Raw genomic sequence first — 115,343 nt, forward strand, 5'->3', positions numbered from 1 at the left:
CAAAACAGGAAAAGCAGCTGATTCTTGAGGAATGGAATGCGCCCGAGCTTGAGCATGACCAGCTGTATTTGTCGAAATGGTTTGAGCATAATGTCCGCAAACAGCCGAATGCGGTCGCATTATCAGCAGGTGAGCACACGATGACATATGCGGAGCTGAATGAACAAGCCAACCGATTGGCAAGACATTTGCAAAAAAATGGGGTCACGCATCAAACGGTCATCGCCATTTTAGCGGGCCGCACGCCTGAACTGATTGTCAGTCTGCTTGCTGTCTTAAAAGCAGGTGCAATCTATGTGCCAATTGATCCCGATTATCCAGAAAGCCGCATTCAATACATGCTTAAAGACAGCGCAGCAACGCATTTACTGACTCACTCATCCTTTATCGGTCAAGTGAAGGCACTTGCGTTTGATGGAACGTATCTGTTTGCAGATGATCAAGAAATTTCACTGATGAGCTCAGAGAATCTGCCGCTTGAAGCAGGCTTACACGATACGGCTTACATCATGTATACGTCTGGTACAACAGGTCAGCCAAAAGGCATTATGACGACCCATTCGAATATTGCCCGGGTGGTCAAAAATACAAACTACTTAACCATTTCAGAAACAGATACACTGCTGTCACTATCCAACAGCGTATTTGATGGCTTTACATTTGATGTGTATGGCGCACTTTTAAACGGAGCGAAGCTTGTCTTGCCGAAAAAAGAGACCATTTTAAACATGGGCGAGCTGACGGGATTGATTAAAAGGGAAAATATTTCTGTCATGTTTGTTCCGACAGCATTATTTAATCTCCTCGTTGATGAAGAAACCGACTGGATGCGCAGTGTGCGCAAGGTTCTGTTTGGCGGAGAGCGGGCATCAGTCCAGCATGTGAGGAAAGCCTTTGCTGTTATGGGGAAAGGCAGACTCATCAATGTCTACGGCCCAACCGAATCAACAGTATTCGCCACTTATTATCCAGTCGATGAGGCTCTGCCGATGGAAGCGCGTTCGATTCCAATCGGAAAGCCGCTCAACCAGACGGGTGCTTATATATTGAGTCAGCACGGACAGCTTCAGCCGATTGGAATGGTCGGAGAGCTTTGTCTGAGCGGCAAAGGGCTTGCGAAGGGGTATTTGAATCGTCCTGATCTGACGAAACAAGCCTTTATCACGCATCCATTCGCTACGGGAGAAAGGCTGTATCGTACAGGAGACTTGGCTTATTTTCGAGCGGACGGTTTGATTGAGTATGCGGGCAGAGTGGATGATCAGGTGAAAATTCGCGGTCATCGAATTGAGCTGACAGAAATTGAAGCCCACCTTCTCATGCATCCAGGTGTAAAACAAGCGGCCCTTATAGCTGATCAGCATAACACGCAGCATACAAGGCTGCTCGCCTATATGACGTGTGAGGAGGAGTGGAAGGATAAACTCAATGTGATCAGGTCAGGGCTAAAGGAAAAACTTCCGGCTTACATGCAGCCTCATGAACTGATCAGACTTGAGAAAATGCCACTTACGCCAAATGGAAAGGTTGATAAACGTCAGCTGCCAAAGCCAGAGGTGCCTCAAGGAAACCGTCATGTGAAGCTTCCGGTAAATGAGGTAGAACAAAAGCTGCTTGTGATGTGGCGGGAAGTGCTTGAAAGAGAAGATATCAGCACAGATGACCATTTCTTTGAGCTTGGCGGGCATTCATTAAAAGCGATGTCGCTTTTATCTAAGGTGACAAAGGAATTTGATGTTCAAGTGCCTATTCACTTGCTGTTTGAGACACCTACCATTGAAGCAGTCAGCCGTTATATTCAACAGCAGGATCAGGAAGCTGCAGGCTATCTTGTATTCAATGAATCTCAAACGCCAACAGTCTTTGCTCTACCACCATTACCGGGCTATGGCTTTATCTATCAGGAAGCCGCAAAAACGCTCGATGGTATTCGTTTGATCGCCTTTGACTTTATTGAAGCTGATCACCGAATCACGCAATACGTTCAGCATATCCAGCACCTTCAGCCTGAAGGACCACTGACTTTGATGGGTTACTCTGGCGGGTGCTACCTAGCATTTGAGCTTGTTCAATCGCTCGAACAAGCAGGGCGGACCGTCGAAAAGGTCATCATGATCGATTCGTATAAGAAAATAGGAGAAAGTGATTTAGAAGGACGATCCATTGATGACGATATCGCCGCGATCGTCCATCAGTCGAAGCAAAGTGAACTTGCCCAAGCGGAGCTCATTCAAGACGAGCTTGCTCAAAAAACAAGGGCTTACTATGAAGCTTTTGTTAAGGGGGTGAACCAAGGAGAGATACACGCAGACATTGACTTTATCCAATCCGAAGAGCATATTGCGATACCAGAATGGATGGATAAATGGGAAACTGCGACGACCGGCGCTTATCGAGAATTTCAAGGCTTTGGTCAGCACGCCGACATGTTCAAAAACAAAGAATGTGCCGTCCGAAATGCACAGCTCATTAAAGAAATAGTCCATCATAAAAATAGAGAAACAGTCTTGTAAACTTTAGATGAGGCAGGGGTGCACACTGGCAGCCCTGCCTGACAAAAAAGGGAAGGAACTCATATGAAACCATCAACCATCAATCAATCGAATGTACATGAATCAATGGATACGATTTTACAAGATGTACAGAATACCATTTTACAAACCAACGAAATCGAACGCTTCGCTGTTTTTTCTCGTGAAAAAACCATTCGACCTCGGCCATATCACCTCTCTCATTTATTTCTAGACCATCACATGGAGCAGGAGGCCGCAGCTGAATGGATACAAACGCAAATGGCTTCACCTGCTTTAGCAGACATGCCCCCAGCCATTTCCTATGGAGGGGATATAGATGTTCGTGCAGGAGCTCAAACCTTGCAGGACGCTCTAACTGAGGCAGCCAAATCAACAAATGGGCTGACTTATATCATCAATAGTGAAAATGAGCTCACGCAATCCTACGCGCAGTTGAAGGAGGATGCCGAGCGGGTGCTGACGGGTTTAAGAGCACTAGGCCTTGAGCCGGGAGATCCTGTGTTCTTTCAATTTTCATCGAATCATGCGATGGTCACGGCTTTTTGGGCATGTGTATTAGGCGGATTTGTCCCAACACTTGTATCGTCAGCCCCGACCTATCGGGAAATGAATGCCTCAGTGAAGAAGCTTCATCACGCTTGGAACCTGCTGGAGCATCCGCTCATTCTCACGGATGACTCGCTGATTGATGAGGTGCAAGGCTTAGCTTTACTGTGGCATACAGATCAATTACGTGTTGCAGCCGTTGAACCAATGCTTACTTTAGAAAGAGATTTAGAAGCACATCCAGTCACGCCTGATGATTCCGTCTTTTTTATCTTAACGTCTGGAAGTACGGGGATGCCCAAATGCGTAGAGCATTCTCATAGAAGTGTGCTGGCGAATGTCAAAGGAACGGTGGCAGCCAATGGGTTTACACAAGAAGATGTCTCGTTAGACTGGATGCCATTAGATCATATTGGCGGCATTGTCATGTTCCATCTTGTCAATGTGTACACAGGCTGTGAGCAGATTCGGGCAAGAACAGATGACTTCATCGCTCAGCCGCTGCGCTGGCTTGACTGGATGGACCGTTATCGTGCAACGAAGACATGGGCACCTAACTTCGCATTTGCGATGATCAATGATTATGAGAAAGAAATCTCTTCAAGGTCTTGGGATCTGTCTTCCATGTCGTGCATGATCAATGGGGCAGAAGCGGTCGTACCGAAGACGATCCACCGGTTTTTACACCTGCTCGCTCCGCACGGCTTAAAAGGAGACGTCATCAGACCGGCTTTCGGTATGTCAGAAATCTCATCAGCCGTTGTCTTCTCTTTTGCGATTGAGCGGGGAGATGAAAACAGCGGGGTTCTGACCTTTGAGGAAACATCGCTGACAGAGCAGCTAAGACCAGCAGAGGCACGCGACACTGGAACCGTTAGCTTTACAGAGTTGGGGAAACCGATTCCAGGTATCACGATTCGTATCGTCAACCATGAGCATGAGCTTCTTCCTGAAGATCATATTGGCAGCGTGCAAATCAAAGGGCCGACGACAATGAAGGGCTATTACAAGAATGACGAAGCGAATGAAGAGGTTTTTCAAACAGAGGGCTGGTTTCACACGGGTGATTTAGGTTTTCTGCATGAAGGAAGGCTGACATTAACCGGTAGAGAAAAAGACATGATCATCATCAACGGGAAAAATTATCACAACTATGAAATTGAAGCCATGGCAGAGGAAGTACCCGGCGTAGAAACAAGCTTTGTGGCTGCTTGCTCCGTGCGAATGGAGGCATCTGCATCCGATGAACTGATTCTCTTTTTTACACCGAAGCTGTATGAGCCTGCTTATATCATGAGGGCTAGCCAGCACATCAAAACCCATATTGCAACAAAAATGGGTCTTTCTGCATCAAGAATTATTCCTGTCCAAAAGCATGCCTTTCCGAAAACAAGCTCTGGAAAAATAGAAAGGGCACAGCTCAAGACAAGGTGGCAGGAAGGAGAATTCGACGAAATCATTAAGGAACTGGACATCAGACTTGAAAATGAACATACCTTGCCTGATTGGAGTTATCAAAAGAAGTGGACACCCGCTCCGCTTCATAAAACTGAAAAGCAGACAGCAGGGGATACAGTGATCTTTGCAGATGCATTAGGGCTGGCAGATCAATTGAAATCCCTATCAAACAATGAACAAACCTATATTACGGTTGAACCGGGTCAAGCATTCACACAACTCACACAAACTCACTTCATCATCCACCCGAATCGGCCGTCAGACTACGAACAACTCTTTGAGACGCTCCGTTCGTATGGCGTTTCGGTGAAACAAATCATTCACCTTTGGAACTATACAAACAAGGAAGACACACTTCAAGCGGCAATGGCGAAGGAAGCGCAGAAAATTGGCAGCATGAGTGCATTATATACAACAAAAGCGATTGCCGCCTATGAGGAACCTGTAGAGATCACTTTTGTCTCCGCTCATGCGATGAATCTGCCAGAAGATCAAACACATCATGTGGAAAAAGCAACGACAGCAGGATTGATGACAGCTGTACAGCATGAGTGGCCGTTTCTCAAGGTGCGGTGTCTTGATTTTTCTCTGACAGAATCGGCTGACCGTTCCCATGCATCAGCGATCATGACAGAGCTTACACAGGACACAAGCTGTCATATTGCTGCTTACCGCGAAGGTGTTCGTTATATTCCTCTTTTAACGCCGATTCATCTAGAAAGAGAGCAAAAGAGGAAGACACCACCATTTGAATCAACCGGGCTTTACGTGTTGACAGGCGGGCTTGGCGGAATAGGACGGATGCTAAGTGAACATCTTCTGACGTCCTATCAAGCGCATCTTGTTCTGCTTGGAAGAAAGGCACGAGCAGCTTTATCTGCGGAGCAGCAAGACGTATTGACCTCACTTGAGAAACAAGCGGAAAAACGCGGAGGCACTGTGCATTATGAAGAAGTGGACTTGACGGATGCAAAAGCCCTTGAAGCCCTTATCTCAAGACAAGAGGTGGCCCATGGAAAAAGGCTGCATGGCGTGATTCATTTCGCTGGCATCATTCAAGAAGAGCTGCTTGCTGACATGACGTCTGTGTCCTTACATGCGATGTACGAAGCAAAGGTATATGGCACGATTGCGCTTCATGAAGCGGCTTCTAAACGGAAGAACGTCGTATTTCTTTCTAGTTCATCAGCACGAACATTGAAGGGCGGGATGACCGTAGGCGCTTACTCTGCTGCCAATGAGTTCGTTGAACAATTTGCTCATTATCAGAAGCTGACATCTACCGTGAAGCCATACTGCTTTAGCTTTAGCATGTGGGATGAGATTGGCATGAGCGAGGGTTCGATAATCAAAGGTATGTTAAAAGAAAGAGGCTATCTTCCGATTCCGAAGCGGGCGGGCTTCCAGACGATGCTGGCATGTTTAATGACAGATGCACCTCTCATTTATATGGGATTAGATCGGTCGAAGCAGGACATTCAAGAGATGCTTCATGCGGAGAGCCGAACAGAGAAAGCTGTGTATGTTTTTTACAAAACCGACAAAACAAAAGCCATTGAAGAACGGCTGTATCAGTCCATTTATACATGTTTGCAGACTCATCTATCTAGTGAATATTCCGTCCATCTATTTCCTGAGGAATACTGGAAAGAATCAGAGGATGGCATGCCGGATGAAGCGTATTTCAAAGCACTCATTGAGGAAAGCGGACAGGATGCAGAAGACAGAGCACCTCAAACGGAGACGGAGAAAGTTTTGGCAAGCATTTGGTCCGAACTGCTTGAAGTCTCAAATGTCAGCTGTGGTGATCACTTCTTTCTACTCGGAGGTCATTCGCTCAAGGCAACGCAAATGCTGTCAGCGGTGAGACAAAGAATGGGATTTGATGTGCCGCTCGCTGTTCTTTTCGAGCATACGAGACTTGGGGAATTAGCGACATGGATCGATTCGCATGCAAAAGTGGATGAAGCGGTACAGGTTCGGAAAATGGCAAAGGGCCAGGAGATTCCGATGTCCTATGCCCAGCAAAGACAGTGGTTTCTCTATCAATTACAGCCTGATCTGCCATTTTACAATAATACAATTTCCTTTCGGGTGAATGGATCTTTAGATGTGAAGGTACTTCAGCGCAGTCTTCAGCAAATGGTGCAAAGGCATGAGTCGCTTAGAACGACCTTTACTATGAACGGCGATGAACCGGTGCAGATCATCCATGAGCATATGACCCTTCCAGAGCTTGATGTGGTGGATCTATCAGATTTAACGTCGCAGGAAGAAAAAGAACAAAAAGCGGCTGAATGGGCAAAAAGAGAGGCAAGCACACCTTTCCGCTTAGAGCATGACCCGCTCTTTCGTGTAAAACTTATTCGGCTATCGGAAAGAGATCATTTGCTGCTGATGTCCATCCACCACATTGTGTCAGATGGCTGGTCGGTTGGGATTGCCGCACGAGAGCTGTCTGAATGGTATACAGCAATGATCGACAGGCGGGAGCCTAATCTAACGCCGCTGCCAATTCAATATGCGGATTATGCCCTATGGCAGAAGGAGTATTTGACTGGTGAGACGCTGCAAAAGCAGCTTTCCTATTGGAAGGAGCAATTTGCAGTCCCTGTAGAAGATTTGGTTTTGCCGTATGACTACCCGCGGCCAGCTGTTCAATCCTACAAAGGAAAAACGAAAAAATACCATCTGTCGAAGTCGCTGTCAGATCAGCTGGCTGAGCTTTCTAAAAAAACTGACAGTACCCTTTATATGACGCTGCTGACCGCTTTTTCAACACTGCTGCACCGTTTGTCTTCACAGGATGAGTTTGTGATTGGATCAGTCATTGCTGGGAGAAATCGGACGGAGATGGAACAACTCATCGGCTTTTTCGTCAATACGCTGGCACTTCGGATCGATCATAGCGGGAACCCTGCTTTCACTGATCTATTAGAACGGGTGAAAGAAACAACAATGGGCGCCTATGCGCATCAGGATGTGCCGTTTGAGATGGTCGTAGATGAGCTGAATATTGTACGTGAGGCTGGCAAACAGCCGCTGTTTCAGGTCATGTTCGTTTTGCAAAATCTGCCGCTTGAGGCTTCTCCAATGGGGGAGGCGACATCTGTTTTAGCTATTGAAGATAACGATACCGCCAAATTCGATCTATCTCTGTTTGTCTTTGAAGGAGCGGAGGGTCTTCAATTAAAACTGGAGTATGATGTGGACTTATTTTCTGACGAAACGATGGACCGGTTCCTTCGGTACTACGAGCAGCTGCTTGGGCGTATTTGTGAAAATCCAGCACAGCCGATCAAACAAATGAATTACCTGACAGAAAAAGAGAAGCATCAGCTGCTCTATGAATGGAGCGGCAAAATGGATCAGCCGGCAGGCCCGCTTCTCATCACGGAGCGGTTTGAAGCGCAAGTGAGAAAATCACCTGATGCCATAGCTCTCGAATTCGGGGAAGAGCAGTGGACGTATCATGTGTTACAAGAGAAAGTCGACCGGCTTGCGGCTTCTCTACAGCAGCGAGGTGTGACGCCGCATGAACCAGTAGGGCTGCTCATGGACAGGTCGCCTGAAATGATTCTTGGGGTGCTGGCGATCGTGAAAGCAGGAGGCGCCTATGTGCCGATTGATCCTGAATATCCAGATGCACGCATTGATTTTATGCTGAGAGATACAGGTATTCAGCTGTTACTGACAAAAAATGAATGGCTGAAAAAGGTGTCCATCAGTCAAACCGAACTCATTTGTCTTGATGAAGGATATGAAGAATTTTTATCAGAAGCAGAACTTATACCTGCTGCCCTAAAACCTGATGGACTCGCTTATATCAATTACACTTCAGGGTCAACTGGACAGCCAAAAGGGGTTTTGATTCCGCATCAAGCAGTCATCCGGCTTGTCTGTGAAACAAACTATGTCACTTTTGATGAACATACGCGCATTTTACAAATGGCCAGCTTCTCCTTTGATGCCTTTACGTATGAAATATGGGGAGCTCTTCTAAACGGGGGAAGACTGATTCTTACTGATCGAAATACAGTTTTATCAATGGATACACTGGCTGACACGCTGACGTCATACAAGATCACAACAGGATTTCTGACAGTGCCGCTGTTCAACCGATTGACGGAGGAACATCCAGAAGCTTTATCTGGATTCGATGCATTGTTGGTCGGTGGTGATGCGCTATCAGCAGCTCATATTCGCAAGGCACTGCCATATTTACCTGAAGGGCTTTTAAACGGCTATGGACCAACTGAAAATACCACGTTCTCTTGTGTGTATCACATTCGCTCATTAGACGAAGAGCAGACGACCGTCCCTATCGGTCAGCCAATTGCTTATTCACAAGCCTATGTATTAGACGACCAGCTGCAGCCGGTTCCGCAAGGTGTCATTGGAGAGATTTATGTTGGCGGAACAGGGCTGGCACTAGGTTATCTTGGAGATGAAGAAAAAACATCGCAATCATTTATCCCGCATCCTTTCCATAAAGGAGAGCGTTTATATAAAACAGGTGATATGGGCCGCTGGCTCCCAAATGGCATCATCGACTGCCTTGGAAGAATTGATCATCAAGTGAAAATACGCGGACATCGCGTCGAATGCGGCGAAATTGAAGCCGCTATGCTGAATGTTGAAGACATCATAGAATGTGCGGTCATTCCGCATCAGCATGAGAGTGGTCATAAGCGCCTCATCGGTTACTTTGTCCAAAAAGGTGCATGGACCCAGCAAGACCTTCGCCGCAAGTTAAAAGATCGACTGCCAGATTATATGGTACCGAGCCTATTCATAGAGCTCGATGAACTGCCGCTCACGCCAAACGGCAAGGTAGATCAAAAGCGTCTCCCGCCGCCAGTGTGGAGACAGGAAGAAGCAGACAAACCAGCAGATCAGGCACTCAGTGAGGAAGAACAAGTACTTGAAAAGGTGTGGACTCAGCTTCTTGGCACTCCTTCAATCGGTGTTCATGATAACTACTTTGAGCTTGGCGGAGATTCTATTATTGTCATACAAATGGTGGCACGTTTAGCACAGGAAGGCTACATCATACAGCCGAGAGATGTATTTGAAAAACAGACCATTTCACAGCTGGCACGCGCGATGAAAAAAGCAGATGTATCTGTGTCTTATGATCAATCACCTGTTACGGGAGATGTACGTCTGCTTCCAATCCAATCTTGGTTCCTTGAGCAATCGATGACAAACCAAGATTATTGGAATCTATCAGCTCATATTGAAATCAAGCAATCTATACAACCCGAATTGTTAACACAAGTTCTTTCAAAACTTGTCGATCATCACGATATGCTGAGAGCTATTTATACAAAAGAAGCAGACGGCACATGGATTCAAACCATTCGTGCGCCCGGCATCATCCCTTGTGTCACATTCTTTGATTTGACGGATGTTTCTCACGAGGAAGCGATAGAGCAAATCCGTATGGAGACAAGTGCTTGTCAAGGAACACTGTCGTTAGAGAGAGGAGAATTGATCAAATTTATTCTTTTTCAGACAAATGATCGCACGTCTGAACTCTTCATCGCAGCCCACCATCTTGTGATGGATGGAGTATCGTGGCGCATCATACAGGAAGATATCTTAAACGGGTTGAAGCAGGCTGCGGCAGGGCAGGAGATCACGCTTGCTAAGAAAAGCGCTTCCTATCAACAGTGGGCAGAGGCACTCTATGAATATGCACAAACTGATCAATTACAAGAGCAGGTTCCTTTTTGGCAAAAAATCATCGATCAAGAGGAAGAAGGTTCTCCTTTTCAAACACCTGCGCTTTTCAATATAGAAGAACATGCAGAGATCCTGACTGTTCAATTGACGAAGGATCAAACAGACATTTTACTAAGGCACGCATCACAAGCGTACCGAACAGAAGTGAACGATTTACTCTTATCTGGACTTGCGCAAGCTGTTGGAAAGTCATTACTGATCACGTTAGAAGGGCACGGACGCGAAGATTTATTTGAACAGATGGATTTGTCACGGACAGTCGGCTGGTTTACAAGCTCTTATCCTATTTTTATTCCTTTTATTCAAACCGATGTTGAGAGGCAAATCAAAGATGTCAAAGAAACCTTAAGAGCTGTGCCGCAAAAGGGGATCGGCTATGGCTTACTCCAATACATGACAGCAGCGCGTTTACTTAAAACGGCAGCGCCGCAGGTGAGCTTTAATTACCTTGGACAGTTAGATCAAATAGACGGTGAGGCAAATCTGTATATAGCAGATGAGCGAAATGGGCATGTACATGATCCAAAAGCAGAAAGACAGCATTTGATCGATGTGTACGGATACGTTGTCAATGGGCAGCTTCAGATGAATTTTATGATCAATCGTGAACTGCTTCAGGAGGAAGAGGTGCGTCAATTACCTGACCGATTTAAAGAAAAAATGGAGGATATTCTGACGCATTGTGTAGAGACAAAAGGCGGCTTTACGCCATCTGATTTTCCAATGGTCCAGATGACGCAAAAGCAAATAGATGAGCTCCCAGACAATGTGATAGATGTGTATCCACTGTCTCCAATGCAGCAAGGGATGCTGTTTCATGCACTGTTAGATCAAGCGTCACAGGCGTATTTTGGTCAGGTGCATATGACGCTCGAAGGTTTAACGGACGGTGAAGCCTATGAAAAAGTATGGAATCTGCTTGTAGAACGTCATTCGATTTTACGGACAAGATTTGCTTGGGAGGGGCTAAAGGAGCCTGTCCAATTGATTCAATCAGAAGGAAGCATTCACCTCACTCAGCACGATGTGCGCCGCCTGAGTGAAATGGATCAGAAGAAAACCATTGAGCAGTATTTACAAACCGATCGTTCAAAGGATTTCGAATTAGAAGATGCGGCTGAACCGCTCATTCGTATCGCTCTATTCCATCGTGATGAGAAAACTTGCACGTTTGTTTTTAGCTTTCATCATATTTTAATTGATGGCTGGAGCCTGTTCGGCTTGATTGAGGAATCCTTTTCAATATATCGCTCGCTTGTGGATGAACGAGAGATGAACCTTCCTGCTGTGCGTCCATATAAAGATTTTATTGAGTGGCTGCAAAAGCAGGATCAAAAGAAGGCGCAAGAATTCTGGAAACATTACATGTCAGGGGTAGAGGAAGCCACACCACTACCAGGAGACGGAGAGCAAGCTTCGGAAAAAGGAGCAGGTATTGATCAAATTAGTATCAAACTGACACCTGACATGCAGCAGAAGCTGGAGAAAATGACAGGGACACAGAAGGTCACGATGAGCACACTGCTTCAGGCGGCGTGGGGTCTGCTCTTGCACCTTCATTCAGGCTCAGAGGATGTTGTGTTCGGTGTCACAGTATCTGGCCGGCCGGCGGACTTACCAGAGGTTGAAAGCATGACAGGTCTCTTTATTAACACCTTGCCGCTCCGTTTGCCGATCACACGAGACAAGACCATTGACGAGGTGCTGACACAGACGCAGGAAACGGTTTTTCACATGAGAGAATTCGAGTATACCGTACTGCCAGATATTCAGCAGATGACCCAAATTCCGAATGGAGAATCATTGTTTAACAGCATTGTCGTGTTTGAAAACTATCCGATTGAATCTGTAGAACCATATGGTGTACGGATCTTAGACATAGCCAGTCATGAAGAAACAAACTATGACCTGACCCTTGTGGCTGTCCCGGGAGATACGCTGGAGCTTCGGGTCACATACCGCTTCAATCAATATACAGAAAAACAAATACAATCACTGATGCAGCAGCTGGTCCATACACTTGAAGCCATGACAGAACAAGTGGAGACACCACTCTCTTCCTTCACGATCGTGACAAATGAAGAAAAAGAGCGGATGATCACCGATTGGGCGAAAAATGCACAAGTCAGCGTGCTGTATCCAGATCAAGAAGAGGTCTACTCAGGTGTGCATGATCCTTCGTGTGAGACAGAAATCTATGTCCTGAGCGAAGAGCATCAGCTCATGCCAGTAGGATTTCCTGGAGATATTTTTATCGGTGCAGAGGGTATCAAGGCACTTTGCGGAGAGCTTGCCGATTGGATGGAGACGCATAAAATTCCGCATCCATTCAAACATCAAACAGGCGAATACCTCTATCCGACAGGGGATGTCGGCGTTTGGACTGAAAAAAACAAGATTCAGATTTTGGATTGGGTGTAGGAGGAGAAGAACGATGTTAATGAGTAGAAGAAAAGGCCATGCAGCAAATCATATCGTCAGAATCAACGGAAAACGAATCGATCTCAAAGCATTAGAACAGGTCATGATGCTTCATTTTCCGCTAAAGGAATGTGCATTCATCCCGAAGAAAAATGAAGAAGGCAGCCTCTCGCTTGTGCTATTTGCACAGGCGAAGGACCCTTCGCTGACAAGAGAGGATCTGATGACAGGCGTGCTTCACCCTGATGAAGTGCCAGCCGCTCTCGTCTTATTGCCTTCCTTGCCAAGGGCAGAAAGTGGAGCAGTCGATACAGAAGCACTGCTTTCGATCGACATCATGGATGAAGAGAGTTTGAGAAAGATAGAAGAACGTACGAAAGCCATAGATGGAGTGGAGGAAGCGGCCGCTCTTATTGAAAGCCAGACAGAAAAACAAACGCCTTATCACCTAGATGATCTATTTCCTAATCGGCAGCGTGCGCAAGGGAACGTATCGATCTCGAAGGGTGAAGAGGGCGAAATAGTGCAAGCATCTGCCCATGAAAAGCCGCCCGCACTAGTGTATGGCGGGGATGTCATCAAAAAACCAGGCACACCTGTCACACTGACAGAGGTGTTGATTCGATCAGCCTTTATGTCACCTGAACGCGGGGTGACCTATATCAAAGAAGGCGGGCGCACGTTGACCCAAACCTATCCTGAGTTACTCACAAACGCAGAACGGATTCTGTCTGGTTTAAGGAAAGCAGGGCTGACAAACGGCGATCAAGTGTTACTTCAATTGAAAGATCATCAAGATTTCATCACTGTGTTTTGGGGCTGTATTCTCGGTGGCATCATTCCGACCCCAGTCTCTGTACCGCCTGTTTATGATGAAACGAATCAAGCTGTGAACAAGCTGAAAGGTGTGTTTCAGCTTCAAAATGAACCGTTCATTATTACGAATGAAGCAAGTGCTGAGGACATTGCTGGGCTACGTGAGGCATTTGAGGCAAAAGACATGCCTATTTTAACAATCGAAACATTGCTCTCGTGTGAGCCGGATGAACAGCATTATGAGCCAGAGCCAGATGAGCCTGTGCTTCAGCTGCTCTCTTCAGGAAGTACGGGTGTGCCAAAGTGTATCCGTCACAACCATCAAAGCATTTTATCTAGAATCATCTCCTTTGAGCAGACAAATGGCTTTACGCATGAGGATGTGTCGCTTAACTGGATGCCGCTTGATCATGTAGGAGGCATTGTCATGTTTCATGTGCATGACGTCTACTTTGGCTGCCAGCAGATTAGTCCATCCATCGATCAATTTATCGAACGGCCGATGGTGTGGCTAGATTGGGTAGAAACATACGGCGTCACAAGGACATGGGCACCGAATTTTGCTTTTGCGATGATGAATGAATATGAGGACGACATTCGCAAGGGGAGCTGGGATCTCTCTACACTGACTTATATCATGAATGCAGCCGAAGCAGTTGTACCAAAAGTGACGCAGCGCTTCATGCATATGATGGGTCAGCACGGATTAAGCCGCCATGCGATGGTGCCGGCGTACGGCATGTCTGAAACATCCTCAGCCATTGTTCAATCAAAGAAATTCATGCGGCATGATGATCAGGATGGACAGCTGACGATTGATCAGACCTCGTTAACAGGTGAGATCCAATACGTGGCAGAAGATCATCCGCACAAAATGACATTTACAGAAGTCGGCGCACCGATTCCGTCTGTATGGATTCGGATTGTAGACGAGCATCATCATGTGCTGCCAGAAGATCAGGTCGGGCGCTTGCAGGTGAAGAGTCCGACGATTATGATGGGCTATCATCAAAATGAGGAAGCCAATCAAGAGGTATTTGCGGAAAACGGCTGGTTTCACACGGGAGATTTAGGGTTTATTCACGAAGGGCGTCTTGTTCTGACAGGTCGAGAAAAGGACATCATCGTCATCAACGGAGCCAACTATTTGAATTACGAAATTGAAGCAGTTGTGGAAGAGGTGGACGGGGTAGAAGTCACCTTTGCCGCTGCGTACGGCATTTACAATCCTGAATCAAGCAACGACACACTTGCCGTCTTCTTTGTCACACAAAAGGATTCGCTAGAGGAACAAATCACGATGATTCAGCAGATTAGAGCAGCTATCATTCGTAAAATTGGCATAGAGCCTGATCACATCATTCCAGTGGAAAAGAACCAATTTCCTAAAACAGAAAGTGGAAAGATCCAACGTGCTCAGTTAGGTGCGGCGCTAAAAGAAGGGGTATTCCGTGACATTGAAAGGGCACTGGACCTTGCTTCTGAAAATGAACAAACACTGCCAGATTGGTTTTTCAAACGCACTTGGGCAAAGGAGCAAATTGGTCCGTATCAGCCTGCTGCTGATCATGTACTCGTTTTCGAGGATGAAAAAGGGCTTTACCAATCACTTTACGCCCAATTGGAACAAAGAAATCAACCCTATGTTTCTGTGAAAAAAGGACATGAATTTTTGCGTCTGTCCAAAGGGATGTACCAGATGAACCCGAGAATCAAGGGGGATTATGTCAGGCTCGTTGCAGCACTTGAAGCAGATGAATTAAAGACAGGGTGTATACTCCACCTGTGGAATGTGACAGACAAAGAAGCCATCGTTGAGCCTGCGCAGTTCACAGAAGTGCATGCGAGGTCCAATCAATCTATTTTGTACTTGTATCAAGCATGGAGGCAAGAAAACAAAGAGCCAGTCCGGCTTGTTGTGGTGACAAAGGGTGGTCAATTTGTAAGCCCTGATGACGATCTTCATGTGGAGAAAACGTCGCTCGTTGGTTTGTTAAAAACCATCCCGCAAGAATGGGATGGAGCAGAGGTGTCCCATATAGATATTGAAGCGGAGCAAGTGGAACAGGATGCAAAGAACATTGCTGATGAGTTGTCGGCGATTCATATAAAAGCAGAGGTAGCATACCGAAAAGGGCACAGGCTTGTACCAAAGCTGGAAAAAGTCGATATGATGCAAGCACCTCAAACAGAAGGGTTTTTAGAATATGAAGGACTTTATTTGCTGACTGGAGGACTTGGCGGTATTGGATTTGAACTGTCTAAGCAGATGCTTCAATTTGGCCTAAAGCTTGTATTGATTGGAAGGACTTCTCTGGAAGCCAACATTGAAAAGAAAGAAGCGTTCTCACAGCTAAAAGACCTCGGTGATGTCATCTATGTACAAGCAGATGTGACGGATTTAACTGACGTCGAGCAGTCGATTTACAAAGCAGAAAAACATTTTGGGCAATCCATCAGGGGCGTGCTGCATTTAGCTGGAGCGGGCAATGTGTCTGAGCATTTTCAGCAAACGAATAAGTATACATTGGCGCATACATCAGAAGAGGATTTTACGAAGGAACTGTCAGGGAAAGCAGACGGAGCGTTTGTCCTGCAGGAAGCCTTCAAGCATGACCCGGCAGTACCACTCGTCTTTTTTGGATCAGTGAATGGCTTTTTTGGCGGCACAACATTCGGGGCTTACTCTGCGGCCAACAGCTTTTTAGATGGGCTTGCGCACACGCTCACCTTTCAAGAAGGAAGACGGGCGATCTCTTTGAACTTCAGTATGTGGGATAATCTTGGTTTGTCAAAGGGACATACCGGCGCAGCCCTTACCGTCCGAAAGGGATTTCAATTGATTGGAAAGAAGCAAGGTCTCCATTCATTCTGTCTAGGTGCTCGGCTGAATGAAGCGCATCTATTTATCGGCCTAGACGGAGCCAACCCAGAAATCGCAGCGTATCTTCAGCCAGCGCCAATACCGACTTTTGAGAAAAAGCTTTTTTACACAGTTCAGCCTGGCAAAGAGGTGCATGTTGAAGAAATCGCAGGTGGAACAAAAGGTGACTGGGATATTCAGCAAGTACAAGAAATACCAAAAAAACTAGATGGCACTATTGATCATGAAGCCCTTAAGCTGAATCATCACAAAAATGGACAACCTCTCGAAAAACAATTGCCAGAAACGACAACAGAGCAATTGCTTGCTGCCATATGGGAGGACATTTTAGACGTTGATCGTGTGTACAAAGAGGATCAATTCTTTGACCTTGGCGGACATTCATTAAAGGCGACTCAAACCATTTCACGGATCAATCATGAGTTTTCAATCAAGGCGCCTTTAAAAATATTATTTGAAAGCAAGCATTTGGCACATTTGGCGCAAATGGTGGATGACATCAAAGAGGCACCGGCTGTTCAGGAAGCCAATATTCCAAAGCTGGAAAAGCGAACAAGCTATGAGCTGTCACATGCTCAGAAGCGTATTTGGTTCTTATCCACATTAGAAAAGAGCCATCATTACAATATATTAGGTGCTTGGAAGCTGACAGGACAATTGCACATTCAAGCGTTAACAAAAGCGATCGGTCTCTTAACGAAACGTCATGAAGCACTGCGTGCAACTTTTCAATCGCTTGGCGGCAAGCCGGTTCAACTGATACGTGAAGACCTTCCGCCATCCGTCACAGTTGCGAACTTCTCATTATTTAATGAAAAAACAAGAACGAGAAGACTCAAGCAGCTTATTCAGCAAGAAGCGAATCGCATTTATGATTTAGAAAGAGGGCCTCTTGCGCAGTGGACGATTGTAGATATGGGCAATGAAGAATTTTATCTTCTTTGCGCGCAGCACCATATCATTTCAGATGCATGGTCGCTCAGCCTGCTTATTCAGGAATTAGAAGTGGCATATGATGGGCTTCTTGCAGATGAATCGCCGCAGCTCCCAGCGCTGGAAATCGAATGGACAGATTATGTCCATTGGGAAAATGAGCAAGTAACGCATCATCAAGCAGACCAAGCCTATTGGCTCGATCATTTACAAGGTGATCTTCCGGTGTTAGAGCTGCCGTTTGATCGTCCTCGTCCGCCAGTTCAAACATTTAACGGCGCTACAGAGCAAATCGTTTTGGAAGATACGCTTATCCGTCGTTTGCAGGCTTTGTCCAAGCAGCAGGGCACAACGCTGTTTATGACGATGCTGTCGGCGTACTACGTCCTGCTTCACAAGCTGTCTGGACAGACAGATATCATCATTGGCTCACCGATCGCAGGGCGGGATGCCAAGCAATCAGAGAAGCTTGTTGGAATGTTTGTGAATACACTCGCGCTGAGACAGGATATCTCCACATCAGCTACGTTTGCTGATGTCATGGAAAACGTGAAAGAGATGACATTAAAAGCATTTGAGCATCAGCGTTATCCATTTGATAAGCTTGTCGATGATCTTTCGTTAGATAGAGATTTAAGTCGATCACCTATTTTCCAAGTGGCCATGGGGTATGTAACAGATTCTCTCCATGTCAATCTCAAAGGGCTGACAAGTGAACATGTGATGGTTCATCATACAGTGTCTAAATTTGATCTCACCTTGCATGTATTTGAACACGGAGATCAGCTGTCCATCCATGTTGAATACAATACAGATTTATTTGATCAAGAGACCATTCATCGGTATATGAATTATTATCTTCATCTGCTAGATGGTATGACGGCTCAGCCTGAACGTACATTTTCTGATTATTGCTTAATGGATAAAGCGGAACAGGCTGCGATGATTATTGGGAAAAACCAAACGGCTACGCCATATCCAAAACGGACCATTCAAGAGCTGTTTGAAGAACAGGTGCAGCGTGATCCGCACCGCATTGCCTTGTCATATTTGGAAGAGCACATGACGTATCAAGAGCTGGATGAGAAGGCAACACAGCTTGCTGCTTACTTGCAGTCAAAAGGAGTTGGACCGGGTTCACTTGTACCGATGCTTTTTGATCGTTCCTTTGACATGATTGTCTCAGTGCTAGGTATCGTCAAATCTGGTGCTGCATATGTTCCGATGTCACCAGAATATCCAGATGCGCGAATCCGCCTCATTGTTCGCGATACGCAAAGTGATGTGATCATCACTCAGTCTCATTTAATAGAGCGTCTAGTAGACTTTACAGGTAACAAGATTGACATGGACAAGCCATTACCAGAAACAGATGCAGTGTATCAAAGAGAACAATCAATCATTGGAGAAGACCAGTTAGCCTATGTCAACTACACATCAGGTTCAACAGGTACACCAAAAGGCGTCATGCTCCCTCATGCAGGAGTTGTCCGTCTGGTGAGAGAAACAAATTATATGAAACTAGGTCCAGATGATAAGATGCTTCAGCTCTCAAACTATGCTTTTGATGCTTTTACATTTGAGTTATGGGGCATGCTGCTGAATGGCGGTCAGCTCATTCTAATTCCGAAATATGCCGCACTGAATATGGATGAATTATCACGGCTGATCAAAGCATATCAAGTGACAGCCAACTGTCTGCCAACCGCTTTATTCAATCGGCTGGTAGAGCACGATCCAAAAAGTGTAGCAGGCTACCGCACATTACTCGTTGGCGGAGAAGCGATGTCCAGCGAGCATGCACGAAAGGCACTGCCGCATATGGAGGGTGTACTCATCAATGCTTACGGTCCTACAGAAAACACGACCCTAGCCACAACACATCAAGTCACGCACATGCCAGAGGAAGCAAGGTCAGTTCCAATTGGTGTCCCAGTATCGAATTCAACTGTCGTCATACTAGATGATGCGCTCAATCCAGTGCCAGCAGGCGTCAAAGGAGAAATTTACATCGGCGGCATAGGGCTGGCAAAAGGCTACCTTCATGATCCAGAGCGGACGCAGGAACGGTTTATAGACAATCCATTCCCTGAACTAGGGGGAGACAGGCTGTATCGTTCAGGTGATCTTGGTACATGGCGTTCAGATGGCACCATTGAATATCTCGGCCGAAAAGACAACCTCGTGAAAATTAGAGGCTACCGGATTGAATGTGGAGAAATAGAGACAGCTCTCCTCAAGCATCCACAAGTAAAAGAATGTACAGTCATCGCCAAAACGTATGGCAGCTCAAAACGGCTGGCGGCCTATCTTGTCACAGACGGAGAGAATCCTGATCCAGGGTGGAAAGCATTTTTACAGGAAAGCCTGCCAGGCTACATGATTCCAAGTTACTTTATTGTCATGGACGAAATGCCAGTCACAACAAACGGAAAGGTTGATCAAAAAGCACTGCCAGAGCCGACAGAAACGATCTCTCATTCTCAGGGAGATGACAAACCAGTCACTGAAACGCAGGAACAAATTGTCACAGCTTTCAAGGACGTACTTGGTGTTAAACAAGTAGGCATACATGACTCATTCTTTGATTTAGGCGGCGATTCAATTATGAGTATCCAAGCCGTAGCCAAATTAAAAGAAAAGGGGATTCGGGTTGATCCAAAATGGATTTTCATGCATCCAGCACCGGCTCAGCTAGCCGCACATGTGGACGCAATGCCAGAGGACGGGGAGCACGCCGAAAGGTCTCCAAAGGACTATGTGATTGAGCTGAAAAAAGGCGATCCAGCCGAGCCGAGGATTTTCTTTGCACCGCCTGCCGGTGGAACGGTGATGGGCTATATTGATGTGGCTAAGCTGATGACACATCAAGGTGCTGTGTACGCCTTGCAGTCTCCTGGCTTATATGAGGATGAAGAACCGCAATTCCTTCATTACACAGAGCTTGTGTCTATATTTGTTGAAGCCATTGAGACCTTCTATCGACCTGGTGTTGACTATCTAGCAGGGCATTCAATGGGTGGGCACCTTGCCTACGGAATGAATCAGCGGCTCTGCCATGCAGGAAAAGCGCCGAAAGGACTCATCATTTTAGATACGGTCCCGGTGTTAAGAGATGAGGCTGATCAGGCGCTCCATGCGGATATGAACGAAGAAGAAGTAAAAATGCTTGCACTTGTCCTTGGAATGGGAAATCTCGTCGGTATCCAGCCAGAAGCATTACAAGGGTTGAGCTTCCAAGAAGTGAAGCAAAGAATACTCAAAGAGGCAGAAAAGGATGAAGTGGTTCATCAATTTATGAATGATCAGTATTTAGATAAATATTTGCAAATGCAAACGCATAATACGATCATGTCACAAGCCATTGAATTAGAAAAAGAACCATTCGATGTGCCGTTTTATATTGTACAAAGCAGTGATCACGCCATTGATTTCCAGAAGAAGTTCTCAGATTGGGAGGCTTATACGAAAGGATCGTGCTCGTATTATCACATCAAAGGAGACCATGTCACCATGATGAAAAGGCCGCAGGCGGATGAACTGGCACGAATTCTTCAAACGATGATAAAGGGGTAAGAACGTATGAATCATTTATTTAAAACCTTTGAAAAAAAATCAGACCTTATTCAGCTTATTTGTTTTCCTTTTGCAGGTGGTTATTCCGCCTCGTACCGCCCGCTTTTTGAACAGCTAAAAGGCACTGCCGAAGTAACAGCAGCAGAACCACCAGGTCATGGAACCAATCTCATGCCGCTCGAAACGAGCATTGACCGATTGGCTGAGCTGTACAAAGAAGGGCTTTCGGGCAACCTGAACCGCCCGTTTATCCTGTTCGGACATTCCATGGGAGGACTTGTCGTGTATAGACTGACGCAGCTGTTAGAAAAGGAAGGAATCGATCCTGCAGCAGTCGTGATCTCGGCCATTCAGCCGCCGCAAACAAAACGACAGATCTTGACCCATTTATCGAATGAAGCATTTGTTCAACATATTGCCGAAATGGGCGGGATACCAAAGGAATTATTAGAGAACAAACCAATGATGGATTACTTTACGCCATCCTTACGTGCAGACTATCAGGCGCTGGAAACCTTCCAGCACAAAGATCAATCCATCATCGAAACACCTGTTTATTTATTCAATGGAACACAAGATGAAAAATGCATGCAAGATGCAAACGGCTGGCTGCCATGGGCAAAAACCATCGAACGCACCAATTTCGAAGGAGGGCACATGTATATCAACACACACCTCGAGTCCTTTGCAGAACAGATGAGACATGTGATCGACCTTGCAGGCAAACCACAATTAATGAAACATTAAAAGAAAGCGGTCCTCTTTAAAGGGACCGCTTTTTCTTATGAATTCCGCTTCTTGACTACATTCCCGCCAATCACTCCGCCAATGACCAGCACACCTCCGATGAGATGATACCAATCGATTGTTTCATGTAAAATGAGGACCCCAGCGGCGACTGTAATAAACGCAGATAAATTGTTAAAGATGCTGACCTTTGCCGCTTCAAGCTGAGAAAGGGCATAGTTTGATAAATATGCCGTGAGCAGTGAAGAAAGAATGCCTAAAAAGAGCATTGACCATACAAAGGATGGTTGTGTAAATGGGCTGAAAAATTGCAGCGTTGTTCCGTTTACTGAATGCCGGATGAGCGCAGCGGCATTGAAGAAGACAAATCCAAAGAATGTCATCACGAAAGTGAGTTCAATCACATGGAAGCGCCGTGTAATCACCCGGGCAAATACACTGTATGCACTAGAGGATAAGGCTGAAAGTAATATCAGTATATAGCCGATCATGTGTGAATGCTTCACATCAATTCCCTTCATGACAAAGAGAAGCATCACTCCGCACACCGAAAGAATGGTAAACAGCACTTGGATCCATGTTGCGCGTTCCTTTAAAAACCACGCGGCCAGCACCATTGTTAGAATAGGAATCGTTGCCTGAATAATACCAGCCTCTGACGAAGAGGTATACATCAGCCCCCATACTTGAAAAGCAAAAAACAACACAGGATAAAGTAAGGAAAACGGCACGATGTAGAGAAGATCTCGCCATTGAATGGAGAGGCGGATCTTCTTTCGTAAAAATGGATACAGCAATAGTGCGGCTGCAAAAGAAATTGTAAAGCGGTGTGCCAATAAATCAATTGGATTTGCTGATTCTAATGCAATTTTGACAAACAAAAATGAAAAACCAATGATCGTGGCGTAGCCTATCGCGGCAGCATACGCTTTCTGTTTTGAAATGTCCACAATTTGACTCCTTATACGAGCATGCATGCTTCAGATGAATTGACCGGTTCTGTTCTTCTATCGTAATCGGATCATCTAAGGTGTACAATAAGAGAACATGATATCTGTACCGGTACAAGGAGGAAGCGTTGTGAGGAAATATGATCAGCTTGTTCTCAGCTTAAAAGAGAAGATGACATCTGGTGAATATCATGCGGGTATGAAGATCCCTTCCATTCGCCATTTGGCGGCACAATATGCAGTGAGTAAAAGCACAGTTATTAAAGCACTAGATACATTAGAACGAGAACATCTGCTGTATTCTGTAGAAAGAAGCGGATACTATGTCGTGAAAACAAAACAGTCAGCGGGGAAACAGGATAGCACGTGGATTGATTTTGCTTCATCTGCACCTGATCCCGTCGTGTTTCCATATGTCGATTTCCAGCACTGCATCAACCAAGCCATCGATTTGTATCAAAATGACTTGTTTATTTACGGCACAGCCAACGGATTACCATCGCTGCTGCCAGTCATTTCTAAGCGATTAATGGATTATCAAGTGTTTGCAAATCCAGAACAGATCGTTATGACTTCTGGTATTCAGCTGGCGTTATCCATTTTAAGCACCATCCCTTTTCCGAATGGCAAACAGACCATACTAGTCGAACAGCCAGGCTATCACCTATACCTTCAATATTTAGAAAAAAATCAACTGCCTGTGCGGGGGATTCAGCGGACGGAAAAGGGAATTGATCTTCAGGAATTGGAGCGCATCTTTCGAGAAGAGGAGATTCGTTTTTTCTATACGATGCCAAGATTTCAAAACCCGCTTGGAACGAGCTTGTCAAAACAGGAGAAAAGAGCGATTGCAGCTCTTGCAGAGACATATGACGTCTATATCGTTGAAGATGACTATATAGCCGATTTAGAATTCGATGCAAAAAGAGACCCAATCTATTCATACGATCAGGCGGGTAAGGTCATTTATTTAAAAAGCTTCTCCAAAATCATCTTTCCAGGACTTCGAACAGGTGCGGTCGTTTTACCTGAGGAGCTGATTAGACCTTTTAGTGAACACAAACGGCTCATTGACATCGACAGCTCCATGCTGTCACAGGCAGCCTTAGAAATATACTTAAAAAGCGGGATGTTTGAACGGCATCGAGACAGAATGCAGACAACCTATCGCAACCGATCCAAACAGCTAGTGACATGCCTGAAAAGCGATCAAATCGCTTATCAACTAGGAGAAGAGGAGCCAGCTACTCATACACATGTACGTCTCGATCGGTCAATTCCGATGAACCAGCTCATTCAGCAGCTGAAAAAGGCATCTGTTTCCATTCAGTCAATCGACCGCCATTATCTATCGACCTATCAAAGAGATCCCATTCTTCAGTTGAACATTTGGCATGTAAAAGAAGAACAAATGACACGTGGAGTCGATTTGTTAAAGACAGCATTTCAGCAAATTGGGCGATATTAAAGACGAGACAGCACATCACGGCAAGAGAGGATCTCAACTCGTTCAGCCGCAGAAGGCTTTCTTGTACACACCGCCATTTGGTAGGCAGGATCAAGTGAGTATGTTTGAACAAAGCAGGGCGCTTCATGATCAGGTAATGTCAACGTCGCCTGTCCATCTTCTGACAGGCGGGCTGTAAAGGAAGAAAGACCATAGGATAATCCCTTTCCAGTCAGCTTGATAAAGGCCTCCTTCATTGACCATAAATGAAAGAAGTAGGCTTCCTGCCGTTCTGCCGGTTGTGAAAGTAAATCCTCATACTCATCTGCTGAAAAAAATCGTTTAGCAATCGCTAGATCAATCGGTTTGATCTCCTCAATATCAATACCTACGGGTGCATCGTCTATTGCGCATACGACCCAATCACCAGAGTGAGAAAGATTAAAATGAAAAGAAGGAATGTGCCGCACGACAGGCTTGCCATTGCCCTCTGTTTCAAAAACGATCTCATCAAAAGGCAGATCGTACATATCATGGATCCTTTGACGAACCAGCACCTCACCTAACAAGGTCCTTCTTGCGTCGATTAAAAAACGAAAGCGCTCAGCCGCAGCTCGCTTTTCAGGTGAAACAAAGGGTTTCAGACGCTCTATTTGTTGTCGTTCATTGATTTCACCTAAGTGCTGTAATTGGATAGCAAATATCTTCATAACAAACCTCTAATTTTTTACATTGATTGTACCATTGGAGAGCACCGTACAAAAGGGAAATCCTCTTCACAAATAGACAGTAATCCCTTCTACGTCTGTTTCAGGATATGAACCCCATTCGGATCTTTCGCATCTAATCCATCGCAATCAGTCATGATCACGTTAAGTAAGGAGAGGCGTTTTCCTTTTTGCCAGTGAACGGGCTGATTCAAAGAAGAAAGCAGCTGATCCACTTTAGGTGTCTGTGACAAATCAGGAACAGCAATTGTCATGGCTTGAAGCGTAGCGTTCCCGGTCTCAATGACATCTGTACGCCGCTGTAATTCAAGTCTTAAACGAAGTGTTGAAAGAAACGTTCTTCGTTCTCCTTCTTGGACCGGCCAGTTGAGCTCTTTTGTCTGTGAAAGCAGCTTCTCATATTCTTCGTCTGAGACAAGAAAACCAATATGATCAAAAAGGACTTTTTTACTATAACCGAAAGTGATATTGATTTGTCCCTTTCTCATTTCGACGATTCGGAAGGTCGGCTGCTCTTCTCTAAAATCATCCCATGTGAGTGGCGGATGAAAGGAGCTATCCTTTGTGAAACGCGCCTTTACTTCAAAGCCTAGCAAGCGATACGTCTGCTCGGTCTCTTCAACAAATGGTGTCCAGTAATGATAGTGGAAAAGCTGCATGAGGTCTCATCTCCAATAATAGAATATTCTGTTTATTTATTTTAACACAAGAAAAGCCATTCTTTTGTAGAATGGCTTGTTCTTATCGGATAAGTGTCTGAACAGGTTTCTCTGCTGTTTTTGTAATAAGCAGCTGCAGAAGCCGTGTCGATTGCGGCAAGGAGAATCGAAGGACGAGACCTGTGAAAATAGCCGTCAGAATCGTGCCAACGCCAATTGGTCCGCCGAGCATCCATGCAAATAAAAGCACGGTTAACTCAATGCCATTTCGCACCCACTGCACGTTCAATCCTGTTTTCGCTGAGATGAGCAGCATTAATGAATCCCTTGGTCCGGCTCCAAGATTCGCTGAGACATAAATGCCAACACCATAACCTGAAACCACAACGCCCGTAATAAACACATATAAAGCGGGTAAATACCCGTGTGGTGCAGGCAATACCGCATTAAAGAAATCTATAAACATACCAATCAGCACCATGTTCAGTAATGCGCCGATCTTTGGAAATGATTTCGTAAAAACAGAAGTCAGTGTCACAATGAGTGCACCAATAATGATGGACCACTGTCCAATCGTGAGTCCAAAATGCTGAAACAGTCCGTAGTGGAAAGCGTCCCAAGGACCAATCCCAAGAATCTTTCCTTTCACTGTCAGAGATAGTCCAAAAGCTAGTACGATCAATCCAACAAAATAAAAAAACCAACGTAAAAGATGTTCCCGCTTCAAAAGCTTTCCCTTCTTTCTTAAACACTCGAATTCAATCGTAACATACTCCCACGCCCCTTTAAATGGCTTTGCTCAATTGTAATCGCTTACTTTTAAAAAGAATTTTTTCGCATCGTAAAGGTCAAAGCATCAAGATAAGCAGCAAGACTTTTGGCTTGTTTTTTTTAACAAAGCAAGCCAATCATTCCCTTTTTTTAAGAGAAAATGAAAAAAATTCAATATATACTGACAAAATAATAAGCATCACCCAATTGAAGAATATTTATCTTTAAATAAAAAGGATTGTATGTAATTCACATCATAAGGCCTGTTTGGAAAGATAGATAGATGAGGAAAATTTGGGATGAAAAGAGTTATTTTATTGGAAAAACTTAAGCAGGTCAATCATTAGGAGGTATGTAGTTCGAAATGTCTATTTTTGTCGAAAATAGACATTTAGTCCTGTTGAGGCTTTTGAAATCTTACTGATATTCTTTACCAAAGTGTGGGAGGTGAACTGGTACATACCATTATGATTTAGAGCAGGGAAAAGGGGATGTCAAAAAATGAACATATTAAAAAGAACAAGTCAATTATTTCTAATATTGGTGCTGATTGCTGGGAATTTATTAACAGTTTCACCACCTGTTACGAAAGCCGCTGGGACGGTGGTTGTCAATAACGCAGATTCCTACATGATTGGAAATGGGAAGTTAGTTCTTTATCAGCTTGATGGGCAAAATCCAACAAACGTAAAGGCTAGTGTACAGGTGAAGGGAATTAATTCGACTGTAGTGAACGGTGTTGCTGTGAATGATCAAGAAAACACTGTGTATGCAACTACGACAGCAAGTGGAGAGCCAGTTCTTTATAAAATAAATGCGACCACTGGACAAGCAGAGCGTGTAGGTGTTTTAGGCGGAAGAGCGCCTAATGCCGTTGTTTATAACGGTAAATATATTCATTCGTATGAGGTTGGTGGAGAACCCTACCTTGCAACGTACGACTTAGCAACTGGTCAAAAAACAGCCAAGAAAATTGTCGGTTATGACGTTGGCCCTGGCATTGGCGGAGACATTGGCGGAGACCTTGTAGTCGATAAGGATGGCTATCTTTGGTTCGCATCTAATACCAGTGGGTCCATTGCGCAAATGAATCCTGAAACAGCTGAAGTCATTCGAGTGATTCCAATCACAAATGCAGATGGTAAACCGATTGAGGGAGGAGTACGAGGAATTAGCTTTTTGCCAAATGGACAAATGCTATTACAATCAGGAAAAGATGACTCTATTGGTCATTCTACTCTTTTTACACTTGATGCGAAAACATTAAGTACAACATATATGGGCACTGCAGGTGATTCATTATCTTACGACTTAGCTTCAAGGGTGAAGCCTGAATTCGATCCATATCCTCCTAACCTTGAATCAGAAAAATCTGTTGCTTTACAGAAAAAAGCAGAAGGCAACACAGATGAAAAGCATCCAGAAGTAGGCGACACTTTGCTTTATACAATTAGAGCAAAAAATACGGTGCAATTCGGCATTCTTAAAAATCTGATCATATCAGATAATCTTCCGAGCAGCTTAACCTATGTTTCTGGATCTCTTAAGGTAGATGGCACAAGCGTAACAGATGCAAAGGATCAAGACAAAGGTGATTTTACAAACGGTACTGTTACAGGTCAAATAGGTGATGTGAAAGACACCGATTGGCACACCGTGACATTTGAAGCGAAAGTAGCAAAAGGGCAAGCGGGTAAAGATATTCAAAATACAGCGAATGTCAGAGGGGAAAACACACCGCCAGACAATCCAACAACAAACATAGAGATTTATCCTCGTGATCCGAAGCTTGAATCAGAAAAATCAGCGGTCTTACAGAAAAAAGCAGATGGTAATACAGATGAGAAGCATCCAGAAGTAGGGGACACATTACTGTATACCATTCAAGCCCGTAACGCTGTTGAAGATAGTGTGATTCAAGATCTTGTGATTTCTGACAAGTTACCTCAAGGATTATCTTATGTACCAAATTCACTTCAGGTAGATGGAAATCCAGTCACAGATGTAAAAGATGATGATAACGGTGATATGACAGACGGAACTGTCACTGGAACGTTCGGTGAAGTGAAAGATGCGAAATGGCATGCCGTGACGTTTGAAGTCACAGTTGAAAAAGGTCAGGCAGGCAAAGACATTCAAAATACAGCGAGTGTCACAACCGGCAACACACCACCAGACGAGCCGACAACGAATGTAGAAATCTATCCTCGTGACCCGAAACTGACTTCTGAAAAATCAGCCGTCTTGCAGAAAAAAGCAGATGGTAATACAGATGAGAAGCATCCAGAGGTCGGTGACACACTTCTTTATACGATTAAAACCAAGAATACGATAGAAGACAGTCTTGTTGAAAACTTAGTGATCTCAGATGAACTGCCAGAAGGATTAGCATATGTGCCCAATTCACTTGAGGTAGACGGACAAGCGGTGACAGATGAGCAAGATCAAGACAATGGTGATGTCACAAATAGAACCGTCTCAGGACAATTCGGTGACATTAAGGATACCGATTGGCATACCGTGACGTTTGAGGTCACGATCCAAAAAGGACAGTCTGGTAAAGACATTCAAAATACAGCGAGTGTCACAGGTGAAAACACACCACCAGACGAACCGACAACAAACATAGAAATTTATCCTCGTGATCCGAAGCTTGAATCAGAAAAATCAGCGGTCTTACAGAAAAAAGCAGAAGGCAATACAGATGAGAAGCATCCAGAAGTAGGGGACACCCTTCTTTATACGATTAAAACAAAAAACACGATAGAAGACAGCCTTATTGAAAATCTAGTCATCTCAGATCAATTGCCAAAAGGGCTGAAGTATGTCACTGGGTCTCTTGAAATTGATGGAGATTCTGTCACAGATGTGAAAGACGACGATAGCGGTGACTACACAGATGGAAAGGTCACAGGTTATTTTGGTGATGTGAAGGACACGGACTGGCATACCGTGACGTTTGAAGTCACTGTTGAAAAGGGACAGGCTGGTCAAGACATTCAAAACACAGCCGAAGTAACAGGTGAAAACACACCGCCAGATGAGCCAACAACAAAAACAGAAATTTACCCTCGTGAGCCAAAACTAACATCAGAAAAGGCAGCGAGCATTCAGAAAAAAGCAGAAGGTAACACAGATGAAAAGACACCACAGGTAGGCGATACCCTTCTCTACACGATCAAAACAAAGAATCTTGAAGAAGACAGCATCGTCAAAAACTTAGTCATCACAGATCAACTGCCAGAAGGTCTTGAATATGTCGAAGGATCATTAAAAGTAGATGACCAAGCCGTCACAGATGCAAAAGATGACGACAACGGAGACTACACAAAAGGTACGGTAACCGGTCAATTTGGTGATATCAAAGATACGGACTGGCATACGATTACTTTTGAAGCAAAGGTCGCTAAAGGCCAATCAGGTAAAAGTATTCAAAACACAGCCAAAGTAACAGGCGATAATACACCGCCAGATGAACCAACAACCGAAACAAACATTGATCCAAGAGATCCAAAGCTTGAATCAGAAAAAACATCTGAGATCTCTCAAAAAGCAGAAGGGAATAAAGATGAAAAACAAGTTCAAGTAGGCGATACCCTTCTTTACACCATCAAAACAAAAAATAGTGTAGAAGACAGTGTCATCAAAGATCTAGTCATCACGGATAAGTTGCCAGAAGGTCTTCAATATGTCGAAGGTTCACTAAAAGTAGATGGACAAGCCGTCACAGATGCAAAAGATGATGACAACGGAGACTACACAAAAGGTACGGTAACCGGTCAATTTGGTGATATCAAAGATACGGACTGGCATACCGTGACGTTTGAAGCGAAAGTCGCTAAAGGCCAATCAGGTAAAAGTATTCAAAACACAGCGAAAGTAACAGGCGAAAACACACCACCAGATGAGCCGACAACCGAAACAAACATTGATCCAAGAGATCCAAAACTTGAATCAGAAAAAACATCTGAGATTGCTCAAAAAGCAGGGGGCAATACAAATGAAAAACAAGTTCAGGTAGGCGACACTCTCCTTTACACCGTCAAAACAAAAAATAGTGTAGAAGACAGTGTCATCAAAGATCTAGTCATCACGGATCAACTGCCAGAAGGTCTTGAATACGTCGAAGGTTCACTAAAAGTAGATGGACAAGCCGTCACAGATGCAAAAGATGATGACAACGGAGACTACACAAAAGGTACGGTGACCGGTCAATTTGGTGATATCAAAGATACGGACTGGCATACGATTACTTTTGAAGCGAAGGTTGCTAAAGGATCTGAAGGTAAAACCATTCAAAATATCGCAGTTGTGAAGGGCGAGAATGTTGACGAACCAGACAAACCTGAAAATTCAACAACGGTAGAACCGCCGCATGTGCCAGAGGTGCCAGGGAATCCAGAACAGCCTTCTCATTCAGAAACGGATACACCTGGTCATCATCTTCCGAACACTGCAACAGAAATGTACAACCTTTTACTAGCAGGATTTGCCCTTGTATTAATAGGTGCATCCCTTATTGTATGGAAAAGAAGAAAAAGAAACGGATAATCGTCCATGGTTCAAAAAATCATCTCAGCGACATTGATCATAGCAGGCATTTGCCTTGTGATGATAGGATATATGAGGATCGTTGATGGGCAAAGGCAAGTAGATCAATCTTTCCAGTCTGCACAAGCAGCCATCCAGCAAAAGGGGGAAACAGATTCCCCTTTTGTGCCGAAGGCTGGTGAAACCATTGGGCTCTTACACATTCCAAAGTTAAACGCTGAGTTACCAATTGTAGAAGGAACAGAAGCAGAGGACTTGGCAAAGGGTGTTGGTCATTATCACGAGAGCAATTTACCAAATGAACAGGGACAAATTGTTTTATCTGGGCATCGTGATACTGTGTTTAGACGAACAGGAGAACTTGTGAAAGGGGATCAACTCGTCATTGAGCTTTCATACGGTCGGTTTACCTATGAAATTGTGAAAACAAAGATTGTAAAAAAAGATGATCAAAGTATTATTACACTACAACAGGAAAAGGAAGAACTTGTCCTCACAACATGCTATCCTTTTTCTTTTATTGGTCCTGCACCAAACAGATATATCATATATGGGAAGCGTGTTTAACCACTGGATCAGCCTGCAACTTATCCTTTCCCTAACCGATTGGAGCGCTTCATTCCTTGATAAAAAGGGAATTGCCTATATCTAGAGATGCAGGAGGGGGTCAATTTGTTAAATCAAGACTATGTAAGATATATAGATAACTTTGGAAGAATTGTTCTTCCGACAGATATAAGAAAACGGTTGAAAATTCATCCGCGCGATTTTATGGAAATTTATCGAGAAGAAGACCAAATTGTCATTAAGCCATATTGGCAGGACAAACCCTGTATTGTCACAGGGGAAGTGACAAACTCCAACAAAGTGCTATCGGGCGGAGTGGTGATCAGTCCAGAGGGAGCGAGATTGCTCTTACAAGATTTACTGGCGCTTCGCTTGCAAAAGGAAATATAAAAAAAGGCTGTCCTCACCACGTGAGAACAGCCTTTTTTCATCATACTGGATTCAAAATCCGGTTTAAGAATTGTTTTGTTCGTTCTTCCTTTGGTCGTTTGAAGATTTCCTCTGGAGGACCTTGTTCGACGATGACGCCGCCATCAATAAAAATCACTTCGTCTGCTACTTCTTGGGCAAACTTGATTTCATGTGTGACAACCGCCATGGTCCAGCCTTCCTTCGCTAGATCCTTCATAACCTTTAAGACTTCTCCGACAAGCTCAGGGTCAAGCGCAGAGGTGGGTTCATCAAAAAGCATAAGCTCTGGCTGAATGGCAAGTGCACGGGCAATCCCGACACGCTGCTTTTGACCGCCTGACAGTTGGAATGGATACAGGTCTTTTTTATCTTCAAGACCGACCTTTTGCAAGAGCTGAATGGCTTCTTTTCGAACCGTTTCCTTTGGACGGCGCTGCACCTGAACAGGACCTTCCATCACATTTTCAAGCACTGTGCGGTGTGGAAACAGGTGATAATCCTGAAACACCATTCCCGATTTCCGGCGAAGCTTGAGCAGATCAGCTGATTTATTTTTTTTCGAAAAATCAATTGAGAAATCATCGAAGGTGAAGGAGCCGCCATTTGGTGTTTCAAGTGCATTTAAACAGCGAAGCATTGTTGTTTTTCCTGAACCAGATGGACCGAGAATGGCCACAACCTGTCCTTTGTTGATCGAAAAATCAATCGACTTTAAAATCTCATTTTCCCCAAAGGATTTCTTAAGACCTTTGACTGTTAGCATGTCGTTCCCTCCTTACCTTGCGACATATCGATCAAGTCGTTTTTCAATTTGATGCTGAACGAGCGATAGAATGAAGCAGAATACCCAATAGATTAGGGCTGCTTCCATATAAATGAACAAGATCTGATCCAAGTTGGCTGCAGCAATTTCCTGAGATTTACGGAAAAGCTCTGCCACGAGGATTTGGGAGGCAAGAGATGTATCCTTCACCAAGCTAATGAATGAATTAGATAGCGGAGGAATCGATACACGCACAGCCTGCGGTAAAATCACGCGGACGAGTGTTTTACGATGCGTCATCCCGATGGAATAACCAGCTTCCCATTGTCCTTTAGGAACAGACAGGACGGATGCACGGATAATCTCCGACGCATACGCACCTACGTTTAATGAAAAAGCGATAATGGCACTTGGATATGGATCCAGTGTGATATTAAATGTCGGAAAGAAATAGAAAATAATAAACAATTGCACAAAAAGCGGCGTTCCGCGAACGGCCGACACATAGATGGAAAAAATCCATCTGAGGGCTTTGATTTTAGACATTCTAGCAAGAGCTGTCACAAGCGCGATAAAAATACCAATAATAAAGGCAATGATGGCGAGGGGGATTGTATAATAAATCCCCTGCATCACCATTGGCCAAAAAGATTGCTGAAGAAGGTCCCAAGGAATGACGACTCCTAGGGTATTACTTTGTAACATCTTCACCAAACCATTTCTTAGAAATCTTAGCAAGTGTACCGTCTTTTTTCATTTCTTTTAATGCGCCATTCACTTTGTCAACGACTTCGCCGCTGCCTTTTCTGAATGCAAAGTAAGTTTCTTGAGGATCTCCCGTTTCAAATGCAACTTTTAGGTTTTTGTTCCCGCTTGTTTTCAAGTAATTCAATACAGCCAGCTTGTCATTGAATGTCAGATCAGCACGTCCTTGCTGGATCAATTGAATCGATTGTGCAAGACCTTCAACGCCTTCAATTTTAGCACCAGCATCTGTTGCTAGTTTATTGTAGTTACTTGTTAATGATTGTGCTGCTTTTTTGCCTTTTACATCAGATAGTTTCTTGATGTCGTTGTTATCTGATTTTGTCACAACAATGGCTTGAGACGTTGTGTATTTATCAGAGAACTCGTATTGATTTTCACGTCCAGTTTTACCAACTTGGTTCGCTACCACGTCAAAACGTTTTGAATTCAGTCCAGCAAACATGCTGTCCCATTGTGTTTCTTTGAATTCAGGTTTTAAGTCAAGACGTTTTGCTACTTCTGTGATGACTTCTACATCGTAGCCAGTTAATTTATCTGTCTTTTTGTCATGGAATGTGAAAGGAGCATAAGTACCCTCTGTTCCGATCGTCAGAACACCTTTATCCTGAATGGATTTCCAAAGGTCGCCTGATTCCTTAGACCCAGTTTGTTTATTCGCGTTGTCGCTTGCACCAGATCCACATGCAGTGATCAATGCAACACAAACGCCTAACATAATGGCAAAGAACATTTTTTTCATTTTATTCCCCACTTTTCTTGTTGGTATTTACAACATATGATCTTACAGAGAAGCAACCTAAAAGTAAAGCATTTGAAACTAGCTTGAGCGAATCTCACCAACTTTATGCCCGCTGCCCATTTCTTTCAAACCTCTCACGTCTACAAAGCCTTTCATCTTTTATTTGTGCGAACATTACTAAAATAAAGACTTTGAGACAGTGACCATAGAAGGAAGCATATTTATTATAAAAGATGTATAATTAGTAGGTTGTTTTGAAAATGGAATGAATCACAGGAGACATGTTTTGATAAAAGAACATCTTAGAAGAAGGAGGGCATCATTGTGGATGTTGGACAAAATCAGCCTGAGCAATTGAAAAGGGCGATGACCTCTCGTCATTTATTTATGATTTCACTTGGCGGTGTCATTGGGACAGGCTTTTTCTTAGGAACGGGCTATACGATTGGACAAGCAGGGCCAGTTGGAGCCGTTCTTTCTTATATTGTGGGCGGATTGATTATGTATTTAACCATGCTGTGTCTTGGAGAGCTGTCGGTCGCACTACCTGTGTCCGGGTCGTTTCATACGTATGCGACGAAATTTGTCAGCCCTGCAGCGGGTTTTGCGGTTGGCTGGATTTATTGGCTTGGCTGGGCAGCAACGGTCGCCCTAGAATTTTTATCAGCAGGACAGCTGATGAGGCGCTGGCTTCCTCAAGTGGATGTGTGGATTTGGTGTCTCATATTTGGACTGTGTCTTTTCTTATTAAATGCCCGGTCGGCGAAAGCGTTCGGGGAGTCGGAGTTTTTCTTTTCAACCATTAAAATTATTGCGATTTTACTCTTTATAGGTGTAGGCGGCGCGGCGATGTTTGGTTTTATTGAAACAACGAGCGGTGAACCTGCCCCTTACTTCAGTCATTTTGTGAGTGATGGGCTGTTTCCAAATGGATTGCTCGCCGTGGTGGTCACGATGATCACTGTGAACTTTTCATTCCAAGGAACAGAGCTGATCGGGATTGCGGCAGGAGAAAGTGAAAATCCTGAAAAAACCGTTCCCCGTTCGATTCATCAGACTGTTTGGCGTACACTCGTCTTTTTCGTCCTATCTATCTTCGTCTTAGCAGGTATGGTGCCTTGGAAGGAAGCGAGTGTGCTGCAAAGTCCGTTTGTTACTGTATTTGAGAGAACGGGCATTCCTTTTGCGGCAGACATCATGAACTTTGTCATTATCATCGCTTTATTATCTGTTGCCAACTCTGGCTTGTATGCATCGACGAGAATGCTTTATTCCTTATCGAAAGAAGGAATGGCAGGAAAAGCATTCAGACGCGTGAATCAGCGTGGTATTCCGATGAATGCCTTACTGCTCACGTTCCTGTTTACAGGAATTTCGCTATTATCCGGGTTCTTTGCAGAGAAAACTGTATTTGCTTGGATCGTGTCCATTGCCGGTATGAGTGCCCAGACTGGCTGGATCACCATTACCTTATCACAGATGCTTTTCCGCAGAAGATATCTTCAAGCAGGCGGAAAGCTGGAAAACTTAAAATTTAAAACCCCTCTCTATCCGGTGCTGCCGATTGTTGCGATCACGCTGAATACCATTGTTTTGGTCAGCCTTGCCTTTGATCAAGAGCAGCGCATCGGATTATATGTCGGCGTCCCTCTCATGATCATTGGGTATGTTGTCTATCACCGCTATGTGAAAAAGCATCAGGCGAAAAGTGAACCGCTTAAGCTGCAAATTCATGGAGATGATGAGATACGGTTTTAAACTAGAAAAAAGAAGCCAACCCAATGGGGAGGCTTCTTTTTTTATTTAATGAATACCTTTCATCGCTTTCTTAATCACTGGTGTTAAGAGCAGCATTACACCGCATAAAACGATGGCGAGCAACCCAATGATACCGAAATAAACGGTTTCTGGCACTTTATCAAACAGTTTGACCACTTGCGCGTTGATCGCCTGTGCCATCGCATTTGAAAGGAACCAAAGGCTCATTGTTTGTGCTGAGAAAGCAGCAGGTGCAAGCTTTGTTGTTGCTGACAGCCCAACTGGTGATAAGCAGAGCTCTCCGATCACGACAAGGAAGAAGCTCAGAACGAGCCATAATGGACTCACAAGTGTATTCGGACCAGACATGTAGGCAGGAATGATCATGATGATAAAGGATAATCCTGCAAACAGAAGGCCAAGTGAAAACTTAATCGGGGTAGACGGCTGTTTCTTTCCAAGTCTGATCCACAACCAAGCAAATACAGGAGACAATAGCACAATAAAGATGGGGTTCAATGATTGGAACCACGAAGAGGCAAGTGTCATCCCAAGGAAATTCAAGTTTGTTCGTTGATCTGCATATGTGGCTAAAATGTTTGAGCCTTGTTCTTGAATTGCCCAGAACATCACGGCAGCAAGAAACAATGGAATATAAGCGAGGACCCTGGATTGCTCCACTGGGCTCGTCTTTTTACTGAAATACATGACGATGAAATAGACAATCGGAATGAGCACCCCAAGAACACTGACAAACCAAGTGAATAGATTAATCGTGAGTGCGCCTGTTTGAATGCCAATGACGACAAAAACAGCGAGTACAATGGCAATTAATGTTCCGAAAATTTTGAAGTTCTTGCGTTCAGCAGCTGATAACGGATTTGTCACATAAGTACCGGCAAGACCAAGGTTCGGTTTTTTCGTGATCACAAATGTAATTAGACCAATAAGCATCCCAACGGCAGCAAGTGAGAATCCGAGGTGGAAGTTCACTTTTTGACCGAGTGTTCCGACAATTAATGGGGCAATAAAACCGCCCATGTTGATCCCCATGTAGAAAATACTAAAGCCAGAATCCCTGCGTGGGTCTGTTTTGGAATACAGGTCGCCCACAATGTTTGAAACGTTCGGCTTCAGAAGACCTGTCCCAATAATAATCAGTCCCATACTAATAAAGAGCGCTGTTGCTCCGCTTGGCAAAGCCAAAATGACATGTCCAAGCATAATGAACACCCCGCCATAAAAGACCGTACTAGACGAACCGAATACCCGGTCGGCGAGCCATCCTCCAATAATGCCTGACATATAGACAAGCGCACCATAGACAGACATGATCGAATTGGCTGTCGTCTGATCAAAACCAAGACCGCCTTTTGTCACCTCTGTGTACATATAATAAATAAGCAGTGCACGCATGCCGTAATAGGAGAAACGCTCCCAAAATTCAGTGAAAAACAGTGTGTAAAGTCCTTTAGGATGTCCAAAAAACCCTTTTTGAGGAACGCTTTTGACAATTTTATCGTGGTCAATTGTAGACATGGCATAGATCCTTTCTTAAAAAAAGAGATATGAGAAAAATGATATTCTTGTATAGTTCTTGTGTCAATATAAAACTATTCTAAAACAGGAAAAAGTTAGTTCAATAGGCGTAAAGTCTCAAAAATATGAAAAATTCTCTCAAGTTAGAATGGTCAGAAAGTTATATCGAAAGAATTTATTTAAAATTTGAAGGATTGTACAAGCAAACCTTTTACACATGCATAGGATGACAAGAGGATATGTGTGAAAAGGAGGGGTTTAGGTTGGGGGAATTGAATGAATCTGATCTAAAAAAGCCTGTTGTCAATGTACAAGATTTTGGTGTAGTGGCGGATGGGAAAACGGACTGTACAGCGAAGCTTAATGAATGCTTAGAATGGACGAAAGCACAGGGGTATTCCCACGTCTGGCTGCCGAGCGGCACGTATGTCATCGATGCAGTGTACAGAGGAGATCAATTTTTTCCTTTCCGGGGTGCGGGTATACGTGTGCCAAGTCATATAACCATTGAGATGGCACAGGATGCCGTCATTAAGGTGAAACCAAATGATTCGTGGGGGTATGCGGCCTTTTATATAGGAAAGGTTCAGCATGTAACCATCCGGGGCGGGCGAATCGAAGGGGATCGTCATGAGCATGTGTATAAGTCGCTTCCCCCTGAACGAAAAACCCATGAGTGGGGTTTTGGGATATGTATTGAAGGGGCATCTGATGTAGATGTGAATCGTGTGCAAATCAAAAATTGTACGGGAGACGGCATCATTGTCAGTCCCCACGGTTTATTATCACAAGCTGAATCGTACTCGCCTGCTTCGTCGATCCATATTGCTGGTTGTCACATTACAGATTCAAGACGAAACAATATCTCGATCACAGGCTGTGATGGGGTCATTGTAGAGGACTGTCTGCTGGAGAGAGCAGGAGTAAACGGAGTCGAGCCAAAAATGGGCATTGATATTGAAGGCTACGGGGAAAATGCAGTGAATATGGAGGAACCGCTGAATATTCAAATTCGAAACAACATTGTGAGAGGTGGCGCCGCAAGCTCCATTTACAACTTCAATGGCTATGGTGTCATCATCGAAGGCAATCATACAGATAGCAGCATCTCCTATGGCTTTGCCACGGAAACAATCATTGCCAATAATTTGATCCGTGCAGTAGGAGGAGGCGTCACAAAAGCAGGAATTACGAGCTTAGGCATCTCTCTTGGTCAAACGGAAAACAATGTGATTATTATTGGCAATATGATTGAAGGATTTGAAAAAGGGATTGATGTGAGGGGCGACAGTGTTCACATTACAGGGAATAAGATCAGTCTGTTTGAAGATGCGGCTTTGTCCGTTTATATGGCGAATCGTATTCTAATAGAAGGAAATCATATTGAATCGGGGACGAATACAGGGCAAAGAAGCGTAGCACTGCGTATCTATCAATCGGATAGCGTCGTCTTTTCAAACAATACCATTTATTCGGTGATCGATGGGGCGATGGTGAGAGGAACGAATATCCTGATCCAGCACAATCAGTTCAAAGATTTCAGTAGAGGGATCTGGGTGCAGGAAGGGGAAGCTGGGATCAACGGCAATCACTTTATTCAAGAAGGACATCCAGAGCTTGGGTCTTCGTATACGATCAGTGTCACTGGAAATGCAAAGGCTTTCATTTGGCATAATCGCTTTAAGCACTACCAAAACTACGCCGTATACAGCAGCACGACGGGGCCATTAGAAATCAAAGACAATTCCTTTGAAGAATCATCTTTATATGTCGTGATGTATATTAAAAACGGTTCACCACAAATCGGAGATAACCGCTTTTATTTAAATCGTTCATTCGGACAACCGACAGCGATCTTTATTGACCAGGCTGCCTCAGCCCGTGTGCTGCGCAATAACATCATCAATGTATCACCTCAAAAAGCGATTGCCATCCGCACCGCAAACTCCACTCATTCCGTAATCGCCCATAACATGCTGGAACGCAGTCAAATGGTGACACATACTACAGACCGGCTCATCGGAAATATTGAAATCGATACACCGTGATAAATGAGTAAAATCCCTAATTTTGGAGGTTCAGAAGGCGGTTGACAATCCTGTAAAAAGGGCATATAGTAATAATTATTTTTCATTTTTCGCAACATTTGCCCTTTTTTTATTGATAAAACCGATTAATTCAATCAGAAAAATGTATCTTCTGAGGACTTCAGTTTGATACAGCAGGATATAGAAAGGATGAAGAACAAGTGTCACAGCCAAAAAGGAAGCTCAAGCTAGGCGTATTCATCGCAGGAACTGGACATCATGTTGCCTCTTGGAGACATCCGAACGCCGTATCAGATGCAGCCATGAACCTGGATTATTTTAAACAATTAGCGAAAAAAGCAGAGGAAGGAAAGCTGGATTTACTCTTTTTAGCTGACAGCTTATCCATTAACCAAACCTCTCATCCGAATGTACTCACGAGATTTGAACCGCTCACCCTGCTTTCGTCCATTGCTGAGTCTACTTCATCAATTGGTTTAGCAGCAACAGCATCCACTACATACAGTGAGCCTTTCCATATTGCAAGACAGTTTGCTTCCCTTGATCATTTATCAGGCGGAAGAGCGGCATGGAATGTGGTCACATCTTCTATTGAAGAAACAGCGAAAAACTTTAGCGGAGAAGAGCATTTAGCACACCATAAACGATACGAGCGAGCAGAAGAGTTCGTTGAAGTCGTCAAAGGTCTTTGGGATTCTTGGGAAGAAGACGCCCTTGTCAGAAACAAGGAAACGGGAGAATTCTTCGAATCTAGTAAGCTGCATGATCTCCAGCATAAAGGGGAGTTCTTCTCAGTACGAGGTCCTCTCAACGTATCACGCACGCCTCAAGGGCAGCCAGTGATCATTCAAGCAGGATCATCCGAAGATGGTCAAAAGCTTGCAGCGAAAACAGCTGAACTCATTTTCACAGCACAAAACGATCTCAAAAAAGCGAAGGAATTTTATCAAAGCTTAAAGGAGAAAGTAGAGGGTGCTGGTCGTGCTAGAGAGGACGTCAGCATCATGCCGGGGATCTTCCCGATTATTGCTGATACAGAGGAAGAAGCCAAAGCGAAATATGAAGAATTACAGGAGCTGATTGTTCCTGAGATTGGGCTGAGCATTTTGCAAAACTACTTAGGTGGGATTGATTTGTCTCAGTATCCTTTAGATGGTCCGCTTCCAGAGATTGATCCAAGCGCGTCCAATGCGGTAAAAAGCCGTTTTGATCTCGTGATGAATATGGCGAGAAAGGATAACCTGACCATTCGCCAGCTCTATCAATCGGTTGCCGGCTCTCGTGGTCATAATATTTTCATTGGCACACCGCAGCAGCTCGCAGATGTGATGGAAACTTGGATCAATGAAGAAGCAGCAGACGGCTTTAACGTCATGCCTCCGCTATTGCCAGAAGGGCTGGACATGTTCGTAGACCGCGTCGTCCCAATCCTTCAGGAGAGAGGCTTATTCAAAACAGAATACACAGGAAAAACCTTGCGAGAAAATCTTGGATTAACTGAGCCAAAAAATCGCTACACGACATAAAGGTGAGGTGACTAACGTTGGGATACACGTTTCGTCTGGCAACAGAGGCAGATATAGAGGCACTGCTTGAACTGACAACAAGAGCCTATGAGCCAATTCGTGAGCTCGGCATCCAGTTCCAAGCAGCACATGCTGATTTTGCTCTCGTTCAGAAAAATGTACAAAAGAATCTCTGCTATGTGATGGAAGAAAACGGAGAGCTTCTATCCACCTTGTCACTCCGTATGCCTTGGGGAGAACAGCCAGGCCCGCTCGGCGTCCCTCACATTTGGTGGTTTGCCTCAGAACCATCCGCCCAAAAAGGGACAGGCTCTATCTTGCTGGAGTGGGTGGAAACCGAATTGCTAAGGGATACCTTAAAGGTGCCATACGTATCTCTAGGTACAGCTGATAAGCATCCGTGGCTCATAGACATGTATGAGCGCAAAGGCTACGTCAGAGCAGGAGAAAAGGATTTAGGCAAGGGACACATCACGGTTTATTTGAAAAAACAACTAAGATCAGATATTACACAACCATAAGAGGAAAGAAGGGTATACGAACATGAAAAACAAAAAGTGGCTAGTCGTTCTATTTGCAGCAATGCTGGCAGTTTTAGCAGCTTGCGGCGGGGGCAATCAGAGTGAAGGCAAAGACGAAAAAGTGTTAAAAGTAGGTGCCACAGGGCAAAGCTATCCGTTTGCTTATAAAGACAATGGCAAGCTTGTTGGCTTCGATGTTGAAGTAACTGAAGCTATCGCAAAAAAGCTAGGCTACAAACTAGACTGGCAGCTGAGTGAATTCAGCGGACTAATGGGGCAGCTGACATCTGGTAAGCTGGATACAGTGTCAAACCAAGTCGCAGTCACAGATGAGCGTAAACAAACGTTTAACTTTACTGATACGTACGCATATGCAGGAACACAAATCATCGTGAAAAAGGACAACAATGACATCAAAGGTCTTGATGATTTAAAAGGAAAAACAGTGGCGGCAGTTCTTGGCTCTAACCATGCCAAAAACTTAGAGAGCAAAGATCCGGACAAAAAAATCAATATTAAAACATATGAAACGCAAGATGGTGTCTTAAATGAAGTGGCAAATGGCCGCGTAGATGCTTATGTCAACGGACGCAGTGTATTACTTGCTCAAATTGAAAAAACAGGTCTGCCGCTCAAAATCGTCGGCAACCCAATTGTGTATGAAGAAGTAGGCTACCCATTTGCCAAAGATACAAAGCATGACAAGCTAAGAGAAGAATTTAACAAAGCAATCAAAGAATTAAGAGAAGACGGGACACTGAAGAAATTGTCTGAGAAGTATTTCAAAGATGATGTCACGGTGCCAATTAAAAAATAACGACAGCGGCGGTGAAGAGCAGACATGAACAAAATTGATTGGCAGTATATGGTGACCGTTTTTCCGACATTGATCGAATACTTGCCGATAACGATCTTCATGGCGATTGTCTCCATGGTATTTGCCATTATCATTGGTGTGGTATTCGCTCTCATTACGAAAAACCGGATACCTGTTTTGTACCAATTTGCCAAGCTGTATATTTCTTTTTTCAGAGCGGTTCCAACCTTGGTTCAGCTCTTTCTCATTTATTTTGGTCTTCCGCAGCTATTCCCTGCGATGACCTCAATGGATGCTCTAACAGCGGTCATTATCGGATTAAGTATTAAAAACTCAGCATACTTAGCAGAAATTTTCAGAGCTGCCCTCAACTCTGTAGATGAAGGGCAGCTGGAAGCTTGTCTATCTGTCGGCATGACAAGATGGCAGTCTTACGTCAGAATTATTTTCCCGCAGGCAATTCGAAACGCGATTCCAGCGACGGGGAATACCTTTATCGGTCTTTTAAAAGAAACATCTCTTGCCTTTACGATTGGTGTGGCAGAAATGTTTGCACAAGGGAAGATGATTGCGTCGGCGAACTATAAATACTTTGAAACCTATTTAGCCGTAGGGATTGTGTATTGGGTGATGACCATCATTTATAGCTTCCTTCAAGACCTATTCGAACGAAAAATTAGCAAACCTTACCGGAATTAAGGAGGTGTGGACATGATTAAGCTCACCAATTTGAAGAAATCATTCGGCGACCTTGTCGTCTTAGACGGAATCAATCTCGATGTGCAAAAAGGGCAGGTTGTGGCCATTATCGGACCTTCTGGCTCCGGTAAATCCACCTTGCTGCGCTGCTTAAATTTATTAGAAATACCAGATGAAGGCACGATTGAAATTGGCGATGCGAAGCTCGATGCGTCTAAATATACACGAAAAGAAGCCCATCACCTGCGTCAACAAACGGCCATGGTGTTTCAAAACTACAATCTGTTTAAAAACAAGACAGCACTGCAAAATATCACAGAATCACTGCTTGTGACGAAAAAAATGACGAAGCAGCAGGCAAATGAGATTGGAATGAAGCTGCTGAAGCAAGTAGGATTAGAGCAAAAGGCTGACAGCTATCCAGTCACGTTATCTGGCGGACAGCAGCAGCGAATCGGGATTGCCCGCGCATTAGCGGTTGATCCACATGCGATTTTACTCGATGAACCAACGTCAGCACTTGATCCAGAGCTTGTCTCAGGTGTGCTTCAAGTCATTAAGTCCATTGCGATTCAAGAAACAACGATGATCATCGTCACACATGAAATGGCGTTTGCTAGAGAAGTGGCAGACCATGTGATTTTCATGGCGGATGGTCATATTATTGAACAGGGCACACCAACTGAGCTATTTGATGAAACGAAGAATGAACGGACAAAACGATTTATCCAAAAAGAAGCAGCGGCTGAAGAAGCATAAGCTGCTTTTTACTCTTTAGAGGGGTGAGTATCAGTGAAATCATTAGGAAATGAAGCATTAAACAAACGTTTAATTAACATTCGCCGAGCGCTTCATGAGCATCCAGAGCTGGCGTTTGAAGAATATGAAACGACAAAAAAACTGCGCCGCTGGTTAGAGGAGGAGGGGATCACCGTACTCGATTTTCCAGCTCTTCAAACAGGTGTTGTCTGTGAAATCAAAGGAGAACAAGAGGGACCAAAGATTGCCCTGAGAGCTGATATTGATGCACTTCCGATTGAAGAAGCATCTGGCGAACCATTTTCCTCAAAGGTACCGGGAAAAATGCATGCTTGCGGTCATGATTTCCATACAACTTCTATCTTTGGAGCAGCTCTTTTATTAAAAGAACGAAAACACGAGCTCAAAGGAACGGTCCGCATTTTGTTCCAGCCGGCTGAGGAAGTCGCGCAAGGAGCGAAACATGTCATAGAGGCAGGCGTTTTAGATGGAGTGGATGCCATTTTTGGTATGCACAACAAACCAGACCTGAAAGTTGGCACTATAGGCATTAGAGAAAAAGCATTGATGGCAAGTGTAGACCGGTTTGAAATCGATATTAAAGGAACGGGTGGTCATGCAGGTATTCCGAATCACACGGTAGACCCGATTGCCATCAGCGGGCAGATCACAAGTGCTCTTCAGCAAATCGTCAGCCGCCGCATCAGCTCTTTGCATCATGCAGTCGTCAGCATTACACGCATTCAAGGCGGTACATCATGGAATGTGATTCCTGATCGTGTTGAGATGGAAGGAACTGTTCGGACGTTTGAGCCTGAAGTGAGAGCGATGATTCCCGAGCTCATGAAACAAATCGTGAGCGGGATTGCCGAAGGGTTTGGGGCAAAAGGCGAAGTGAAATGGCATCCATATCTGCCTTCTGTGTTGAATGACGATCGTTTGACAAAGGTGGTCGAAGAAACGGCAGGTGCGCTGAATCTCACAGTCGTTCAAGCAGAGCAGTCACCGGGTGGAGAAGATTTTGCCCTTTATCAAGAACGCATTCCAGGCTTTTTCGTATGGATGGGGACAAGCGGTACCGAGGAATGGCATCACCCTGCCTTTACATTAAATGAAGACGCACTTCCGGTTGCCGCTGCCTTCTTTGCCGAGCTTGCTGTTCGGGCATTGGAGTCACGATCATGGAATTAACAAAACAATTGGCAGAGGCTGTACTGTCTGCTGATCCACTTCAAGATCAGCGGGCGGTAGAAATGGCTCGAAATGGTCTGTTAGACGCTACGGCAGCAGCGCTTGCTGCGAAAGAGGACGAAGGAATTCAAAAGCTCATGGGACTTGTGGAACAAGAAGGCGGAGCAGCTCAAATTCCTGTCATTGGACAAGGGAAGAAGGTCAGCCGTCAATCCGCAGCGATGCTGAACGGCTACTTGATCCACGCCCTTGATTATGATGATGTGCATTCAGACGTGAGAGGACACCCAAGTGCAGTCATTATCCCAGCCTTGCTTTCCCAGCTAAGAGACGGGGAGGTATATGGGGATCGATTTTTAAGTGCCTACATCACAGGTGTTGAAGTGATGGCAAGGCTTGGCGAATCTATCGGCAAAGCGCATTATGAGCGGGGCTGGCATAATACCGGAACCCTTGGAGCCATTGCGGCAGTATGTGCGATTGGATATTTAAAACAAGTCTCGCAGGAAGAGCTGATGAAGGCAATCGGCTTTGCTGGAGCGCAATCTGCCGGAATGCGAAAGCAGTTCGGCTCTGATATGAAACCATTACAAGCTGGCTTAGCGGCTAAAACAGCCGTCTCGTCTATGGACTTAGCTTGTTCAGGTTTTGGCGGCAATGACTCGGTTCTTGATGGCGCACTTGGTTTCTTTTCACTCTACGGAGATCTGGAACTTGCGGAAAGTCGTTTACTAGAGGGCTATGGTTCTACATGGCGTATCGTTTCACCAGGGCTGTGGTTCAAAGTATATCCATTCTGCTCAGCTGCCCACCATGCAGCAGATGCGATCCAATCCTTAATGAAAGAGCGTACTTTCTTACCGGAGCAGGTGAAACAAGTAGATGTCCTGTTCCCGCCTGGCGGAGATGCAGCGCTTATTGAGCGGGCACCTTCGACTGGAGAAGAAGGACGATTCAGTGTCGAATACGTGATCGCACTTGCCGCGTTTGGACAGTCGCTGACGCTCGATGCCTTTACGAAAAAACACATTCCATCACACATGTGCACTTGGATGAAACGAGTGAAGAGAGAATATGATCATCCAGACGCTGTCCCAAAAGGTCGCTTTACGATTGTGAAGCTCACCTTATCTGATGGCACCATCATTAGCAAACGAGTCGATATTCCGCGAGGCGCACCGGGCCATGCACTATCGACAGAAGACATCATGCAAAAATTAAACAGTGTCACAGACGCATCACATGCACAGAAGATTGTACAAGTTATTGAAGACGGAAACGATTCTTCTTATTTGCAGCTGTTGGCATGATTTAAAAAGAAGAAAAGGGCTAAAATTGATTTAGCCCTTTTTGTGTCTATCATTTCTTATTCCGTTTTGGTAAATGTTAAGCCAATATGAGCAAGTGCCTGCGGCAAGTCTTTCCGAATGGTGATGTCTTTAAATGATATATTCGATTGAATCGCACTTAAAGCAAGATCTTGCTTAATCCCTGTTAAAACAGCCGAAATCCCTAAAAGTCTCAGCGTTTGTGCATAGTTGACCAGATATTGAATGCTCTGTTCATTCAGGCGTTTTGTTCCTGATACATCAATGACCAAATGAGAGAGCGACAGCCTGTAGCTTTCCTGTAAAATGGTTTCTAATATATGCTGAGCACGTGTCTCTTCGATATCACCAAGTAGTGGAAGCACGGCGACACCGTCAACAACTGGGACGATCGGTACAGATAATTGCTGAATCTGCCGGTTGGCACGGTCTAGTTCAAGGACGTAGCTTAATAGAGAAGCCATCGTTTCAAACATATGCACATGCTCTTCTGTGAATTGCTGCGGCCTTAGATCAAGCCCGCAGATCGTTCCGTAGTTCGTACCATCTGTAAAATCAATCGGCACTCCGATGAATGATCCGCCTTGAAGACGTTTCGTGACTTCTAAGGATTTAGAACGATCATCCAATGATATATCAGGGATCACAAGCGTATCGTGATGATCGACCGCCAGCTTGCAAAATGTCTTCTCGTAAGGAATTTCTTCCCCTTCTTCAAGAAGCTGCTCGTCATGATTTAACACCTTTACAATCTGATTGGTGGTTTGATCGTTTTTAGCAATAAACAGTGTATTCACATCAGTGAATTGACTCATCATATTTAGAATACTCGTAGAAGCATCATGAAAGTTGCGAAACTGTTTTAATAGTTGTTGACGAGGCATTGTTTTAGGACTCCTTGTAGCTCCGCTCATAGGCCGGAACAATAGTTGGTTTGTCTCTATCATACAAAATCAAACGAGAAATAGATACACTTTAATGCGTAAATCCATGTGAATCGGGTGAGAACAAAAAAGACTGCCGATCCTGAGATCTGACAGCCTGCTGATTAAAGAGAGACAGGGACGGTAGACATAGAGAAAAATTCCTCATACAACGCTTGAACGGCTTCTTTTTCTTGAGCCGCTTTGACGCCAAACATCATGCTGACCTCTGAAGATCCTTGATTGATCATTTCAATATTGACCTTCGCTTTTGACAGCGCTTTTGCTGCTCTTGCTGTGGTGCCAACATTGTGGCGCATCGCTTCTCCTACAACCATAATGAGGGAGAGATGCGGTTCTAACACGACCTCATCTGCATCAAGCACATCCTTCAAGCGGTCGAGCAGCTCTTGTTCAATATGCTGCTCCTCCAGCTGATCCTGCCTTAAAATAATGTTCATATCATCAATGCCAGAAGGGACGTGCTCATACGTAAGCCCATATTCCTCTAACGTTTGTAGCACTTTGCGTCCAAAACCGACTTCTCGGTTCATCAAATATTTACTAATATAAATGCTGCAAAATCCGCTGTCTGAAGCGATTCCGACAACAGGTCCATTAGTATGATCCCGCTGGTTCACAATTTTGGTGCCTTTTGCCGAAGGATTATTGGTGTTTTTAATCTGTACTGGAATGCCTGCACGGAAGGCCGGAATGAGTGCTTCATCATGGAACACAGAAAAACCAGCATAGGAAAGTTCGCGCATTTCCCGGTACGTAAGCTCTGTAATCTCCTTTGGCTCATGAACGATCGTTGGATTGACAGCATAAACAGCATCCACATCTGTAAAGTTCTCGTACACATCTGCCTTCAAACCGTTTGCCAAAATGGAACCGGTAATATCGGAGCCGCTGCGAGAAAAGGTGACAATGTCCCCCGATAGACTAAAGCCAAAAAAGCCAGGGAATATGATGATGCCAGAGCGCTCTCTTAATTTATACAAATGATCATATGACTCCGGTAGGACTTGCGCTTGACCAGGCTCATCGCTCACAAATAAACCAGCTTCCTTTGGGTTCACATAGTGAGCTTCGACACCTTGATAGCGGAAATAGGCGGCAATGAGTTTTGCGTTATTGTCTTCACCGCTTGCTTTGATGGCATCAAGATATCGCTCAGGATGAGACGTATCAGCCTGTAAGAGGGCATCTAGATCTTGCCGGATGGTGTCAATCACGTCATGACTTAATCCGAGTTCATCCGCAATGGAGGCATACCGTTCAATGACGGCTTCCTGTAAATTGTGTGCTTCGCCTAAGCGTAAATATTGCTCACCACAGCTAATTAATAGATCGGTGACCTTCGTATCCGTTGAATGCCGTTTTCCTGGTGCGGAAACAACGACTGCTTTTCGAGCTGGATCTGCTGTTACAATGTCAAATACCTTTTGCAGCTGCTTGCCAGAAGCAAGTGAACTGCCACCAAATTTAACGACCTTCAATGCATACATCTCCTATAGTAAAAATTTTCTCACAAATTGAATAGTTCCTATTATCAACTCTTTTCTTCAAATTATCAAGGTTTTTCTTCACTAGAAATACAAATGTATTTTCGGGGAGGACGGTATAGCGTGAGTATATGAAAAAAGAGCCGGCCATATGCCGAGCTCTTTTTCTTATGAAGAAGATGAGGAGGAAGATAGCTCCTGCTTCATCACTTTATTATTGCGTTTTTCCTTTAAGAAAAAGGAGAGGACAAGCCCAATGACCGCAATCAGACCAGAAATGAAGAATGACGTATTCATTCCATGAACGGCTGATTTTAATGGGCTGGCCAATTCTGCATTTGCAGCAGAGCTGCTCATGATGGAGACAAGCACTGCTGTCCCAATGGAACCGCCCATTTGTCTCATCGTGTTATTCATCGCTGTCCCATGCGGGATCAAATGAGGTGGTAAAGAGTTAATACCTGCTGTTGTCAGCGGCATCATGATCATCCCAACCCCGATTAAGCGAAGCGTGTACGCGACCGTAATGAGGGCGATGGATGAATCAAGGGTGAGCAGCATAAATGGCAAGGTCGTCACGGTAAGTATCGTAAACCCGCCTAATGCCAGCCCTTTTCCGCCGACTTTATCAAAAATCCGTCCAATAATTGGTGAGAGGAGCCCCATAAAGAGAGCACCTGGCAATAAGATCAGTCCTGTATCAAGAGCAGACAACCCTCTCACATTCTGCGTATAGAGCGGCAGAATCGTCTCTGTCCCAATCAATAAAGCAAAGACAAGCATCCCAAGAAAGGTCGTCAAGCTAAAGATTGCAAACTTAAAGACACCAAATTCAAGCATCGGTCTTGTCAAATTCGACTGGCGCAGAATAAAGAAGAACAAGCTCACAGCGCCGACAATCAGCGAAATGAGGACAGTGGCACTTGTCCAGCCGTATGTGCCAACACTAGAAAATCCGTAAAGCAGTCCGCCGAAACCGAAGGACGACAAGATGACAGATAAAACATCAATACGTGTCTCTCTTTGCTGCGTTACATTTTTCATTAAGAAGAAAGCAAGAATAAGATCAATAATACCTATAGGAAGAACAATATAGAACAAGAACTTCCAGCTGAAGGAATCAACAATCCAGCCGCCAAGTGTCGGCCCAAGAGCTGGTGCGAAAGATATGACAAGTCCGACCATGCCCATTGCCTGCCCGCGTTTTTCTTTCGGGAAAATGGTTAAAAAGATCGTTTGCATCAGCGGCATTAAAATCCCTGCACCGGCTGCCTGCACAATACGCGCTGCAAGTAATACAGGGAAATTCGTTGCAAATGAAGCAAGAATGGTACCGACTGTAAAGATGCTAAGCGCCGTTAAAACTAAAGAACGGCTTGAAAATTTCTCGATTAAGAAAGCCGTGATCGGGATGAGAATCCCGTTTGTCAGCATAAAGGCTGTGGTGAGCCACTGCCCTTTGCTGACATCAATATTGAATTCCTCCATGATATGTGGGATCGCTGGAATGAGCAATGTTTGGTTTAAAATTGCGACAAATGCCCCAACGAGGAAAATCCCCACAATCACAGATCGATTATACGATGTTGTAGATTGGTTCATGTTATCCCTTCTTTATCTATAAGATGATGCTTTTCAGCTGTGACACGTTTTGTGATAAAACGCTGTTTTTCCCTAAATAATCGAGTAGTGAACTAATTAAAAAGGTTCTCGGTTGGTCCTTTGATAATTCTTCACTTAGCAGTTCAAACGCAGAGAGGAAATCGTCCTTTTCTTCACCGTTTGACAGTGTGTGAAGCTCTTGTTTGATCTTCGTTAAGTACGAGATGACAAGCTTTTCTTCATCGTATTCGTCCTGTGTGGAAAGCAAATAAGAGTCCATCAGCTGATCTGTTAGCACAGGCTCAATAGAGCAAGGCTTTTTCGACACACGGTCCATCACGCCGATAATCATTTCGGCGGCATTTTCTAATTGGATGTTCTTGCGCTCAATCGCCAGCATTAAAATGAATTCTCTCATTAATCCGTTGAGGACAATGACAAGATCCCAGACGTAAGGCGCAACAGAATCACCATATGTGCTTAAAATAATGTCTCTGTGCCGCTGCATGATAATGGAGCGTGTCTCACGTAAATGCTTAATGACAATGGGCGAATGCTGTGAAAAAGCTTCAAAGGACAGCATATTCAAAAATTTATGATTCTCTTTAAACTCTTCAAGCTCAAGCTTGATCTTCTTTGTGAATTTTTCCTTTTTGGACAGCGTCGTTTCTGAATGAATGATTTGAGAAATCTCTCTCATTTTGCATTGATTGTATTTAATCAGTTCTAATAGAAGAGCTTCCTTTGAATCAAACAGTTTATAAATAGACGCTTTTGATATTTTACAGGCATCGGCAATTGACTGCATGGAGACACTCATATAGCCTTTTTGAGAAAATAATTTCTTTGAAACCCGCAAAATCTCTTCTTGCTTTTCGTTCATCTTCATAAGTCCTTTCCGAATCGGCAAAACCATATGGTCACAATGGAAACCGAGTGGTCACTTTTGCTATGATAACAAAACCAATGACCTATGACAAGAAAAGAAACTTAAAAAAACACCTATCTGATGACAGGTATTTTATCCTTCCGCATGTGCGGCATATATGATGATCTGTCCGTTAAGTTCGGCGATTAAAAGGTCTTCTCGCTCCTTTACAGAGTAAATCGCTGTCCCTTTTTTCAACTTGGAAGCTGTGCCGTGATTAAAATGTTCGGCAGCTGTTTTCTGAATCACACCTACTTGCTGATCTTTAGTGACGGTTAGTTGATGGGCCCAATCTACATTTGCTTCATAGACCGTTTCTTCCCATTGAAATAAATCTGCCTGTTCATCGAGAGCTAATACCTCTTCTGCACTAGGTGGTTTAGATTCGGCATACCGGACGGATTGGCATCCACATAAGCAAATGGTGAGTAACATTAAACATAAGTAAGTCCAACATTTTCGTGTCAAATGAGATCCTCCCCTTCACAAGAAAGTTATTATATAGTCATAGTCGATTCCGAAGGATGTATCGTTACTTTGTGAGGCGGGTAAGGAGATTGTATGTTGGCACGAAATACGATACATTTATCGTATGAATAATCCAATCCATCCAACCCAAGAAGACATGAGACTGATTTCGGTGCTACACGCATTGGCCGATCCCATCCGGTTAGAAATTGTCCGCTGCTTAGCTGAAGCAGGCGAGAGGACATGCGGCACGTATGAGATGAATATTGCCAAATCCACGCTGTCACATCACTTCAAAGTGTTGAGGGAGGCAGGCATCGTGAAAGTGAGAATTGACGGAAAACACCGCTATTATTCTTTAAGAAAAGAAGACATTGAGACCGCTTTTCCTGGTCTCGTGTCATCCATTTTAGCCGTAGATAAAGAGCGGTGGTAAGCCAGCTGTCTAGAAAAGCAGCTGGCTGTTTTATTTTCCATAAATCGATTCATACAGTCTTTTTACCGCTGGCTCTATATCCTCTGGTCGCATATGAGAGAAGCCAAGAACGAGTGGAACAAAGCCTTCCTGATGCCCCGGTAATTGCTCATCAAGGGTAAAACGGTCCATCCCATACATTTTGAGCTTTCTTTCTTTGGCACGCTGTAAAATCTCATGCTGCGTGCGGTTTGAACGGAACTCTGCGATAAAATGAAGTCCAGCATTTTCCCCAATAATCCGCACATTGTCAGCAAAAACCGTATTGAGCTCTCCAATGAGCTGCTTCCGTTTTTCCTCATATAAACCATTCATTCTTTTAATATGCCGTTGATATGCTCCATCTTTTATAAAATGAAGAAGGGTGTATTGTGTAAAGAGGTTGGCTGTTTGAATGAAGAAGTGTTGTTCTTCCTTATAGCGTCTCAATAAATGCTGCGGGAGTACCATGTAGCTTAGCCTTAAGCCTGGCAGCAATGATTTTGAAAAGGTCCCCATATAAATGACTTTGTCATATCGATCCAAACTTTGCAGCGCTGGAATGCTGTCAGTTCCATACTTGAATTCACTGTCATAATCATCCTCAATAATATAACGGTCTTGCTCATCGGCTGCCCAGTTTAAGAGCTGAATCCGCCGGGAAATTGGCATAATTACCCCTGTTGGAAATTGATGTGAAGGGGTAATGATCAACACACTTGGCTCTTTCTTCTGAATATCACTCATCCGTACTCCTTTTTGATCAATGCCAATCGTTTCAATTCGGTGATGATTGTTTTTCAGCATTTGATAGAGCCGGCGGTAGCCAGGGTTTTCTAACCCGTATACTTGATCGGCTGGAAGAATGCTTGATAACGAATGAATAAGTGACTGCGTGCCTGCACTTAAAATGAGCTGTTCTGGATAGCATTTGACTCCCCGTGCAAGCCCGATTAACCGGGCAATTGTTTCCCGAAGCTCGTACACGCCTTGTGGATGCGGAAGCTCACCAAATGCTTCTTGGTGGAGACTGATCGCCTTTTGTTCACTTTTCAGCCAGCTTTTAAACGGAAAATTGGCTGTATCAACAGAGATATGTGAAAAGGAATACCAATCATCTCGTGCAATCGGCTCTTCCTTTAAATCTGCTGGGAGAGTAGAGGGTTTCAGCTGACCTGATTCATGAAACGTTTCGAGTGATTCCACGAAAAAACCTTTGCGTTCAACCGAATATAAATATCCCTCGGCAAGCAGCTGCTGATATGCGCCATTCACTGAATTGACGCTGACATTTAATGTATCGGCTAACTCTCGTTTGGACGGTAATTGATCGTGCGGCTGAAGGTTTCGATTTAAAATTTCACCTTTAATTTTCGAGTAAATTTGATGATAAATAAATCCGTTTGCCCCTGTTTGATCTAGTTGAATTGTCAGCATCTCGTCATTCCTCCCTCTCTGGTACCATGAAAAAAATGATATTGGTACTTTCTATCATACCAAAAAATATTCAGAATAATAAAAAAGACATAAAGGGGATGGATGACAATGAGTCAAACGACTACAAACCGTTTTTCAACAGAAGAATGGCAGGGGAAAAGAGATCAATACGTCGCAAGAGGCGTGAGTAATGGCAACCGTCATCTTGCAGCAAAGGGGAAGGGTGCCGAGCTGTTCGATATCGATGGGAAACGTTTTATCGATTTTGCTGGCGCAATCGGTACGTTAAATGTAGGCCATTCACATCCAAAGGTTGTGGAAGCCGTCAAAGCACAAGCAGACAGCCTGATTCACCCAGGATTCAATGTGATGATGTACGAATCGTATATCGAATTGGCAGAGAAGCTATGCCGCCTTACACCAGGTGACCATGACAAGAAAGCCATTTTCCTTAATTCAGGTGCAGAAGCTGTTGAAAATGCGGTGAAAATTGCACGTAAATATACGAAAAGACAGGCCGTGGTCTCGTTTACAAGAGGCTTCCACGGCAGAACGAATATGACGATGAGCATGACGAGTAAGGTCAAGCCATATAAATTTGGGTTCGGACCATTTGCGTCAGAGGTGTATCAAGCGCCATACCCGTATTACTATCAGAAGCCAGAAGGATTAAGTGATGCAGCCTACGATGAGTACATCATTGATCAATTCAATCAATTCTTCGTCGCTGCCGTTGCACCAGAAACCGTTGCGTGTGTGGTCATGGAACCAGTCCAAGGGGAGGGCGGATTCATTGTACCATCGAAGCGTTTTGTTCAGCATGTAGCTTCATTCTGTCAGGAGCACGGGATTGTGTTTGTTGCAGATGAAATCCAAACTGGCTTTGCAAGAACAGGTAAATATTTTGCCATTGAGCACTTTGATGTGGTGCCGGACTTAATCACTGTGTCAAAATCTCTTGCTGCTGGGTTGCCGCTAAGCGGTGTTGTCGGCAGAAAAGAACTGCTTGATGCGGCAGATCCAGGGGAGCTAGGGGGAACATATGCAGGAAGTCCATTAGGCTGTGTGGCAGCGCTAGCGGTTCTTGATATTATTGAAACAGAACAACTGAATCAACGATCTGAACACATTGGACAAGTCATTGAGGAGAAAGCAAATGATTGGAGAGTGGCGTATCCATTCATTGGGGAAGTCCGCCGGTTAGGGGCAATGGCGGCAATCGAAATTGTAGAAGATCAAACTACGCGTACACCAGATAAGAAAACAGCCGCAGCGATTGCATCATATGCAAACGAGCACGGACTTCTCTTATTAACGGCAGGGATTAATGGGAATATTATTCGCTTCTTAACACCACTTGTCATCACAGATGAGCTGCTTCATGAAGGACTAGGGATCATCGAGGACGCCTTCAAAGCACGCTAAACAACAAAGGGGGATGGTTGTATGCAAAAACAACAAATGGCTAAAACCATGTCGCAGTCTGACGTACTGTTTTTATCCATTGGTGCAATGCTTGGATGGGGCTGGGTTGTACTTTCGGGAGATTGGATTTTAACAGCTGGATTTTTAGGCAGTGTGATTGCCTTCGTTATAGGTGGTATTCTCGTCATCTTTATTGGACTGACGTATGCTGAACTTTCGTCTGCGATTCCAGAGACGGGAGGAGGGCTTGTCTTTGTCCAGCGGGCATTTGGGATGAAATCCGCTTTTGTCTCGGCATGGGGCGTGTTGTTTGGCTATGTTTCGGTCATTACGTTTGAAGCAGTCGCACTGCCAACTGTTATTGATTATGTTATTCCAACACAGCATGTTGGCTTTCTATGGAATATAGGGGGATGGGACGTTTATTTTACATGGGTGTTGATTGGATCTGGCGGTGCTTTATTTTTAACAGCGCTTAACTACATTGGTGCCAAGCCAGCCGCTATTTTTCAATCTGTTTTTACAGTGGCCATTATCCTGACAGGTTTTCTTCTTTTAGGCGGCGCCACATTTAACGGAAATCTAGCAAACCTTGAGCCGATGTTTCAAGGCGGGGTTGGCGGTCTCATGGCAGTTTTAGTGATGATTCCCTTTTTATTCGTTGGCTTTGATGTCATTCCTCAAGTGGCGGCGGAGATCAATGCGCCAAAGAAAATCATTGGGAGAATTTTAATTATCTCTATCGTGAGTGCGGTCGTATTTTATCTGCTTATTGTCTTTGGAGTAGCTGCGGGGCTGTCAAAAGGACAGCTTGAAGCCTCTTCCTTGGCGACAGCAGATGCCATGGTGCAGCTTCTCGGTCATCAAGCATTTGGGACAGTGCTTGTCATTGGCGGTGTAGCAGGGATTGTAACGAGCTGGAATGCTTTTATCATCGGTGCAAGTCGTATTTTATACGCGATGGCGGAAAGAGGCATGATTTCCAAATGGTTTGCGTATATTCATCCAAAGTATAAAACGCCGACAAATGCCATTTTATTTCTTGGTGCTTTGGCCTTTTTCGCTCCATTATTAGGGCGCCCTGCCCTCGTATGGATTGTCAATGCAGGCGGTGTCGGGATCATCGTCGGCTACTTAATTGTGTCCATTGCTTTTATGAAACTTCGTAAAGCAGAACCAGAACTTGAGCGTCCATACCGCATTAAATATTGGCGGACGACAGGCGTTTTAGCCATCGGGCTGAGTCTCCTTTTTCTTTCATTTTATTTTCCAGGGATGCCGGCCTCCTTATCATGGCCAGCTGAATGGATATTGCTTTTAGGTTGGGCACTCATTGGGTATATACTATATGTAATGAATCCAAGAACGAAGGAGACGGTAGAGCATGACAAACGAACTCAAAGTGTATAATCCTGCAACAGGAGAAGAAATTGCTTCAGTTGCTCAGCATACAAAAGAACAGATTGAAGATGCGATCACTCGCTCACATAAAGCATTCAAAACATGGGCAAAAACGTCAGCACATGAACGTGCCAATATCATTCGCAAGTGGTTTGATCTCATGATTGAACATAAAGAAAGGCTCGCAAAAATCATCACTGAAGAAAACGGGAAGCCGTATCAAGAAGCATTAGGAGAAATCGTTTATGCGGCTGGATATATTGAATGGTACGCAGAGGAAGCCAAACGAATCTACGGCAGAACCATTCCGTCACATACGGCGAACAAGCGCCTTTTTGTCACAAAGCAGCCAGTGGGTCCTGTTGCGGCCATTACACCGTGGAATTTCCCCGCAGCCATGATCACGAGAAAGGCAGCACCAGCACTTGCGGCGGGCTGTACCTTTATTGTGAAGCCTGCTGAAGACACGCCGCTGACGGCTATTGAACTTGTGAAATTAGGCCACGAAGCCGGAATTCCAGAGGATGCTCTGCAATGGGTGGTTGGAGATGGAAAAGAAGTCGGTGAAATATTCACAGATAGCCCATTGATTCGCAAAATCACGTTCACAGGCTCAACGCCAGTCGGAAAGCATTTGATCAAAAACAGTGCAAGTACAGTCAAGCACGTATCAATGGAGCTTGGCGGTCATGCCCCGCTCATCGTAGACAAAGATGCCAATCTTGAACTAGCTGTCAAACAAGCAGTGGCATCTAAGTTCCGTAATGCAGGACAAACCTGTGTCTGTGCCAACCGCTTAATTGTGCATGAAGACATTCATGAATCATTTGCGCAAGTCTTTAGCAAAGAGGTCGAAAAGCTGAAAGTGGGAAATGGCTTTGAAGAAGGCACATCCATCGGCCCAATTATCAACAAGCGCGGCTTTGATAAAATTGTCAGCCAAATTCAAGATGCAGTCGAAAAAGGGGCGAAAATCCTTGTCGGCGGAGATACGCATTTCGATGATGACAAGTCGTATTATTTTGTCCAGCCAACGGTTCTCACACATGTGGACCCTTCGATGAACATTATGCATGAAGAAACCTTTGGGCCAGTGGCACCGATTACGACATTCAAAACGCTAGATGAAGCGATTGAATTAGCGAACGATACACCGTTTGGTCTTGCAGCTTATTTCTTTACAGAGAATTATCGAAACGGCCTCTACATCTCAGAGAATCTTGATTACGGGATTATTGGCTGGAATGATGGCGGCCCATCGGCTGTTCAAGCACCATTCGGAGGAATGAAAGAAAGCGGAATTGGCCGTGAAGGCGGCATCGAAGGGATCGAGCCTTATTTAGAAACCAAATATGTATCCATTGGTTTAGACGAATAAACGTGAAAGAGACTGCCTGAGGAATCTGGCAGTCTCAGCGTGTAGACAAACCCTCGCATTCGGTGTCAGGTCTGCGCTTCGGTGCTCACGAATGTCAAATTCGCTCCGCTCCGGTGCTCGTCCTTCCTAGCCTGCAAAGGTTTTCTATCACGCTGAAAAGAAGACAAAGGGCTAAAATAAAGATCATTTTAGCCCTTTGTCAACAATCTGAGACTGCCTGATGTATCTTGGCAGTCTTTTTTATGTTAAACAGCCGGCGGAAAAAGCTGCTCAACCGTTTCTTTTGTTTCTTTCATAATTTCGTGGATGTAATCTGCTGGTGCCTGCTCCATGCTGCTGAACAAAAGTCGTTCAACAGGCTCAATACCAATAAAATTGAAGACATCTGTATCCGTTGTCATGCGATGGGAGGCGGGAACGATTCGGTTAGCGTCAAGAAAGGATCTTGGAGCATCGTGCGTGTTGATTATGACACCTTTTTTGTGTCGAAGCAGGTTATCAATAGCCCCGTGCTCATTGATTTGATAAGCGAAGCCCTCAGAAAAAACGCGTTCTACATAGCCCTTTAGCATAGCGGGTAAGCCTGTCCACCAAATGGGGAAAATAAATGTTAGGACATCTGCTTTCTGAATCAGCTTCTGCTCTGTTTGAATGGTAATGGGGACATCACCCCGTTTGATCGCAGCCTTTTCCAAGATGTTTAGTTCTGGTGAAAAACCAAGAGCATAAACATCACGAACAGTCACTTGATGACCATTGTTCAAAAGAGTGCTGACAACAAGATCTAATAGGGTTTGATTTAAGCTTTGCTGGGGATGAGCAAATATAATTAGATGGTTCATCTTATAGCCTCCTAGGTGGTCATGTGTCTCATTATGGCATGCGTCATCATCCTATTCAATCCTATGTTGGTAATAATAGGCTGAGGAAATGGGAGTTGATCGTCCTAGCTTGCATTTCGTGTTCAAGCAAGGTGGAAAAACAAAGCGATCGTTTCCGTGAAAACGATCGCTTACAAATGAATTATTTCTTTCTAAAAGCAAGCACAAGCGCAATCAGTGCTACGACTAGAGCAGCAATGGACAACCCTAGCACAAGTGGTGAAGGAGAATTAGAGGCTGTTTCAGATGCCTTTTCTTCTTTTGGTTTTTCTTGACCATGGGAATCCGTTACCGTATTAGATGCGACAATGTTTGTGATCGAATGCGGCTTATCAGCATCTTTATCGCCAGTCCATTCAACGACCGTTCCATCCTTATAATATTGATATGCATCCCATGCAGCTTCACCTGTTTTTTCAGGGTTTTTTGCTACAAAAACGAATTGCTGGAACTGTCCGGCAAGCACGCCTTTACCAGTTGCTTCCCAAGTCACTCTTGTTACCTTGCCATCTTTTTCTTCAGTTGACGTTTTCCATCCAGGGACAGGCTCATATTGTTGGAATTCTACGCCTTTAGGTATTGTCACGACAACCTTAGTCGTTGGACTGTCACTCTCAGAAGGGACTTTTAACGTATAGGTTTCCCAAGCATTTGTCGCAGACGTATCAGGTTTGACTGTGACGTGAGCACTCACAGGAATCGCCAATAAAAATGAAACGAGAAGCATTGGTAATAAAGCTTTAACATATTTTTTCATATGGTATGAACTCCTTTTAGTTTCTTCTAATAAATGTGGTATCGATATTTTCAAAAGAACCAGTTAACGCATGGATTTCAATTTTCCAAGTACCTTTTTCATTTAACAAGAGGTTTTCAGCAGAGTAATGACCATTTTTTAATCGTTTCAGCTGAAATTCACTCGGTTTCTCTTCACCGAATAAGGCGACTTTATGGATCTTGGCTGACACAGATTGAATATCTGTAATCGTTTGTCCATCCTTCTTTGTAAATGCGACCTCGAATGTGTTTTTACCCGGGGCATTCGGGGTAATGCTCATGGACACAATGTCACGATGCTCCACTTGGTTTGCGCCGAAGAATGGCTCAGGTGCAGGCGGAGGAGGGCTCGGAATATTGGTGAATACAGCTGTTAATAACAAAATAGCGATTCCGATGATCCACTCAGCTCGTAACGAAACGTTTTGTTTCTGTTTCTTTTCCCATCTCAGCATCAAGTAATGAACAAGCCCAAGAAGGCCCATCAAGATAAATAAACCAAGCTTGATTAAAAAGGTTCGACCGTATGCTGATTCGAAAAGAGCATCAAACGATTGCAAAATAAAGATCGCATTCACAAATCCCGAAAACACAATGAGTCCAACAGAGAGCAGTGCCCAAGGGTGAAACGCCTTTAACGTATTCCGTATGAGCGGCTGATCTTCATTTGGCAGCTTCTTCAACAATAAAAGCACAATGGCTGTTAAACCACCGACCCAGATCGATGCAGAAACGAGATGGATAAAATCAAGTGACGTTGTCAGTATTTTATTATCAGTTGCCGCTGGATGTCCGATTTGTGCCTTCAGCCAGAGAAGTACTGCGAATAGGAGCAGTGGAAACAACCATACCCGAAAAGAAGTGAAATCCCCTTTTTTCATCGCAACGATGCTCCAAATGGTCAGAAGAACAAATGACACCATGAGCATCATCCACAAACTACCGCCAGAAGTCGATGCAATGGTTTCTTGTAAAAGCGATGGCTGAAATGCTCCCAAAAAGGACACGTCTGCCGCTGATTTTGTTTGAATCGGCAGCTGGAACACGAGTGCTCCGCCCATCATGATCAGTGACAATGTCAACAGCCATTTCATTCGTTTCGCTAATACAGGTGAAATCGCTGCACGAAACCAAAACAGTCCAAACAAAATGGTCCCGAGAAATAAGCTAAACGACGTATAAAGAAAGGCTTTGTCTATGGTCGAGGCAACATCAATCGATTCATTTGGTTGACCTTGATCTAATTGGTCAAAACCGCCATCCGCTTTGCCAATACTAAACGGGATCATGCCAGAGACAGAGTGTCCGTCTGCTGATACCGCATTCCACTGAATAGTATAAATCCCCTTTGGTAAATCCTTTTTTAAAGCAGCTTCCATGATTTTTTGATCTTTAATGACCGTATCTCCTTGATCCACACGATCCCCTTTTGCATTTAGCACCTTAATGGCATGAAATCCACTTTCGATTCCTTCACTAAATGTGATAGAGACCGAAGGAGGCTGCTTCTCCAGCTCTTCATTTGCTGCTGGATTCGAGCTGACGACGTATGCATGGGCAAATGCTTCCTTTGGAATGAAAAAAGCGAACGTGACGATAAGAAGCAGAAGCCACTTACTATGTTTCAACAAGTGTATAACCGCCTTTCTACCTATGAAAATGTCTCATGTATCAGAAAGAAAGCGGCAGTAAACTGTGGGTCACAGAAAAAACCGCTCCTCCTATTGTGCCGCTCACTCTAAAAGGTAAACGAAACAAACAGCAAGATGGTTCACTTTTTCTGTGTCGTGTCTGCGCAGACATTCTTGATTGAATAGGTTTGATCATGTATAAGCCTATTCGATTTGAGAAGAGGAAACAAGAAGTGACGATTTGAAAATTGTGAAATTCCAATGAATTTTGCGTCAAAACCACGGCACGTTAACCTTTTTACCCCGATTGCCCTATGTTCTGACAGAGAATTCACATCATATTTCAATTTTGTCACACACTAAGTGACAAAGTGACATTTAGTTTCAATTGAAGGGAAAGTGAAAGCGTTTTACGATAGGGATAAGGGCTTCACTGACACTTGTTCTTATATCTTTTGACCTATAAAGCCCTAAATAAAGGGAAAGAAGAAAGGAGTTTTCATAGATGCAGGAAAAAAGCGGATTCCGCGTAAAAGTACAGCGCTTTGGAAGCTATTTAAGCGGCATGATTATGCCGAATATTGGCGCATTTATCGCTTGGGGACTCATTACGGCATTATTCATTCCGAGTGGCTATTTGCCAAATGAACAATTAGCTTCACTTGTTGGTCCAATGATCAACTACTTACTGCCACTCTTAATTGGTTACACAGGCGGTAAACTCGTATACGACCATCGAGGCGGTGTACTCGGTGCAACCGCGACGATTGGGGTCATTGTCGGTTCGGACATTCCAATGTTTTTAGGTGCCATGATCATGGGACCACTTGGCGGTTACTTGATTAAGAAAATTGATCAGCTCTTCAAAGATCGAATCAAATCGGGCTTTGAGATGCTTGTGAATAACTTTACGGCAGGGATTCTAGGTGCCATTCTTGTCGCGATTGCCTTCTATGCTATCGGACCAGTTGTACTTGGTCTAAATAAAGCCCTTGCGGCAGGTGTAGATATCATTGTGAATGCACATTTGCTTCCGCTGGCAAGTATTTTCATTGAACCAGCGAAAGTCTTGTTCTTAAACAATGCGATTAACCAAGGGATCTTAGGTCCGTTAGGGGTAGAGCAAGCGGCGAAGACAGGGCAGTCTGTTCTGTTCTTGCTTGAAACTAACCCAGGACCAGGTTTAGGTGTTCTACTTGCATACATGTTCTTCGGAAGAGGGAATGCAAAGCAGTCTGCACCGGGTGCGATTGTCATTCAATTTTTAGGAGGGATTCATGAGATTTACTTCCCGTACATCTTAATGAAACCAAAGCTTATTTTAGCGGTAATTGCAGGGGGAGCGAGCGGCGTTTTGACCTTTACCCTGTTAAATGCAGGCTTAAAGGCTGTGCCGTCACCAGGAAGTATTATCGCCCTTATGCTGATGTCACCAAAAGGTGGACATCTTGCTGTTCTAGCAGGTGTCGTCGTGGCAGCCGTCGTCTCATTCCTTGTCGCTTCTGTGATTTTAAAAGCCTCAAAAGCAGTTGACGAAGACTTAACAGCCGCAACAGAAAAAATGCAGGACATGAAAGGGAAGAAAAGCGCAGCAGCCGCTGCTCTTACAGCACAAAAAGAAGACGCTGAAGCAAATGAGCAAGCAGCATCTCCAAGTGATGTCAATCCAGATGACGTGAACAAAATCATCTTTGCCTGTGATGCAGGAATGGGCTCAAGCGCGATGGGCGCATCCATCTTAAAGAATAAAGTCAAAAAGGCAGAGCTTGATATTGATGTGACAAATACATCCATCAGTAACATTCCAAATGATGCCGATGTGGTCTTCACTCATAAAGATTTAACAGACAGAGCCAAGGCAAAACTGCCAGGCGCTGTGCATATCTCAGTCGATAATTTCTTAAACAGCCCGAAATACGATGAGCTGATTGAGAAATTGAAAAAATAACATGACGAAACGGGTTGAGTTCAATTTTTCTTCATTGAACTCCCCGTTTTGGTTGTTTTCCTGATTTTCCATTCTAAAAAAAGGTGTGATCATTCATGAAACAAGTACTATCAAAAGACAATATTTTTCTAAACGAACAAGCAGGCTCGAAAGAAGAAGCCATTAAAAAAGCAGGCGAAGTCCTAGTGGCAAATGGCTATGTCACAAGTGATTATGTTGACAAAATGTTTGAAAGAGAAAATATTTCGTCTACATTTATGGGCAACGGGATTGCGATTCCTCATGGAACAGAGGATGCGAAAGCAGCTGTCCTTCATTCTGGGATTTCCATCATTCAAATTCCAGATGGCGTTGAATACGGCGAAGGAAATATCGCCAAAGTCGTCTTTGGCATCGCAGGTAAAAACAACGAACACCTCGATATTCTTTCTCAAATTGCGATTGTTTGTTCAGAAGAGGAAAATGTAGAACGCATCATCCATGCGAAGGATCAGGATGAACTGATCGCCATCTTTAACGAGGTGAACTAGCATGAAGGCACTTCATTTTGGAGCAGGGAATATTGGCAGAGGGTTTATCGGATCTTTGTTAAAAGCATCAGGCTTTGAGCTTGTCTTTACCGATGTAAATGAAGCGGTCATCAACGAGTTGAATGCACGAGGAGAATACACGGTTGAACTAGCAGCACCAGGTCAGAAGCAAGAAGTAGTCGGCCCAGTGACAGCGATCAATTCTGCACAAGACCCAGCGGCATTAACAGAGGCTGTGGCATCAGCCGATTTGATTACAACTGCTGTTGGACCAGCTGTTTTGAAGATCATTGCTTCATCTATTGCTGAAGGATTAAAACAGAAAAAACCTGACCATATCATCAACATCGTGGCATGTGAAAATATGATTGGGGGCAGCTCTCATTTAAAAGAAGCCGTTTTCTCTCATCTAACAGAAGAGGAACAAAAAGCATTGTCACAAACAGTTGGTTTTCCAAACGCTGCTGTGGACCGCATTGTACCGATTCAGCACCATGAGGATATTTTAAAAGTATCAGTCGAGCCTTTTTTTGAGTGGGTCATTGATGAGACTGCCTTTATTGGGGACGTTCCTCAGATTGACGGAGCGACCTTTGTACAAGATTTGACACCTTATATTGAGCGCAAGCTCTTTACTGTCAATACAGGACATGCGCTAGCAGCTTATGTCGGATATCAGCAAGGCGTTCAAACGATTAAAGAAGCCGTCGATACACCAGAGATTCGCCAAGTGGTTGAAGGTGCACTTCACGAAACGGGCCGTTATTTAATCGACACATATGGTTTTGAAAAAGAAGAACATGATGCGTATATTCAAAAAATCATCAAGCGATTCGAAAATGCTTTTATCTCCGACGAAGTCACTCGTGTCGCACGCTCTCCTCTTAGAAAGCTGGGAGCAGATGACCGTTTAATCGGTCCAGCGAAAAAGATCAAGCAGCCAGTGTACTTAATCAAAGGCATTGCTGCAGCTCTCGCTTATGACTTTACCGAAGACGAAGAAGCGGTTCGTTTGCAGGCATTAAGAAAAGAAAAAGGCATTGAAGGTGTACTGAAAGAAGTATGTGGCCTCACGCCAACAGACGATCTCTACCAAGCCATTCTTAAAGAAACAGCTCGATAATTAGAAAATCCCTTTCCAACGAGTGAAAGGGGTTTTTTAATGACCTTTTTAATACTTTACCCCGTTTGTCGATATATGAAGTAAGGGGGAATTTGTATATGAAAAGGAAAATGTTTGCATCAAGAAGTGTCTTTTTTCAATTAATGTCTGCCATTATCGTCATCACGATTTTAACGGGCGGACTTGTTGGAACAACGGGGTATTTGTTAGCGAAACATGTCTTAATTGATGCGGGAAAAGCAGATCTAAAGCACATCGTCAGCGGAGCAATGGCTACACTTGAACAGTTGAATGATCGTGTAGAGAAAAAAGAACTGACGCTTGAACAGGCACAGGAACAAGCCCGTATTTACTTGAGCGGGCCCAAAAATGACAACGGGAAAGGGTACCAATTTCAAAAATCAGATTTTATTTATAAAAATAAAGGCTATCTTGTCGCATATGGAGCAGATTATTCCTCTCAAGTCCATCCTGTCAATGACATTGGCGTCATTCCAGATAACACGACCAATCGTGAAAAAATGGTCGCTGGAGCCAAATCAGAAGGCGAGGATGCACACTATGTGACCTATTTAGATAAGGACGATGCCACTGGGGAAGAAAAGCAAAAGCTTGCCTATATGAGCCAGTTCACGCCCTGGAATTGGAGTATCGGCATTGCCGTCTTTCAGGATGAATTTTATAAAGAATTAGAGCAGATGAAGCTCTATATCATGCTCATTACAGCAGGTGTCGCTCTTCTCAGTCTTGGCGTCTTTTATTTAGCTGCTCGAGGAAAGGTCAGACTGCTCAAACAAGTCACTGCTGCTTCAAAAGAAATTGCGGCGGGGAATCTTGAACGCACAAGTTTAAAAGAAACAACAGATGAGATTGGACAGCTGGCAAAAGGCTTTAATCATATGTCAGGAGAACTCCGGACACTTGTCAGCGGTCTACAGGAGACGAGCAGTCAACTCGTCGAATCAGCGACAGATTTATCAGCAATATCTGAAGAAACCTCAGCCAGCAGTGAAGAGATTGGACGAGCGATTGGTGACATATCGACTGGAACACTTCATCAGGCATCTGACCTTGATGTAGCCAATCAACAAATGACCCAGTTCAATCAATCGATTGAGAACGTCAAAGAACAAAGTGACCAAATTAAACAAATCTCTGACCAATCGAGTCAATCATCTCAGCAGGGTCAGCAAATTGTTCAGCAATTAAAGCAATCAAATGAACAATCCATTCAAGCATCTCAAGGCATTAGAGCAGGCATTGAGCAATTAAGTACAAAAGTACAGGATATCTCTAAAATTACAGATACGATTGAAAGCATTTCAAACGAGACGAATTTACTTGCGCTGAATGCCAGCATTGAAGCAGCACGCGCAGGAGAGCACGGCAAGGGCTTCTCGGTTGTGGCGAGTGAAGTAAGGAATTTAGCTGAGCAAACAAAACAATCAGCAGTGCAAATTCAGCAAATGGTACAAGGCATTAAAGAAGAAACGACGGCAACAGCCGGCATGATGTCAAACACAATGGATCGTTTCGCTGAGTTAGATGAAGCGGTACATGCGACAGAACATGAATTCAATGCCATTTCTACGTCGATTTCACAAACCATCGTTGAAACAGACGCCATGGCAAAAGAGCTGAATGCATTGCTGGAGCAAAACGACCTCATCACAAAAGCCATGCAAGGCGCAGCCCATATTTCTCAAGAAAATGCCGCTGCGATCGAAGAGATTACCGCATCCACAGACGAACAGGTGACAGCCATCTCCAATGTGGCAAAAGCAGCAGAAAGACTCAATGAACTAAGCATACGGTTGAATCACGATATTGCGCGTTATCGTCTATAAACCATTTTGACTGAACGTCTTTTGTCAGGTACTATATAAGGAATCAAAACCTTGCTCACGCAATCGAAAGGAGTGTTCCGGTCATGAAAAAGAAAATATTGATGTTCTTGCCTTGTGGCTATGGATACTCCACTGCTGTTTTCTTTTAGGATAGATAGAAATTGGTGAAGTCTGTCTACATGAAGAGAAGACTAGCAGAAAAATCAAAGTGAGTGAGGGAAATCACATGGAAAAAATCATAAGGAAAAACCCAGAAAGTATGCCGAAGCCCGTTGGCAGCTATAGTCATATCACACGAGTACCAAAGGGCGCGGGATTATTTGTTACATCGGGTCAAGTCGGAACAGATATCGATGGACAAGTGCCATCAAGTTTAAACGACCAGGTAACCAATACGTTTGAAAATATCAAAAAAATTCTTGAATCAGAAGGATTGAATGAAGAGCATGTCATCAAGGTCAATATATGGGCAACGGAAGAAATTGACTGGGATCATCTATATCCTCAGTGGGATACGATCTTCAAAACAGCTTACCCATCAATGACGGTTGCTTATGTATCAGCTTTAGGATGGCCTGAGCTGAAAATTGAAATTGAGCTATGGTGCGCCGATATTTGATCAAAAAAAGAACAGTGCAAACTGTTCTTTTTTACTTGAACCGAAACCGCTTTGTCATCCATGCAGCGATCAACGTAAAGACGGTGTAGATAATGACCCAAATGAGAAAGGATTCCTCCCCGCCAATGTATGTGTACATGAGAATGACGCTGGCTAACAGGACAATCAAAGTCGGCATCCAAACATTCTTCAAAAGCATTGTGCCAAAAATGCCAATCAGCACAGAAAGAATAGGGAAGCCAAATACAACGAATAAAATAAAAACAGCCATATGACGAACTCCTTTTAACAAGTGTTTACATTAAAAAATAAAAGATCGACACTGCCATGTGCGGAAGTGCAAAGATCATCATGAGAAAGGCCGTATCCAGACGCCACATGCGGTGCTCTTTCGTTTCAGAATGATAGGCGGCTCTTGTTTCATCTCCGCTTGTCCAAGCCCCCATTAGAAGCCCAGACATCATGATCCCGATAATAGAGATACCACCACTGATCCATCCTATCCACTCATGGTGCTGCAAAATAATAGCGGCACTGCTAACCACAATCATTGAGCAAACACCGGCGATAAAGGCATGTTTTTTTCTCATACTGGTTCACTCCTTTAAAGAAGATTAGGAGACCGCATCACATATTTCAATGAAATGACCATCAGGATCAGCGACATAAGCGACGGTTTGACCCCATGGTTTTTTTGCAGGTTCTTTAATAATCGAAACCCCTTTTTCCTTCATTGATGCAATGGTTTGTTCCACGTCATCCACAACAAACCCTATCTCGAACGTTTGAGAGGATTGATTGGCTTCTGGGACAGGCAATCCAAGTGCATCTTTGACATCCTGACGTGAGTTAATTGATAGGGTCACATCTCCAGTATCAAACTCAACATAGGATTCAACCCTAAGTTTCATAGGAAAGCCAAGTACATGTTGATAAAAATGAATACTTGCCTCAACATCGTTTACATATAGAATGGTATATTTCATTTTCATGTGAAAAACTCCTCTCTTCATATACGTGTCAAAACCGGAAAGGTTTCCCACTCAGTGTACCATATAGGATATAAAGCATGATTTATTCCAAAAAAATCAATATATTTAGCTCGATAGTCTTGAAAAACAAAAAGTGGTGACATATGATAAAAATGTAAAAATAGAAAAAATAGGGGGATTCTACATGTTGAAAAAAATCATGGTGGCTGTACTGTCTCTAGGTCTTTTACTAAGCGTTACACAAGTCAACACCCACACTGCAGATGCAAAAACAGTCAAGTCCTACAAAAACTGCAAAGCGCTGAACAAAGTCTATAAAGGCGGCGTCGCAAAAAGCAAAAACACGAAAAACAAAGGCGGCAAAACAAAGTACAAGCCGTATGTGTCAAAAGCACTTTACCAAAAAAATAAGCGACTTGACCGTGATAAAGACGGGATTGCATGTGAACGTTAAGCCAATGTGAAGAGACCTGTAACAAGGTCTTTTTTCTGTGGGATCAAACTCGTCCCTTTGTGCCTTCTCCCTCTTTATATTAAAATAAAGATAGTTACAAAAAATGATACAAAGTGGGGTACTCAATTTGTCCATACAAGCTGATAAGAAAGACATCCGATTGATTGCCATTGATATGGATGGCACGCTGTTAAACAGTGAACACGTCATTCCAGAGGAAAATAAACAAGCCATTAAAGATGCTGAAGCAAAAGGGGTCCATGTGGTGATTAGCACAGGGCGCACACTGATGACATGCCGAGAGCTGGTGGAGCCGCTTAAGCTGTCTTCTTACCTTGTGACAGCAAACGGAAGTGAAATTTGGGATTCAAACTTCCAGCTGATCGAACGAGATCTGCTGCATCCTGATCATGTCCAAATGATGTGGGATCTAAAAAATAGGTACGAAACCGATTACTGGGCTTCCACTGTGGATAAGGTGTGGAGAGGTGAATTCCCAGAACGAATTCATGACCATGAATGGTTGAAATTTGGCTTTGATATTCATGATGATAACGTTCGTGAGGAAGTACTCAATACATTGAAAACAAACGAGCATCTAGAAATCACAAATTCAAGTCCGACTAATATTGAAGTTAATGCAGCTGGCATTAACAAAGCGGCAGCTCTTGCAAAGGTAGCAGAACGCATTGGCTGTACGATGGACAATGTCATGTCACTTGGCGACAGCCTAAATGATATGGCTATGATCCAAGAAGCCGGATTAGGTATTGCGATGGGAAATGCGCAAGAAGTGGTGAAAGAAGCCGCTGATTGGATTACAGCTCCTAACACAGAACACGGTGTAGCAAAAGCGATCCATCATTGGGTGCTGTCTAAATAAATAAAAAAAGAGAGGTGATATCCTCTCGTTTTTTTATTTCTCCTAGTTCTATTGTTATGTTTTCTAACAATGTCATGTGCAATCTAGCCAAAATTGATATAATCAATATAAATTCGAATATTCGGACTTCAATTTCCGTTATTCGGAACAAAAAGGGGGGATCCTATGTATCAAGTAGATATCAACTGTGATTTGGGAGAAAGCTTTGGTCAATATACAATCGGTTCAGATGAACAAATTTTAGAATATGTCACCTCAGCCAACATTGCTTGCGGTTTTCATGCAGGAGATCCAACGGTGATGAGAAAAACCGTCAGAATGGCATTGGATAAAGGGGTGCAAATTGGTGCTCATCCGGGTCTGCAAGATTTAGTCGGCTTTGGCAGACGTCCAATGGCGATTTCAGCAGAGGAAGCCTATGATCTCGTCGTCTATCAAATTGGCGCTCTATCAGCCTTTCTTCAGGCAGAAGGCGGCACGATGCAGCATGTCAAGCCACACGGCGCCCTGTACAACATGGCGGCTAAAAATACTGAATTATCTGAATCAATTGCGAAGGCTGTGTATCATGTCGATCCAAGTCTTGTATTATACGGGCTTTCAGGCAGTGAACTTGCGTTAGCAGGTGAGAGAATGGGTCTTCAAGTGGCGCATGAAGTGTTTTCTGATCGGACCTATCAAAAAGACGGGACGCTGACATCGCGCCGTGAACCGCATGCACTCATTGAAGACGATGAACTGGCAGTCAAGCAGGTTGTTCGTATGGTGAGGGAAGGGAAGGTTCATACCGTTCAAGGGGAAGATATTTCGCTTAAAGCAGATACGGTCTGTATACACGGAGACGGCATCCATGCGCTCCAATTTGCCAAAACCATTACATCGAAGCTTAAAGAAGCAAGCATTCATCTCAAGGCCTTTCAATAAAAGTCGTCATCAAAGGGGGAAACAGCATGAAAAAACAGGAAGTGAAGCACAAGAAGGCATCAAAGGGGAACCGGTCTATGCTGATGGGCGCAGCCTTTTTAATGGCGACGTCCGCCATCGGACCGGGATTTTTAACACAAACGACTGTCTTCACGCAGCAGCTTGCGGCTAGCTTTGGGTTTGTCATTTTAATCTCTATTTTGTTAGATATTTTTGCGCAAACCAATGTATGGCGCATTATCGCCGTGTCAGAGAAACGAGGGCAGGAGATTGCAAATATGGTTCTGCCGGGTCTCGGATATGTACTGGCTGTTTTGATTGTCATGGGAGGACTTGCCTTTAACATCGGAAATATTGCTGGTGCTGGTCTCGGTTTTCAGGTGATCACAGGAATTGATCCGCGAATTGGAGCAGCCATCAGTGCTGCCATTGCCATTCTGATTTTTGTGATTAAAGAGGCTGGTAAAGCGATGGACCGTTTCACACAGATAGCGGGCTTTGTCATGATCGGCCTGATGCTTTATGTGGCGATTTCAACAGCACCGCCAGTTGGGGAAGCGGCACTCAGAACCTTTGTCCCAGAAGAAATTGATATTCTATCGATTGTGACACTTGTCGGGGGGACAGTTGGCGGCTATATCGTTTTTGCTGGTGGACATCGTCTATTAGATGCTGGAATTAAAGGGAAGGATGCACTTCCTCAAGTGACAAAAAGCTCTGTTTTCGGCATCCTGATTACATCTGTGATGCGTGTCGCTTTATTTTTAGCCGTGCTAGGAGTGGTTTCAAAGGGCTTACAGATTGACCCAGCGAATCCGCCTGCTTCTGTATTCCAGTTAGCGTCTGGAAATGTTGGCTATAAAATGTTCGGGATCATTATGTGGGCAGCGGCGATTACGTCCGTTATTGGAGCAGCATATACATCCGTTTCCTTCTTTAAAACCTTCTCACCAAAAATTGAGCAAAATCAACGTGGCATTATCATCGGCTTTATTGCCCTCTCGACCATTTGTTTTATTACGATCGGAAGACCTGTGAACATATTGATATTAGTTGGGGCGATCAATGCATTGATCTTACCGCTCGCGCTTGGCACCTTGCTGGTAGCGGCTTATAAGAAAGACATTGTCGGGGATTATCGACATCCATTCTTTTTGACAGTATCAGGCGCATTTGTCGTTGTCATCATGGCAATGATGGGCGGATATACCATCATCAATGAAATTCCAAAACTATGGAGCTGAATCGAATGAATATCTATCAAACATATGAGCCTTCACAGATTAGAGAGTTGATTCGTAAAAAAGAAATCACAGGACCGACGGCAGGCCTGGCAGAGGGATATGCTCAAGCCAATTTAATGATCGTCAAAAAGGAACTTGCTTTTGATTTTCTGTTGTTTTGTCAACGCAATTCGGCTGCATGCCCCTTGCTGGATGTACTGGAGCCAGGTGATCCAGTGCCGAGAAGGTCAGCACCCCAAGCGGATATTCGTACGGACTTTCCTAAATACCGTATTTACAGAAAAGGGATTCTTCAAGAAGAGGTGTCAGATATCTCTACTTATTGGGAAGATGATATGGTTGCCTTTCTCATCGGCTGCAGTTTTACGTTTGAGCATGCGCTCATGCTGAATGATATCCCTGTTCGCCATATTGAAAACGGTCATAACGTTCCGATGTATCAAACGAATATCGCTTGTGAAAGGGCGGGGGTATTTCATGGCCCAATGGTCGTCAGCATGAGACCCATTCCGGCGCATCAGATCACAAGAAGTGTACAAGTGACGTCTAGATTCCCATCAGTTCATGGCGGTCCCATCCATATAGGTGACCCAGCGATGATTGGAATTGCTCATGTGGATCAGCCGGACTTTGGAGAACCATCCGTCATCAAAGAAGGAGAGGTCCCGGTGTTTTGGGCATGTGGTGTGACGCCGCAAGCCATTGTCATGCATACAAAACCAGAGATTGCGATTACCCATGCACCTGGGCATATGTTCATCACAGATCAACGAGATCAACAGCTCGGTGTGCTTTAGAAAGAGAGGGGTCCTCAAGTGGCATTTTCAACGATAAAAGATTCTTTCACCTTCCACCCGCTAGGAGATGCAGCAATCGTGATTCAAGCAGGAACAGACATATGTGAAGAAATTCATGAACGTGTTGTGCAGTTGTTTTCATGTATTGAACAGCATCCATTTGACGGATATGTGGAAGCTGTTCAAGCCTTTACAAACGTGACTGTTTTTTACGAGCCGTATACCGTTTATCAATCGGCGCATCTTCAGCAACTAGACTTATCCCCCTATGAATGGGTGAAAAGCTATATTGAAACACTCCTTGAAGAGAAATGGCAGGAGGGGAATCAGATTCAGCGCCGCACCATCGACATACCGGTCTGCTATGGGGGAGAGCTTGGCCCTGATTTAGAAGAAGTCGCCCGGATCAATCGTTTAACACCAGAGGAAGTCGTGCGTATTCACACTGGCGGAACGTATCTTGTCTATATGATTGGATTTGCACCAGGATTTCCGTTTTTAGGCGGGCTGTCTGAAAGGATCGCAGCCCCGCGAAGGGAAACACCGAGAATGTCCATTCCAAAAGGATCTGTCGGCATTGCGGGAAAGCAGACCGGCGTATACCCGATTTCCACACCTGGCGGCTGGCAGCTCATCGGACAAACCCCGCTGCCACTCTTTCGTCCAGACGAAAAAGTCCCAAGTCTATTAAGAGCAGGAGACGAGGTTAGATTTGTCCAAATGTCTGAAAAGGAATTTTTCAGCATGAAGGAGGCAGAACGTTGAGTATCCATGTCATCAAGTCAGGAATGTTCACAACCATTCAAGATAAAGGACGGAAAGGCTATCAAAAGTATGGCGTCTTAACGAGCGGCGGCATGGACACGCTCTCACTTAGAATTGCCAACATTCTCACAGGCAACGAGGAAAACGAAGCCGTACTGGAAATCACATTAATGGGGCCGGGCCCTGTGCTGACGTGTCAAAAGGATGAGCTTATTGCAGTGACTGGCGCTGATGTGGAGATCGATATTGATGGAGAGCCAGCCCCTTTATGGAAACCACTCTTTGTTCGATCAGGAAGCACGATCACCTTTGGTCCTTGCAAGAGGGGGTGCCGCTCTTACATTGCTGTGGCAGGTGGATTCGATGTGGAGCCGGTCATGGAGAGCAAAAGCACCTATGTGAGAGCAGGAATCGGTGGACTGAACGGACGTCCGCTTGAAAAAGGAGACGTCCTGTCCGTTGGAAAGCCTTCAATCGTAGCGGATCGATTGTCTGATAGACTCAAAAGCAATCTAAAACAGGCGGCGTACAGCGCACCCGATTGGACTGTAAGTCATACGCATTTTTTACCGCTGCGGAAATCGCCCGTGATTCGGGTGCTGTCAGGGAGACACCTTTCTTTTTTTCAAGAATCATCTCAAAGCACCTTTTTTGAGCAGCCTTATCAAATCACGCTTCAATCAGATCGTATGGGCTGTCGTTTGAAGGGGGAGCCGGTTCATTTAAAAGAAAAGCTTGAATTGATTTCAGAGGCGGTTGCCTTTGGTTCTATTCAAATTCCTCCTGACGGTCAGCCGATTATTCTGCTGGCAGATCGGCAAACAACAGGCGGATACCCGCGGATTGGAGAAGTTGCGACGGTCGACCTGCCACTCATTGCTCAAGCGATGCCTGGGGCGAATTTGTATTTTAAGCGAATCGACCATCAGGATGCAGAGCAGGCGCTATTTAAGCAAGAAGCAGAACTGAAGGAGCTGGCTGCCAGAATCAAGCTGGAAGCCTTCGTTTAGAAAAGAGGATGCACATGCAAAACACAAATAAAACCGTCGTGAAATCAATGGAGATTTTGCGGCTGTTTATCACACGTGACCAATTAACATTGAATGAAATGATCGAGCTCTCCGGCATGCCGAAAACGTCTGTGCACCGCATGGCGAGCTCGTTAACCGATATGGGGTTATTAGAAAAGCAAGATTCAGGCGTTTATCGGTTAGGTCTGATGTTTCTAGAATACGGTCAGCTTGTGGCGGACCGCCTTGATATTCGGAGAATTGCAAGACCATTTATGGAAGGCTTGCGGGATGAAGTGGGAGAAGCTGTACAACTCATCGTTCGTGAAGGAGACGAAGCCATTTACGTTGATAAAATTGAAGGGACGCAGCCTGTTCGTCTCTACACCGCCGTCGGCAGGCGCTCTCCTTTATATGCGGGTGCTTGTGCAAGAAGTATTCTCTCCTTTTTGCCAGAGAACGAGAGACTTGCCTATATCGATTCGATTGAGCTAGGAAAAATCGGAATCGGGACCATTACAGATAAAGAGGTTCTTCGAAACATCCTGGAAGAATCAAATGAGCGGGGCTATACGTTAAGTTATTCGGAGCTTGAAAACTATACAGCTGCGGTTGGAGCTCCTATATTCAATCACCTTGGAGAAGTCACAGCAGGTATTAGCATTGCAGGGTTTGAAGCAGGTTATCAAAAGGAACGTCTTCCATACTTAATTGAACAAGTCAAAAAAGCCGCGAGCGGTATCTCCAGAGAATTAGGCTTTCATCTAGATAAATAAAAAGCCAATGACCGTTAAGATCATTGGCTTTTCGCGTTCAGTTAATTAGAAAGTTTTTCCTAAAGCTTTTGCACGTTCGATCGCATCTGCTTTAATTTGCTCTGCTTTCGCAGGTTCAGCATTGTGACCTTCAACGATAAGACCTTCGAAAGAAGGAATGCCGAAGAAGCTCGCAATTGTACCAAGGTAACGGTGGCCTGCTTCAAGTTCAGCAGCAGGACCTTCAGAGTAGTATCCGCCACGTGCTTGGATGTGTAGAGCTTTTTTGTCTGTTAATAATCCAACAGGACCTTGCTCAGTGTATTTGAATGTTTTACCAGCTACAGCAACAGAGTCGATGTATGCTTTAAGAACTGGTGGGAATGAGAAGTTCCAAAGTGGTGAAACAAATACATATTTGTCAGCAGAAACGAATTGATCGCTTAATTCGTTTAGGCGAGCAACTTTTGCTTGCTCTTCAGCTGAAAGTGTATCGAAGCCAGCACCTGATTGCAGCTTGCCCCAGCCAGCGAATACATCTGCATCAATGTGAGGGATGTTTTCTTTGTACAAGTCGATATGTACAACCTCGTCACTTGGGTTTGCTTCCTTATAAGATTCGATAAATGCTTTAGCAGTAGCCATACTGTAAGAAACTGTTTCATCATGCGGATGTGCAGTGATGTATAAAACTTTTGCCATGTTCATTCAATCCTTTCTGTTTCAGTGATTTTTTTAGCGTATCCCAAAGATACACTGAATATGTGGCATCTTTAATCATATTGGAATGCTATGAAAAAGATGTAACAAGCACAGTTACATAAAAACTGATATTTTTATTGTAATCACAATGTAGTTTGAAGTCAAGGTATAAAGTCTCGAAATCAAGATAAAAAGTTTGTAAATTTTTCTGGAACGCATGCAGGTGCAAACTTCATGATCTAAACCTATTCTTATTGAACAAAAAATCAGCCGATCTCGCAAGTGAAGAGTTTGTAAAGACGTCTCATGAAAAAAAGATGAATGTCTCTAAGTCATCTGCTACAAGCATCTGTTCTCCGATTTCGTATATATAAGAGAAGGCAGGAGAGAGTGAGGGATAAGAGTGGGACGATCCTATGTTGCGATTGGAGATTCCTTAACAGTTGGAGTGGGGGCACGTTTATTTGGCGGAGGCTTCGCAGAGCGGTATCAGTGGATGCTTGAAAAAAAGACACATACACCAGTCGAGCTGTCTGTATTTGCAAAGTCAGGGTTAACGACGGATCAGATTTTACAGCTGTTCAAACGATCTGATGTGAGACGTGCTATTGCAGCAGCTGACATCATCACTATCACAGGTTGTGGGAATGACCTTGTTCAAGCGATTCAGCAGTATGAAAAGGGTGAAGATGAAAAGAAACTGCTGCAAGCGACATTGCATTGCCAAGTAAATTTCAACAAAATGATTCAAGAAATCGCTCAGATCAAAAGGGGACAGAAGCAGGCCTATTGCATATATCTCATGAATTTATATAATCCTTTTCCGCAAATACCAATAGCCGGGCGGTGGCTTCAGCAATACAATCATCAGCTTCGCTCGCTTGCTGCAAATCCACATGTAGAGGTCGTGGATGTGTACCGGGCGTTTGAAGGACATGAACATGAGTACTTATCGATTGATCAATTTCATCCAAATCATAAAGGATATGAAGCAATGGCAAAAACATTGTTTCAACAATCCTGCAAACAGCTGTAATCCATTGGGATTGCAGTTTTTTTCATCCTTTTAAATGAAGGAGTGTTTCGATATGATAAAAGAAACGAAGGTGAAAGAGGTGTTCAGGCATGGAGGAAATCAGTGCATATTTTCAAGAAATGACAGGAACCGCTTATGAAGTGGGAAAGCAGCAGGCTGTCTGGATGAAGAAGAAGCAAGGGCTACAGACACAATACATTCGAACAGAACCGCTTGAAAAAGAGGCTGTGAAAGAAACGAAGCAGCTGATGCGCCCATATCTTCCCCAGTTAGAAGAAGAGATTGCTGGATTTTGTGATGAACTGCAATTGGATGAGCGTTATTTGACCTTTTACTATTCATCTCATCTAAAGCCAGGCTGTTCCCACTGTGTGAGGCAGGGAAATATGGGGGCAGGTCAACAAACGATCATGCTGCGAAACTATGATTTTTCCCCGATATTTGATGATATGCGTCTTGTGACGACACATGTGGAGGGCTTGGCATATCATACAGGCTCGTCGCTGCTCTTGTTTGGCAGATCTGATGGGATGAATGAGCATGGTCTTTCTGTCACATTCTCTGCATGTGGTCCGCCGGTTGGAAATGAACCAGGTTTAAAGCCTCCGGCAGTTGCCGGCTTGCAAGTGTATCATGTGATACGGTCTGTTCTGGAAACCTGTAGAACGGTTGAGGAAGCCATTTTCTCTATTCAGGAAATGCCTGTTGCCTCTAATGTTCACCTTATGCTTGCCGATCGAAAAGGAGAAGCGGCTGTGATTGAAATCATTGATGGCCTGAAAATGGTGAGAAGACCGGAGGCAGGTTATATTGCAGCCACAAACCATCCGCTTGCTGATCAAACGGCAAAAGGAATGACGAAACATCATTCTGTTGTCAGATACGACATGTTACTGGAGGCTTTAGAACAACGACGATCAAGTGATTCTCTTACTAAGCTGTTTCAGACAGAATATCCTGATGGTCTAGCTGTGCACAATTATGAGGAGCTGTTTGGAACAATGCGAACCGTCATCTTTCGCCCGGAAGAAGGAACGATGGATTATTGCTTTGGCTCTCCAGTATACAATCCGACGTATTCTTTAAAAGCTGGGGGTTCACTGCCTTTTCATGAACAGAAGGTTCAATTTCATCAAAAGGATTATGGACCGTCATTTTGGAGAAATGTATGATCAGACGTTGTATTTAATTTTGTCACAGCTGATGTGCCAAAGTCAGATCAACTTAAGATTGCATCGTTTGTTGAAAGCGTTTTATATTAAGGTGTGACAATAGACCTATTTTTGCAGAGGGAGGCATTTCATGTACATAACGGCACGAGAACAGAAGATCATCAAATACATCATTCAGCAAAATCGTTATGTCACCATTCGTGAGATAGCCGATTCTGTTCAGGTGAGTACAAGAACGATTCATAGAGAACTAAAATCGATTAAACCCATATTAAAGAATTATGACCTTTCACTAGATAAACAGCCGGGGAAAGGCTTGAAGGCAGTCGGTGAACAGGAGGATAAACAGCGGCTTCTTGCTCATATGTCAAATGAGGATCAAATTGAATATAGCTCTGACGAACGGAAGCTCTTAATCCTATGTGCGCTGCTTGAAGCAAAGGAACCGGTGAAATTATATACACTCGCTGCCGATTTGCAGGTCACAAATGCGACCATCAGCTATGACTTAGATGAACTGACGGAGTGGATCGCGCCTTACGGTTTGCAACTGATCCGAAAACGCGGGTATGGCATTGAATTAAAAGGACCGGAGGAAGCGAAACGAAAGATTGTCGGCAACCTCATTGTCGACCGGCTCGATATTCAATTATTTTTAGAAACAATTGAAATGAATATCAAGCATCGAACGAAAGCGACGGAAAAGGTGTTTGGCGTTGTCAGCAGAGGGCAGCTGCTTAAGGTAGAAAGACTGCTCTTTCATTTAAAAAATAGACTGTCACTCTCTTTATCTGATAGCGCCTATATTGCGCTTGTCGTTCACTTAACCTATGCCATTGAACGGATTCAGCTTGGCGAAACCATTCGCATGGAAGAGGAAGAGCTACTTGAACTAAAGCGGACGAAAGAATTTGAATCATCACTGCGAATCGCAAGAGCGCTTGAACGCATGTTTAATGTCGAGATCCCAGAAGCGGAAGTTGGATATATGACCATCCATCTGCGCAGTGCAAACCGCAGCTTTGGGGCAGAATACCGTATTGATGAAATCGAGCTGGATATCGCAATTAGAACGAAGAAGCTCATTGATTTTATTTCAAATAAAACCGGCTACCATTTAAATGAGAATGATTCATTGTATGAGGGACTCGTGTCTCATCTCGAACCTGCCATGAACCGTTTAAAGGAAAAGATGAGAATCTATAATCCACTTACACAACAAATTAAAAAGGACTACTTTTTGCTTTTCATGGCAATTGAAGAAGGAGTCGAGCGTTTCTTTCCAGAGATCGAATTTCCAGAGGATGAAATCGCCTTTATTGTGCTTCACTTTGGTTCAGTGCTTGAAATCAAAAAAGAAGAAACGAACATTCATGCATTGGTCGTGTGCTCAAGCGGCATCGGTTCGTCGAAAATGCTCGCATCTCGTTTAAAAAAAGAATTGCCGGAGATCGCCGAATTTGATCTGTCTTCCTTGATGGAACTAAAAGAAATCGATGCATCAAGCTATGACATGATTGTCTCGACCGTCCCTATCCCATATGAGCATATCGATTACATCATGGTCAGTCCGCTCTTAAACGAGGATGATGCTATGCGTGTGAAGGCTCATATTAAACGAAAGATTCCTTATATGATCGAGAAAAAAAGGATGAAAGAAGCTGCCAAAGAACCGGTACAAGAATCCGTTAATATGATGGCGGTTGCAGAGCAGGTGACGAATTACATGTCTGTTATTCGCAGCATCCTGTCCCATTTTACCATCGAAAATAGAAAGGCAATGCCGCAGCATGAGGCTACAATCAGGCAGCTGCTTCGTCAGCTTGAAGATGAAGGGTTTATCACACATGCGGATGAGGTAGCAAGCGGTTTACTAGAACGTGAACAGCAAGGCGGTTTAGGAATTCCAGGTACAGAATTTGCTCTTTTTCATTTAAAGCATGCATTCATCAAGGAACCAATCTTTCATATGTATGATCTTGATCAGGCATACGAGGTGAAAAGCATGGACGGCGGGCAGCAGCAGATGTCACGAATGCTCATGATGCTGGCGCCGCAAGAGCTAGGCAAGGAAGGGTCAGAAATGTTTAGTCTGATCAGTTCATCTATCATTGAAAGTGAGGAAAGCATGACGCTTTATGGTCATGGATCAAAGGAAGACATTGAACAGAAATTGCATCAGCTGTTCTATCAATTTGTAAAAGAAGCAAAATGGTAAGAAAAAAAGCCGAGAGCTTATTCGTTTCTCGGCTTTTTGGCTGTGACACAGACAGCAAGCGTTGGACGAATTTCCTCATACTCAACAGAAAAATGGTCAAACCCTGCAAACTGTAGATCATTCAATATATGTTCACCCATCTCTTTTGTCCGGCTCGCATCAGCACCTTTTTCTCTTGGCTGCATCACAATGACGAGCTTTCCGCCGGGTTTCAACGTGTGATAAAGGTTGAGCAGGCCAGTCTTTGGATCATCCCAAATCGTAAAGTTGTTCACAGACAGCACTTTGTCATACTGCTCTCCCGGCAAACGTGTTTTCTCAATTTTTCCTACATACAGTCGGACTTGTTTGTCCTTTGACCGTTTGCTGACGCGGGACTGTGCTTGCTCCTGCATGGTCGAGGAAGCATCTAGCCCATCTATATGAAGATCTTTATAATGCTTAAGCATATGCTTGATGCTGTAGCCGGGCCCATAGCCGATTTCCAAAATGTTTTCACCATCTGTCAGATCTAAGTGCTGGATCGCCCACTGATTCAACGCTTTATTTTCTTTTGCCATAATGAAGCCTGCGATGCTTCCGAGCCAGCCTTTTGGTTTGCTAAAGGTTTTCGAAATGGTTGACAGCATTTGAGACGCTCCTTTTTATTGATCATGTAACCGATTTTATCCATCTTGAAACATGCCGATTTTCAAAACGCATCTGTGCCGCATAGGGATGTTTGAGTGAAAAAATGAGGTGGTAATGAAAGGATACATCAACAAATCAAGGAGGAGCTTACTCATGGATTTACGTGAATATTTAACAAATGGCATTCCGCGCCAAACGCAGAATCAGCAGCCAGGCAGTGAAAGGGAAATGAACCCTGCGCCGATCTTTGAGGATGAATCATATCAAGGGTCTGGCAAGCTTAAAGGGAAAGTTGCATTGATTACAGGCGGAGATAGTGGAATTGGACGTGCTGTATCTGTTGCCTATGCAAAAGAAGGGGCACACGTCGCCATTGTGTACTTAAATGAACATGAGGATGCAAAGGATACGCAAAAGCGCGTAGAACAGGAAGGCGTCAAATGTTTAACGATTGCAGGAGATGTCGGTGACGAAGCATTTTGCGAGAAAGCGGTAGAAAAAACAGTTGAAGCCTTTGGGCAATTAGATATTTTAGTGAATAATGCGGCTGAACAGCACCCGAAAGAACGGATTCAGGATATTTCTAGTGAACAGCTTCACCAAACCTTTAGAACCAACTTCTATTCTTATTTTTATTTTACGAAGAAAGCACTGGATTACTTAAAACCAGGAAGTTCAATTATTAATACAACTTCCATTAACCCATATCGAGGCAACAAAGTGCTGATTGATTATACGGCGACAAAAGGGGCCATCAACGGCTTTACGCGTTCTATGGCACAGTCGCTTGTGAAAGATGGAATTCGGGTGAACGGTGTAGCGCCAGGTCCAATTTGGACGCCGCTTATTCCATCTACATTTGATGAGGATAGTGTGGAAAGCTTCGGGGCAGAAACCCCAATGGGAAGACCAGGACAGCCTGTAGAGCATGTTGGCTGCTATGTACTGCTTGCTTCTGACGAATCGTCTTATATGACAGGACAAACACTACACGTCAACGGCGGTTCCTTTATGAATACATGATCAATAGCGCACCGCCCACCTGATTGGGCGGTGTCTTTAGTATTTCTTGCGATTCTTCTGCACAGATGAGACAGACCATACGATAATGCCCACAACAACTGCCGCAATGACAAGTGAACTTAAATGGAACATCGTTTCATGATGCATGTTCAACTTCTCCCTTCATTGAGCCTGTTTTCTATAGCATCAGCCAGAAGCTCTCTTTTTATGAAAAACACATTTCTTTGTTTAATGAATGGATTGTCGTGGAAACCTAAGAGTACGGATGAAATTTGAAGGAGTGAAACGATATGTCACAAGAAGAATTAAAACAAAAGGTACTCAACCTATTAGATGAACAAAAGGTCGGAACACTGGCGACTGTTGAACAGGATAAACCGCATACCCGCTACATGACTTTTTTCCATGAGGGACTGACATTATATACACCAACAAGCAAAGAAACACATAAAGCAGATGAAATTGAAAAAAATCCGAACGTCCATATTCTCATTGGTTATTCAGGTGAAGGATTCGGTGATACGTATGCAGAAATCGAAGGCACCGCCACATTAACCGACGATCCAGAACTAATCGACCGCCTTTGGTCTGAGGAAATGGAGAAATGGTTTAAAGGAAAAGATGATCCGAACCTAGTGATTCTGAAGATTGATCCAACCTCCATTCGTTACATGAATGAAGGAAGCCGTACACCAGCAGAATTATCACTTTAACACTTGCGTAAGCTGGGGGAACGTGTTATAATATGGTATTAAGTGTTGAAATAAGCAAATAAATAAAGAAAGTAAACTTTCTTTTTTCTATGACATAATGAGAAGCAATAGAGCTTCTACTAGATAAGAACGAGACGCTGTCAAAGCGAGCAAACTTATTCTTTTCCTTCTGCACCCGCCCCCTATAAAAGCGGAAGAGTGGAAAAAAGACGTTTTGATTTACAATTCACACTGGCACGGCTTCGGAGCCGTAAGGACGAATGAGAGGTAGGGCTTTCGTTGTCTTGTTATCCAGAACTTCCATGGCGTTTACTTTCAAACGTAGGTTCATTCGGAACACATATGACACACTGATATGATCGAATCTTAATTCATACACTCCATAACGGAGATTAAACATTGATTATTTATTTGCATGAAAAGAGTAAAGAAAAGGCTGCCATCTATTTGGCAGCCTTTTTCATTGGGTTAAACAATAGGAACCCGAAACCAACAAGCCCAATAAAAGGGAAAATGAAGGTAGAAACCAAACGCATAGCGTCCGCTTCAAAAGGCTTCGACATCAAAAATAGGCCAATGATCGCACAGGTGATAACAGTGAACAAGGCGGGCTTCATGATCACTCACTTCGGCCTTTCTTCTGATACTGCCAAATCCTCCGAATAAAGAAGAACATCACCGCAAACAAAATAGAAAAGATGAACATGTCTAGGAGTGTCACGCCTTTATTTGGGTGCACGATGCCAAACCAAACCCATTGCAGAACAAAAGAGATAGCAAAATAACTGATGGATTCTTTCATGATTTTCCCCATTTCATTTATTTTTTTGACCTTTAAGCCACATCAGCCAAATGATGAAGGAAGCAATCACACATGAGAGCAAAGTGACAGGCGGCAAGGTGTGCCAGCTAGTCAGCCCCTTTACAAAACACATATAAAAAAAGAAAATGGAAATGGATACAAGCACCCATTGCTTGAACCAACGAGGAACACGCAGCCAAGCCGCTAGAATGATCGATGATAGCTTATCCATTGAGATAACATCCTTTTTTCGAATCTGATTGGATTTTATCGCAAACAACCAAGTTTGTAAAATATGGATTTGGAAAGTTGGAATGGTATTCTTCTAGCATGAAACATTCTCGCTGCACTAACGTACAAGATAAAGGAACCTCATGAAAGGAAGCGATCAAGTGAAAAGAATACCAGTGATTTTCCTCAGGTATATTGTCTTCTTTATTCCAGCAATCATTCTTAGTGTCTTGGTGTGGAATCATTACCAAGGTGATTTGTCAGCAGGGAAAGCAACGCAATATGACATCAAACAAATATTTACATTTGATGAAGGGAAACGAGTGGTGAGTGCTGTATCAAAAGACCAGCAGCTCCATTTTGGAATGTATGATCCTCAATCAGGAAAAAGAATCAGTGAATGGACCACGGAAAGCGATACGTTTAATGAAATGCTGCCATCCATTCAAGGGAACAACCTCTTACTTGCTTTAAAAAATAAAGAGGGGCAGCTGTTGATCGAGAAACTAACGCCGAGCGGGGAAAAGAAAGAGCTCGTTAAGCAAAATCTACAGATACCCTCGTTTTTAAAAACGAATACATATCAATGGAATGGGCGGCTTGTGTTTACAGGGGAAATGGAAGGTACCGTTGCGGTCCTTGGTGAGCTAAAGAATGGTCAGTTTCATGTGCACAATCTCAACGAGCTAAAACTGCCAGCAAGACCCGTTTCCATCGATGTCGTCATGAATTCCTTTAGAGGGCAGACGCCTATTCCTATATTTGAATTGACTTTGAAAAATGATCAGAAGGCGTATGTCAGCGGAGTCTCAAACGATAAGAACCAGCTTGGGGTGTATGTCTCCAAAAACGCTGAACCATTTAGCCTCATTGAAGATAAAGTGGAGAAGCAGCTGGAAAAAACGATCGGAACATCCCAAAACTTCGCAGTCGCTGTCGAATCTAACTATCCAAAAAGACCAAGGAAAGTGAATGCAGAGGGAAGGCTTGGGGAAGTCGTCCCAACGCCAAAACCGATTTATCAAACCTTTATCTACCAGCTTAATGAAGAAGAAGTTCTTCTTGCAGGCTCTACAGCAAAGGACGAAGCAAAAGGCAAGCTGACTGGTTATATTTATAACCATCGCACGAATAAGACAACGTCTGTCACCAAGCTTTTTCAGTCGTTTTCATATGAAACTTTACAAAGAGAAGGACTCTCTTTCAATAAAAATGTGAAAAGCGATTGGATCTATTATTCATTCGAAAATCAATTAACGGGTGCATTTGAGACGAAAAGCAAACAGCTAAAGGAATTTCCTTTGCAAAAAGTCATCTCAATCGAAAACGCAAGTCCTGCTCACCAAACGTCTGTTGACACCTTTATGCAATATGTCATGAAAGGCGGACCGCTCATTCTCAACTGGGCGATTTGGCTGTTTATTCCACTGCTGTTATTTGTGCTAGCCATCTTCCTGCCGCCGATTTTGAGACTGGTGAGAAAGAATAAGATCAAGGACAGTGTCACATTAGAAGCCAATATTGTATCTGTCAAAGAAACGGGTACCTACATCAACGAACAGCCGCTTGTCAAAATGCAGCTGCAATTTCAATATGATGGGGAAAACATCGAGAAGACGGCTAAAACGGTTGTATCCTATACGCAGATACCGCAGCCGGGTCAGCGTATTCCCGTTCTCTACAATCCGAAGAAGAAAAAGGCGATGCTCTTAAAAGAGGGGGACTTCTCAAAGACAAGTGAGCCAAAGTTTATCAAAGGAGCTGTTTTAAGAGATGTAGAATCATATGGAACCGTAGGACGAGGCACTGTCTTATCGCTTACATTTGAAGCAGATCAGAAAAGGTATACCCTTCCAATGATTCAAGCCGCTGGTTTTGAATTTAGAACAGGAGAGAAAGCCGATCTCGTCGACATCAGCGGTCAGTTGAAAATGGCAGCCTATGGCCATGAAGTGCGAAATCGATCGGGGAAAGACGTAACATTAACAGGAACCATCCAGCGGGTGAAGCAATATCCAGTCACGATTCATGGTCAGAAGCCGATCATGCTGGATGTGACGGTTTCTAGCGGGAATCAGTCCATCACAAAAACGGTCAGTCAATTCATCCCTGATCATATGGAGGTCGCGCCAGGAACTCAAATCACGATGCAGACAAAACAAGAAGAGCTGGATAAAGAAATCAGCCTCATGCAAGAGAAACAAGGAGGTGCAAAAGTGACCCATGTCGCATTTGCTGGTGTCATCGGCAACCAGCCGCTAGCGATCATTCAGATTGAGAGAGATGGCATCATGTATGAAGTGAAACAGCCAATCGATCCAATCACTAGCGTACTGCCGGGTGATGAATTATGGGTGGCATATCACGAAATGACGCGTCAAGCAGCCATTGTGAAATATGCATCGATTTAAAAAATACTTCAGTGTGTAGACAAACCCTCGCATTCAGTCCTGCGTGCTGGTGCTCACGAATGTCAAATTCGCTCCGCAAAAGTAGCCGTCCTACCTAGGGCTGCAAAGGTTTTCTATCACGCTGAAAAGAAGAAAAAGGGCTAAAACGAATGTCGTTTTAGCCCTTTTTGATTAAGCTTTTGTATCATACTGGCGGAGCACCTTATCATAGGCGAAGTTGCCGAAAGGAATGAAAGCCGCAAAAAAACCAGCGATCGACCATTTCAAATGCCAGCGAACTTTAAAGGTCACATATGCCAAAATAAGCATATAGATGACAAACAATGCGCCATGAAGAGAGCCTACAATGGTGACTGCCATCGGAATATCCGCAAAATATTTCAGAGGCATGGCAATTAAAAGAAGGGTCAAAAGAGACATACCCTCAATAAAACCCGCCTGTCGAAGACGGCTAATACTTGTATGCATATACAAATCCTCCTGTATAAAAGCTAGTTTCTCATCTTCTAATATAAACGAAAGATCGTCAGGACATGCTGAAATCTACGAAAAATTCAAAATATGTTCATGTAATGCTTAAAAAATGGGAAAAAGGAAAAATCACTTAATCCTTCTTTGTTTCAGAGAGTACTTGCTTTAAGTGCATCACATCATGTAACAAATGATTCGTCATCGCTTGAACGGCTTCTGTGGAGCGGCGTTCCTTCATTTCAGAATAAATGGCAGCATGCTCTATTTGAATCGTCTCAGCACGCGCCCCGCCGCTAAAATGAAAGATACGGCAAAAATGAATGAGTGCATTCACATGATTCAATTGTTTATATAAGCGGTGATTGTGGCTCGCTAGAATGATTTTTTGATGAAAGGCTTCATGTAGCTGGACGATGTCTTTAGATGGCAGCTGCTGTTTGATTGCTTCGTCTGCCTGCGTAAGAACCTGCTCAATTTCATCCAGCTCTCTTGGCGCGGCCTCCTTGCATGCAAGCTCTACAGCAAGTGTTTCTAGGGCGATCCGAATTTGATAAAGCTCCTCGACATCTTTTTCTGTTAACGTATAAACAGAGTAGCCCGACCGATGGTCAGCGATCAAGAGCTCATCTTTTTCTAAAAGCCTCATCGCCTCTCTCACCGGTGAACGGCTTACACCAAATTGTTTGGCAAGCTGTGTTTCATTGATGCGTTCGCCTGGCTGAAACTGTCCATCAAAAATCATTTGCTTCAGCTGTTCATAAAATTGCATATGGTATGGTGCTGGTCTTTCCATCTCGAATGAATTCATTCTGTCCTTCCCTCATTTACACATCATCTTTTGTCTCATGTTATCCAAGTTTTTCCCTCTAGGCAAGCCTGCATCGGAAAAGTCAATATCGTACAATGCAAGAGAAAAAGGGTGTGCTACACTAATGATCAGTTCAGTGAAAGAGGGGATCGACATGAAAACACAAGAAGAACGAACGGTACATTTTGATCAGGACTTGCAAATAGAGGCGTATCGCTTTCATGGCATCATGCAAAAGTTCCCGAATCATTTTCATACATACTATGTGATTGGATTTATTGAAGATGGTCAAAGACGTTTGATTTGCCAAAATGAAGAATACATCATTGAAAAGGGAGACATCCTTCTTTTTAATCCATATGACAATCACGCATGCGAGCAGATGGATCACAGGACATTAGATTATCGCTGTTTAAATATAGAAGCAGATGTAATAGAGAAGATATTTCAGTACAAACCACATTTTAAAGCCCCTGTGTTTTCACAAAGTGAACTGACAAAGTCATTATATGATCTTCATCAAATGATTACAGAAGAAGCCCCAGCTTTGAATAAACAGGAAACGTTTTATTTCTTTATGAAGCAGCTGATTGAAGCCTACGCTGATACATCAGAGGAAAAAGCATCAGCAGCGCATGCTGCCGAACAGAAAGTCCAAGACGTACAGCAATATATTGAAACACACCTTACGGAAAATATATCGTTAGACGACTTAGGAGAGCTAGTGTCCATGAACAAATACTCTCTTCTGCGAGCTTTTACAAAGTACAGAGGGATCACACCGTATCGTTATTTACAGACAGTGAGAGTGAATTATGCGAAGGAGCTTCTCTCACGAGGAGTGAAGCCTGTAGATGCGGCAGTCTCCGCCGGTTTTTCTGATCAAAGTCATTTGAGTCATTTTTTTTCAGAATTTATTGGGCTCACACCAGGGCAATATCAGTACATTTTTGCAAAGCAGGTAACAGTAGATGAAAAATAACCAGCTTCTTGGTCATCTAGCGGCCATATTCACCATTTTTCTATGGGGATCGACCTTTATCTCAACCAAAATATTGTTAACGGCTTTTTCACCAACAGAAATATTATTTTTCCGGTTTTTTATTGGATATCTCGCTCTGATGTTGATCTATCCGATCACCATGAAGGTGCAACGTAAAAAGCATGAAGCGATGTTTGCGCTCGCAGGGTTATGTGGTGTGGTCTTATACTATTTTTTAGAAAATGTCGCACTCACCTATACGTTCGCTTCGAATGCAGGTGTCATCAGCTCAGTTGTACCATTCTTCTCATTTTTATTGGCTTATTTTTTATTGAAAGATGAGCCTTTGCATCGCCGGTTTTTCATAGGCTTTTTCATCGCGATGACAGGAATTGTACTGATTAGCTTTAATGGAATGACGACGTTCCAATTGAATCCAATCGGTGATGCGCTAGCATTAACGGCGACCATTGTCTGGGCCTTCTATTCTATTTTATCGAAAATCATTAACCAATATGGATACCATATCATTCAAGTGACGAGACGTGTCTTTTTTTACGGCTTGCTCTGGATGCTTCCCCTAATTTGGCATTTTAAGATTCGTATAGACTGGGAGCGATTGACGACGCCGTCGTTTGCCTTTCACTTATTGTTTTTAGGCCTGTTTGCATCTGCCATTTGTTTTCTCACATGGAGCTTTTCAGTGAAAACGCTCGGTGTGGTGAAAGCGAGTGTGTATATTTATGGCGTTCCTATTATTACGATGGTCATTTCAATGATCGTTCTTCATGAGAGATTGACCCTCATGTCAGCACTCGGAACGGCACTGACCTTAGGCGGACTGCTGCTTTCAGATAAAAAAGGTACGGGGAGGAAGAAGGAGAAACCCTCGAAGCTTTTGCAGGATAAACAGGCGCTTTGATTAAAAAAGCGCCTTTATCCATTGAAAGAACATGTACTCTCTAGTAAACTCAAATTTAAACGGTCGACGGTCGACCGACAATAAAGGGGGAGAAATGAATGAAGCATGTTTCAATTGCGGCGATACCAGGTGACGGGGTTGGGAAGGAAGTTGTACCTGAAGCGATACGAGTTTTGGAAGCGGTATCAGAAGTACATGGCGGTCTGTCGTTTACTTTTCAGGATTTTCCGTGGAGCTGTGAATATTATTTAGAGCATGGCGAGATGCTGCCAAAGGATGGATTACATCAATTGAAAGCCTTTGACAGCATTTTCTTAGGGGCTGTCGGAGATGCCAATTTAGTGCCGGATCACGTATCACTTTGGGGACTGCTTATTAAGATTAGGCGGGAATTTGAGCAAGTGATAAACGTCAGACCTGCAAAACAGCTGAGCGGCATTCGCTCACCGCTTGCTCAGCCAAAGGATTTCGATCTTTTAGTTGTCAGAGAAAACGGTGAAGGTGAATATAGTGAAATTGGAGGCCGTATTTATCAAGGAGAAGATCAGCTTGCTGTTCAAAATGCAGTGTTCTCAAGAAAAGGGACAGAGCGTGCGATGCGTTTTGCCTTTCAATTAGCAGAAAAAAGGCGAAAGCATGTGACGAGTGCAACGAAATCGAATGGGATCGTTCATACCATGCCTTTTTGGGATGAAGTGTTTCAAGACGTAGCAAAGGATTATCCAGAGGTGACAGCAGACTCACAGCACATTGACGCGCTCTCAGCCTTCTTTGTAACAAGACCAGAAAAATTCGATGTGATTGTTGCCAGTAATTTGTTTGGTGATATTTTGACAGACCTTGGGGCAGCCATTATGGGAAGTATTGGCGTAGCGCCTGCCGCCAACATCAATGTAAATGGCAAATACCCATCCATGTTTGAACCTGTACACGGCTCAGCTCCAGACATTGCTGGAAAAGGAATTGCCAACCCGATTGGTCAAATCTGGACCGCTAAATTGATGCTGGATCATTTCGGAGAGGAAGAACTGGGCACCCATCTACTCGAAACCATCGAATCAGTCACAGCAGATGGCTTTTTAACAGCAGACATCGGCGGCGCCTATCAAACGCAAGAAGTCACGAATGAAATCATCAAACGATTGAAGAAATAATCCGTCATTAGAACCGCATCTTCACGTCTGCTATAATAAAAGGATGGATAGAAGAAAGAGATGTGAAATCTAGTGTCAAAAACAGTTGTATTAGCAGAGAAACCTTCGGTTGGACGTGATCTTGCACGTGTGCTGAAGTGTCATAAAAAAGGAAATGGCTTTTTAGAAGGAGATCAATACATTGTGACATGGGCGCTTGGCCATTTGGTCACACTGGCTGATCCTGAAGGCTACGGAAAAGAGTTTCAATCCTGGCGTTTAGAGGATTTACCCATCATTCCCGAACCGCTTAAGCTTGTGGTGATGAAAAAGACAGGCAAACAATTCCAAGCAGTGAAAGCGCAGCTTGCGAGAAAAGATGTCAAAGACATTGTCATCGCAACAGATGCTGGACGTGAAGGGGAGCTTGTCGCACGATGGATTCTTGAAAAAGCGCATGTGAAAAAGCCTTTGAAACGACTATGGATCTCATCTGTCACGGACAAAGCCATTCAAGAAGGCTTCAAACGTTTAAAAGACGGCAAAGAATACGATAACTTGTATCGCTCAGCCGTTGCACGTGCAGAGGCAGACTGGATTGTCGGCATCAACGCAACAAGAGCGCTGACAACGAAGTTCAATGCACAGCTTTCCTGCGGACGGGTGCAAACACCAACGATCGCCATGATCGCCAAACGAGAAGAAGACATTCAACAATTTCAGCCAAAGCCGTTCTATGGATTGACTGCACAAGTAGATGGACTGACTTTGACATGGCAGGATGCCAAAACAAAGCAAAACCGGACATTCCAAGAGAGTGTGATCAAAGAGCGCTTGGCAGCCTGCGAAGGAAAACCAGCAGTGGTTGATGCGTTGAAAAAAACAGCGAAAAAAGCTTTCGCGCCGGGACTGTACGATCTGACTGAATTGCAGCGTGATGCACATAAACGCTATGGCTTCTCAGCCAAAGAAACATTATCTACGCTTCAGCGATTGTATGAGCAGCATAAGCTTGTCACATATCCACGTACAGATTCACGATTTATTTCAGCGGATATCGTTCCTACATTAAAAGATCGTTTAAAAGGAATGAACGTCAGACCATACACGCAGCATGTGAACCGGATTTTACAATCAGGTGTGAAAGCGCACAAAGGCTTCGTCAATGATGCCAAAGTGTCAGATCACCATGCGATTATTCCAACCGAGGAAGAGCTGTACCCAGGAGTATTAAGCGATAAAGAGCGTAAATTATATGACCTCATTGCCAAACGATTCCTTGCTGTACTCATGAATCCTTTTGAGTATGAGGAAACAACGGTGATCACCAAAATAGGCAGTGAAACGTTCACAGCAAAAGGGAAAACCGTGCAAGCTGCTGGCTGGAAAGCCGTGTACGATGATTCATATGAAGAAGAGGAATCAGCCGAGGCAGATCAACATTTGCCGCTGCTTTCAGAAGGACAGTCACTAGACGTACGACAGCTGAAAGAAACAAGAGGAGAAACGAAGCCTCCTGCACGTTTTAATGAAGCGACCCTATTATCTGCTATGGAAAACCCAGCGGCATTTATGCAGAACGAGGAAAAGGACTTAGTGAAAACCCTTGGTGAAACAGGTGGTCTAGGGACAGTAGCAACAAGAGCGGATATTATTGAAAAGCTGTTCAATAGCTTCTTAATCGAGAAAAAGGGCAAAGACATTTTTATCACATCAAAAGGGAAGCAGCTGCTCTCGTTAGTGCCTGAAGACTTAAAGTCACCTGCATTAACAGCGGAATGGGAACAAAAGCTTTCTAAAATCGCCAAAGGGCAATTGAAAGCTTCTCAATTCATGAGTGAAATGAAATCGTATGCCAAACAAGCCGTATCTGAAATCAAACAGACGAACCAAACCTTTAAGCATGACAATGTCACTGGCACCCATTGTCCAGACTGCGGTAAACTCATGCTGAAAGTGAATGGAAAACATGGCACGATGCTCGTCTGTCAGGACCGAGAATGCGGCCATCGTAAAAATGTGGCAAAGAAAACAAATGCACGCTGCCCGAACTGTCATAAAAAGCTCGAACTGCGCGGAGAAGGTGATGGTAAAATCTTTGCTTGTGTATGCGGCCATAGAGAAAAGCTGTCTGTCTTCGAAAAACGCAAATCTCAATCCAATCAAAAGAAAGCCAGTAAGCACGATGTGTCTAAATATATGAAGAAACAAAAGAAAGTGGAAGAACCAATTAATAACGCACTAGCTGAACAATTAAAGAAATTAAAATTAGATCAATAGTTCTATAAAAACCCATGCGGAAACGCATGGGTTTTTCAGTATTATCAAGTATATTGACATGCTGTTTTTCTGAAAATGGGAATGAATATGCGAAAAGACTCGTAATTTGGTATAAAATATTTATTTAAATTTAAGCAAAAACGCTCTATAATAAATCGTTAGATGTTTAGAGAACGGTGAGTTGAAAGGGGACACGAATGCATACACGCATATATCGTACAGCAATTGTTTTAGTCATTGTCATTCTACTAGGCGGATGTACCTGGAGGCAGCAGAAAGAATCAGCTGATCCAGTATCACCACAGCCCGTTTTACCTGGTGAATATTTTATCACTCACCACTTAATGACAGATCAAGGGTTGATTCGTACCTCCTTTGCAGAGGAGCATATTTACTTATCTGAATCACTTGGGCTTTGGATGGATTATCTTGTTCGAAAAAAAGATCAAAATTTATTTGACCAACAGTTGGATGTTCTACAAGATCAATTTTTACTAGACCATCGTCTTCTCAGCTGGCAAATTGAATCTGAACAAAAAAGTAAGGCTAATGCTTTAGTTGATGATTTACGTGTAGTGACGGCACTTCAAAAGGCAAATCGTTTGTGGAAAAAGTCAGCGTATCAAACGACAGCAAAAGAAATCGCTCAAGCGTTAAAAGAAAAAAACATGTTCAAAGGCATATTGTCCGATTATTATGATGCATCAACAAATCGAACTTCGCACACAATCACTCTCTCTTATATAGACCCAAAAGCAATCAAAGAATTGGAATCCCTCCACATATTCACGAAACAAATGACCAGTAACCAATTAGCCATTCTAAAACAAGCACCGAGAAACAAAGGATTCTTTCCTAAGTCCTATGACATAAAGAAAAAAACCTATTCATTCGATCAAGAAATTAATATGATCGATCAACTTTATACAGCTTTACATGCATACCATGCAAAGGTGAATACGTCCGCGATCATGAAATGGCTGAAAACGTCGTTTAAACAAGAAGGAAAACTGTACGGGAGATATAAGCTGAGCACATTGCAGCCATCTGTCACATATGAATCGCCTTCGGTATATGCACTCGTCATTTTGTATGCCCTTAAACAAAACGAGCTGAAATTCGCAAAGACGGTCTATCACCGTATGAAAGAATTACAAACCCAAGATCCTCTAAAGCCTTATTACGGAGGGTACATGAACGAAAAAGAGACTCACTCGTTTGATAACTTATTGCCTCTAATTGCAGAAAGGGAGCTTTTAAATGAATCGGTTGTTCAGTAACACGTATCGCTTGTACTATTCTCTGCTCCTCACGTTTGCAGGCCTTATTTTGTTTATGGGCTACCTCAACGTACAAGATGCGGAGAGCTTTATGATCATCGCACTGACATTTGTCGTGTTAGGCTGCGGTATTTTATTTGGTATCCTACCAGCATTAATCTTCACCTTGCTGATTTTGTTCTTTATAGGAAGCGCCATGTTCTTTACAGAGCTTGGTCATGAAAATGCTCTTTTTTCAAATCAAACATTGCAAGATGTAGTGATTTGGGGCGTAGCACTTCTTTTTTTCGCTATTTCAGCGGGAAGCTTGCATGAACGGATCAATACGCTGCGTCACACCATTGAACAACAAAAGCAGGCCATCAAACAATTTGTGGCGATTGACTCGACAACAGGATTTGACAATGCTGAGCGGATGAAGCTCGAATTATCCGAGGAAATGAAACGGGCAGAACGGTACAAACAGCCATTTGTCTTTATCCTTCTTCATATGAATTACGCAGCGGAATTCAAATCGTTATATGGAGAAAAAGAAATGCAACACCTATTTCAGCAATTAAGTCTCAAGATCCGCGAAAGCGTAAGAGAAACCGATAAGAAATTCCGGCTATCTGAAGAACGAATGGGCTTGCTGCTAACTCATACACCAGAAGAAAATGTGTCAGTTGTTCTTGAAAAGCTAAAGGTTAAACTGCAAACGCATGTCCTATTAAATGGTCGTGAAGTGATCTTGACATTTCATGTCTGTCATTTAACAAGCAGCTCGGATTATCGTTCGCCAGAGCAGTTTTTAGAAGAACTAGAAAAAGAGATGATGATGAATGAACTTTAATTCTTTGATGAAATGTTGTTTGATGATCACGCTTTTTTCGATTCTTTCGTTTAAACACATTGCTTCAGCCGATGCGCTTGTCACGCAGCCAAATACACTGATCGTTTATTCTACACCATCGGGGGAAGTGACTCCGGCCGTTCATATGCTGGATCTACTCGCCGGTCATTTTTCAAAACAGACGACGATTGTATCTGATGAATATTTGGCTGAAAAGAGGGTTAATGAATTTCAGCAAATCATTTATCTTGGTGAAATAAAGAGAACCTTGTCAAAACAAACGATTCGTGCGATGAACGAATCACAGCAATTCATCGCCATTGGATACAATGCGGAACAGCTTCGCCCATTCTCTAAGCTTACTTTTCAGAAACAAGATCATATCAGTCAAGTGAAACATACACATGATCAGACATATCGTCAGTTAGAGAGAAGTATCAATGTGTTAACGGTTCGAGGGGCAGACTTGAAAAATGAATTTCTAGTGAAGAAACGTCAATCTGATCAACCATTTGTGACTCAAACAAAAGAAGGTGCGGCATATATCGGTATCTTAGATGTTGTGCAGCACAACGAGCTTCTTGCAGAAGTGCTAGAAAAATACATGCCATCTTCTGTGCAAATGACGACAAAATACTTAATGCTCGGGAACATCAGTCCAGCAAGTGACGAGAAAAAGCTGCTTGAACTTGGACAATACGTATCCGCACAGCATATTCCTTATCAGATTGCAGTGACCCCTGCTTGGATAAATCGGGCAACAGGTGATGAAGTCACACTGAGTGACCGCCCGAAACTTGTGAGTGTTTTAAAACAATTGCAAGAAAATGGAGCGAGTATTATTCTTCATGGCTTTAGCCGTACGTATCGAACGGAGGAATCTGGTCAGGGATTTGAGTTCTGGGATGCAAAATATGATCAGCCCATCACGACAAATGAACCCAAAAATGCTGAGAAGAAACAAAGTAAAAGCCAATTCCCAAATGAAAAAGACTTTTATACGTATACCAAATCGTATCAGCAGCAAGAAATCGCCTATACAGAAGAAAAACTGACAAAGGGCATTGAGCTTCTTGCTAGTCAAGGCTTATATCCTCTTGGGTTCGAGGTGCCGCATGATGCGATATCTCAACAAGGGTATGAAGTTATTTCAAAGCATGTGTCCAGTCTATTTGGACAGGTGCAGCTGTCAGACCGCACTTGGAAATCAGTCGGTGCATCCCCGCTCGTGACGTCTCCTGCCATGTTACACGGCATGACCTTATATCCTCAGCGGCAATTTGAGCAAGCGTCTGACCAAAAAAGTTCAAATGTTTTAACAGAACAGACGATTCAATCCGTGCAGCATCTGCAATCAGCCGCAATGGGGCTGTCCTATGACGTGGAGTTGGGGATAGCAGGGTTACAGGATGTAATCACACAGATGGAGGCAATCCCTTCTAGCGATTGGCTGGATATAAAGAAAACAAAACAGACGGTCCAAACTGCACATGTCAAAATTCAAACATCCGGGAATGGACATATTCAAGTAGAGCAATCCAACATCGCCGAAACAAAAACTGTCAAACGAAGTGGTATGGAAAATGTGCTGAGAATTCTCACGGTCGTGGTCATGCTGTTTATTGCGGCATTTGCTTTATACACATTGTATTTAAGACTGACAATGAAAAAACGAATTTTTAAGGAGAGAAAATTAGGTGGCTGATGTCTTATTTTATCTTTCATTAATGCTTATTTGGATCATGCTCCTATACCACATGTTTCTTATGCAGGGCGGCTTTCAGCATTACCTGACCTATGAAAAAGTGCTGCCTAAATGGACGAAACAAGGGAAGGATCTGCCGACAGTTAGTATTCTGATTCCTGCTCATAATGAAGAGGTCGTCATTCGGCAGACATTAAAAGCGATGGTTCAGCTATCTTATCCTAAACACCTCCTTGAAATCATTGTGATTAATGACAATTCCTCTGATCGCACAGGAGAGATTGTGCAATCATTTAGTGAGCAATATGATCATGTTCATATGATTGAAACGAAGCCGCCATTTGCAGGGAAAGGGAAATCCACTGCACTGAATGAAGGCTTGAAGGCTTCAACAGGAGAAGTGATTTGCGTATACGATGCAGATAACATGCCTGAACCAAAGGCTGTCTATCATTTGGTTCTTGGATTATTAAATGACGCAAAAGCAGGCGCTGTTGTCGGGAAATTCAGGGTGATCAATGCAGCCAAAAATTTGCTGACCAAATTTATTAATATTGAGACCATCTGTTTTCAATGGATGGCGCAGGGCGGGAGATGGAAATGGTTTGGGATTGCGACAATACCAGGTACCAACTTCGCCATCCGCCGGCACATTTTAGAAGAGCTCGGCGGGTGGGATGTCCAAGCTTTGGCCGAGGACACCGAATTAACGATCCGTGTGTATAACCTTGGCTATGTGATTCGATTTTTCCCAGCTGCGATCACATGGGAGCAAGAGCCTGAGACATGGAAGGTCTGGTGGCGACAAAGAACGCGCTGGGCTAGAGGGAATCAATATGTTGTTCTTAAATTTTTAAGACAGTTTATGAAGCTGAAACGAAAACGAATGATTTTTGATTTGTTTTATTTCTTCTTTACGTATTTCTTATTTTTCTTCGGTGTTCTGCTCTCAAATGGCATCTTTATTGTAAACCTATTTGTTGACCTTCACTTATCTGTAGGGGCTGTCGCACTGATCCTTTGGGGATTAGCCTTCTTCCTCTTTCTAACAGAAGTGATGATTACATTAAGTATTGAGAAAACAGAGCTCACTAAACAAAATATTCTCATAGTGGTTCTCATGTACTTCACTTATTCTCAAGTATGGATTGCGCTTGTCGTGTACTCCTTATGTGTAGAGGTGAAGAGCCGATTATTGAAACAAGAAGTGAAATGGTACAAAACAGAGCGTTACGATCAACAACAAAAGAAAAGCGGGTGACAAATTGAAATCGGTCAAATGGATGTTTTTCATATTAGTGCTATCCCTTGCCATTCAGGCTTTTTTCATGGCAAGTCAAGCAATGGCGCAATCCAATCGAGTACAAGTGAAAGACGATTGGGTTCACTCATCAAAAGGGAATCAAACAGACACGCAGCATCTTTCAGAAGATGTGGTAACATTGTATGGTCAAGAAGACCGCACTGAATTTTCCTATCAAATGGAGAAAGAAAAAGTAGAGTCTAGCACTCTTACATTAAATATAGAGGCTTCACCATTACTCATATCGCCATCGTCTTTCACAGTGATGATTGATGGAGAGATTGAAAAAACGATCCCTGTATCAGGAAAAAATGCAAAAAAATCGATACAAATCAAATTGAATAAAGCGCAATTGAAAAAAGGATCTCATCAAATTCAACTCGCATTTTATGGTGTGTTAAAAGAAGGTGTGTGTATCAATCAAGAGACGCCTGCCAATTGGCTGAAAGTATATCCTGAAAGTGAGCTGGCGTTCAAAGGAGTTCAAACGAAAGACGTGACGTTAGACAGCTTTCCTTCACCATTTATTCCATCAAGTGATCAGGAAGAACAAACAGATATTGTGATTCCAAATAGACCAGAAGCGGCTGAATTAGAAGCGGCCATGAAAGTATATCGTACGTTGAAAAACAAAGACCGCCTAGCAGACCTCAAACTCGTTCAAGAAAAGGACGTCGAGCAAATTGCACATCCAACCATTGCTGTGGGAGCAAAAGGAAGCTGGAATGGACGAATGAAATCGATCGAGCAAGCGGCTGGAATTAAAACAGAAGGCGATCAACTGACGTTAGCGGTGAGAACCCTGACAGCAAAGAAAAAAGAACAACCCATTTTATTTGTCACTGCTGAGCAGCCAAAGACAATTGCTGAAAAAATCAATGTTTTGACTCAGCCCGAACTGACAGGTCAGTTCACTGGAACCGACTTGCTGCTGCAAAAGGTGACAGCTAGTGCTTCTAAGCCATCTCATCATATTCGTTTAATAGATTTTGGCGCAGATGATGTCAGAGTTGGAACCACAAAGACAGCATCTGATCATTACTATTATCCGAAAGCATTAATGGCTCAACAAAAATCAGGTGCAAAACTAAATCTATCATTTAAAAAATCAGATCCAGCGAACAAAGCGGAACGTCTAACAGTGATGATCAATAACGAACCGCACGACGTACCGTTAACAAAACTAGGAAACAAAGATGAGAATGGATTCTATCATGTGTCGATTCCAGTCGATTCACAAGTACTTCAAAAGAATGAATATGTGGACTTACAGTTTGTCACATCAGGTTTCAAAAATATGGAATCTTGTAGACATACGGACGAAGAAGGCTGGATTTACATTGATAAGAACAGCTCTCTTCAAATACCAGAAGGAACAACTACTGATACACCCGACTTAGCTGCATGGCCGCTCCCTTACACTTCGGAAACGCAGCAAGGAAACACATTGATCATTATGCCAGATCAAATCACTCAATCATCAATCAATCAAATGGCATTGCTGACCGAATCATTTAGTCAACCGGAAGCTGCTCACTATCATTTGGTCGAAGCATCGAATGTGACAGATGAACAATTGAAAAAGAACTCTCTGATTTTCTTCGGGGGCATCCACACATTCTCTCTTTTAAAAGAAAAAGCAGACGATCTCATCGTTCCAGCGAAAAAGGGTCAATATGATGTATCCTCATTTGGCATGATCAACGAAACAACAGCTCGTATTGTATGGACGCAGCCATCTGTATGGAATAAAGAACAAACCATGACCGTTTTTTCAGGAATGACGGCAGCTGACGCTGATATATCAAATGAAGTGATTCGATTCCTTCAAACAAATACGGAGACCGCTACAGTTGCAATAGAAAGCAAGAACAAAGATATGTTCTCTAACAACCAAACAGTCAGCAATGCAAAAAATGATATGAAAAAAGGTGAAAAGCAAGGCGGCGGTGAGTCTTGGGTTTATTTTGCATGTATCGCTGTACTGATCATTTTTGTCGTTGTGATGATTGTTTATTTCGTACGAAAAAACCGCAAAAAGACTGATTAATAAACGGTCAAAAGACCTCGAAAAAATCTCTTTACTTTGGTGTCAAACGGGAGTATGATCTCTTTTATAAAAGACCAATCGCTGAATCATTTCGATGAGCGGGGGAACCAATTGTGGTGTGAAGCACCACGTGGGGTGAATCCTTTTTAGGTAGGGCAAAGTCTCATGCGCCCGAATCCGTCAGCTAACCTCGTAAGCGTTAAAGAGAGCAAAGACCAACCTGTGATCTAAAGAATAGGCACAGGGGCATTCTATTGCCTCTGTGTCTTTTTGGCGATCCATCTTTTGCAACTTAAATCGTTTGACACTAAAGGAGCGGGCATCACATGTACAGTTTGATGAAGCGTATTTTAATTGGTAAACCATTAAAATCACAGGCAGCAGGAGAACAAAAACTATCAAAAATCAAAGCGTTGGCATTATTGTCATCAGACGCATTGTCATCAGTTGCATATGGTACAGAACAAATCTTAATTGTTCTTTCTGTCGTTAGTGCAGCAGCATTTTGGTACTCACTCCCGATTGCAGGTTGTGTATTAATTCTTTTAATGGCGTTAATTCTATCTTACCGCCAGATCATTTATGCTTATCCAGAAGGCGGCGGGGCATATGTCGTCTCTAGCAGAAACCTAGGTGAAAAACCAGGATTGATCGCTGGTGGATCATTGCTTGTAGACTATATTTTGACTGTAGCGGTGAGCATATCAGCTGGTACTGATGCCATCACATCAGCTTTTCCAGCACTATATCCATATCATGTCTTGATCTCAATTGTGTTGGTCATTGTGATTATGGTGCTCAATCTTCGTGGGTTGACAGAATCGGCATCTATTCTGGCTTATCCTGTATACTTGTTTGTATTTTCACTCCTTATCTTAATTGGAGTAGGCGGCTTTAAATTATTAACAGGTGGCGTACCGCCAGCACCTGAGCATACAGCAGTAGGCACACACGTACAAGGCATTACATTATTTCTTTTATTAAAAGCTTTTTCATCTGGCTGTTCTGCTCTGACTGGAGTAGAAGCCATTTCAAATACCATTCCATCCTTTAAAAAACCGGCTGCTCAAAATGCAGCAAGAACATTATTGATGATGGGTGGATTACTAGCTGTTTTATTTGTGGGAGTCACATTGCTTGCGTTTGGTTTCGGCATTTCGCCAAAGCCAGAAGAAACGGTTGTATCACAAATTGCATCAGACACTTTTGGACGAACGTTTTTCTATTACGTCATTCAGGCAGTCACAGCGCTAATCCTAATATTAGCGGCAAATACCGGCTTTTCAGCCTTTCCGTTATTGGCTGTGAATTTAGCAAAGGATAAGTATATGCCGCGTATGTTTACTGTAAGAGGAGACCGGCTTGGTTACTCTAACGGCATTATCTTTCTAGGCGTAGCCTCTATGCTGCTCATCTGGTTGTTTGATGGAAAAACAGAACATCTTATCCCGCTATATGCTGTCGGTGTGTTTATACCATTTACCCTGTCGCAGACCGGCATGTGTGTAAAGTGGATTCGTGAAAAACCGCAGGGATGGAAAACGAAAATGCCAATCAATATCGTCGGAGCACTGATTTCCTTTACAGTTTTCATGATTCTCATTTTGACCAAGTTCCATCTCGTATGGCCAGTATTTGTTTTCCTGCCTATTGTTCTATTTATCTTCCATTCCATTAAAAAGCATTACCTGTCTGTTGGGGAACAATTGCGTTTAATGAATGAAACAGAGCCTGTTGAGATTAAAGGAAATGTGGTCATCGTACCTATAGCGGGTGTGACGCGTGTTGTCGAACAATCTGTTCAATATGCAAAGTCTTTGTCAGAGCAAGTCATAGCGGTTCATGTATCCTTTGATAAAGAAAAGGATAAGAAAATTGAAGAGGATTGGGAAAAACTAAATAGCGGTGTACGACTTGTGATGTTGCACTCGTCCTACCGAAGCCTCATTCACCCGCTTGATAAATTTCTTGAAACGATTGAGGCAAAAGCAAATGCGCATCAATATAAAGTGATGGTGCTTGTACCTCAATTTATCCCGAAAAAAAGATGGCACACCATTTTGCATAATCAATCTGCCTTTTTATTAAGATTTCGCCTATTATGGAAGCGGGATATTGTGGTGGCAACACTGCCTTATCATTTTAAAAAGTAGCAGAAACAAGTTGAAACGTTTGATCAAAAGGATGCGGTGGTATGGAGTAAGAAAAAAGGAGTTTTCTCACATGCCGCAAAGAACCGCAGGAAAAGAAGTAACAGCACTACTGGAAGAGTGGGGCGTGAAACATATTTATGGAATGCCCGGCGACAGCATAAACGAATTGATTGAAGAACTTAGGCATGAATCAAGCCAAATAAAATTTATCCAAACGAGACATGAAGAAGTGGCAGCACTTTCAGCGGCAGCTGATGCGAAACTAACAGGTAAACTCGGTGTCTGCTTATCTATCGCTGGACCGGGTGCTGTCCACTTATTAAATGGACTGTATGATGCAAAAGCAGATGGTGCACCAGTTTTAGCAATTGCAGGGCAGGTTGCTTCGGCCGAAGTAGGCAGAGATGCATTCCAAGAAATCAAATTGGAGCGGATGTTTGACGATGTCGCTGTTTTTAATCAGCAGGTACAGACAGCAGAGGCGCTGCCTGACTTATTGAATCAAGCCATCAAAGCAGCTTATACCCATAAAGGTGTGGCAGTTCTCACCGTATCGGATGACTTATTTTCTCAAAAAATAAAGCGTAAACCTGTTTATACATCCCCTCTTTATGTGGAGGGAGAAGTACGGCCGAAGAAAGATCAACTGCTAAAAGCAGCTCAGCTAATTAATAATGCGAAGAAGCCGGTCATCTTAGCAGGTAAAGGATTAAGACATGCAAAAGAAGAGCTTCTTTCATTTGCAGAAAAGGCAGCGGCTCCTATCGTCATCACACTCCCTGCAAAAGGGGTTGTGCCAGACAGGCATCCATACTTTCTAGGTAATCTAGGTCAAATTGGAACGAAGCCGGCATATGAAGCGATGGAAGAATGTGATCTCTTAATAATGCTTGGTACCTCCTTTCCATATAGAGACTACTTACCAGAGGACACGCAAGCCATTCAACTGGATATTAAACCAGATCAAATCGGTAAAAGATATCCAGTAGATGTGGGAATCGTGAGCGACAGCAAGAGTGGTTTGCATGAACTGACTTCCTACATTGAATATAAAGAGCAGCGTGGTTTTCTTGAAGCTTGTACAGAGCATATGATGAAGTGGCGAGAAGAAATGGATAAAGAAAAATCTGTTGCTACTTCACCGATTAAACCACAGCAAGTCATTGCTAGACTAGAAGAAGCAGTCGAGGACGACGCTATTCTTTCAGTTGATGTTGGTAATGTGACGGTATGGATGGCACGTCATTTTGAAATGAAACAGCAGGATTTCATTATCTCCAGCTGGCTTGCCACAATGGGGTGTGGTTTACCTGGTGCGATTTCAGCTAAATTGAATGAACCGAACCGACAAGCCATTGCCGTATGTGGTGATGGGGGCTTCACAATGGTCATGCAAGACTTTGTGACAGCTGTAAAATATAAGCTGCCGATCGTTGTCGTGATTTTAAACAACAACAATTTAGGAATGATTGAATATGAGCAACAGGTAAAAGGAAACATGAATTATGGTATAGAGCTGGAGGATATTGATTTTGCTAAGTTTGCAGAGGCATGTGGCGGCAAAGGAATCTCCGTGTCATCACATGAAGAATTAGCCCCAGCCTTTGATACAGCCCTTCAATCCGATAAGCCAGTCATTATTGATGTCGCTGTAGACAATGAACCTCCGTTACCTGGGAAAATTACTTACACCCAAGCAGCAGGCTTCAGTAAATATTTATTGAAAAAATTCTTTGAAAAAGGTGAGCTGGATATCCCTCCACTCAAGAAAAGCCTCAAACGTTTTTTCTAAACAAAAGGTAGTCGGTCTTCTGAAAAGAAGGCTGACTTTTTTTGTGATGATTAGGAAAATCATTTCAATTGTCACTTGCCTTCATCTCTATTAAAATATTCGAAAATTATTTTTGTAACTTAAAGCCTATTTTTCCAATTCGATGAGAAAGGTAAAATAGACTTTATGATCAATAATGGAGGGAGTGACTTCTTCTGGGCAAGATACTTGATGCAAAAGCACTAACAAGTGCCATGGACGCAAGAGCAAAACACTACCAAGAACTCCGCGAACAAATGGTAGATTTAAAAAAAGCATTACAAGGTGTTTCTAATCTCGGTGACGACTTCACTGGGAAAGGTGCCGATAACATTAAAAGCTTCTACAAAGAGCTCGCCGGAAATGTAGATATGTTCATCAGCTTCATCGATAAGCAAAAAGCCTTTCATGAAGGTGTTTCTGGGACACTAGATGATACAAACTTTGGCGGCGACACCTTTGTAGAAGAACATTTTTTAGATAACGCTGTACATATGGGCATCAAAAATGCCAAAAGCATTGTAAAGGATCAAAAAAAGGCACTTAAAACGATTTTTCAAGACATCGACGACCTCATTTCTCTAGAAGTATTTGATAGCCAAACCTTTGATGAAAAGATTGCAGATGCGGAAGACGAGCGAAAAAAGACAGTGAAAGACCTAAGAGAGCTTGATCAAAATTTAAAAGATGAATATGCTTTGTCAGAAACGGAGCAGCAAGCTACAATGGCATTGTACGCAGAAATGATGAATGCGACAAATGACGGAAAAGCCATTTCACCTATGAATTTTGACAAGAAAGCGTATCATAATAGCGAAATCTACAAGGCAAAAAGCGATATTGAGAAGCGAACTGCCGAATATCTCAATATTAAACAAGAACAACAGGAAGCCCGCGAAATCGCAAAGGAACAAGAAGCACTCGCCAACCGTCCTTGGTATGAAAAAGCACTTGATTATGGCGGGAATATTGTGAATGAACTAACTGGCGTGAACGATGCAAAACGCGCCGCAACGGGCGTTGACCCGATCACAGGCGAAGAACTTACCGCAGGACAGCGCGTCGCCGCAGGCGGCATGGCAGCAGCGGGATATATCCCTATCGTCGGCTGGGCAGGGCGCATTTTCAAAGGCGGAAAAGCCGTCTATAAAACGACTCAAGCAACGTCAGCCGCAGTCAGAGCAGTCGACATCTACAAGACTTCGCAAAAATCCTTTGACGCCTTAAAAACATCTCAAAAAGGACTATATGGTCTCACAGCCACCAACGGCTTCAGCGAAGCGATTACGGGCCGTGATATGTTTGGTAATAAGGTCTCAAAAGAACAGCAGGAAGCGAGTATGAACGCAGCGCTTGGAATGCTTTTGCCGTTTGGGGCGAAAGGGTTTCATGGGAAGATGGGGATTAAGAATACGAGGGAACTTAAGCATCCAGTTTTAGAAAATCCACGAGTAGGTAGTGCATTGAAAGATGATTTTTATCATAGCTTTAATGATATAATTGACAACTACGCAGTTCATTCTAAGAGATTTGATTTACCAAATAGAAAAGGCCATATGGATTCGTTGTATCAAATAGAGGGCTCAGTGGTTAAGTACGAAACGAAATATGTAAAAGTAAAGAACAATGCCCCTGAAATGTTACAGTCGAAAGAAATAAGGAATGGCGTGTTTGAATGGGTGGTAGATCCAACAACGAATACAGTGACCCATAGAACTTTTATACCTGGGGGCAAAGTGACAGGAAAAATAAATCAATGGGGGAAATAGAAATTGTATAAAATAGAAATAATCACGAAAAATGGTTTTGATTGTAACTGGTCTACGCTGCTTGTTGGTAGACAGTTTAATTTAATTTCTGCTTTAGAAATAACAAACTATGCTGTTAAATACTTAGAAAGTAACCCTAATGCTAATAATGAATTAATCCTTGAATTAGCTTGGGAACAAGAAGAAGTTAAAGTAGATAATATACTTGAAAGCATAACCTCTGACAGTTCTTCGGAAGACATGAAAAGAGAATATCATAAGTGGCTATATAGCACTATGAAAGAGACGTATATTAACTCAAGTGATGAAGAAATCTTTGAAGAAATTGAAAATATTTTTTCAATCTTTAATACACCGGAAAATATGTATGACTTCTTTAGAAAAGTTTCAGACGCATTTTATTACCCTCATGATTCAAAAAATACAATTAAAGAACTTGTAGAAGAGTTTTTAGAGACAGAAAAGAAATTAATTTTTAAATAACTAGAGAGAGAACGATGGACTAATTGTCCATCGTTCTCTTTCAAAGCATGTAAAGATTGATATGATAAAAGAATAAAGTGAATTTGTTTTTTTGAAAGCAATGGAGGAAAAAACATTGAGTGACCTTAAAATAAGTATCATGTCCGAGAAACTTGAAAATGAAAATACGGGTGAAATTTCTAATAAAAAGCAAACCAAATCACTCCACACATAATTGGAAATCATATATTAATCTAATCCAACCACCACAAAAAAGGAGAAAAAACCATGCTATGGATCTTCACACAAAACCAGCAAACTCTAATTCATGTACAAGAAGTCTCAGTAAGCGGCAAAAAAATTGAAGGGATGATCTTAGGAAGTACTTCTTGGGCAAAGATGCTCGGCAAGTATGACTCAAATGATCGCGCAGCCGAGATCCTTCAAGACATGATGAAGACGATTGAAGAACATCCAAATGCCACAATGACATACCGGATGCCGCTTCAATAAAAAAGAAACCACCTTTCCATTGCGAAAAGGTGGTTTTTGTTTAGGATGGTGTTTTTCCAAAGGCTAAGAATAAGGGGATGCCTGTGCCAACTAGTGTGGTGGCAAATAGGAACATACCGCAAATAAATAGAAAATGGCTGGCTGAAAAGACGAGTGCCAGAATGAGAAAAACGATGCTGAGTCCTATCATGCTATAGGATGGGACAAAGCGGCGTTTGTAGGTGGCTTTCTTTGTTAGGAATGAGAAGAAAATACCAAATACTAAAGGGACAATCCATAAGTAAAATAAAATAATAAGAGACATACATCATACCTCGATTTTTCCTTCTATTTTATCAGATGCCGATCACAACGGATACTACAAAGCTTCACTTTGTAAAATAATTCATGCAATCGACACAATTAAGTGGGTTGATTCATCGAATGCGTTTTTTGTTTCATATATTCAGGCTGTAAAAGGGCGTACACACAATGATCGGTAAAGCGATTGCCCAGCCATTCACATTGCCGTAAAATTCCCTCAAGCGAAAAGGATAATCGCTCTGGGATGCGTCTGCTTTTCTGGTTATCGACAGCAGCCCTAATCTCAATACGGTGCAGCCCGCACTCTTCAAATAAATAGCGAATGACTGCTTGGCATGCTTTTGTCATGATGCCTTTTCCTTGATAGCCTTCTCCGAGCCAATAGCCGATTGAAACGGTTCTATTGATCCAATGAATTTGATGGGTGCCAATGATGCCGACAAGTTCTCCATGTGACCAAATACCCGCTTGAAAACCGTTGTTCTGCATCGCTTGCTGCATCGCACCTTGGATAAACGCCATACTGTCTTCTTCTGTCTGTGTGGAATCCACCCAAAGCATCCATTCACGTAAATGCTCTCTCGACCGCTGGATGAGCAAATACAGACTTCTTGCGTCTCTTGGCTCAAGCAGCCGCATAGATATCTCTTGATCCTGATAAACAAACATGAACCCACATCCTCTCAGGGGAATTCTACCATAACCAAATGGAAAGAAAAAGACAGCTCAACACTGTCTTTTACATAAACGTATCTACAATTAAGAAGAGATTAAGTGCTACAACAAGAGCTGCTATCATCCAAGATATTCCTGTCACCCAGCGGGCATTCGTTAATTCTCCCATAATTCGTTTTTTACTTGTAAATAAAATGAGTGGAATTAGAGCAAAGGCAATCCCAAACGATAAAACGACCTGACTCATCACAAGCGCGGAGGTCGGATTCACTCCAGATGCAATAATCGCAATCGGAGGAATGATGGTAATCAGCCGGCGAACATACAGCGGAATCCGGTATTGAATAAAGCCCTGCATAATGATATCGCCTGACAATGTACCGACAGAAGAGCTGGAGAGTCCGGCTACAAGCAGACCTACACCAAATAAGATGGCTGATACAGGCCCTGCGAGTGTACCAAAATGCTGAAACGCAACATCCAAATCTTCAACAAAGAGACCATTTTTATAAAATAAAGCGGCAGCCACAATCAACATGCTGGCATTGATGGCCCCAGCGACGATCATTGCAATGAGGATATCTAAAAACTCAAAGCGGAAAATCTGCTTTTTCTCCTTTTCCGTTCTGCCGACAACTCTTCTTTGGGTTAAAGCTGAATGTAAGTAGATTGCGTGAGGCATCACAGTGGCACCTAATATGCCGGCTGCAAGCAGCACGCTGTCTGCGCCATCAAATTTTGGAATGAACAATCCGCCAGCGACACTTGCGATATCTGGTTTGGCGACAAAGGTTTGTACAGCGAAAGCGATCACGACAACGAACAACATGCCGGTGATGCCGGCTTCTAATGCGCGATATCCTCGTCTTTGCAATTCTAAAATCGCAAATGATCCGATGGCTGCAATAATGGATGCTTCAAGCAGCGGGATTCGAAAGAGTAAGTATAAACCAAGTGCCGCCCCAATAAACTCAGCTAAATCCGTGGCAATAATGACGAGTTCTCCTTGAATCCATAAACCGATCGAAACGGGCTTTGGAAATTCTTCACGTGCGATTTCAGGTAAGTTTTTACCTGTCGCGATTCCAAGCTTTGCGGATAAGGACTGAATGAGCAAAGCCATGAGATTTGATATGAGAATGACCCATAAAAGAAGATATCCATATTTGGAGCCAGCCGCAATGTTGGTGGCGAAATTTCCTGGATCAATATACGCAATGGCTGCGATAAAAGCAGGACCGAGAAAAGGAAGGAGTCTTCTAAACCCTTTGACTTTTCCTTCAAGTGCACGCTCAGCTGCCTCTGACATGTGTGCCTGTGCCTCGATGTATTTGTTTGTCATATGTCATCACCTAGATTCTACAAAGTTTTGCTTGGGCACAAAAAGTTTCCTTGATGCAATTTTTAATCATCATATGCCCATCTTTATGAAAAGTCAACTATCTGAACTAATAGGTTTGTTTATCATATGTAAGTGAAAAAAATAGATACCTTGTCAATCCAACACATAAAAAACACCGCCTTTTAGACGGTGTCCCTACTGTTTCCTCTGTTATTTGTTTTTTTAAGATACCCTTGATCCCACACTACGGAAGATCAGGCTTAAGATGATGACAAAGATCGCTGCACCTATGATTGCTGGAATGATCGCAAAGCCTGCCAAACTAGGACCCCACGTTCCAAGTAATCCATGACCAATCCAAGCACCTGCAAGTCCTGCAATCATTGAACCGATCCATCCTCCTGGTACACTACCTCCAGCGAGTGCACTGCCAATAAGGCCGATGACAATCGCCACAACTAATGAAATCAGAAATCCTAACATGTTGATCACTCCTCTTTTTGTTTGTGTATTAAGCAATAACCGTTTTGAAAAAGTTTCAAACCTTTCGAAACCGATTCAATGTTCTATACGTATGATGGAAAAGGATTGTGTATAATAACAAACAAATACTTCAGCAGCATCTAAGGAGGAAAAAGGCATGGAGGAAAGAGAGTGGCTAAAAGCACAATTAAAGCAGATTGAACAGTGGGAGAAAGATCAGCAAAAGGTATGGTTTTGGGAGAAACTCAGCCGCCTGCCATTTCAAATGCTGGACAAGCTGACGCCTGCCTTTATCCAGAAAAAAATTGGTGTGCTGCTAGATGAAATGGGGCATTACATTCAATCAGGAGGTGCCTATTTGACATCAGAAAAAGGCATCATCCATCAATTTCAAAAGAAATGTGCCGATGATTCCATTCAGCGTATAGAAGATATTGAAAAAGCACCAATTGAAATCATGGATGCCATTAGTGAACATATGGGGAAAAATAGGACAAATCTCGCCACGGTACAAGGGGCGACAACGGGTGTCGGTGGTATGTTTACACTGGCTGCAGATATTCCTGCGGTACTTGGTCTCTCCCTTAAAACATTACAGGATATTGCCGTCACCTATGGCTATGATCCTAAAAACAAGGAAGAACGGGTCTTCATCATAAAATGCTTACAGCTGACCTCTGCTGATGTGGTTGGGAAAAAATCGATATTAAAAGAGCTCAGAAGCTATCATGCTTCCGAAGGGAAACATGAAAACATGTTCTCGCAAATCCAAGGGTGGCGTGAGGTAGTCTATAATTACCGAGATTCATTTGGCTGGAAGAAGCTGTTTCAGCTTGTTCCAGTAGCAGGGATTTTATTTGGCGCAGTTTCCAACCGCTCACAACTAAAAAGTATTGCCGAAACAGGCATGATGCAATACCGAAAGCGAAGAATTGCTTCAAGATTAGAAGAGCTCACGCAGCAAGAACAGAGTGAATCTGGTGCATAACGCGGCGTGTAGACAAACCCTCGCATTCGTTATCAGTCCTGCACGCTGGTGCTTACGAATGTCAAATTCGCTCCGCAAAAGTAGCCGTCCTTCCTAGGGCTGCAAAGGTTTTCTATCACGCTGAAAAGAAGACAAAGGGCTAAAATCAAGATCATTTTAGCTCTTTGTCAACAATCTGAAATCCCCTTACTCAAAGGGATTTTTTATTTGGTCTTATCCTCTTCTTGAAAAGCATGGATCGGAGAATGTTCATAACGCGCACGCAGCTCACGAATCTGTTTGATTAGGGTAGAACCAATGGTTTTTTCGGCTTCCTCATACAAAGGATCGAGGGCTTTCACCCATTTTTGTCTTTCTGCTGGTGTCAATTCATGAATGGCAATCGGTGATTCCCGTTTAATGTCCTCCAGTTGATCCTTGTTCATCTGTTCTGCATGTTTTTCATTCCAAGCTGTTGTTTCTTCCATCGCTTCAAGTAAAATTCGTTTCGTTTCAGGTGTCTGGCGATCAAAGAAGGATTGATCTGTTAAGACCACATAGCCCAAATACCCGTGATTACTGATCGTCATATAGTCTTGTATATGATAGAATTTTTTTGAATAAATATTTGAAATGGTATTTTCTTCACCATCTACTTTTTTTGTTTCTAGTAGCTGGAACGTCGAATTAAACGATTCCTGATAGGGCTTTGCGCCAAGAAGTTTGAATTGTTTTTCAATCATGTCGCTTTGCATAATGCGGAGAGATTGGTTTTTTAAATCACTAGGCTGTTTGATTGGCCCTTTATTAGAGGTGATTTGCTTAAAGCCATTTGTCCAGTACGCCATTCCCTTTAGCCCGTCTTTTTGCAGGGTGCCAAACAATCTTTGTCCAATTGCACCGTGCAAGCCTTCTTGAACCGCATCATAATTAGAAAAAGCAAAGGGAAGGTCAAGTGCCAGCCACTCAGGGGATAGCATGCCGAGCTTCGAGGTAGATGGTGCGATAAATTGAACTTGATTCTCTTTGAGTGCATTAATTTCTTCTATATCAGAATAAAGGCTTCCGTTGGAGAAAATTTGAATGGTGATCTTGCCATCGGATTTTTCGTGCACAAGCTCAGCAAATTTCTTTGCGGCAAGCCCTTTTGGTGTATTATCTGCCACGACATGGCTAAATTTGAACACAAGCTGCTCCTTCAGCCCTGTCTGTTCATCGTCAAAGGTCGTCGCTGCTTTTGGCATCATATGATAAAAACCAAAGTATAAAGCGGTTACAAAACCGATCAAGAGCAATAGTGTATAGGCGAGTAAATTCTTCATGCGTCCGAGCCCCCTTATGTCAAGCATACTTGACCGAGGAAGAATTCGTAAAGATACAGGTGAAAAAAATGATGAGAAATCGATTGAAATTACAACAATTATCTATTAGATGGAAGCTCACCATCCTCACATATTTCGTTGTCATTTTCGCCCTTTTAATCGGAGGAATTGTCCTTGTTGGGGGAATCCAGCAAACAGAGGAACGAGAGCTTCGAAAAAGGCTCATGAACACAGCGAGAACAGTGGCTGAGATGAATGAGGTAAAGCAGGCATTAGCCGATCAAACAAAAGAACGTGATCGATTACAGCATGCCATCGAAGAGATTCGGATTATTCAAGACGCTGACTACATTGTCGTCATGGATATGGATCATGTGAGATTAACGCATCCAGTGAAAACAAGGATTGGCCAGCGCTCGGAGGGGACAGATGAAGAGCCTGCTTTTGCCGAGCACATTTATTTCTCAGAAGCAGAGGGAGAGCTTGGGACAGCCATCAGAGCCTTTTATCCAGTGAAGGATGACCAATTTAATCAAACAGGGGTCGTCCTTGTAGGGAGAACACTGCCAAGTATGGTAGATATATTAGGAGAAATGAAGCGGGATATCCTCATGATTCTTTTGCTGACGCTCAGCTTTGGGCTTGTAGGTTCATTTTTGCTTGCTCGTCATATTAAACAGCAAATGTTTAAGCTGGAGCCGCATGAGATTGTCAGAATGCTAGAGGAGCGCACCGCAACCTTTCACTCTATTAATGAAGGGGTTATCGCCATTGATAATCAGCACATGATCACCATTTTTAATGAAAAGGCGAAGCAAATATTTGGCGTGACAGGGGATGTCGTAGGCAGGAATATTTGGGGTGTGCTGTCTGACACAAGGCTTCCAGAGATTATTGATCGCGCTGAGCCCGTCTATAATGAAGAAATTCATATGAGCGGAAAGCGGATTATGAGCAGCAGGATTCCGATTGTCATGAAAAAGAAAATTATCGGAGCGGTCGCCATTTTTCAGGACCGGACAGAAGCGGCAAAATTGGCAGAGGAGCTAACCGGAGTTAAGAACTTTGTTGACGGTCTGCGGGTACAAAATCATGAGCATATGAACAAGCTTCATACGATTGCTGGGCTGATTCAGCTTGGTAAACCCGATCAGGCACTTGATCTAGCCTTTCAAACGACGGAAGAGCAAGAACATGTGCTGGACTTTCTTCACCGCGTCATTCAGCATGATGCCGTTGCGGGATTATTGATGAGTAAAATCAGAAGGGGCAAGGAGCTAGGCATAAAGGTCGAAGTAGACGAACATAGCTGTCTGTGTGATTTCCCTGAGCGGCTGGATCAGCATGATATGACAAAGCTGCTTGGCAACCTGATCGAGAATGCCTTTGCCTCTTATGATACTGTAGAAAGAGACACAAAACGCATGTCTATTAGTATTGATCAAACCGAGGATGTCCTCGCGATTTTAATTGAAGACAATGGCTCCGGGATTGAAGAGGAAATGATTCCTTATATTTTCGATAAAGGCTTCACACACGGCAAAGAAGGCGGAACAGGCTACGGCCTGTATATTGTAAAAACGATTATCGACAAAGGGATGGGAAATGTAGAAGTCACATCAAGCATCGGCATTGGTACCACCTTCTCAATCGAATTCCCAATGATCATAGAGGAGAGAGACAGATGACTCAGATTAAGGTGCTATTAATTGAAGATGATCCGATGGTGCAAGAAGTGAATAAGGAGTTCATTAAGAGTGTTCCTGGCTTTCAAGTGGCGGCAATCGCAGGTAATGGGGAGCAGGGCATCCAGCTCATCAAAAAAATTCGTCCAGACCTTGTTGTCCTCGATGTATATATGCCAAAAAAAGATGGCGTAAAGACGCTTCAAGACATTAGAAAGCAAAAGATACAGGTGGACGTGATCGTTATTTCTGCTGCAAAAGACAAAGAGACGATTGGCACCATGCTTCAAAATGGTGCGCGAGATTATATCATCAAGCCATTTAAGTTCGAGCGTATGAAAGAATCACTTGAAAGCTATAAAGCGTTTAAATCTAAAATTCGCACAGCAGCAGAATTTTCTCAGGAGATGCTGGATGATATCATACGAAAGCCGGCTGTTAAACAGGAAGATACTTGGCTCCCTAAGGGGCTGAATGTGCATACGATGAATGAAATTAAAGCCTATATGAGCTTACAGGAAGGACCGCAGTCTGCGGAGGAAGTTGCCAATGCACTTGGCATTGCACGTGTCACGGCACGCCGGTATTTAGACTTCTTAGTGAAAGAAGGCGAGCTGAAATTAGATATGCAATACGGCGGAGTTGGGCGGCCTGTTAATAAATATATCGTACATTCTGACTAAGAGACCAAAAAGACCAAAATGTACGATATGTTCATAAGCTTCACAGCCTTTGTTGAAATCGCTATCATTTAGCTACAGATAACAGTTAAGCGTTTACATCAAAGGGTGAGGGAGTTGATTTTTTATGAAGAGGCTTTTGAAGAACCTGACATTTCAGGTGGTTGCAGCTGTCATTATCGGGATCATTGTCGGGATGGTTTGGCCAAACGTCGGAAAAGAAATGAAGCCGCTTGGTGACACCTTTATCAATGCCGTTAAAATGGTCATTGCACCAATAATTTTCTTAACCATTGTTCTTGGTATTGCCAAAATGGGGGATATGAAAAAGGTTGGAAAAGTTGGGGGAAAAGCATTTATTTATTTTGAAGTCGTCACGACGCTTGCCTTGGTCATCGGACTTTTTGTTGTCAATATCATGAAGCCAGGTGCAGGTCTGGACTATAGTAAGCTTGAAAAAGGGGACGTTTCGCAGTATACCCAAAATGGGGGACAGGGTATCGACTGGATGGAATTTGTCACACACATCGTACCATCTAATATGGTAGATGCCTTTGCTAAGGGTGATATTTTACAGGTCTTATTCTTCTCTATTTTATTCGGTGTTGCGCTTGCTGCACTTGGCGAGAAGGGGAAAGGAATCATTGAGTGGCTTGATAAGCTGTCACTTGTTTTCTTTAAAATCATTGGATATATCATGCGTGCAGCGCCGCTCGGGGCATTTGGGGCAATGGCGTATACGATCGGACACTTTGGGTTGGCATCAATTAAACCGCTCGCAAGTCTGATGCTCTCCGTTTATTTGACGATGTTCCTGTTCATCTTCGTTGTGCTGAACATCATTTGTAAAATGTATGGCTTCAGTCTGCTTGGTTACCTGCGATTTATCAAGGATGAAATTTTAATTGTTCTTGGCACAAGCTCATCAGAATCCGTGCTGCCAAGAATGATGGATAAAATGGAACGCTACGGGTGTTCTAAGTCTGTTGTGGGACTCGTCATTCCAACAGGGTATTCCTTTAACTTAGACGGAACCTCGATCTATTTATCGATGGCTGTGGTCTTCTTAGCGCAAGTGTTTGGTGTAGACCTATCTATCGGTCAGCAGATCACCATTATCCTTGTTCTGATGCTCACATCAAAAGGAGCGGCTGGGGTGACAGGAAGCGGATTTATCGTGCTGGCTTCTACACTCGCTGCACTACAGGTCATCCCGCTAGAGGGGCTTGCATTGCTGCTTGGAGTCGATCGATTCATGAGCGAAGGAAGAGCCATCACAAACCTCATTGGAAATGGAATCGCGACAATTGTTGTGGCGAAAAGTGAAGGTGAATTTGACGAAGCGAAGAGCAAAACAGCCCTTCAAGAAATGCGCAATATAAAGCAAGCTGTATAGTATAAAAACAACCAAAAACCGAAACCTTATGTTCTACATGGGGTTCGGTTTTTTCTTGTGTTGAAAAGAAAAAACATTAAAGCTTGATAAATTTAGGTCGAATCGTAAGACCTCATTGACCTTTTGTTATATAATTTACAGAAAGATCCGATATAATGTATATCAGATCCAA

Annotated in this window: 89 protein-coding genes and 1 riboswitch (1 of these 90 only partly in view); of the genes, 58 read left to right on the forward strand and 31 right to left on the reverse strand. The window is 43.4% G+C overall.

The window, feature by feature from the left end; translation table 11 throughout:
* The 4 genes from MHH68_RS02040 to MHH68_RS02055 all read left to right on the forward strand — a co-directional run.
* Positions 1 to 2,513: the 3' portion of an amino acid adenylation domain-containing protein gene (locus MHH68_RS02040; RefSeq protein WP_339164893.1), read on the forward strand. The gene continues 1,321 nt to the left of window position 1, outside the view; the window shows 2,513 of its 3,834 coding nt (coding positions 1,322–3,834); the start codon falls outside the window, past its left edge; the stop codon is at positions 2,511 to 2,513.
* Positions 2,514 to 2,576: 63 nt separating this feature from the next.
* Positions 2,577 to 12,707: an amino acid adenylation domain-containing protein gene (locus tag MHH68_RS02045; protein WP_339164894.1), complete on the forward strand. Its 10,131-nt coding sequence runs from the start codon at positions 2,577 to 2,579 to the stop codon at positions 12,705 to 12,707.
* A 13-nt stretch (positions 12,708 to 12,720) separates the two neighbouring features.
* The gene (locus tag MHH68_RS02050; RefSeq protein ID WP_339164896.1) at positions 12,721 to 20,916 is read left to right on the forward strand and encodes an amino acid adenylation domain-containing protein; all 8,196 of its coding nucleotides are present in this window, start codon (positions 12,721 to 12,723) and stop codon (positions 20,914 to 20,916) included.
* A 6-nt stretch (positions 20,917 to 20,922) separates the two neighbouring features.
* Positions 20,923 to 21,663, forward strand: coding sequence for an alpha/beta fold hydrolase (locus MHH68_RS02055; RefSeq protein ID WP_058015308.1), 741 nt, complete (start codon positions 20,923 to 20,925; stop codon positions 21,661 to 21,663).
* A 35-nt stretch (positions 21,664 to 21,698) separates the two neighbouring features.
* Here the strand turns inward: MHH68_RS02055 and MHH68_RS02060 are convergent, their stop codons facing one another.
* Positions 21,699 to 22,613: a DMT family transporter gene (locus MHH68_RS02060; protein ID WP_058015309.1), complete on the reverse strand. Its 915-nt coding sequence runs from the start codon at positions 22,611 to 22,613 to the stop codon at positions 21,699 to 21,701.
* A 130-nt stretch (positions 22,614 to 22,743) separates the two neighbouring features.
* Between MHH68_RS02060 and MHH68_RS02065 the strand changes: the two genes are divergently transcribed.
* Positions 22,744 to 24,081: a PLP-dependent aminotransferase family protein gene (locus tag MHH68_RS02065; RefSeq protein WP_058015310.1), complete on the forward strand. Its 1,338-nt coding sequence runs from the start codon at positions 22,744 to 22,746 to the stop codon at positions 24,079 to 24,081.
* Here MHH68_RS02065 and MHH68_RS02070 read toward each other — a convergent pair.
* From MHH68_RS02070 to MHH68_RS02080, 3 genes are all read right to left on the reverse strand, one after another.
* Positions 24,078 to 24,770, reverse strand: coding sequence for a 4'-phosphopantetheinyl transferase superfamily protein (locus MHH68_RS02070; protein WP_339164900.1), 693 nt, complete (start codon positions 24,768 to 24,770; stop codon positions 24,078 to 24,080). The two genes, MHH68_RS02065 and MHH68_RS02070, sit on opposite strands and share 4 nt — an antisense overlap.
* An 89-nt stretch (positions 24,771 to 24,859) precedes the next feature.
* Positions 24,860 to 25,447 carry a hypothetical protein gene (locus MHH68_RS02075; protein WP_339164901.1) on the reverse strand — a complete coding sequence of 196 codons (588 nt, stop codon included), beginning with the start codon at positions 25,445 to 25,447 and terminating at the stop codon, positions 24,860 to 24,862.
* Positions 25,448 to 25,529: 82 nt separating this feature from the next.
* The gene (locus MHH68_RS02080) at positions 25,530 to 26,174 is read right to left on the reverse strand and encodes a YitT family protein (RefSeq protein WP_044140485.1); all 645 of its coding nucleotides are present in this window, start codon (positions 26,172 to 26,174) and stop codon (positions 25,530 to 25,532) included.
* Between the two features lie 545 nt (positions 26,175 to 26,719).
* Here MHH68_RS02080 and MHH68_RS02085 point away from each other — a divergent pair.
* The 3 genes from MHH68_RS02085 (at position 26,720) to MHH68_RS02095 (ending at position 31,726) form a co-directional block, all read left to right on the forward strand.
* Complete coding sequence (locus tag MHH68_RS02085) at positions 26,720 to 30,769, forward strand: isopeptide-forming domain-containing fimbrial protein (protein ID WP_339164903.1); 4,050 nt, start codon at positions 26,720 to 26,722, stop codon at positions 30,767 to 30,769.
* Between the two features lie 6 nt (positions 30,770 to 30,775).
* Entirely contained in the window at positions 30,776 to 31,336 is a 561-nt protein-coding gene (locus tag MHH68_RS02090) for a class D sortase (protein WP_339164905.1), read from the forward strand.
* A 105-nt stretch (positions 31,337 to 31,441) separates the two neighbouring features.
* Positions 31,442 to 31,726 (forward strand): AbrB/MazE/SpoVT family DNA-binding domain-containing protein, encoded by a 285-nt coding sequence (locus MHH68_RS02095; RefSeq protein WP_058015314.1) that lies wholly within the window; start codon positions 31,442 to 31,444, stop codon positions 31,724 to 31,726.
* Between the two features lie 40 nt (positions 31,727 to 31,766).
* Here MHH68_RS02095 and MHH68_RS02100 read toward each other — a convergent pair whose 3' ends face one another.
* Genes MHH68_RS02100 through tcyA form a run of 3 tightly spaced genes read right to left on the reverse strand, consistent with a single transcriptional unit; the run spans position 31,767 to position 34,017 of the window.
* Positions 31,767 to 32,510 (reverse strand): amino acid ABC transporter ATP-binding protein, encoded by a 744-nt coding sequence (locus tag MHH68_RS02100; RefSeq protein ID WP_061406737.1) that lies wholly within the window; start codon positions 32,508 to 32,510, stop codon positions 31,767 to 31,769.
* A 12-nt stretch (positions 32,511 to 32,522) separates the two neighbouring features.
* The gene (locus MHH68_RS02105; RefSeq protein WP_034325166.1) at positions 32,523 to 33,215 is read right to left on the reverse strand and encodes an amino acid ABC transporter permease; all 693 of its coding nucleotides are present in this window, start codon (positions 33,213 to 33,215) and stop codon (positions 32,523 to 32,525) included.
* Positions 33,202 to 34,017 carry a cystine ABC transporter substrate-binding lipoprotein TcyA gene (tcyA, locus tag MHH68_RS02110; protein ID WP_061406740.1) on the reverse strand — a complete coding sequence of 272 codons (816 nt, stop codon included), beginning with the start codon at positions 34,015 to 34,017 and terminating at the stop codon, positions 33,202 to 33,204. The genes MHH68_RS02105 and tcyA overlap by 14 nt, the downstream gene beginning before the upstream one ends.
* 366 nt (positions 34,018 to 34,383) lie before the next feature.
* On the opposite strand from tcyA, the gene MHH68_RS02115 reads away from it, so the two are divergent.
* A complete protein-coding gene (locus MHH68_RS02115; RefSeq protein ID WP_058015449.1) occupies positions 34,384 to 35,775 on the forward strand; it encodes an amino acid permease in 1,392 nt (463 codons plus the stop codon).
* Between the two features lie 45 nt (positions 35,776 to 35,820).
* Here MHH68_RS02115 and MHH68_RS02120 read toward each other — a convergent pair whose 3' ends face one another.
* Positions 35,821 to 37,314 (reverse strand): peptide MFS transporter, encoded by a 1,494-nt coding sequence (locus MHH68_RS02120; protein WP_061406742.1) that lies wholly within the window; start codon positions 37,312 to 37,314, stop codon positions 35,821 to 35,823.
* A gap of 263 nt (positions 37,315 to 37,577) precedes the next feature.
* Here MHH68_RS02120 and MHH68_RS02125 point away from each other — a divergent pair, with 263 nt between their 5' ends.
* From MHH68_RS02125 to MHH68_RS02160, 8 genes are all read left to right on the forward strand, one after another.
* Complete coding sequence (locus MHH68_RS02125; protein ID WP_339164908.1) at positions 37,578 to 39,362, forward strand: right-handed parallel beta-helix repeat-containing protein; 1,785 nt, start codon at positions 37,578 to 37,580, stop codon at positions 39,360 to 39,362.
* A 200-nt stretch (positions 39,363 to 39,562) separates the two neighbouring features.
* Entirely contained in the window at positions 39,563 to 40,888 is a 1,326-nt protein-coding gene (locus MHH68_RS02130; RefSeq protein WP_339164910.1) for an LLM class flavin-dependent oxidoreductase, read from the forward strand.
* Positions 40,889 to 40,905: 17 nt separating this feature from the next.
* Complete coding sequence (locus tag MHH68_RS02135) at positions 40,906 to 41,409, forward strand: GNAT family N-acetyltransferase (protein ID WP_339164912.1); 504 nt, start codon at positions 40,906 to 40,908, stop codon at positions 41,407 to 41,409.
* 22 nt (positions 41,410 to 41,431) lie between these two features.
* Positions 41,432 to 42,226 carry an amino acid ABC transporter substrate-binding protein gene (locus MHH68_RS02140; RefSeq protein WP_058015320.1) on the forward strand — a complete coding sequence of 265 codons (795 nt, stop codon included), beginning with the start codon at positions 41,432 to 41,434 and terminating at the stop codon, positions 42,224 to 42,226.
* 24 nt (positions 42,227 to 42,250) lie between these two features.
* Positions 42,251 to 42,925 (forward strand): amino acid ABC transporter permease, encoded by a 675-nt coding sequence (locus MHH68_RS02145; RefSeq protein ID WP_339164915.1) that lies wholly within the window; start codon positions 42,251 to 42,253, stop codon positions 42,923 to 42,925.
* 12 nt (positions 42,926 to 42,937) lie between these two features.
* The gene (locus MHH68_RS02150) at positions 42,938 to 43,684 is read left to right on the forward strand and encodes an amino acid ABC transporter ATP-binding protein (protein ID WP_012008912.1); all 747 of its coding nucleotides are present in this window, start codon (positions 42,938 to 42,940) and stop codon (positions 43,682 to 43,684) included.
* 33 nt (positions 43,685 to 43,717) lie between these two features.
* The gene (locus MHH68_RS02155) at positions 43,718 to 44,875 is read left to right on the forward strand and encodes an amidohydrolase (protein WP_339164917.1); all 1,158 of its coding nucleotides are present in this window, start codon (positions 43,718 to 43,720) and stop codon (positions 44,873 to 44,875) included.
* Positions 44,866 to 46,185, forward strand: a complete 1,320-nt coding sequence (locus MHH68_RS02160; RefSeq protein ID WP_339164919.1) for an MmgE/PrpD family protein — start codon at positions 44,866 to 44,868, stop codon at positions 46,183 to 46,185. The genes MHH68_RS02155 and MHH68_RS02160 overlap by 10 nt, the downstream gene beginning before the upstream one ends.
* Before the next feature lie 56 nt (positions 46,186 to 46,241).
* On the opposite strand, the gene MHH68_RS02165 is transcribed toward MHH68_RS02160, so the two are convergent.
* The 5 genes from MHH68_RS02165 to MHH68_RS02185 all read right to left on the reverse strand — a co-directional run bounded on the left by MHH68_RS02165 (position 46,242) and on the right by MHH68_RS02185 (position 51,632).
* Positions 46,242 to 47,087 carry a GAF domain-containing protein gene (locus MHH68_RS02165; RefSeq protein WP_058015323.1) on the reverse strand — a complete coding sequence of 282 codons (846 nt, stop codon included), beginning with the start codon at positions 47,085 to 47,087 and terminating at the stop codon, positions 46,242 to 46,244.
* Positions 47,088 to 47,251: 164 nt separating this feature from the next.
* Positions 47,252 to 48,628: an aspartate kinase gene (locus MHH68_RS02170; protein ID WP_339164921.1), complete on the reverse strand. Its 1,377-nt coding sequence runs from the start codon at positions 48,626 to 48,628 to the stop codon at positions 47,252 to 47,254.
* Between the two features lie 174 nt (positions 48,629 to 48,802).
* On the reverse strand, positions 48,803 to 50,236 hold the full coding sequence (locus tag MHH68_RS02175; protein WP_058015325.1) for an MDR family MFS transporter: 1,434 nt from the start codon (positions 50,234 to 50,236) through the stop codon (positions 48,803 to 48,805).
* Positions 50,237 to 50,252: 16 nt separating this feature from the next.
* Entirely contained in the window at positions 50,253 to 51,119 is an 867-nt protein-coding gene (locus MHH68_RS02180) for a TetR/AcrR family transcriptional regulator (protein ID WP_235567074.1), read from the reverse strand.
* Between the two features lie 138 nt (positions 51,120 to 51,257).
* The gene (locus MHH68_RS02185; RefSeq protein WP_058015327.1) at positions 51,258 to 51,632 is read right to left on the reverse strand and encodes a hypothetical protein; all 375 of its coding nucleotides are present in this window, start codon (positions 51,630 to 51,632) and stop codon (positions 51,258 to 51,260) included.
* A 124-nt stretch (positions 51,633 to 51,756) separates the two neighbouring features.
* Between MHH68_RS02185 and MHH68_RS02190 the strand changes: the two genes are divergently transcribed.
* On the forward strand, positions 51,757 to 52,068 hold the full coding sequence (locus MHH68_RS02190; protein WP_058015328.1) for a metalloregulator ArsR/SmtB family transcription factor: 312 nt from the start codon (positions 51,757 to 51,759) through the stop codon (positions 52,066 to 52,068).
* 30 nt (positions 52,069 to 52,098) lie between these two features.
* Here the strand turns inward: MHH68_RS02190 and MHH68_RS02195 are convergent, their stop codons facing one another.
* Entirely contained in the window at positions 52,099 to 53,523 is a 1,425-nt protein-coding gene (locus MHH68_RS02195; RefSeq protein ID WP_339164925.1) for a PLP-dependent aminotransferase family protein, read from the reverse strand.
* Between the two features lie 108 nt (positions 53,524 to 53,631).
* Between MHH68_RS02195 and gabT the strand changes: the two genes are divergently transcribed.
* From gabT to MHH68_RS02210, 3 genes are read left to right on the forward strand one after another with little or no spacing between them, the layout of a single operon-like run.
* The gene (gabT, locus tag MHH68_RS02200; RefSeq protein WP_058015330.1) at positions 53,632 to 54,948 is read left to right on the forward strand and encodes a 4-aminobutyrate--2-oxoglutarate transaminase; all 1,317 of its coding nucleotides are present in this window, start codon (positions 53,632 to 53,634) and stop codon (positions 54,946 to 54,948) included.
* Positions 54,949 to 54,969: 21 nt separating this feature from the next.
* Positions 54,970 to 56,358 (forward strand): APC family permease, encoded by a 1,389-nt coding sequence (locus MHH68_RS02205; RefSeq protein ID WP_289406128.1) that lies wholly within the window; start codon positions 54,970 to 54,972, stop codon positions 56,356 to 56,358.
* Positions 56,333 to 57,727 carry an NAD-dependent succinate-semialdehyde dehydrogenase gene (locus tag MHH68_RS02210; RefSeq protein WP_058015332.1) on the forward strand — a complete coding sequence of 465 codons (1,395 nt, stop codon included), beginning with the start codon at positions 56,333 to 56,335 and terminating at the stop codon, positions 57,725 to 57,727. Before MHH68_RS02205 ends, MHH68_RS02210 begins: the two co-directional genes overlap by 26 nt.
* A 245-nt stretch (positions 57,728 to 57,972) precedes the next feature.
* On the opposite strand, the gene MHH68_RS02215 is transcribed toward MHH68_RS02210, so the two are convergent.
* From MHH68_RS02215 to MHH68_RS02225, 3 genes are all read right to left on the reverse strand, one after another.
* Positions 57,973 to 58,569 (reverse strand): NAD(P)H-dependent oxidoreductase, encoded by a 597-nt coding sequence (locus tag MHH68_RS02215; RefSeq protein ID WP_339164930.1) that lies wholly within the window; start codon positions 58,567 to 58,569, stop codon positions 57,973 to 57,975.
* Between the two features lie 181 nt (positions 58,570 to 58,750).
* A complete protein-coding gene (locus MHH68_RS02220; protein WP_339164932.1) occupies positions 58,751 to 59,365 on the reverse strand; it encodes a DUF1775 domain-containing protein in 615 nt (204 codons plus the stop codon).
* A 16-nt stretch (positions 59,366 to 59,381) separates the two neighbouring features.
* Positions 59,382 to 61,016: a copper resistance CopC/CopD family protein gene (locus MHH68_RS02225; protein ID WP_339164934.1), complete on the reverse strand. Its 1,635-nt coding sequence runs from the start codon at positions 61,014 to 61,016 to the stop codon at positions 59,382 to 59,384.
* A gap of 505 nt (positions 61,017 to 61,521) precedes the next feature.
* Between MHH68_RS02225 and MHH68_RS02230 the strand changes: the two genes are divergently transcribed.
* The 5 genes from MHH68_RS02230 to MHH68_RS02250 all read left to right on the forward strand — a co-directional run bounded on the left by MHH68_RS02230 (position 61,522) and on the right by MHH68_RS02250 (position 67,083).
* Positions 61,522 to 62,964, forward strand: coding sequence for a PTS mannitol transporter subunit IICB (locus MHH68_RS02230; protein ID WP_058015335.1), 1,443 nt, complete (start codon positions 61,522 to 61,524; stop codon positions 62,962 to 62,964).
* A gap of 95 nt (positions 62,965 to 63,059) precedes the next feature.
* Positions 63,060 to 63,494 carry a PTS sugar transporter subunit IIA gene (locus MHH68_RS02235; protein ID WP_012008933.1) on the forward strand — a complete coding sequence of 145 codons (435 nt, stop codon included), beginning with the start codon at positions 63,060 to 63,062 and terminating at the stop codon, positions 63,492 to 63,494.
* Between the two features lies 1 nt (position 63,495).
* Entirely contained in the window at positions 63,496 to 64,617 is a 1,122-nt protein-coding gene (locus MHH68_RS02240; RefSeq protein ID WP_268467714.1) for a mannitol-1-phosphate 5-dehydrogenase, read from the forward strand.
* Between the two features lie 98 nt (positions 64,618 to 64,715).
* Positions 64,716 to 66,464, forward strand: a complete 1,749-nt coding sequence (locus MHH68_RS02245; RefSeq protein ID WP_306011730.1) for a methyl-accepting chemotaxis protein — start codon at positions 64,716 to 64,718, stop codon at positions 66,462 to 66,464.
* Between the two features lie 226 nt (positions 66,465 to 66,690).
* On the forward strand, positions 66,691 to 67,083 hold the full coding sequence (locus tag MHH68_RS02250) for a RidA family protein (protein ID WP_058015339.1): 393 nt from the start codon (positions 66,691 to 66,693) through the stop codon (positions 67,081 to 67,083).
* Between the two features lie 31 nt (positions 67,084 to 67,114).
* Here the strand turns inward: MHH68_RS02250 and MHH68_RS02255 are convergent, their stop codons facing one another.
* The 3 genes from MHH68_RS02255 to MHH68_RS02265 are packed head-to-tail and all read right to left on the reverse strand — an operon-like array spanning position 67,115 to position 68,075.
* Entirely contained in the window at positions 67,115 to 67,354 is a 240-nt protein-coding gene (locus tag MHH68_RS02255) for a DUF2651 family protein (protein WP_061406772.1), read from the reverse strand.
* Between the two features lie 25 nt (positions 67,355 to 67,379).
* Positions 67,380 to 67,673 carry a DUF5316 family protein gene (locus tag MHH68_RS02260; protein WP_061406774.1) on the reverse strand — a complete coding sequence of 98 codons (294 nt, stop codon included), beginning with the start codon at positions 67,671 to 67,673 and terminating at the stop codon, positions 67,380 to 67,382.
* 24 nt (positions 67,674 to 67,697) lie between these two features.
* Entirely contained in the window at positions 67,698 to 68,075 is a 378-nt protein-coding gene (locus tag MHH68_RS02265; RefSeq protein ID WP_003214168.1) for a VOC family protein, read from the reverse strand.
* Positions 68,076 to 68,259: 184 nt separating this feature from the next.
* On the opposite strand from MHH68_RS02265, the gene MHH68_RS02270 reads away from it, so the two are divergent.
* From MHH68_RS02270 to MHH68_RS02305, 8 genes are all read left to right on the forward strand, one after another.
* The gene (locus tag MHH68_RS02270; RefSeq protein WP_268467710.1) at positions 68,260 to 68,529 is read left to right on the forward strand and encodes an excalibur calcium-binding domain-containing protein; all 270 of its coding nucleotides are present in this window, start codon (positions 68,260 to 68,262) and stop codon (positions 68,527 to 68,529) included.
* Positions 68,530 to 68,656: 127 nt separating this feature from the next.
* The gene (locus MHH68_RS02275) at positions 68,657 to 69,412 is read left to right on the forward strand and encodes a Cof-type HAD-IIB family hydrolase (protein ID WP_339164940.1); all 756 of its coding nucleotides are present in this window, start codon (positions 68,657 to 68,659) and stop codon (positions 69,410 to 69,412) included.
* Between the two features lie 165 nt (positions 69,413 to 69,577).
* Positions 69,578 to 70,336 (forward strand): 5-oxoprolinase subunit PxpA, encoded by a 759-nt coding sequence (locus MHH68_RS02280; RefSeq protein ID WP_169057617.1) that lies wholly within the window; start codon positions 69,578 to 69,580, stop codon positions 70,334 to 70,336.
* A gap of 26 nt (positions 70,337 to 70,362) precedes the next feature.
* On the forward strand, positions 70,363 to 71,580 hold the full coding sequence (locus tag MHH68_RS02285; protein WP_180309561.1) for an NRAMP family divalent metal transporter: 1,218 nt from the start codon (positions 70,363 to 70,365) through the stop codon (positions 71,578 to 71,580).
* A 5-nt stretch (positions 71,581 to 71,585) separates the two neighbouring features.
* Complete coding sequence (locus tag MHH68_RS02290) at positions 71,586 to 72,377, forward strand: putative hydro-lyase (RefSeq protein WP_268497214.1); 792 nt, start codon at positions 71,586 to 71,588, stop codon at positions 72,375 to 72,377.
* A gap of 18 nt (positions 72,378 to 72,395) precedes the next feature.
* Positions 72,396 to 73,142 carry a 5-oxoprolinase subunit PxpB gene (pxpB, locus tag MHH68_RS02295; RefSeq protein ID WP_339164944.1) on the forward strand — a complete coding sequence of 249 codons (747 nt, stop codon included), beginning with the start codon at positions 72,396 to 72,398 and terminating at the stop codon, positions 73,140 to 73,142.
* Positions 73,139 to 74,152, forward strand: coding sequence for a biotin-dependent carboxyltransferase family protein (locus MHH68_RS02300; RefSeq protein WP_339164946.1), 1,014 nt, complete (start codon positions 73,139 to 73,141; stop codon positions 74,150 to 74,152). The genes pxpB and MHH68_RS02300 overlap by 4 nt, the downstream gene beginning before the upstream one ends.
* Positions 74,153 to 74,166: 14 nt before the next feature.
* A complete protein-coding gene (locus tag MHH68_RS02305) occupies positions 74,167 to 74,928 on the forward strand; it encodes an IclR family transcriptional regulator (protein ID WP_058015348.1) in 762 nt (253 codons plus the stop codon).
* Positions 74,929 to 74,973: 45 nt separating this feature from the next.
* Here MHH68_RS02305 and MHH68_RS02310 read toward each other — a convergent pair whose 3' ends face one another.
* Positions 74,974 to 75,609 carry an FMN-dependent NADH-azoreductase gene (locus MHH68_RS02310; RefSeq protein WP_034283819.1) on the reverse strand — a complete coding sequence of 212 codons (636 nt, stop codon included), beginning with the start codon at positions 75,607 to 75,609 and terminating at the stop codon, positions 74,974 to 74,976.
* Positions 75,610 to 76,012: 403 nt separating this feature from the next.
* Here MHH68_RS02310 and MHH68_RS02315 point away from each other — a divergent pair, with 403 nt between their 5' ends.
* The 3 genes from MHH68_RS02315 (at position 76,013) to MHH68_RS02325 (ending at position 80,035) form a co-directional block, all read left to right on the forward strand.
* Positions 76,013 to 76,645 (forward strand): GDSL-type esterase/lipase family protein, encoded by a 633-nt coding sequence (locus MHH68_RS02315; RefSeq protein ID WP_339164949.1) that lies wholly within the window; start codon positions 76,013 to 76,015, stop codon positions 76,643 to 76,645.
* A gap of 89 nt (positions 76,646 to 76,734) precedes the next feature.
* Positions 76,735 to 77,817 (forward strand): C45 family peptidase, encoded by a 1,083-nt coding sequence (locus MHH68_RS02320; protein WP_339164951.1) that lies wholly within the window; start codon positions 76,735 to 76,737, stop codon positions 77,815 to 77,817.
* Positions 77,818 to 77,947: 130 nt separating this feature from the next.
* A complete protein-coding gene (locus MHH68_RS02325; RefSeq protein ID WP_339164953.1) occupies positions 77,948 to 80,035 on the forward strand; it encodes a BglG family transcription antiterminator in 2,088 nt (695 codons plus the stop codon).
* A 17-nt stretch (positions 80,036 to 80,052) separates the two neighbouring features.
* Here MHH68_RS02325 and MHH68_RS02330 read toward each other — a convergent pair whose 3' ends face one another.
* Positions 80,053 to 80,664, reverse strand: a complete 612-nt coding sequence (locus MHH68_RS02330; protein ID WP_058015352.1) for a class I SAM-dependent methyltransferase — start codon at positions 80,662 to 80,664, stop codon at positions 80,053 to 80,055.
* A gap of 154 nt (positions 80,665 to 80,818) precedes the next feature.
* Between MHH68_RS02330 and MHH68_RS02335 the strand changes: the two genes are divergently transcribed.
* Together MHH68_RS02335 and MHH68_RS02340 are read left to right on the forward strand one after the other, a co-directional pair.
* Positions 80,819 to 81,688, forward strand: a complete 870-nt coding sequence (locus tag MHH68_RS02335; protein WP_058015353.1) for an SDR family oxidoreductase — start codon at positions 80,819 to 80,821, stop codon at positions 81,686 to 81,688.
* A 290-nt stretch (positions 81,689 to 81,978) separates the two neighbouring features.
* Positions 81,979 to 82,401, forward strand: a complete 423-nt coding sequence (locus MHH68_RS02340) for a pyridoxamine 5'-phosphate oxidase family protein (RefSeq protein WP_058015354.1) — start codon at positions 81,979 to 81,981, stop codon at positions 82,399 to 82,401.
* A 619-nt stretch (positions 82,402 to 83,020) separates the two neighbouring features.
* Here the strand turns inward: MHH68_RS02340 and MHH68_RS02345 are convergent.
* Positions 83,021 to 83,203, reverse strand: a complete 183-nt coding sequence (locus MHH68_RS02345; RefSeq protein WP_061406788.1) for a FeoB-associated Cys-rich membrane protein — start codon at positions 83,201 to 83,203, stop codon at positions 83,021 to 83,023.
* Positions 83,204 to 83,216: 13 nt separating this feature from the next.
* Complete coding sequence (locus MHH68_RS02350; protein WP_058015356.1) at positions 83,217 to 83,435, reverse strand: hypothetical protein; 219 nt, start codon at positions 83,433 to 83,435, stop codon at positions 83,217 to 83,219.
* A 160-nt stretch (positions 83,436 to 83,595) separates the two neighbouring features.
* On the opposite strand from MHH68_RS02350, the gene MHH68_RS02355 reads away from it, so the two are divergent.
* The gene (locus MHH68_RS02355) at positions 83,596 to 85,845 is read left to right on the forward strand and encodes a DUF3592 domain-containing protein (protein ID WP_339164958.1); all 2,250 of its coding nucleotides are present in this window, start codon (positions 83,596 to 83,598) and stop codon (positions 85,843 to 85,845) included.
* A gap of 171 nt (positions 85,846 to 86,016) precedes the next feature.
* Here MHH68_RS02355 and MHH68_RS02360 read toward each other — a convergent pair whose 3' ends face one another.
* Positions 86,017 to 86,313 (reverse strand): DUF3817 domain-containing protein, encoded by a 297-nt coding sequence (locus tag MHH68_RS02360; RefSeq protein WP_008347156.1) that lies wholly within the window; start codon positions 86,311 to 86,313, stop codon positions 86,017 to 86,019.
* A gap of 136 nt (positions 86,314 to 86,449) precedes the next feature.
* Positions 86,450 to 87,124 (reverse strand): GntR family transcriptional regulator, encoded by a 675-nt coding sequence (locus MHH68_RS02365; RefSeq protein ID WP_339164960.1) that lies wholly within the window; start codon positions 87,122 to 87,124, stop codon positions 86,450 to 86,452.
* 154 nt (positions 87,125 to 87,278) lie between these two features.
* Between MHH68_RS02365 and MHH68_RS02370 the strand changes: the two genes are divergently transcribed.
* The 14 genes from MHH68_RS02370 (at position 87,279) to MHH68_RS02435 (ending at position 106,318) form a co-directional block, all read left to right on the forward strand.
* On the forward strand, positions 87,279 to 88,106 hold the full coding sequence (locus MHH68_RS02370) for an AraC family transcriptional regulator (RefSeq protein WP_306011741.1): 828 nt from the start codon (positions 87,279 to 87,281) through the stop codon (positions 88,104 to 88,106).
* On the forward strand, positions 88,096 to 89,028 hold the full coding sequence (locus MHH68_RS02375; RefSeq protein ID WP_169057602.1) for a DMT family transporter: 933 nt from the start codon (positions 88,096 to 88,098) through the stop codon (positions 89,026 to 89,028). The genes MHH68_RS02370 and MHH68_RS02375 overlap by 11 nt, the downstream gene beginning before the upstream one ends.
* A 98-nt stretch (positions 89,029 to 89,126) precedes the next feature.
* Positions 89,127 to 90,182, forward strand: coding sequence for a tartrate dehydrogenase (locus MHH68_RS02380; RefSeq protein WP_339164964.1), 1,056 nt, complete (start codon positions 89,127 to 89,129; stop codon positions 90,180 to 90,182).
* A gap of 72 nt (positions 90,183 to 90,254) precedes the next feature.
* Positions 90,255 to 92,441, forward strand: coding sequence for a DNA topoisomerase III (locus MHH68_RS02385; protein ID WP_058015361.1), 2,187 nt, complete (start codon positions 90,255 to 90,257; stop codon positions 92,439 to 92,441).
* Between the two features lie 197 nt (positions 92,442 to 92,638).
* On the forward strand, positions 92,639 to 93,721 hold the full coding sequence (locus tag MHH68_RS02390) for a glycosyl hydrolase family 8 (RefSeq protein WP_339164966.1): 1,083 nt from the start codon (positions 92,639 to 92,641) through the stop codon (positions 93,719 to 93,721).
* Positions 93,702 to 94,553 (forward strand): GGDEF domain-containing protein, encoded by an 852-nt coding sequence (locus MHH68_RS02395; RefSeq protein WP_339164968.1) that lies wholly within the window; start codon positions 93,702 to 93,704, stop codon positions 94,551 to 94,553. The genes MHH68_RS02390 and MHH68_RS02395 overlap by 20 nt, the downstream gene beginning before the upstream one ends.
* Positions 94,543 to 96,258 (forward strand): DUF2334 domain-containing protein, encoded by a 1,716-nt coding sequence (locus MHH68_RS02400; RefSeq protein WP_061406798.1) that lies wholly within the window; start codon positions 94,543 to 94,545, stop codon positions 96,256 to 96,258. Before MHH68_RS02395 ends, MHH68_RS02400 begins: the two co-directional genes overlap by 11 nt.
* Positions 96,251 to 97,519 (forward strand): glycosyltransferase, encoded by a 1,269-nt coding sequence (locus MHH68_RS02405; RefSeq protein ID WP_058015365.1) that lies wholly within the window; start codon positions 96,251 to 96,253, stop codon positions 97,517 to 97,519. The genes MHH68_RS02400 and MHH68_RS02405 overlap by 8 nt, the downstream gene beginning before the upstream one ends.
* A 4-nt stretch (positions 97,520 to 97,523) precedes the next feature.
* Positions 97,524 to 99,611, forward strand: coding sequence for a cellulose biosynthesis cyclic di-GMP-binding regulatory protein BcsB (locus tag MHH68_RS02410; protein WP_339164971.1), 2,088 nt, complete (start codon positions 97,524 to 97,526; stop codon positions 99,609 to 99,611).
* A 69-nt stretch (positions 99,612 to 99,680) separates the two neighbouring features.
* Positions 99,681 to 99,825: riboswitch (cyclic di-AMP (ydaO/yuaA leader) on the forward strand.
* 112 nt (positions 99,826 to 99,937) lie between these two features.
* Positions 99,938 to 101,764 carry an APC family permease gene (locus tag MHH68_RS02415; RefSeq protein WP_058015367.1) on the forward strand — a complete coding sequence of 609 codons (1,827 nt, stop codon included), beginning with the start codon at positions 99,938 to 99,940 and terminating at the stop codon, positions 101,762 to 101,764.
* Positions 101,765 to 101,834: 70 nt separating this feature from the next.
* Entirely contained in the window at positions 101,835 to 103,556 is a 1,722-nt protein-coding gene (locus MHH68_RS02420; protein WP_058015368.1) for a pyruvate oxidase, read from the forward strand.
* A gap of 194 nt (positions 103,557 to 103,750) precedes the next feature.
* On the forward strand, positions 103,751 to 105,343 hold the full coding sequence (locus MHH68_RS02425) for a T7SS effector LXG polymorphic toxin (RefSeq protein ID WP_268760712.1): 1,593 nt from the start codon (positions 103,751 to 103,753) through the stop codon (positions 105,341 to 105,343).
* Positions 105,344 to 105,346: 3 nt separating this feature from the next.
* Complete coding sequence (locus MHH68_RS02430) at positions 105,347 to 105,826, forward strand: DUF2247 family protein (RefSeq protein WP_058015370.1); 480 nt, start codon at positions 105,347 to 105,349, stop codon at positions 105,824 to 105,826.
* Positions 105,827 to 106,093: 267 nt separating this feature from the next.
* Positions 106,094 to 106,318 carry a hypothetical protein gene (locus MHH68_RS02435; RefSeq protein WP_058015371.1) on the forward strand — a complete coding sequence of 75 codons (225 nt, stop codon included), beginning with the start codon at positions 106,094 to 106,096 and terminating at the stop codon, positions 106,316 to 106,318.
* A 40-nt stretch (positions 106,319 to 106,358) separates the two neighbouring features.
* On the opposite strand, the gene MHH68_RS02440 is transcribed toward MHH68_RS02435, so the two are convergent.
* From MHH68_RS02440 to MHH68_RS02455, 4 genes are all read right to left on the reverse strand, one after another.
* Entirely contained in the window at positions 106,359 to 106,622 is a 264-nt protein-coding gene (locus MHH68_RS02440) for a hypothetical protein (protein WP_012008971.1), read from the reverse strand.
* A 98-nt stretch (positions 106,623 to 106,720) separates the two neighbouring features.
* Complete coding sequence (locus MHH68_RS02445) at positions 106,721 to 107,290, reverse strand: GNAT family protein (protein ID WP_058015372.1); 570 nt, start codon at positions 107,288 to 107,290, stop codon at positions 106,721 to 106,723.
* A 70-nt stretch (positions 107,291 to 107,360) separates the two neighbouring features.
* Positions 107,361 to 108,638: an Nramp family divalent metal transporter gene (locus MHH68_RS02450; protein ID WP_339164977.1), complete on the reverse strand. Its 1,278-nt coding sequence runs from the start codon at positions 108,636 to 108,638 to the stop codon at positions 107,361 to 107,363.
* A gap of 222 nt (positions 108,639 to 108,860) precedes the next feature.
* The gene (locus MHH68_RS02455) at positions 108,861 to 109,121 is read right to left on the reverse strand and encodes a GlsB/YeaQ/YmgE family stress response membrane protein (RefSeq protein ID WP_058015373.1); all 261 of its coding nucleotides are present in this window, start codon (positions 109,119 to 109,121) and stop codon (positions 108,861 to 108,863) included.
* Positions 109,122 to 109,278: 157 nt separating this feature from the next.
* Here MHH68_RS02455 and MHH68_RS02460 point away from each other — a divergent pair, with 157 nt between their 5' ends.
* Positions 109,279 to 110,109, forward strand: coding sequence for an EcsC family protein (locus MHH68_RS02460; RefSeq protein ID WP_058015374.1), 831 nt, complete (start codon positions 109,279 to 109,281; stop codon positions 110,107 to 110,109).
* Between the two features lie 203 nt (positions 110,110 to 110,312).
* Here the strand turns inward: MHH68_RS02460 and MHH68_RS02465 are convergent, their stop codons facing one another.
* On the reverse strand, positions 110,313 to 111,410 hold the full coding sequence (locus tag MHH68_RS02465; RefSeq protein WP_058015375.1) for a TRAP transporter substrate-binding protein: 1,098 nt from the start codon (positions 111,408 to 111,410) through the stop codon (positions 110,313 to 110,315).
* A gap of 83 nt (positions 111,411 to 111,493) precedes the next feature.
* On the opposite strand from MHH68_RS02465, the gene MHH68_RS02470 reads away from it, so the two are divergent.
* From MHH68_RS02470 to dctP, 3 genes are all read left to right on the forward strand, one after another.
* Positions 111,494 to 113,098, forward strand: coding sequence for a sensor histidine kinase (locus tag MHH68_RS02470; RefSeq protein WP_167550620.1), 1,605 nt, complete (start codon positions 111,494 to 111,496; stop codon positions 113,096 to 113,098).
* Positions 113,095 to 113,778, forward strand: coding sequence for a response regulator (locus tag MHH68_RS02475; protein ID WP_339164981.1), 684 nt, complete (start codon positions 113,095 to 113,097; stop codon positions 113,776 to 113,778). Before MHH68_RS02470 ends, MHH68_RS02475 begins: the two co-directional genes overlap by 4 nt.
* Positions 113,779 to 113,902: 124 nt before the next feature.
* Positions 113,903 to 115,171, forward strand: a complete 1,269-nt coding sequence (dctP, locus tag MHH68_RS02480; RefSeq protein ID WP_058015378.1) for a C4-dicarboxylate transporter DctP — start codon at positions 113,903 to 113,905, stop codon at positions 115,169 to 115,171.
* Positions 115,172 to 115,343 lie beyond the last annotated feature (172 nt).

The organism is Bacillus sp. FSL K6-2841, assembly GCF_037976435.1.
Taxonomy (GTDB): domain Bacteria; phylum Bacillota; class Bacilli; order Bacillales; family Bacillaceae; genus Bacillus; species Bacillus pumilus.

Coding starts and splice junctions, on each gene's coding strand:
- MHH68_RS02230 (WP_058015335.1), top strand. CDS start 61,522: ATGCAGGAAAAAAGCGGATTCCGCGTAAAAGTACAGCGCTTTGGAAGC.
- MHH68_RS02345 (WP_061406788.1), bottom strand. CDS start 83,203: ATGAAAGAATCCATCAGTTATTTTGCTATCTCTTTTGTTCTGCAATGG.
- MHH68_RS02420 (WP_058015368.1), top strand. CDS start 101,835: ATGCCGCAAAGAACCGCAGGAAAAGAAGTAACAGCACTACTGGAAGAG.
- MHH68_RS02325 (WP_339164953.1), top strand. CDS start 77,948: ATGTACATAACGGCACGAGAACAGAAGATCATCAAATACATCATTCAG.
- MHH68_RS02180 (WP_235567074.1), bottom strand. CDS start 51,119: ATGAACGAAAAGCAAGAAGAGATTTTGCGGGTTTCAAAGAAATTATTT.
- MHH68_RS02320 (WP_339164951.1), top strand. CDS start 76,735: ATGGAGGAAATCAGTGCATATTTTCAAGAAATGACAGGAACCGCTTAT.
- dctP (WP_058015378.1), top strand. CDS start 113,903: ATGAAGAGGCTTTTGAAGAACCTGACATTTCAGGTGGTTGCAGCTGTC.
- MHH68_RS02255 (WP_061406772.1), bottom strand. CDS start 67,354: ATGGCTGTTTTTATTTTATTCGTTGTATTTGGCTTCCCTATTCTTTCT.
- MHH68_RS02075 (WP_339164901.1), bottom strand. CDS start 25,447: ATGCAGCTTTTCCACTATCATTACTGGACACCATTTGTTGAAGAGACC.
- MHH68_RS02115 (WP_058015449.1), top strand. CDS start 34,384: ATGACCTCTCGTCATTTATTTATGATTTCACTTGGCGGTGTCATTGGG.
- MHH68_RS02360 (WP_008347156.1), bottom strand. CDS start 86,313: ATGCATACAAGTATTAGCCGTCTTCGACAGGCGGGTTTTATTGAGGGT.
- MHH68_RS02165 (WP_058015323.1), bottom strand. CDS start 47,087: ATGCCTCGTCAACAACTATTAAAACAGTTTCGCAACTTTCATGATGCT.
- MHH68_RS02400 (WP_061406798.1), top strand. CDS start 94,543: ATGAACTTTAATTCTTTGATGAAATGTTGTTTGATGATCACGCTTTTT.
- MHH68_RS02455 (WP_058015373.1), bottom strand. CDS start 109,121: ATGTTAGGATTTCTGATTTCATTAGTTGTGGCGATTGTCATCGGCCTT.
- MHH68_RS02370 (WP_306011741.1), top strand. CDS start 87,279: ATGAAAACACAAGAAGAACGAACGGTACATTTTGATCAGGACTTGCAA.
- MHH68_RS02150 (WP_012008912.1), top strand. CDS start 42,938: ATGATTAAGCTCACCAATTTGAAGAAATCATTCGGCGACCTTGTCGTC.
- MHH68_RS02335 (WP_058015353.1), top strand. CDS start 80,819: ATGGATTTACGTGAATATTTAACAAATGGCATTCCGCGCCAAACGCAG.
- MHH68_RS02395 (WP_339164968.1), top strand. CDS start 93,702: ATGAATCGGTTGTTCAGTAACACGTATCGCTTGTACTATTCTCTGCTC.
- MHH68_RS02465 (WP_058015375.1), bottom strand. CDS start 111,410: ATGAAGAATTTACTCGCCTATACACTATTGCTCTTGATCGGTTTTGTA.
- MHH68_RS02330 (WP_058015352.1), bottom strand. CDS start 80,664: ATGCTGTCAACCATTTCGAAAACCTTTAGCAAACCAAAAGGCTGGCTC.
- tcyA (WP_061406740.1), bottom strand. CDS start 34,017: ATGAAAAAAATGTTCTTTGCCATTATGTTAGGCGTTTGTGTTGCATTG.
- MHH68_RS02120 (WP_061406742.1), bottom strand. CDS start 37,314: ATGTCTACAATTGACCACGATAAAATTGTCAAAAGCGTTCCTCAAAAA.
- MHH68_RS02305 (WP_058015348.1), top strand. CDS start 74,167: ATGCAAAACACAAATAAAACCGTCGTGAAATCAATGGAGATTTTGCGG.
- MHH68_RS02245 (WP_306011730.1), top strand. CDS start 64,716: ATGAAAAGGAAAATGTTTGCATCAAGAAGTGTCTTTTTTCAATTAATG.
- MHH68_RS02215 (WP_339164930.1), bottom strand. CDS start 58,569: ATGAACCATCTAATTATATTTGCTCATCCCCAGCAAAGCTTAAATCAA.
- MHH68_RS02440 (WP_012008971.1), bottom strand. CDS start 106,622: ATGTCTCTTATTATTTTATTTTACTTATGGATTGTCCCTTTAGTATTT.
- MHH68_RS02070 (WP_339164900.1), bottom strand. CDS start 24,770: ATGAAGATATTTGCTATCCAATTACAGCACTTAGGTGAAATCAATGAA.
- MHH68_RS02210 (WP_058015332.1), top strand. CDS start 56,333: ATGACAAACGAACTCAAAGTGTATAATCCTGCAACAGGAGAAGAAATT.
- MHH68_RS02100 (WP_061406737.1), bottom strand. CDS start 32,510: ATGCTAACAGTCAAAGGTCTTAAGAAATCCTTTGGGGAAAATGAGATT.
- MHH68_RS02175 (WP_058015325.1), bottom strand. CDS start 50,236: ATGAACCAATCTACAACATCGTATAATCGATCTGTGATTGTGGGGATT.
- MHH68_RS02090 (WP_339164905.1), top strand. CDS start 30,776: ATGGTTCAAAAAATCATCTCAGCGACATTGATCATAGCAGGCATTTGC.
- MHH68_RS02310 (WP_034283819.1), bottom strand. CDS start 75,609: ATGGCAAAAGTTTTATACATCACTGCACATCCGCATGATGAAACAGTT.
- MHH68_RS02045 (WP_339164894.1), top strand. CDS start 2,577: ATGAAACCATCAACCATCAATCAATCGAATGTACATGAATCAATGGAT.
- MHH68_RS02290 (WP_268497214.1), top strand. CDS start 71,586: ATGAATATCTATCAAACATATGAGCCTTCACAGATTAGAGAGTTGATT.
- MHH68_RS02105 (WP_034325166.1), bottom strand. CDS start 33,215: ATGTTACAAAGTAATACCCTAGGAGTCGTCATTCCTTGGGACCTTCTT.
- MHH68_RS02260 (WP_061406774.1), bottom strand. CDS start 67,673: ATGAGAAAAAAACATGCCTTTATCGCCGGTGTTTGCTCAATGATTGTG.
- MHH68_RS02220 (WP_339164932.1), bottom strand. CDS start 59,365: ATGAAAAAATATGTTAAAGCTTTATTACCAATGCTTCTCGTTTCATTT.
- MHH68_RS02350 (WP_058015356.1), bottom strand. CDS start 83,435: ATGGATAAGCTATCATCGATCATTCTAGCGGCTTGGCTGCGTGTTCCT.
- MHH68_RS02390 (WP_339164966.1), top strand. CDS start 92,639: ATGCATACACGCATATATCGTACAGCAATTGTTTTAGTCATTGTCATT.
- MHH68_RS02265 (WP_003214168.1), bottom strand. CDS start 68,075: ATGAAAATGAAATATACCATTCTATATGTAAACGATGTTGAGGCAAGT.
- MHH68_RS02140 (WP_058015320.1), top strand. CDS start 41,432: ATGAAAAACAAAAAGTGGCTAGTCGTTCTATTTGCAGCAATGCTGGCA.
- MHH68_RS02055 (WP_058015308.1), top strand. CDS start 20,923: ATGAATCATTTATTTAAAACCTTTGAAAAAAAATCAGACCTTATTCAG.
- MHH68_RS02415 (WP_058015367.1), top strand. CDS start 99,938: ATGTACAGTTTGATGAAGCGTATTTTAATTGGTAAACCATTAAAATCA.
- MHH68_RS02445 (WP_058015372.1), bottom strand. CDS start 107,290: ATGTTTGTTTATCAGGATCAAGAGATATCTATGCGGCTGCTTGAGCCA.
- MHH68_RS02250 (WP_058015339.1), top strand. CDS start 66,691: ATGGAAAAAATCATAAGGAAAAACCCAGAAAGTATGCCGAAGCCCGTT.
- MHH68_RS02195 (WP_339164925.1), bottom strand. CDS start 53,523: ATGCTGACAATTCAACTAGATCAAACAGGGGCAAACGGATTTATTTAT.
- MHH68_RS02375 (WP_169057602.1), top strand. CDS start 88,096: ATGAAAAATAACCAGCTTCTTGGTCATCTAGCGGCCATATTCACCATT.
- MHH68_RS02050 (WP_339164896.1), top strand. CDS start 12,721: ATGTTAATGAGTAGAAGAAAAGGCCATGCAGCAAATCATATCGTCAGA.
- MHH68_RS02205 (WP_289406128.1), top strand. CDS start 54,970: ATGCAAAAACAACAAATGGCTAAAACCATGTCGCAGTCTGACGTACTG.
- MHH68_RS02340 (WP_058015354.1), top strand. CDS start 81,979: ATGTCACAAGAAGAATTAAAACAAAAGGTACTCAACCTATTAGATGAA.
- MHH68_RS02435 (WP_058015371.1), top strand. CDS start 106,094: ATGCTATGGATCTTCACACAAAACCAGCAAACTCTAATTCATGTACAA.
- MHH68_RS02460 (WP_058015374.1), top strand. CDS start 109,279: ATGGAGGAAAGAGAGTGGCTAAAAGCACAATTAAAGCAGATTGAACAG.
- gabT (WP_058015330.1), top strand. CDS start 53,632: ATGAGTCAAACGACTACAAACCGTTTTTCAACAGAAGAATGGCAGGGG.
- MHH68_RS02240 (WP_268467714.1), top strand. CDS start 63,496: ATGAAGGCACTTCATTTTGGAGCAGGGAATATTGGCAGAGGGTTTATC.
- MHH68_RS02085 (WP_339164903.1), top strand. CDS start 26,720: ATGAACATATTAAAAAGAACAAGTCAATTATTTCTAATATTGGTGCTG.
- MHH68_RS02235 (WP_012008933.1), top strand. CDS start 63,060: ATGAAACAAGTACTATCAAAAGACAATATTTTTCTAAACGAACAAGCA.
- MHH68_RS02380 (WP_339164964.1), top strand. CDS start 89,127: ATGAAGCATGTTTCAATTGCGGCGATACCAGGTGACGGGGTTGGGAAG.
- MHH68_RS02365 (WP_339164960.1), bottom strand. CDS start 87,124: ATGAATTCATTCGAGATGGAAAGACCAGCACCATACCATATGCAATTT.
- MHH68_RS02190 (WP_058015328.1), top strand. CDS start 51,757: ATGAATAATCCAATCCATCCAACCCAAGAAGACATGAGACTGATTTCG.
- MHH68_RS02280 (WP_169057617.1), top strand. CDS start 69,578: ATGTATCAAGTAGATATCAACTGTGATTTGGGAGAAAGCTTTGGTCAA.
- MHH68_RS02475 (WP_339164981.1), top strand. CDS start 113,095: ATGACTCAGATTAAGGTGCTATTAATTGAAGATGATCCGATGGTGCAA.
- MHH68_RS02145 (WP_339164915.1), top strand. CDS start 42,251: ATGAACAAAATTGATTGGCAGTATATGGTGACCGTTTTTCCGACATTG.
- MHH68_RS02160 (WP_339164919.1), top strand. CDS start 44,866: ATGGAATTAACAAAACAATTGGCAGAGGCTGTACTGTCTGCTGATCCA.
- MHH68_RS02450 (WP_339164977.1), bottom strand. CDS start 108,638: ATGACAAACAAATACATCGAGGCACAGGCACACATGTCAGAGGCAGCT.
- MHH68_RS02270 (WP_268467710.1), top strand. CDS start 68,260: ATGTTGAAAAAAATCATGGTGGCTGTACTGTCTCTAGGTCTTTTACTA.
- MHH68_RS02285 (WP_180309561.1), top strand. CDS start 70,363: ATGAAAAAACAGGAAGTGAAGCACAAGAAGGCATCAAAGGGGAACCGG.